Genomic DNA, 115,343 nt, shown 5'->3' with positions numbered 1-115,343 from the left:
GAAGCTTCCTGCGCACCTTCAAAAAATATACAGGCTTAACTCCGACGGAATATCGGGAACACATGTCCAAACCTATCTCGTCGTAAGTCGCAAATAACGGGTATCACCTGCCAACTGGCTGGGATACCCGTTTGTTTATATACGTGCGGAACGAATTAGCACAAGGCTCCTCCGCTATGGAGTCTTTTTTGTGGTGTAGCCAATAAGTAGAAGTATAGGACAACCTTTTTCAATATAAGATGTACAATGACGATTGGAAAAGGGGGGAGTGAAGCTTGACCGTCATTGGCAAAGCGATTCCGCGAGTTGAATCGAAAGATAAAGTGACAGGAGTTGCTCGATATACGAATGATACGCAATCTCCTGGTCAATTGCATGGCTGGCTGGTGACAAGTCCCCATGCACATGCCCGGATTCAATATATTGATTACTCTGCAGCACTCCAAATAACCGGTGTTCACGCCGTTGTTACGGGGGCTGATCACTCCGTGCTTGTCGGCAGTGTGCTCGCCGATCGGCCACCGCTAGCAAAAGGCAAAGTTCGATATTAGGGCGAACCCTATGCCGTTGTTGTAGCGGATGACGAGCATATTGCCAAGGAAGCAGCAAGGCTAATTCGAACTGGCTTCGAGCCGCTCCCTGTCGTTAATTCGCCTAGCAGCGCGCTGCGGACCGGAGCACCGTTAATTCATGAGAATTTGGCAAGCTATCAAAAGACGAATGAGGTTTATCCTGTACCGGGGACCAATATCGGAAATCACTTAAAAATACGAAAAGGTGACATGCAAGCCGGCTGGGCATTGAGCGAAGTGACGGTTGAAGGCAGTTACGCTTTCAATACGTCGGACCATTGCGCGATGGAACCGCGCTGCGCCATTGTAGAAGCAAAGCCAGACGGTACGGTAGAAATTGAGACGTCGACACAGGACCCTTTTACGATGAAACGATTTTTTCAGCTTTTTTTTGGAATTGACCAATCTAAAGTCATTGTTCGCGTATCTCTGGTCGGGGGTGTATTCGGGGGGAAAGGATCTCCGTAGCATGAAGGGTGACGCCTGAATTGCTGTTACCTCTAAACCTACTTATCTGCATCAAGAGTTGGCTGCCGACAGCAAAGGATCGGCAGCTTTTCTCAGTTAACGGGAAAATTAGATTAGTTATGACGCCATTGATAAATCAATTTTTTTTGATTAAACAATTGACCTTTTAAGAAAAAGATGGTAAATTGAAATCATTAAGTTAAATCAAAAAAAATTGATTAATTATTATGGGGGTGTTAAAATGAATATGAATTATTATTCAATTGAGAGCCAGATGCTTCAACGCAAATCAGAAATTGAAAAAGCTGCCGTCACAGCATGGCAAATAAGCCATGAGAGAAAACATCGCCAAATGCTGAAAGATGCTATTTCTGGACTTAAAGCTTTGACTAACAGTACTCGTAAACAAACTCAAACAGCATGTTGCAGCTGCTGCTAATATCTAAAGAAGGTGTAGACAATGATCAAAGAAATACCGATTACATCAGTAAATGAGCCAATTGTATCCTTAAAAGAATATGAATCAAAATTCAAAGCACTTGCCGATGAGAAGCGTTTACAAATCATGTATGAACTTACTCAGCGCGGTAACACCTGTGTGTGTGATCTTACTGAAATTGTAGATATGCCTCAATCCAAACTATCTTATCATTTGAAAATTCTGTTGGATGCAGGGATGATTACAAAGGAAACACGCGGTACTTGGAGTTACTACGAAATAAATCAAACTGAAGTAAGTCGAATCCTTTCTGAGCAATTGTGCTGTATTTTTAAACCTGCTCGGAATGACGGCAAAGATTGTTGCTAAATTTTTTTTGATCTATAAATCAATTTTTTTTGATTAACACTAAAGGAGAAACAATGAAGAAGAGGTTGATTGCTGAATTTATTGGTACTTATTTTTTGGTCTTTGCTGGCCCAGGCGCGATGATAATTGACGAAATCACCAAAAATATTACGCATGTGGGTGTTGCTCTAACCTTCGGGCTCGTTGTTATGGCTCTCATCTATACTTTTGGACATATTTCCGGTGCACATTTCAATCCTGCGGTTACCATCGGCTTTTGGGTGCGAGGTGACATGACTTCAAGAGAAAGCCTTTACTATATCGTTATACAGTTTGTCGCTGCGACTGCCGCGAGTTGCACGCTACACTTACTATTTGGGAATATTGCAGATTTAGGTGCAACTATTCCAATTTCAACGGAAGGGCAATCATTTATTCTTGAATTTATATTAACGTTTGTCCTGATGTTAGTCATTTTAGGATCTGCCGTACATGGTAAAGCCATTAAAAGCTTTGCAGGAATCGCAATCGGGGGAACAGTTGGACTCATGGCAATGTTTGCAGGCCCTATAAGCGGCGCTTCCATGAACCCAGCGCGATCGTTTGGACCCGCAATCGTTTCGGGTGCGACGCAGCATTTATGGTTATATCTAGTGGCATCCATCCTTGGAGCTATAACTGCCACACTGACATATAAACTTTTAGATGAAAAAGGAGATTAAGAAAAATGGATAAGAAACTCGTATATTTTCTTTGTACAGGTAACTCTTGCAGAAGCCAAATGGCAGATGGATTTCTAAGAACGTTAGGTAGTGATAAATATGAGGTCAAAAGTGCTGGTTTGGAAGCACATGGACTTAATCCCCGCGCCGTGGTTGTAATGAAAGAGGCTGCCGTCGACATTTCTGAGCACACCTCGGATGTAATCGATCCTGAAATCCTACAAAAAGCTGATTACATCATTACTCTGTGCGGTCATGCAAACGATAACTGTCCTGTCGTACGTAACGATAAAGCAGAGCGTTGGCACTGGGGTTTTGATGATCCAGCGAAAGCAACTGGGACAGAAATAGAAATTATGGCCAAATTTTGTGAGGTCAGGGATTCGATTAAAAACCGTATTGAGCAATTTGTGAAAGAAGGTAGATGACATGATTAAAAGAATGCATGTAGCGGTAAACTGCAGTGACCTCCAAAAATCACTCGATTTTTATAAAGCTTTTTTCGGAGAAGATCCTACCAAAGTGAAAGAAAATTATGCCAAGTTTGAGCTGATTGAACCAGCGCTACATTTTTCATTAAACGTTCGCCCATTTGAAAAAAAGGGAGTACTTAATCATCTAGGATTCCAAGTGAATGGCACTGAAGACGTACTAGCAATAGGTGATCGCCTCCGCCATGCTGGACTCCTTCTAATTGATGAAATGAACACAACTTGCTGTTATGCAGTTCAGGATAAAGTCTGGGTATATGACCCTGATGGAAATGCCTGGGAGATTTTTTATACGAAACAAGACTCAGTATTCGAAAGCGCCGCTGAATCACGAGACATTTCTCTATGTTGTACTCCGATTGAGGAAATGAATGAGAATGAAGTATGCTGTTCACCTGCGTCCAGTCCCATTGCGGTTGAAATGGGTTCATTAATGAAGAACAGAGGGAATGTGGAAAGTTGTTGTTAAACGAGGAACGTTAGCTCATACAAACATGAAAGCAACCGTCCAGAAAGAGAGGTTGCTTTTTTTGCGTATTTACAAATCGAAAAAATGGTTAACAAAACCTTTGACTTTATATATTCAGTACAATATCGTAAGTAATAAGTAATAAGTAGTAAGTAGTAAGTAGTAAGTAAAAAAGTCCTCGAAAGGATGATACTGCCATGTTAAAAAATTTATCAATTCCTCAAGAGTTTGTCTTACTTGCATTAGATCGTGAAACCAATAAACTAAAGTCTATTTTTCGTATGCATGTTGCCTTGTATACAGTAATGGCTTGTATAATTGAACTTTCTATTAATGGCAACGTTACATTTGAAGACGATGATACTGTCAGAATTACTAACTCAGCATCCACAGGTGAAAAATATTTAGACCGATTACTCGAAATTATGAATGCTGAGAAACCAAAGAAGCTAAAGCAGTGGGTTTCTTACTTTTACTACTTTAAACGAAAAGAAATTTATAAAATGGTTGTAGAAAGCCTTGTAGATAAAGGAGTTCTAGAGATTGAAGATACGGAAGTTTTATTCATTGTTCCAGTAAAAAAATATACGGATGTAGCCAATACACGTAACCACATCGTGGAGAAAATTCGAGCTGAGTTATTAGAACATGGGAATGTAGAAGAACATACATTAGCCTTGGTGTTATTTTTAAACATTAAAAATATGCTAAACGATTATTTTTCTGATTATGAACAAAAAACGTTAAAGCAAAAACTAGAGATATTGTGTAAAGAGGACATTTATAAAAAAATTAGAACGGTTGAAATAGCTATCCAAAATATTGATTCTGGTTTATAGCTTCAATTATTGCAGAAATATAGGGGAGAAAAATATGGGGAGAAAAAGAAGTTTAGATAAAATTTTATCATCAGAGTATGTGAGTATCAGTGAGTTGGTTGAACTTTCTGGCGTTCGATACAGTACCATTAAATATTACACGGAAGAGGATATGATCTCATTTGAGCAAGAGGATATAAGACTGAAAAGAAGATACCCACGTGAATTAGCACTAAAGCGACTTGAGGAAATTCGTGTAATGAAAGAAGAAGAAGGATGGACTATTAAACAAATTAAAGAAAAATTATTGTGCAGACAATAATTGACCTCTGTGGATTCTTACAAAGCATGAGAGATATTTTCGGGAAATCGGCATGTTTCTAAGTGAGGTGGTCTTAATCACAGGTCAATATAGAGAAAAAGACGAACGATTGGCTTGATTAATTCAGGAATCCTATGTATTATTAAGATAGATTTGAAAGCGTAGAAGTCAATAATCGTTCTTGAAGGTGATTTCAATGTCCCAATCAGATTCTAATGAATACAAGAAGAAGCTGTGTCACCTATATAACGAGATTTCTAAAGAATTGTTCGGCTTTGGAACCACTTTGCTCAAGGTATCGCTGGATCAGAATATCATTACTTTTCATGCAAAGCATCGTCGTTCACCCCGTTCAACCGCGCTCGAAGGAGAGGCGCCGACTTTGAAACACGAAGTGGATTTCTATATGTCTTCGATATATAAGAAAAGAATCCGCGAGAAGTTGGAACAAGAGATGGGATTATCGATGGATGCGGTACTAAGAGATTATGATCCGCCAACGCAATGGGCAATTACGAACATCATTCTTAAACAAACCGAATAGCTCAGACCACGGTGTTTCACTTTTGATCTATCTTAAGTGGAAACCGCATGTATATCTGTAGATGTCTCTTTACATTGTTTACGATGAAAAGTGCTCTTGATTAGAAGATTTCTTCTATCAAGGGCACTTTTCTGTTTATTATAGCTTTTACGCATAGATATGAGGTCGAAGGTAGCATACTAGTAAAAATTGACAAGGGTTTGACGCTTCAAAATATAGATAAACAAACTTGGGAGGTTATTAATGATGAAAAAAAGAATGCTTAAAAGCCTTATTTCGTTGTCCGTGGTGGGACTGGCACTATCAGGATGCGGCGCAGCGCCGTCCAAGGATCAGGGGACTGCAAGCGCAAGTCCAGCTTCAACGGCACCTACGGCAACAGCCAAAGGAGCGCCTACCGAATTAGTCATTTCTACATGGGGCTTCTCGGATGAATTCTTCAAGAAAGAAGTTTACGCGCCATTTGAGAAAGAGCATAACGTCAAGATCGTTCTGGAGATTGGCAACAACTCCGAACGTCTAAACAAAGTGAAGCAAGGCAGCAGTTCCAAAGTGGATCTCATCTATTTATCTGATTACTATGCGCAGCAAGGTATTGAAGCTGGACTTTTTGATAAGATTGATCGCAGCCGTATTCCGAATTTGAAAGACATCTACGATTTGGCAAAGGCTCCGCTTGGCGAAGACTATGGTCCTGCCTATACGATTGGCCGGTTGGGAATCGCCTATAATCCGAAGGCGACAAGTAAAGAAATCAAGTCATGGAGCGACTTATGGAGTCCTGAGCTTGCGAAGAAACTGACATTGCCAAACATCACGTCGACAACAGGTCCAATGATCCTTGATGCGGCATCGGTCGTTGCAGGCAACACAACGTTCAATGCGGATCAAGCTTTCGCCAAGGTGAAAGAACTAAATAAAGGCGTCGTCAAATACTACGGTCAAACTTCCGAATTCGTGAACATGTTCGCGCAAGGGGAAATTGCAGCTGGGCCAATCATGGAGATGTATGTAAAGGATTTGAAAACGGCTGTGCCGGAAACCAAGTTTGTTTCCCCGACTGAAGGGGCATACGCTGTCATGAATACGGTTAACGTGATCAAAGGAAGTAAAAATAAGCAGTTGGCTGAAGATTTTATCAACTGGCATTTGAGCAAACAAGTACAAGAAAAATCAGCGAAAGCGAAAATCGATTCCCCTGTCAATACGAAACTGGAGCTCTCGGCCGATGAAGCGCAGGGTATTACTTATGGAACAGAAGTCGTAAGCAAGCTTCGCAAATTGGACATGAAATTCGTGAATCAAAATCTTAAAGGTTGGATTGACCGCTGGAATAAAGAAGTCACTCAATAGTTGAAGATTAAACAAGGGTATATGATTGTGGATATACCCTTGTCTGTATGAAATGGGAGAGGGTTAATCATGACAAAGAAAGTCATCCTTGATGTTGATACTGGCATAGATGATGCACTGGGCATTTTGCTTGCTGTTGGCAGCGGGGAGATGGAAATACTAGGTATCACTACGGTGAACGGCAATGTGTCACTTGACCAAGCCACCTTGAATACCTGCAAAGTTCTGCAGCTGCTGGGAATGGAACAGCAGATTCCGGTTATTAAAGGGGCGAATAAGCCTCTGCTGCGCACGACTTATTTTGAGCATCGCGTTCACGGCAAGGACGGACTTGGCGGAGCTTTAAGCGATATGCAGGTTCACATGTACGCGGTTGAGGGACATGCGGTCGATTTCATCATCGAGCAAGTGAAACAGCACGTAGGTGAAGTGACACTTATTATGACCGGGCCGCTGACGAATCTGGCCATGGCCGTTATGAAATACCCGGACTTGATTCATCAGGTCCGCGAAGTGGTTGTAATGGGCGGTGTTGTCCAAGGTTTCGGGAATGTGACGCCGACAGCGGAGTATAACATGTATGTCGATCCAGAAGCAGCGAAGATCGTGCTGCATGCGGGATTCCCGGCCTTAACGCTCGTTGGCTTGGATGTGACCCGGAAGGCGCTGCTAACTGAAGAACATATCCGCTCGCTCGGAGATACGCCGATTGGCCGCTATGTCAAAGAAAGCACAGCAGATTACATGCAGCGCTATCAAGAACGCAACGGTGTGCGGGCTTGCGCCCTTCATGATCCGCTTGCTGTCGGGGTGGCGCTGAATAGAGAGCTGGTTACCACTCGCCATTATTACGTAGATGTAGAAACCCGAAGTGAGCTGTGCGACGGGCAAACGGTCTGTGATTTCCAGAACCGATTAGCCAAGCCTGCTAATGTCCATGTGTGTATGGAAGTGTCCGCCGACGCCTTTCTCGACCAATTTATCCGCGCACTGCGCGCCTAGCGAACCCAGGAACAGGAGTAAAGCTACATGAAAAAAACGTATTTATATTTACTATTGCTGCCGGGATTACTGTTCCTGATGGTTTTCATGGTGGTTCCGATCCTTCTTACGATAGGTTCAACCTTTTTCAATAAAGGCAGCTTCACATTAGCCGGTTACTGGAGCTTCTTCAAGGATCCCTATTTTCTGAAAATTTTATGGACGACCCTGCGTGTTAGTGTGGTCACAACCTTGTTATGCATCTTGGTGGGCTTCCCAGTTGCCTATTTCATATCCAAGCAAAGCCCAAGGCAGAAAGCGATTCTGCTTGCGTTAGCGATTTTTCCGCTGCTCACCAGCTCTGTTGTAAGGTCATTCAGTTGGATGATTATTTTGGGTAAAAAGGGGCTGCTGAATAACGCGCTGATCGCCATCGGCTTGATCAAAGAGCCACTCGATATCTTGTACACGCCTGCTGCGATGATGATCGGTCTGGTCCATTTATTCCTGCCTCTCATTATTATTACCTTGGTCGGTGTTCTTGAGAATATAGATCCGGATCTGCTAAAAGCGGCAGAAAGCTTGGGAGCGGGTCGCTTCACGGCTTTCGTTAAGGTCATCGTGCCGCTTAGCGTACCCGGATTAATCATAGGAAGTATTCTAGTCTTCGTGGGCAGTCTGACGGCTTATACAACACCAGCTTTGCTTGGAGGCAAGCAGCGGGTTATCTCCACATTCTTATATCAGAACGCGATTACGCTGAATGATTGGTACCTTGCCTCCGTTATTGCGGTAATTATGATCGTAATTACTTTTGTGGTCATCGCTATGATGAATAAACTGGCTGTTAAATTAAATCCGAAGGGGTAGAAATATGCGGGAGAAGAACCGAGGGCTTGCTGTATTTACGCTTCTTGTCTATCTATTTTTGCTCGGGCCACTCATTATTATTGCATTTGCATCATTTGAGCCAGGGAGTATCTTGAAATTCCCGCCAACAGGTTTCTCATTAAAATGGTACCGCAACATCCTGGATGTCAAGATGTTCATGTCGACGTTCAGCACTTCCATCATCGTATCGCTGCTCGGTAATTTATTTGCGCTGCTGCTGGGTATTCCTGCCGCTTACGCATTAAGTCGGTTTACGTTCAAAGGGAAGGAAGCGCTCAATGCGATCTTTATTTCACCTGTGCTAATTCCTGGTATTGTGCTTGGTTTTACGATGCTCAAGTACCTGATCGTGGTGTACCACCTACCGATATATGCGGCGCTGCTGGTTGGACATACAGTCATCATGCTGCCCTTTATCATTCGCGTAATTGCTTCAAGCTTATCGAATTTCGATTTTGCGATTGAAGAAGCTGCGTTAAGCTTGGGCAGCAGCCACTTGAAGACCTTCTTTAAAGTCGTTCTGCCAAATATCAAATCCGGGATTATTGCGGCAATTTTGATTGCATTCTTGGAATCTTTTAATAATGTGGACATTTCGGTCTTTATGACGGGGCCTGGGGTCAGTACACTGCCTATTCAGATGCTGACTTATGTGGAGAATCATTTTGATCCGACAATTGCTGCTATTTCTGTGCTGCTGATGCTGTTCACAGCTGTACTTATGTTCATCATTGAACGGTTGATGGGTTTATCCTATTTCACCAAACGATAACGGAGGCTTGTATCCATGGCATTGCTATCACTGGAAAAAATTTCGGTTGCCTACGACCAGCACTATATTCTGCAGGATTTCAACCTGAGTGTTGAAAAAGGAAGCCTGATCTCGCTGCTTGGTCCTAGCGGATGCGGGAAAACGACGACCTTACGGCTTATCGCAGGATTCATCGAGGCGAAATCAGGCACTTTCTCATTGAATGGAAAAGATTATACGCGTGTTCCTGTGAATAAACGCAATTTTGGCTTCGTTTTCCAGAGCTATGCGTTATTCCCGCATTTGTCAATTTACGATAATGTGGCTTTCGGCCTGCGCTTGCGCAAAGTGGGTGGGGCGGAGCTAGATCGCCGCGTGCGTCACATTCTCGATGTCGTCAGCTTGTCCGGTTTCGAGAAACGTTACCCGAAGGAGCTATCGGGCGGTCAAAGACAGCGAGTCGCGATCGCGCGGGCGCTCGTCATCGAGCCGGAACTGCTGCTCTTTGACGAGCCGCTGAGTAATCTCGACGCGAATCTGCGCGTCAACATGCGCGTGGAGATTCGCCGTATCCAACAGGAGCTGGGCATCACAACGGTGTATGTGTCTCATGATCAGGAAGAGTGCTTCTCGATCTCTGATAAAGTAGCGATCATGAACAAAGGTATTATTGAGCAGTTAGGTGCTCCGGCGACGATATTCAAATATCCTAAAACGGAGTTCGTGGCACGGTTTATCGGGTTTACGAATTTCATCACCTTCGAGTCACGATTTGAAAGCAGAGAAGAGATTGCCCTCAAGGTGAAAGATTATATGTTCGCTGTAACCAAGCATGCGAGTAAAGGCGAACAGTTAGGCAAGCAAGGAGCTATCCGTCCTGACGATGTCGTGATGGGAAAGCTGGATGAGCTGGATGCAGGGGCCAACCGCGTGAGTGGTCGCGTCAAGGTTAGCACGTTCCTCGGGCGAAGCTATCAGTATGTGATTGAAACGGAACTTGGTTCCTTCACCGTGAATAAAGAAATGGAGCTTCCTTACGTGAACGGGGAAGAGGTTCGGCTTTATTTTCCAGGTGAGAAATTAGTAATCGTTGAGTAGTGGACTTGGAGGTGAAGACAGATGCGCATTGATGTACTGATTGAGAATGTCCAGATTTATAACAGTTACTTTAAAACATTTATCCATGGCAACGCAGCCATCCTGGAAGGTAAATTTTTATATATTGGCAAAAGAGGGATGGAGAGTTTCGAAGCCGCGGAACGTTTAGACGGAAACGGCCGTTACATGATTCCAGGTCTTATCGATATCCATTTGCATATTGAAAGCACGATGGTGACGCCGGAAACGTTCTCCTACGGACTCATTCGTAATGGGGTCACAACCATTGTTCCTGAACCTCACGAAATTGCCAACGTCTTCGGGCTGGATGGGGTCAAGCAGTTTATGAAAGCAAGTAAGGATTGTATCGCGGACATGTTCTACGCCATCCCAAGCTCGGTTCCAGCGACATCCATGGAAACGACAGGCGGCGAGATTCATATCGCCGATTTGGACGAGCTGCTACGTACGGAACGGATCATCTGTCTAGGTGAAATTATGAATTTTGTTGATGTTATCACAGACCCCGATTGCAAAACAAATCAAATCATCAACCATGTCCGCGCCAACTATCCCCATCTCATTATTGAAGGGCATGTGCCTAAACTGCTGGATTTGGATCTGCACCGGATGATTTACAGCGGGGTTGATTCGGATCATACGCATCAGTCCATTGAGGGCATGGAAGCCCGGATCGCTGCGGGCATGTTCATCGAAATTCAAGAAAAATCAATGACGGATGAAGTCATGGCTTATTTAATCCAGCATGATGTATCCGAGCATTACTGTTTCGTTACCGATGATGTGATGGCTGACTCCTTCCAGCGCCGCGGGCACTTGAATCATATTGTGCGCAAAGCAATCGGCATGGGTATGAAGCCCGAGCAGGCTATTTATGCCAGCACACTTTCTCCAGCCAAGCGGATGCGGATGTATGACCGCGGGGTAATCGCCCCTGGCAAGATAGGCGATTTCCTGCTGCTTTCCAATCTAGAACAGCTAACGATTGAGCAGGTTTTCAAGGCGGGGCGTAAAGTTTACGATGTGGAAGAGGCTTATTCACCAATCATCAAGCCTCCAGCTTTCCCTGCGCATTATTATCAGAGCGTGCAGATGGCGCCTTTAAAGGAAACGGATTTTGTCGTCAGTATAGAAGAAGCTGACGCTGTTTATACGTGCCGTAAGATGATGGTTAAGGATGGTTCTACATTCACAGAAGAACAGCACGTACAGGTTGAAGTTCAGCAAGGGAAGCTGCTATGGCAGGAAAGCGGCAGCGCGCTCATTGCTACGTTCGAACGCTACGGCAAGAATGGCAATCGCGCCTACGGGCTGATCGGCGGCGATACGATCAAGCGGGGAGCCATCGCGACGACGTACTCCCACGACAATCATAACTTGCTCGTTGTCGGGCACAATCCCCGCGATATGCAGCTTGCCGCTAATGAAGTGATTAACAATCAAGGCGGTTTCAGTGTGGTGGAAGACGGCAAAGTGATCGCGAACCTCAGGCTGCCAGTGGGCGGCATCTTAACGGAAGAGCCGCTGGAGCAGGTAGCCATGGAAGTGGAACAGCTCCGCAAGGCTATGGAATCGCTGGGCTACCAACATTATAATCCCATCATGTCCATCAGTACGCACTCCTTACCGGTAAGTCCGGCTTTGAAAATTACGGACTTTGGTTTAATCGATGTGAATCAAGGCAAGGTAGTCCCACTTATTATTCAATAGAGCAAAGACCATCTCCGTTAAAGGACGGGAGATGGTCTTTGTAATTTGCGGCTGCTGTTAGTTAGTATATCGCTTCTCGATTTTGACACAGAACTAAATATACTCCGTCATTCCTTTTTCCTTCAGCAGGTCGACGATATCTTTAACAGATTGTGCTTTGTCTTTGGGACATATCAATAGGGCATCCCCAGTATCTGCAATGATGAAGCCGTCTACGCCAATCGTCGTGATTAGTCTGCCATTTCCGTATATGATCGAATTTCGTGTATCTATGCCCATATGATTTGCTTTAATAATGTTTCCTGATGGATCTGGAGGGAAGATCGCGCCGAGCGCATCCCAGCTGCCGATATCATTCCAGCCAAATTGACCAGACAGAACAACGACTTCATCGGAGCGCTCAAGGATCCCGTAATCAATCGAAATATTTTGAAGCGTTGGATAGATGTTATTAATGATTTCCTCTGCTTGATCCGTGCCCAGATATTCGCTGATGGGAAGCATTGTCTTATAGAGCCGAGGCAGGTAACGCTTGAAATTATCAATAATGACGGAAGTTTTCCAAATGAATATGCCGCTATTCCATAAATAATTACCTGATGACAGATAGCTTTGTGCTTTCTGAAAGTTCGGTTTTTCTACAAATTCAGCTACTTCATATACGGCTACAGGATTTGAAGAGATAGGCTCTTTTTCAAATGCGATATAACCGTATCCAGTTGAAGGGAATGTTGGCTTAATTCCGATGGTAACGATTTTGTCTGTCTTCATTGCGACCGTACAGGCTTCGTCTAACGTAAGCCGAAATTGTTCTTCATCGGTTATATAATGATCGGAAGGCAAGACGACCATTACGGAATCACCGTGTGATTTTTCTATCGATAACGCCGCGAAAAGTATGCTTGCAGCCGTGTTTCTGGCTACGGGCTCGATCAAAATGTTGCTTTTCGAAACACTGCTATGCATGATGCTCTCCAGCAAAACCGCTTGAGATAGATTTGTAACAATAACGGTATTTTCTTGAGGGATAATGCCTTTGAATCGTTCGATTGTATCGTTTAGCATTATATCATTTCCGCTTATGTTTAGAAGCTGCTTTGGAATCTCTTGTCTAGACAGCGGCCAGAAGCGGGTTCCGCCACCGCCAGCAAGGATGGTAGCAAATTTATTCATGATGCATCACCATATGTGCTATGGAGAAGGAAATGATGCTCTCAGAGCCTTGATTAAGGTTCAGCCCTGCGGCATGGATCCCATCGTAACAAGCTCCTGTTTGAGGATCAATGAGAGAGATTTGTATTGAATTATGGCCTAAATACCATTCATAGCATAAGGCTGCTATCTTCAGATAAGCAGGGTCTTGGAGCACGATCGCGGCTTCTTTACAAGCAAGTAGCATTTCGCAGGCTTCAATCGGTTGTTCATCGTAAAGAGCGGCTTTTTCACCACGCAACTGCCAGCCATGGCTGCCAATCGGCTTATAATAACCTTCTTTAGCAAAGGTTTTGGATACTAGAAAATCCAGACTTTCCTTAGCTGTTTCTTTCAAACTAGTGTTTTCCGAGATGTGTGATGCTTTTAAAAGCGCCCATGGAAGCATGGAGTTTCCGTAGGTAAGGCTGTCTTCAAACCAGTTCCAATCGTTTCCCTTGTTGTGAACATATTGATTGTGCAGTCGGACCGCTATTTTTTCGATCAAATTGATAATACAAGCTCTTGGTAGAAATGCTTTCTCTTCTGCGGTGCTTGGTGTGTGGAGATAGGGGAAGGAGTAAGTTAAAGCACCAGGGGTTTCAATTAAATAACTTAAACCGATTATCGCATAGGCTCCAGCACGAGGGGAACCTAGCTTCTCGATATGCGGTAATACCTGATTAATTAAATAACGGCAAGTATTAAGTACATTATCAGGGAGCAAGGAGGAATGAGCGAGAGTGAATCCTAATGCCCATAGTGTGCGTCCTTGACAATCCTCTGAGCCGCTATCCTCCATGAATGAACGGTTATAATCCATGAAGTTTCTAAAATTCCCATCTGTATTCTGTGCGTGGTGAATGAAGGAAACATAAGTATGAATAAGGTCTAATGTGCTGGAATCTTTTTCACTGCTGTACAATAAAACGGCTGCGATTAAAGCCCGCGCGTTATCATCCGTCGTATAACCTTTCGACCGGTCGGGTACTCCAAATTTGGTATGTTGAAAAATGCCTGTATCATCCGTTATCCTGCGCATGTAATCGGACTTAAATTGCAGTATCGTGTGTACTTGCATTAAATCACTCCTAAGTGTTTTGCTTTTTTTGATTCTGAAGCGACTATTTTTTCTTGGAAGATGGCGGCATAGGTTTTGGCAATTTCGTTCCACAGCATGGTTCTTCCGAGTTCGAGCGTACGATTTTCCATTTTAGTTATTCTAGCAGGGTCATTCAGTAATTGAAGGATGCAAGCTTCCAGGGAGGCTGAATCGCGGAAGTTTGCCAGTAAGCCCCTGCCATCTGCCAACATTTCCTCGGCATAGCGGTAAGGTGTGGAGACAATAACCCTTCCGTAACCGACTCCGTACGCCAAAGTTCCGCTAACGGCCTGATCCTTGCCTAAATAAGGAGTCATATAAATGTCAGACATGACCAGCGATTGAATGACTTCATCCTGCGTTAGAAGCTTGTCGACGAAGCGAACGTTTCTCGTTAAATTAAATTCTTCCACGAGACCTATCAGCTTTTGTCTATATACCTCGCCTGTTTCTTGTTTAACGACCGGATGAGTTTTCCCCCAAATGATATAGAGAGAATCCGGATGCTGTTTGACCACTCCACGCATCGCTTCAATGCTGTATTCAATTCCTTTACCAGGACTTAAAAACCCAAAGGTGGATAAAATTTTTCGATCTGCAAAGCCATATTGCTCTTTAAGCTCTGTTCTTGATCCGGTTTGAACATTAGGTACGCCATGGTGAATGAAAGCGATTTTGGCGGCATCAACACTATAAATGGATATCAAATCGGTTACTGTTGACTGCGCCATGGTGACAACTTTAACACTTAGTTCTGCAACTCGATTCATGATGTGATGCTGCTTGGCAGAAGGTTTCGTTAATACGGTATGAAAAATGACGACATACGGAATAGTCAGTCTCTCGACGAATGGGATCAAATATTCACCGCTTTCTCCACCATAAATACCGAATTCATGCTGAATAACGAGAAGATCAACGTCTGACGAGTTAAGATAATCGGCCGTTTCTATATAATCTGATAGCTGATGCTGGTCAATTTCCCTCATCACTTGCTCTTGATAGTCGTAAGTTTCGTTGTTATTGATTGCAATGATACGAGGCTTGTTAAAGCCTTTGATGTGAGTGCCTAGAAAAACGATATTCCGACTGCTGCTTGTATACTTCATATAATGAGCCTCCATGTTGGTTCGCGATTTTTGGAACACAAAAAAAAGAATCTAAAGATAGATCTTTAATTCTTTTGGGGGAAGGAGTATGATATTTTCAGAAAATTCCAAATTATTTCCTGTTTTCACTATAGCGTGACCATTTTTTCTTGTCAATTATTGACTCTCCATGACATACCCTATATATTTATGAAGGGGGTGTATGTGTGTCCGTCATACGCAGTAAATTAAAAGAAGTCATGGAAAATCACGATCCTAAATTATCGATACGCAAGCTTGCTAAAGAGATTAACTACCACTTTGACTCCGTTCGTCGTATGTATAAGGATGAGATGGTACAGTATCCTAGGGATTTATTGCTAAAGCTTTGTCTGTATTTTAATGTCCAGCCTGGGCAGCTCATTGGCATCGAAATGGATGTAGAAAGTGATTGGACGATAGATGCATCGATGGATTATCAGGAGGACGTCAATGACAAGGAATTCATTTAAAATGGAGAGCTGTAAACAGCTTCTGGATACCTTTTATGCAAATCCGAGAATAACAAAAGTGCAGAAACTAGTTTTCTCTGGGGTTGGAAATCGTGATGTATACAATATAACAGCCCCGTTTCAGTACGACGGGGAGGAAGTCATCTTAGGAAGAGTTGAGGAACGGGATAGCGAGTTCTCTCAAGTCTTCTTTTTTACATGCAAGGATCAGGTTTGGAGTCCCCGAATACATACACACACGTATAACTTGCAGGATCCATGTATGACCATCATCAAAGGTGAACTAATCGTTGGCGGAGTTGAAGTCATTACAGCTGTCGATAATCCGAGTAAGATTGTGTCGTGGGTTACCCAATTTTATCGTGGGTTTCAAATAGATTCATTGTGTCATTTCTCATCTGGGCCCGGTACGATGAAGGATATTCGTCTCATTGAGCTTGCCGACGGTAGAGTAGGTGTATTTACTAGACCGCAAGGAGCAAGAGGCGGAAGAGGGCAAATTGGATTTACAATCATCAACTCGCTGGAGGAGCTTAATGAGCAAACCTTCATAAATGCGGAAATTCTTAGCGAGCAATTTGTCTCCGAAGAATGGGGAGGTGCGAATGAAGCACATTTACTGGGGAATGGTCATGTGGGCGTTCTGGGACATATAGCCTGCTTCGATTCTGTAGGAAACAAGCATTATTATTCCATGGTCTTTTCGATAAACCCTGAGACCTGTGAGAAAACACCCATGAAAATTATTGCGGCAAGAAGTGATTTCCCAAGAGGACCTGGCAAACGGCCAGATCTTGAAGATGTTATTTTTAGCGGTGGGCTTATACGGTCTGGCAATGGCCGAGCAGTCCTTTCTGTTGGTGTTAGCGATGCTGAGGCTTATCAAATAGAGATCCCGGATCCATTTATGGAGTATGAAAAGTAAGGAGTGGTTTTCATCAAAGTTTGACTAGATTTTATGGTCATGTTATAATCATTTTGACAAGAATTTATGGTCAAAGAGAGCGGGAAACAAACAAATGAGTAAATTTATTCAATTGAACAAGCGCACTGGTGAAACAAAGTCCCACATGAATCAAGCAAGAAAACAGGGACGCATCCCGGCTGTGTTGTATGGGATTGGTAAAGATACTTTGTCTGTAGAAGTAAATGAAAAAGAAATGCTGGATATTTTGAAAAAAAATCCACGAGCTATTCTGCAGGGCAATACATCCGATGAGAAAGTAATTCCGATCATCGTTCAGAGCGTCCAAAAGGATGCGATGTCGGGCAATCTGCTGCATATCGACTTTCATCATGTGAACATGACTCAAATAATGGACAGCAAAGTTACTATTCAGTTTTCTGGAGAGGCAATCGGAGTTAAATCCGGTGGAGTTCTGCAGATCGAAATCTATGAAGTAGAAGTGCGTTGTATGCCTGGTGATTTGCCGACTTCCATGGAAGTGGATATCAGTGGTCTTGATACTGGCGACAAGCTTCTCGTTTCCGACTTGATCTTCAAGGATGGCATTGAAGTGTTGACGGATGCGAATACGGTTATGATTCAAATCAAAACCGTGCATGAGGAAGTTGAAGCAACAGCCTAGAAGAAATCATCCCCTTACGGCGGAAAGTATCTAAGTTCAACAGCTTAGACATATCCTGCCGTAAGGGGATTTTTTGCGTTACCTCTTTTATTTGTAAAAGCTCACTCAAGATAACTTGGAGCATAGCTCATTGGTTTTTTTAGCTATTCAGATGACTTACAGCTGCAGAGACTCAAAATACTTACTTTTGGGAAAGCCTCTTTAGTTTTCATTGTGAAGGGAGATCGAATCTGATTAACCTAGTTGCTGCGAACCATTGAACCACACGGATTTGATCGACAAGGTATCCGAAATATTAGTGGTCGGATCACCGTTTACGAGAATAAGATCAGCGCGCGCACCTTCGGTAATACGGCCGCGATCGTGAAGACCAAAGCAACGGGCCGGTTTGGTAGTAGCCGACTGAAGAGCTTCAATCGGAGTGAACCCGGCCTTCACCAGCAGCTGCATTTCGTGGTGGACACTGGCCCCATGAGCAAGGCCTCCAAGGTTCGGAACGGGAACCGGCGTGACGTCCGTCCCTACCAGAATATCAACTCCGGCACGGTGTAGGTCCATCACATTCTTAAAGCTGTTCTCCATATTGCCTTGTGGGAACGTATTGAAGCTTGAGTTTAAAATATTGATCCAATCCTGACTTAGTTTGGAATGAACACGAGGATCATTCGCCAATTCCGATGCCGGATTTCCAATAATCGATGAATTCAACACCAAGCACGGTGTAACAAAAGCGCCTGTACCCGCTATGGATTTCACTAGCTCGGACGTGTACTCGGGTCTGTCGATAAACAAGTGGCCCAAACCGTCTACTCCTAAATCGATGGCTTCTTGCGATGAATGAGCCGTCAAGACGTGGGCGATGACCAGCTTATCTAACTTGTGGGCTTCTGTAACGGCTGTTTTTAGAATCTCGTCGCTTAGTACAGGCAGGCCAGGTACACCCATGACCGTTCCTTCTTCAATCATAATCTTAATATAGTCGGCTCCATTCTCAACTTGGGTATGCACATGTTTAATCGCTTCTTCCACCGTCGTCACTTGCGGTATTTCTTCGTGATCGTGAGCATATGCGGCCAACATCGCTTCCCGGTCTTCCTGCGATAACTTCTCTAGTTCCTTTAATACGAATTCAGGTATTTCATCTCCATCCGGTAGTAATTCATCTGGGTGTCCGCCCGGAGCGGTGATTGCTGTGCCAGCAGAGCGGACATCTGCGACGTCATTCACATTTTTCAACTGAATTTCGCGCCCTCGTTTAGTAAAATCGCCGTTCATTTCGAGTTCTGTTGTAACGCCGAATTTTAAGGCATCTCGTAATCCGCCGATTGAGGTGTGGACATGTGCATCAATCAACCCAGGCATTAGAGTCGCATTTTCTCCATCGATAATCGTTGCATCGGCTGGAAGGTCACCGCCCACTGAAATTATGGACTCCCCTTTAATGACAATATGTCTGGGCGCAATAATTTGATCTCCATCAAAGATACGTACATTTGTAATTGCCGTAACTTGTTCTAACACAGCATTTTGTGTTATCTTTTCCATTTGAATTCCTCCCAAGTGTTTGTTGTCCAACATTTCGGAGTATAACTGTTAGATATCTAACTGTCAATAAACTAATATTTTTTTTGACAAGCCAATTGGATCACTGTATAGTTTAGTTACTTACAATTAGATTTCTATCAATAGAGGAGGGGGACGATCATGCAATCCCGAAAGGATACGCCTTATCTGGATTTATTTCAGATTATCGGTCTTAAGTTAAAGAAACGAGCGGACGAGAGTATAAAAGAGCTGGGGTTAAACGCTCAACAAGGTAAAGTAATCGACTATATTTACGAGAACCAAAATAATCATATTATTCAAAAGGACCTTGCAGATCGGTTTCATCTACGTGGGGCCAGCATTACAAGCATGCTTCAAGTTCTAGAGCAAAAAGGGTTCATCGAGCGCAAAATCCCGGCCAATAATGAACGGCAAAAAAATATTTATGTATTGCCAAAAGCAATTGAATTGATTGAAGACTTTCAAGACTCATTCCAAAAGGTGGAGGAAGAAATCGTTCAAGTCCTTACCGATGAGGAGAGGAAAGTCTTAAAGAAATTGTTGATCAAAATCAATGAGCGCATATAAAGAAGACGATTTTGACATCGCACGAAATTAAGAGATCAAATTGATAGGGGGTTAACGCATGAATATCATTCAACAAGTTTCAACAACACATAAAGCTGTTGCTTTTACATTTGATGATGGCCCAAACCCTGAGTATACGCCTCAATTGCTAGATATTTTCGATGAGGTTTCCGGCCGTGCTACTTTTTTTATGATAGGAAAACAAATCGAACTTTATCCCGAGACCGCTCTCGATGTTCATGTCAGGCAACATGAAATTGGGAACCATACTTACTCTCATCCTTTTATGACCCAAATTAGCTTGGAGGAATGTGAGCGAGAACTTCTCGTTACGGACAGCATAATTACACAGGTAACAGGAACTCGGCCAGTTGTCATGCGTCCACCTTACTTGGATTATAACCCGGAAGTTCACGAGATTACTGCCAAAATAGGATATCCAGTCATTGGAGCACTCAACGGAAGCGCAAGAGATTGGGAGATGCCGGGGGTAGAACACATTCTTGAGGTAACCCGAGCACAGATCGGATGCGGGAGCATCTTACTCTTTCATGATGGCTTTGGAGATCGCTCGCAAACGATAGAGGCCGTTCGAATTTTGGCAAAGGAATTAACAGAACAAGGTTATCGACTTGTAACGGTTAGTGAGCTCTTACAAATGACGGAGTCATAAAGAAGAGCAGCAATCTGGGTATCATTCCTACAAAATGAATATTGAGAAGTACTGGAGAAGCTGCGTAGAATTTAATTTCTATGCAGCTTTTCTATGTGAAGGGGTAAAGGTCATGATAGTGACAGTGGCCAGTCGGTTTCATACCAACGATAATTCGGTATATCTTATACGAAATTTATCCATCTACAGGAATCTAACAGTAACGTTAGTTGAATGACAACAGCGGCAGTCTAATTAAATAAGAGTCTGTCTAATGCTTTTCTTGACAGGTGCCCTAATTTTTCCATACTTTAAGGTTTCACGGCATACCATATGCCGGGCCTGACTTACTGCAAGTAACGTTGATTTGGATACGTCTAAGCCAACGTATTTTGTGGAATTACTCATAATAGAAACCGACTCCTTTTGGGTTAGTAGCTCTGATTTGGATGCTAATGAATATTTGATCTAGCTGTTTACTCACATTTCGGTTACTTCTGTAATTAGTTAGATTAGATAATTTGGAAATAATTCGGGTATTCTAACATCTAAAGCTTTATACAACAAGGAGCCCGAGATGGATAAAATTGATCACCTGGAAAAACTCAACAATTGGATTAGAATCATCAGCCATAATTACATACTAATTATTGTTGCAGCAATTATATTTTTTGCTTGCAAATCACTGATCGGCTATCTGACCTACAGAAAATTCTTGAATAAGATGATGTTACTACTCTTGTTCCTTCATTTCTAAACACCTTTATCCTGTGGAGGTGTTCTTTTTCATTGCATGCCAAGTTCCTCATTATTCAGGAAGATTTGCTTCTATTAGAACTTTTTCAAAGCCGTGAAAGTCATTTCGCATCTAGCAAACTGAGATGTATTATGGATTCCTGAGCTGTAAATAGTTTATGAGGTTCAATCATTACGGAATGTGTAAAGTTACATTACTTTAAGAATAATTTAGAAGAAAATAAAACAACATAAGAGAAAATAGTAGGTGTTTGTACAATAGCATCATTTATTAGTCACATTGAAGACCGTGAAATTCAATCAGTTCTAGAATTCGCTCTTAGTCTATCTAAAAGTCATCTTCAAAAATTAAAATCTCTTTTTAACGAAGAACAATATCCAGTACCTGACGGATTCCAACAGGAACATGACGTCATAAAAGAAGCTCCACGGTTGTTTACTGATGATTTTTGTTTATTCTACATTCAAAATATGGGCAAAATAGGTTTGGAATTCTATACAACAGCTTTATCAAATGCCGCTCGTCTGGATATTTGTGAGTATTTTACTGAATGTTTAAATGAATCGGCACGTTTATTAAATAAAGCCACAGAAATCATGTTATTGAAAGGTACTTTCATTCGAGCTCCATTTATCCCAACTCCCTCTAAAAATGAATATGTTCAAAAACAAAGTTACATGGCTGGTTTCTTTGGTCATCATAGACCATTGAATGTTATTGAGATTTCTAACATTTACTATAATCTCATACAAAATCAGTTAGGACGGACATTGCTAATGGGGTTTAGCCAAGTAGCCAGTTCTGAAGAAGTTCGTGAATACCTGGTCAGGGGTAGAGATATTGCAGATAAACACGTCGAAATTTTCGGTTCCCTTCTTAGTAAGGAGTTCCTTCCTTCTGCAAGTGCATGGGATACAATGCCAACAACCTCCACGACTAAAACATTTTCCGATAAACTTATAATGTTTCACGCTACTTCTTTAAATGCTGATGGAATAGCTCACTACGGAAGAAGCTTAGCGCTTAGTCCAAGAAGAGATCTTGCATCGCATTATACTCGTTTAACATCTGAAGTTTTAAACTTTGCCGAAGATGGGGCCAATATTATGATTAATAACGGTTGGTTAGAACAACCACCACAAGCATCTGATAGAGATCTATTATCCTCCCAACAATAGATATTATGGGGGTAATTATTGTAGTCGGTTCTGGGAAACCCCCCGTATAACTTAATCGAACCGAGGGAGTTAAGTATCTGCCTTTCTATGAATACATCCTTTCACATTCACAAATAATGTAACTAGTACATGAAGGAGGCCAAAAAATGAACAATCAACGCGCAAAAGAGATTGCAGTTTCACCTACCATGGTTGATGTCACTTATAACGGAACACCAATCTACATCCAAAATGTCGACGAAAAGAATGAAACAGCCAGAATTTATCCTTTGGATAAACCAGAAAACGAGCAAAGCGTCCCATTAAGCAGTTTAGTCGAGAGATCTCAAATGTTAGAGCTGGAAGACATTAAAATGATATGCCCATCGACTAAATAATTGAAAGAATTAAAAAAGACGTTTAGAGCAGGGGAACAGTTGGTTATGATATCAAATACTAACCTGTTGCAACCGAGAGTTGAATATGAACATGAGAAGGCAGCGGACCAAATCGGACCGCTGCCTTTTCTCAACTAATGGGCAGTTTAACGCAACAAAATGCTTCAATTATCGTTAATAATAAGAGGTGAAAATAAGTTGCGTCGAAAACAGAAATTAGCTGGATTGAAAAGGAGCTTTTAATTAATGAAAATGAAGTTGAAAATTATTTTAACATTGGCGGTAATACTTGTCGCACTTACAGGTTGCTTAAACAAGGAAAACAAGATTGCTGACCCAACACCACTTCCGACTACAGCTCCAATCTCATCATCTGATTTTAAGTTATCAGCCAAAGAACAAGAGGTGTATAACAACTTTCAAAAAGATTTAAATGAACAGCATTTAAAAGGGTTAGAACCAATTAGTATAGCTAAGATATACGTTCAAGCCTCATTGGATAATATAAGAGATGTCATTTATGCTCTGTACACGGATAGAAAAGGGCATGTTCTATGGACAAAAGAAGAGTTTGAAAACTTTCCAGTTTCAGACAGAGGGACAAAAGAAGAGGTCCTTAAACTATTTAAAAATATTGATAAAGGAAAATTCATACAAACAAGCGATTTTGAAGGATTTATTGAGTATCAATCAAGAAATGACGCAGAAGCTAAGTCGGGTTTCCAAATGATTAAAGACGAAGATGGTATTTGGAATGTTGCATTTCAACCTATTCAATAACTAAATCGTTTAACTACGGATAACGATAGTTCAATGAGAACCAAGACGAGGCTGCCTGCTTTTAAGTAGCATAGAAGGGGCCAGTACTGATACTACTAAGCTGGTGTTAACTGTTTACATATTTAGGCTTAGCGAAAGAAGCCTTCACGCGTTGGCGCAGGGCTTCTTTGCACGGATCTAACTTGGCTTAGCTAGGCTGGCCTACTGTTGCAGCCTCATTGGACGTCTCTGCTTCACCCACACGCTCCTCATGGTTCGCAGCCACTGGAGTCTCCGTTTCCTTCTGAGGCACCAGAATTGTCACGACGATATCATTCGGGTCGGATTTCATTTCAATGCCGGCGGGCACTACAATTTGACTGACATGCAGGTTGTCACCTAGCCCCAAGCTAGATACTTCCACTTGAATGGAAGTCGGAACTTGGCTCGGCATGCAGCGAATCTCGATGTTGTGCATCTGAATTTGAATAATACCGCCATCATGCACACCCACAGCATCACCAATAAATTCCAGCGCAACGACCGTTTTGATCGGCTCATCCATATTAATTTGATGGAAGTCGATGTGGGACAACTCGCGGTTCAGCGGATTGCGTTGAATTTCATTAATCATGACCGGTTGACTTTTTGTACTGCCAGAGATAGCCAAATCAATAATGGCATGAGGATTTTGCCGAAGAACGACCTGCAATTCTTTCAAATCGATGCTTAGGACCGTAGTCGCCATTTTCTTGCCGTACACGACAGCGGGAATTTTCCCTTTGGAACGCATTTGCTTAATTTCTGATTTTGTTGCTTCTTTGCGGACTTCTGCTTGTAAAGAGACAGCCATATGAAAAAGAACCTCCTAATTTAGCCCGGCATCCAATTGAGCGGAAGCTCGCACTGCCAGGTGATTAACAGCTAGTTTATAACATACCCCAACTTTCGAGGTTCCATCCCAGAAATAAACAACTGCGTTTTCTTGGGACGAAGCGGTTATCTATAAGGTGACTCACTAAGGTAATCCATTACTTCGCTATCGGTGAACCGAGGGAGTTAAACATCTGAAGGGCTGCCGCGTTTAGGTAGCCCTTCACTCTGCTAACGGGTTGAATGATGGAACAAATTGTCTATATTCCTAGTATTCTTAACATGTTAAATTATCGATAGAAAAGTAAAGAATGTATGGGGTGAATCGGGTTGGGTAAGTTTTTAGTCATTATTTCAACCTTTGCAGTCTTATTGTCAGGATGCTCAGGAGATGTAAAGTATGACGAGCAAAACGTAAAAGAGTCCCCGATTGGATCGAAGGCGAAGGCGGAAGTGACTGAAGGAGATTTCGTCTATCGCCTCGTTTCCGAGAAGTCAGTTTACGCCGAAGGCGAGAAAGTGGAAGTCTACGCGGAGCTTGAATACATAGGAGCTGAAGCAGAAGTCAAAATCGCCCATGCCAACTCGCCGTTCTATTTCCCGACGAAAGAGAAAATGAGAAACTTTGATATCCGCTACGGTATGCATCAGCCTGCACGCATGACGGTCCTGAAAAAGGGACTGCCGTTGAGAGAGAGATTTGTACCCCGTGGCGGTTATAGCCCGGAAGATCCGAAAGAATACGTCGACTTCATTAATGTCGTGTGGGAGGCATCTAAAAAAGGCACACTGCTTTGGGGGGACTACCAGGTATCTGGATCGGCTAATTTCGATCCGTTAAACGACTCGATGGTGAGCCAAGAAAGTCTTCGTTTGAACGTAGAGATCGAGTTTTTCATAGAAAAGCCTAAAAATAACGAATAACAAAAAAAGTGATAAGCACTTTTTATTGAACTAACCAGGAGTTGCATTGAAGCAGCTCCTTTTTTTCATTCAAGTAACGAGCAGTAGAGCGTGGTGGTAGCCAGCTGTTTGTGTTTAACTATTAGGTATGTTCCAGCAACAAAAGGGGGGGTGAGTAATGAGTAAAATACATACTGATAATTTTGCTTCATATTTTGGATTTCTTGATTTCGGCTATTACTATTGTCTTGTTTATTGTCATTAGGATTCAAAATGGGGCAGACATTGGAGGACTTGCTGCACTATTGATTTCAGGCAGTCTAAGACTTTGATATGAACGAACAATTGCATCAATTCTGACTGGTTCGGTGATCTGAAGCAGTACGCACAGGGTCTTCAGTTTATTTCTTCTGTTCCCGCATGTCTTAAAAAGGGTACATTATGGTCACAACATCCTAGTATTCTTAAGATGACTATATTTCAAGTAAAACTGAGGGACGGTGAACGATAGCACAATAAGTAAAAGGCTGCCGGCAAAATTTTTTTAGCATAAAAAACCTTCCGAATGGAAGGTTTAATTAATGTTTCAATACTTATGATTAAAGCTGCAAGTCCGATTCATTCGCTATATCCTAATCTTATTTAGAAATTTCTTATTTAGAAATTTCACTATATTTTTTAAAATTGTCTAGAAACGCCTGCCAGCCTGCTTTTTGCATCTCGATGGAATTGGTGGTTTCTGCTTCAAAAGCTTCAATTACCTTAGTATCGTTTTCTTGACGAATAAAAGTGATGGCAACTTTTCTTCCATCTCCCATAGTGTATGAGATAAATTCATTAATTCTCACTTCATCATAAACTCCACCAAGATCAAATCCAAAGCTTCCATCCTTTGCTTCCAATCTTGTAAGAAATTTGCCGCCAACCCTTAAATCATTTTCGGCATTTGGTGCATGCCAATCATCAGAAGCAAAAGACCATTTTGTTATATGCTGTGGTTCTGTCCAATATTCCCACACTTTTTCAACTGGTGCATGTACCGTGGTTTCTACCGTTATTGTTTGATTAACTGTTTCCATTCTAATTACCGCCTCACTATATGTAATTTAGAGTATCTACAGTAGTTAATTATACCATTAAACTAATGATGAACCATAATTAAGGGGGCCATTGTTATTTTTGGACAGCCTCAACTTTAACAGGAGTGGTTGGGGCCTTCTTATGGATCATTTCTCCGCCCAGATGACCCGTGTATGCTACAAGGATCACCATGACAAGAGCTCCAACTAAATAAAAAGGATTCTTCCCGATATCCAATGTTCTCCAAAAGCGGAAGACTAATCGAGTCAATAGGAGGAGAATTGCTGCAACCATCGTTAACTGTCCGAATAATTGGTGGTCAGGAAAGAGTGGATTTTTCGTCCATGCAGGTCCAGTGAGTACTGCTGCAATCGCTCCCAAAGCCCCTACGATCAAGCAGAGTAACCCCGCAAAATTCCATTCCTTTTTCTTAAACAAAGCAGCAATTAAGTCAAAGATGAAACTAAAAATTAGCATTGCTACAGGAACATGATTAAAAACATTGTGCAGATTTTTTAACATAAAGTCCATAAAATAATACCCCTTTTTCCTATTTATTTACTGACATTTAAAAGTATCGCAGAAGTATATATAAAAAACAATGTTTTTTTCCATAATTCGACAAAAAAATGGTCTATTTCCGTCTGACGTTTAAATATTTTATTGAAATGGCGGTAATTATCGAGTCCCACGATATCGGAAATCTCCAAAATATGGGAACTTCGGTCAAGCTAATAAACATCGTATGCGCCGGATCAGAACTTTAGTGTGAAATCAAACGGATATTTCAATAACAATAATAATACAATAAAAAACAATGCATATTTATTGTTAAACGATAAATTATATGCTAAAATCATGTTGTCATTAAATAAGTGAGGTGTTTTAAATGAATGTTAAACGAGGTTCAACCACTTTCTTAAAAGTTATTATTTTTCTGATTGGAATTGCCGTGCTTGCTTTGTGTATCTGGTTGCCTGAGATAGCTGTAAGAGATGCAAGGGTACATCCAGATACGGCTTACTTCCTAATCCCCTTTTTAGTATGTGCATACGGATTCTGTATTGCGTTTTCTGTTGCGTTGTATCACGCATATAAACTATTAACCTACATCGAAAAGAACAATGCTTTCTCTGATTTATCCCTTAAATCTCTGAAGATTATAAAGAAATGTGCTTTTACAGTTATTTTTCTCATTTTGTTAGGAATAGTAAGCTTAAGGGTACTAGCTAAAGTTACAGCTAGTGATGATGCAGCGGGACCTACATCATTATGTCTAATGGGTATTTTAGCAACAAGTATCATCGCAGCCATTGTGGACGTACTTCAAAAGCCATTAAAAAATGCCCCATAGCTCAATGAACCGCCTTTTAACCAAGGCGGTTTTCTTATGCTCAAATGAAGTTTCGCACAAATAGTAATTGCGTTGGTCAGAGGGATTTTTGTGCTAATCCAATGTATTTTCAATTTTTCGTAAAACCTTTTATCAAGATTGATTTCCAGGTTGGTTTGCACAGAATAAAATCAACAAATTAAGAAAAGAGATAAATGATGTTGGTTGATATACGCTAGACTTAAGTTAGTTTAGCTCTCGGAAACGATTTTTCAAGTAGTATTTTCATTCTCTGTGGCAGCTACAAATTACCTCATACTTCTCTAACAAGATCAACGTATAATTATGGGTACAGCTCAAGGTTATGTCAAACGAAGTGTGGAGTGTGACCACAAATGTCCAAAAATTACAGAATTCATAAAGATCATTTTCAAAATATTAAGAACTCCGAACAATTAATTGGCCATCTAAAAAGAAGATATGAAAATTTTGAGTTAGTTCAAAAAATAGCCAATGTAGGATATTGGGAGTACGACTTTCAAAAGGATGCTACTACATGGTCTACTCAACTATTTAATATACATGGAATAGAAGATGACTTTTCTATGAACTTTGATCAATTCCATACACTTATACACCCTGATGACCGTACACGAACAATTGAAAGGTTCAACGTAGCTCTTGATGAAAAAGCTGGGTACGAAATTGAATTTCGAATCGTCCATCCAGATGGAGAAATACGTAACGTGGTTCAAGTTACCGAGTTTTTAGTGAATGAGCTTAATGAGTTAACCCGAATCATTGGTTTCGTTCAGGATACTACTGTACATAAGAAGCTTCAGCTAAGCTTGGTAGAGGAAGAGCAGTACTATAAATCCCTTTTTGATAATAATCCTGATTCAGTATTTTCGTTTGACCTTCAAGGTAATTTCATTTCGTGTAACCCTGCTCTTCTAGTAACGTTTGGTTTTAGTGAAGAGGAGATTTTGTATGAGAATTTTGAAAATTTGGTGGAGCCAGCTTCTAGAGAAAAGACTAATCATTTCTTTATGGAAACCATACGAACTTGCATTCCGCAAAATTATGAAACGACTGGTATTCATAAAGATGGATCCATTCTTGAATTTAACGTGACCAATATCCCCATCATAGTTAATAATGAGTTAGTAGGGGTTTACGGAATTGCCAAAAATATTACAGCTCAAAAAGCAATAGAGAGTTCATTAATAGATGCAGAGACCAAATATCGAAGCTTGGTTGAACAGTCAATTGTTGGTGTATTTATTGCCGTGGAGGGAACCTTCATCTATTCGAATCCACACTTAAATAAGATGATGGGATATGATACGATAACAGGTCTGAAGGTGCTGAGCCTTATACACCCTGAAGATCAACAAAAAGTGGTAGATGAAATATCATTCTTGGCTGAAGGTGAATCTGTACAAAATTTTTGTCACAGAGGCATTAAGCTGGATGAATCCATCGTAATTATCGAGGTTCATTATAAGAAAGTTCTTCATCAGGGCAAGCTGGCGACAATCGGTACCGTTCTAGATGTAACGGAACGAAAGCAAACAGAGGAGTTAAATCAATTTCTAGCTTATCATGATTATTTAACGACGCTTCCTAATCGGAGGATGTTCGAGGAACAATTGGATCAATGCTTGAAAAGTAGTCGAATTGCCAACAAAAAGGTTGTTGTCATGTTAATCGATTTGGATCGTTTTAAATATGTAAATGATACACTTGGACATTCCTTTGGTGATGTATTATTAAAGTACTTTGCCTGGAGACTACAGGAATGTTTACTGGTAGGTCAAACTGTTTATCGTCTTGGTGGCGATGAGTTTTGCATCGTTCTATCTGAAGTGAACCATCATAATGAAATTAGTCGGCTTGCCGACAAGCTGACACAACTAACTAAGGAAGATTTTGTAATAGAAGGGTACGAACTTCATGTCACGATCAGTATAGGCATCAGTATGTCGCCTGAGGATGGAAGTACGGTGGAGACTTTATTCAAAAATGCGGATACGGCCTTGTATGTGGCCAAGTCTCAAGGGAGAGACCAGATTCAATATTACTCCGCTTCTTTAAATGTACAATCCTTCAAGCATTTTAATTTAAGTAACGATCTCCGAAAAGCGTTGGACAAAGAGGAATTTTTCCTTATGTACATGCCTCGTGTCGATACGCAAACAACGGAGATTGTTGGGGTTGAAGCTTTGATTAGATGGAAGCATCCTGAATGGGGCCTGATTTCTCCAGCTGAGTTCATACCGATTGCAGAAGAAACGGGACTTATTGTTCCAATAGGCGAATGGGTATTACATGAAGCTTGCAAGCAAAATAAAATTTGGCAAGACCAAGGCTTAAAACCCGTTACAACTTCGGTCAACTTTTCCGTGAAACAATTAATAAAGCCAAACATTTTGGAAACCATAGATAACATTATTGAAGCAACGGGAATAGCCGCGGGGCAGTTGGAAATTGAAATTACAGAAAGTTCATTCATCAGTAATGAAATCGAAGTAACTCAGCTGCTGGCCGAATTGAAAAAAAGGAATATCAAGGTCTCCTTAGACGACTTTGGAACCGGATATTCTTCTTTATATTTATTGAAGCAGTTAACCTTGGATACACTGAAAATAGACAGATCCTTTGTGGAGGAAATCCTTACGGATTCAGTGAATCGGAGCATTATTCAATGCATTATGACTTTAGCTAAAGAGCTGCATATGAATGTTGTGGCTGAGGGTGTAGAGACCGCTGAGCAATATGCTCTGTTGAAGGAGCTGCAATGCGATGAGATTCAAGGCTACTATTTCAGTCGTCCTCTGCATGTTGAGGCATTTGCCAAGCTGTTAAGAGATAACAACATTACATGAAGCTTATAACTGATTTAGGTGATTGTTTTGAACAGGAGATGAATAACCTACTTGCCCAATAATGGCCGCGAAAATCGCGGCTTTTTTGTTTTATGGGATGATAAGAAAGAAGGTTAGTTCGGTTAAAATATAGCTGAAATCTGGACTTACAGTTAAGCTAACGGGCAGCAGGATTATTTAACCAAATAGCGAATAGATAGTCTTTGTATACTTCGAAAATACTGGATTCCAGGGTCGTTAATACTGTGGAGGTCTTCACGAGTCATTTCCCTTTGATTGTATTAGTGATTTTATGTTTTTCGAAACGGAGTTGGAAAAGTCAGACATTATAACAGTAGGTTCAAGTAATCGATGAGACGAAGAGGGGGAAACCGAAATGAAAACGATCAAGTGCATGATGGACCACCTGTACTGGGCGGACGGACGCATCGTGGACGCGCTCGAGGAGAGTGAGACGAAGAACAAGGACCTTGTGAAGCTGGTTCGGCACGTCGCGGTCGCGGAACGAGTCTGGCTGTCCCGATTGCAATGCAAGGGCAGCACGCAATATTCGTTGTGGGAGGAAGCGGAAGACCTGACGGCGATCCGGACGATGTTCGAAGAAAACGCCGAGCAATATCGCGTCTATATCGAAGGGCTCCAGGAATCCGAGTTGGACGAGATGATCGACTATGCGAACCAGAGCGGGGTTCCGTTCCGAACGTCCGTCCGGGACATCCTGTTGCAGGTCCTCTTACATGGGCAATATCACCGGGGACAGATCAACCGGGCACTTCGGATCGAATCGGCAGAGCCTGTCCAAGTCGATTACATCACGTTCGCGAGGCTCTAACAGGGCCTAATAATCACCATTACTCGGAATGGGATTGGTATTGAACTCCCTCGTTATGATTTGATTTCCTCACGTAAGCTCGTCTATTCGCAGGATTTCATCCTTTAGGTTTCGATGATGAAATTTATCAATCTACAGGAAACTAATGGAGAACGATAGTGTGGAGCTTGCCTCGCGGCAGCTCCCTTTTTTTGTTCATTCAAGTAACGGGAGTAGATCGTAGAAGTATGCTACAACGTGGTTTGTTTTATTTGTTCGATGCAATCTTTGATCGTATCGGTGACCACTCTTGGCTCTGAAAACTGAGGGAAATGTCCGCTTTTTTCAGCGGAGATATGTTTGCTGTACTTAGACAATGAAAGAAGTTCCAACTGATGCTCTATTCGCTTTTTACGAACTTCCTCTGGTATCATGCGATTTTCTTTGCCGCCTGTAATCACATATACAGGTATGTCGGGAAAATGATCGATTTCATGGATTTGTTCCACCGTTTTTTTTACAAAATGAACTTCATTGAATTGTTTATGAGAAGAAAAGGCATCAAACATCGTGAACATCTTGTTAATTGTTCTTACTACCTTACCTTGATATTTATTAAGGCTTATGTCTTTCGGATGGCTGGATTCTAAAAAGACAATGCCAGCTACTTCGTTCGGGTAATGCCGGGCAAATAGATTTACATATAATCCCCCTAAAGAATGTCCAACAAGCAAAAATGGAGGTTCAAATCCTACTATCTTTAATGCCTCCCGTAACGTTTCGACAATCGAAAGCCCATCTTGGGGTTCGCTAGGCTTATCACTACCCAAAACACCAAAACGATTATAGGAAAATACAGATGACGACTCCGAAATTTCGGGGAGTATTTTCATCCAACCTTCTAGGGGTCCAGAACCTCCATTAATTAATACAATATTAGGTTTGCCGCTCCCGCTAATATTATATTGTATTTTCCCTTTTGAAGTATTCATTTTAGATATCTCTATTGCCAATGCACGACACCTCACATTGTTATAACTGCATTCACATTAGTGATACGTTATTAACGTTTGCGGGTTCCATTATTCGGGAATTTAGAGTTAGGCGTTGAGGATTAGTATATATTTCCAAATAATCCAAGAAATAAATGCTGATATCCAAGATATGAATCCGAATACAATCACGATTTTATTCTCACTCCAGCCATACTTCAAACTAAAGTGATAATGAATAGGTGCCATTCGGAATATTCTCAATTTGGTTTTCTTGTAATACCAAACTTGCAAAATGACAGATAGTTGCTCTGCTAGATAAACAAAAAATAATATCGGAATCAAAATTTCAACCTTTTCAATTACAGCCAAGAAAGCAAGAGAACCACCTATTGCAAGAGACCCAGTATCCCCCATAAACGCTTTTGCTGGATAAATATTATATATAAATAAACCTAACAAGCAGCCAATCATTACTAATGAGAAAGTCTGTACTTCAATTCTTTCCGAAATCACAAAAAAGAAAAAGAAAGTTGGTATTGCAACGTTTATTAGAAGTCCATCCAGCCCATCAGTAAAATTTATTGCATTGGCTGAACCCACTATAAATAACATTATTAATATCAGATATGCGAAAATTGGTAAATGGAGGTTATAACCTTTTAATAGGGTGATTTCTGAACTCAAATTGAACTGATAAAGTAACACAAACAACAATACGATAGTGAAAGCGAATTGAAAAATCAGTTTCGTTTTTCCTGAAATACCAGAGGGGTCTTGAAAAGCAGCCTTTTTAAAATCATCCATGAACCCCAATATGCCAAATAAAACAAAAGTTGCTCCAAGGAAAAGTACCAGTGGCTTAGGATGGAAGTATGTTGATGTAATTACCCCTATAAGTAGAATAATGCCTGCCATCAGCGGAGTACCACGCTTTGCTTGATGGTCCGGTGGCAACTCTACCCTGATAGGTTGAGTTAGGTTTAAACTACGCAACGTCCATATTAAAATAGGTGTTAATATAGCAACAAGCAGAAACGAAATACTAATAGCACTAAGTAATGAACTCTCCATTGGACTGGTTCTCCCCTAACGATATCATTCAGTTTTATTATACGTACACCATGTGGACAAATATTCCTCTGCATTATTTAAGGGGATACCACTAACCATTAAAAGGTTAGCCGATATGTCCCAATTAAATAATTACTATGTTATAAATTAATTGGATTATATAAACACTCATCTCTTAAATGAACGTTTATTCCAACATTTTACTAGAAATTATCTGTTTTCAGAAGATTCAATGGATCAAGGCTTCCAGGATGTTATAGTTGGCATGGAACGTACAGGTCACTACTGGCTAAACTAGGGAAGGGCAAGTATCTATTTTTCATATAACAGGGATGTTTGTCTACTAGCTATATACATTTGTCCAATCAATAACTTTGAGCTACACATATGCTTAAGTACCTTAAATCTAGGAGGCTAAAGTATGGCATATAGTGCAGCCAAGAAAAGTATCGGACATAAAAGCAAAGCTGTCTCTAAAAAAAGAAAGAAATCTAAGTGTTGTAAAATAAAAGTGATTTGTAAACGTGGACCTATAGGCCCAATGGGTCCCCAAGGTCCCCAAGGTACCCAAGGGCCAGTAGGACCACGAGGGGATACAGGTGCCGCAGGAGCTACAGGACCGCAAGGAAGTACGGGAGCCACTGGACCGAAAGGTGACATGGGAGATCGTGGGCCAAAAGGGAAAGAGGGAGAAAGAGGGCCAAGAGGGAAAGAGGGAGATAGAGGGCCAAGAGGGCCTATGGGACCAACAGGCATGCAAGGACCACCGGGACCTCCTGCGAAAGACGAATGTGATTGCTGTGTAACCCCTATGCAATCTGTTTTAGAAGAGCTAAAGATATTAGAGGCTACATCGGTTGATGTTGGTACTGTTGATCAAATCTTCAATAATATCGACTTTTCAAGTGATGATGTGATAGTAAGCGATTTCCTATTAACATTTCCAGCCCAAGGTGCTACGCAAATTGTACCGATCTGCATGATTGTTGGCGTTCAATCTAGTGCTATTACAAATGAGTTTCCACTGACGCCTGCTGATCCAGATTGTGATTGTTGTGAAGGCGCGCTTCGTGAACGGCTTGCAACGCTTACCACTGTTGTAGCTATGACGACAGATGGAGGGACATTCGGCATGGTAACAGGAACCATCATTGGACTTGGTCAGGGAATTGTCATTATTGACCCTCCTGGTGCTGGAACGAACCCAGCTGCTATCTCAATCTGTCAGATTACCGGCTTAATGGTACCGAATCCTCTTTAAGATAAATGAACTGCCCCATCTTGGCCTGCTGGCTGGGGAATTGTGAAGTCCAAGTCGCTAGGAATTGTCACTAAGGACGGATGAATATCTGCCCATACATCCAATGTTAGTAAGACAACACCACTTTCCTCACATCGATTGAATACATCAATTACCGTCTATTCGCGCTCAACCGCAACAGATTTTGGTAAAAACGCTCTTGGTGCTCGCGAGCAACAGTGACAAGGATCTTCTTCTCCAACAGATACTCCTGAAATGGTCGCAGAGAAAATCTTGGCTGCAGCTTTACATGAGCCAGACGAGCATGGGGCATCTTTTACCTATTTCAGGGTTTGAGTTAATTATAATTAATCTTTCCCTATATGGTGGATGATCTTAATGTTAAGATTGTGTTGCAGTAAAAATAAAAAGTAACGAGGTGAGGACAATGAAAACAAAAAAATATACGTCTTATCCTCATGCTACTTTTTAGTTATTCTTTTACGATTACATTAGGCTCTGAGGGTAGGTTCACTCTCAGGGCTTTTATATTTAGGCAGAAGGAACGTTTAAGCTTTCTTGCCGGTGTATGACAGCCACTTCTTGGAGTGGCTGTTATTTTTTTTGACAAAAAGGGGTGGTCAAGGCAACAATAGTGTTTTTTTGAAATTGGTTAGGATTTACTCATTTATCTTTGCAAATTGATCTGAACTCTATCAGGGGGACTATGTATTGAACTTGAATTACTTAGGATGGAATTCATTTTTTGCGAAAAATTTCAAACAGTGCCGGTCTATGTTTGAGCAGGCTCATACCTGGAGATTAGGGGTCGATCGGTTTCGTCGTTGCCTTGTTCCAAAGGATAAGGGTCCCCCCCCCTTCGTGAGATATCGTTTCAACTTCGGCATTTTTCTCCGTTATTCACCGCTTTCCAAATATGAAAGGATGATGCTTTATTAAAAGACTCGCGCAATATTTTCGATCATTGCAATCCGATCAGTCAGCTTACGGTATGATTTATGAAGGTTCATACTTTGATGATGGTGGTACGGTATCTGACCCAACCTATTGGTATAATGATGTTGCGTATTACATTGAACGGACACATAAACTCACACTGGATAAACCATGTATCACCATAAAAATACCTTTTGACCGTCTCGGCCTAGATGAACATATGGATCAAGTTGTTCTCTCAGATTTTGCATTAAGAAAATGGGTTGATCATATTGAGGCATTAAATAAATTGATTTATAACCGGTCACGTTCTGATAAAGATAATGGTGCTTTTTATTGTTTCCGCCCAACTAATGTGGTGTTGCAACGTAATGCATCCTTTGTCGAAGTTATCTCCGAACAATGGTATCTATGCTTAATGATTACAGTTCAACTTCCATTCAAAAATAATGATAAAGCTATGCGCATGCTCTGCAAAATGCTTCCAAAAGAAGTGGAGGAGTTAATTGCCAAGTGGGATCTCATCAAATTAAATGCTGCCTATGAATTGGTAAAAAAACAAAATATGATTCGCGAATGGCTGAAATCTAGTAGATATTGTGCGTTTATTGCGAATGGCAGTATTTTGCCAAGAAATACAAACAACAGCGGGCCACTGGAGGGTGCCTTGCCTTTTACATCCCCGGAAGATATTGAAATTGAAATTTGTGGTGTGCGAGGAATGGGAATAAAACAAGGTGTGACGGTCATCACCGGCGGTGGTTATTCGGGTAAAAGCACATTGCTGGATGCACTAAATTCGGGGATCTACAATCACAGCATGGGCGACGGACGAGAATTTGTGATTACAGATCAAAGTGCAATGGAAATATCCGCAGAGGAAGGCCGTTCCATAAAAAATATCAATATTACGCCTTTCATTAAATGGATTCCCAATAGTTCGGCTGAACAATTTTCCACTGACTACGACTCAGGTTCCACATCTCAAGCCGCAAATATTATGGAGGCAATCAATGTCGGGTGTAAGCTTCTTCTTATTGATGAAGACAGAAGTGCGACGAATTTCATGATTCAAGACATCAAAATGCGTTCATTAATCAAGCATGAGCCCATTACACCTTTTACGGAACGTGTCAGGGAGCTTTATGAGACAGTTGGCGTATCTTCTGTTCTTGTTATTGGAGGTAGCGGGGAATTTTTATCCGTTGCCGATCAAATCATCCTGATGGACAATTTTGTGCCCAAAAACGTAACTCAGGAAGCAAAGAATTTATGTGAACACGACAAACCACGTGAACGAATCCCCTTTACCAAATGGGAGATAGAAAGAAAAATAACCACCGATCACTTTTCGAGCTATCCACAGGGCAGTGGTACAGAAAAGCTGATGGTTTCATCCATGGGATACATCATGATAGGTGATGAACAAATTGATATCAGAGGGCTTTACAATATCACATCACCCGCCCAGGTTGCAGCTATTGCCTTTTTAATTCGAAAAATCGCTATTAGTAATCAGGATCGCCTCATCATTCTTCATGAAAAGATCAAAAAAGCTCTCGAAGATATGGAGAGGGAAGGTGTGGATATTGTATTTTCTTCCTTTTTTCCTGGTTTCGAAAGATGGCTTGAATTACCAAGAATGAATGAAGTATTATCTGTCATAAACCGAATGAAACACTTGAATTTTATTCAGCTCGAGCCCGCTGAACACCTCTAATAAGGAAAAAAAAAGAAGTCGACCACCTCGTGGTCGGCTTCTAATTATTCTATTGCGCAGTCAGGATTTGTGGTCCATCAGCTGTGATGGCGATCGTATGCTCGTATTGGGCTGCGAGCTTACGGTCCAGCGTCCGCGCTGTCCAACCGTCTGGATCGATTGACATGTAGTAAGTGCCTTCGGTGATCATTGGCTCAATCGTGAACACCATGCCTTCTTTGATGCGGAGGCCTTTACCGGGCTTGCCGACATGCATATAGTTCGGCGCCTCGTGCAGGTCCCGGCCGATGCCATGCGCGAGTAGGTCACGTACGACGCCGAATCCGTTCGATTCGGCATGTCGTTGGATGGCGCTCGTCACGTCGCCGAGTCGATTGCCGGGTTGCGCCTGCGCGATACCGAGATCAAGGCATTCCTTCGTGACGCGCATCAACTTCTCGGCCGTCGGCGAGATCTTTCCGACCGCATAGTTCCACGCTGAATCGCCGAGCCAGCCGTCGAGCTCCGCGACCGTGTCGATCGTCACGATATCGCCCTCCTCAAGTGGCTTATCGCTAGGAAAGCCATGCGCGATCACATCGTTGACAGAGGCACAGGTAGCATATTGATAGCCCTTGTAGCCCTTCGTGTAGGGCTTCGCGCCGTGATTCAAAATAATTTCCTCGAAAATGCGCTCAATCTCGTTCGTCGTGATTCCCGGTTTAATAAGCGGGGCAATCGTGCGATGGCATTCGGCCACCACTTGGCATGCCTTGCGGATAGCTTCGATTTCATGCTTGCTTTTTAAGATGACCATGTTCGTATCAGGACTCCTTCGTAATAGCGTGCATCGCGAGCTTCGCAATTCGATCGACATCCAGCTCGGAAGTGCCGGCATAGTAGTGCAGCCCGCAGCAGCCGACAAGCACGGCAAGCATATGGTCGACGCTGTCGTCTTCACGCTGAGCAAACGATTGGAGCGGGGTATACAGCCGTTCCATGAATCGTCTCTTGGTGGAGTGCCGATCCCTCTCAGGTAAGCCTGCATAATGTTCCGCCGCCATTTTGTAGACGAGATATGCACGGGCGTCCGACTCCCACAGCCGGAGCAGCGACTTGCAATACGTCAACATCTGTCTCTCATCCTGATCGCCGCCGTAGATGTTAGCCCATTCGGCCAGAGCTTGCTCGCATCGCTCAAAACCGCTGGCGAGCACATCTTCAATTAATAAATGTCGGTTGGGGTAATAATGGTATACTGTGCCGTAACCGATCTCGGCCTCGCGAGCGACGTCGCGAATATCAAAGCTGCCGCCCGTGCGGAAGTAGGTGCGAGCGGCAGCGTCAAGGATCTGTTCACTGCGCTGCATGCGGATGAGCTCATTTTGTTCTTTGGTACGGGGGCACATCGTCGCGAAACCTCCTTATATAGACCTGCAAATTTGTCGATATAAACATAGTAACGCATGAAGAGGAGATATGCAACTTATCTGTTAGAGAAATAAAAAACTGCGGACGGGCAGGATGTGGAAAAAGTTGGTCCTTTTAGACTATCCTTTTTTTGTTATTTAAAGATATGATTGAATGATGCTTTGGAAAAACATAGGGGAAAGTGAGGTTAATATATTGACGAATATAATCCGGTGTATCAGTGTAATGATACCGCTATTACTTAGCATTCTCGCTTGCAGTAATGATCAGGTTCATCAAACCGGGATGCCAACAGCAAATTCTCGACATAGTGACCAGCAATCGGTCTATAGACCTGACTTGTTTCGTGAGCAAACAACTTATCCCTTTGGTAAAAGTTTTGAACAACCACTAGAGTCAGACACTCCTCCTTCTGAGGCGAAGCTTATCAAAAGCTTTGTTCTATCTCGCTCTGAGGCGGAAGTTCAAATTTATCAAATTGGCAGTGAGGCCTCCCTAATATATACGGGGTATCTCAAGGGAAAGAACTCGCAATGGAAGTTGGGTAACTTGACCAATTTTAATGAAAATCAAGCCTGGATCAATCCGTTGAATTTCTTAATTGGGGATGTGTCTGGGGCGTCTATTGAAATCCCTTTTGGTCAAATAGGTGCAAGGAATGGGTTGTTGATTTATCATCACAAAACCGATTCTTGGAACGTTGTCGATTTTCAAGGACATTCAGCCATCCCGATGGATCTCGACAATGACGGTATCCCTGAATGGGTGGGAAACCAGACGGATTGGGTGCCGCCTGCAGTGGAGATCCATCGTTGGGTCGCAGAATATGATCGTTTCGAATCGACTGTTATTCAATGGGATAGAAGTCTATTCCCTGATGCGGTAATCGAAGATGTTTTTTACTCATCCCTTTTTGTGGAGGAGGGGCAGCATTTCATTGAAATCGGCAACAAAGATGGTTACGCCTTTTTTACATTTGACCATGGGTTCTTAAAACAGTTCATACCCACAGACACCAAAAGCCGCGTCTTGGAAAAACAAATGGACCGACATCATTAACCCACAGACTGTTGCTGTGGGTCTCTTTTTGTTTTTAATCGAAAGGGCACTATTCGGAAAATGTAAATTAAACTTGATAATGACGGGAGTATCCAATAACTTATGTGATATCCGGTCTTATAATCAATGAATACGACGGGTCAATAACCAAAATAGAAGAGCCGAAGCACTTACAAATGCACCTAACACGCACACTCCATTCCAACCAAAGTAATCATAGATACTGGTAGATGCAATGGACCCGGTGGCGCTGCCAATGGAATAGAAAATCATGTAACCAGCAGTAAGCCTACTACGTGCCTCAGGGCGTAAAGTAAGAATCATGCTCTGGTTGGTAACATGTACAGCTTGTACTGCTAGATCAAGAAGGACAATACCTACGATTAATGCGAGAAGCGAATGTTGCGTATAACTTATTGGCAACCATGAGATAAGCAACAGAATCAATGCCACGCCTGTGGTCCTCTGCCCTAAACCTCGATCGGCAAGACGACCTGCTCGCGCTGCTGCTAGCGCCCCAGTAACCCCAGCAAGACCAAACGCTCCAATCGCAGTATGTGAAAGAGAAAGCGGCGGAGCGCTGAGAGGCAGCACTAGGGACGTCCATAATATACTGAAAGCAGTAAAAATCATCAGGGCAAGTACAGCACGGATTCGCAGAATTCGTTCTTGTGCGAACAACGTGAGCATCGAACGAAGCAACTGTAGGTAAGATAGTGATTCTCTTTTGTGCTCATCATGCGGCAGCACCCGAAACAATACACATGCCATAATTAGCGTTAAAACTGCTGAGACAAGGTAGACAGAACGCCAACCAGCTAAATCCGTTAATACGCCAGCGAATGTTCGCGCCAATAGAATACCAATAACAATTCCGCTTGTCACAACACCCACAACACGCCCTCGTTCTGCTGGGGCAGCCAAAGTTGACGCGAACGCAACGAGCGTCTGTGTCACTACGGCAAGCAATCCAACCGCAGCAATGCCTATGAATAGCACCATACTGTTTGTGGCGGTACCGACCACAATCAAAGCCAACACGGATACTAGCATCTGTCCAGCGATCAGCCAACGTCGATGTAATAAATCGCCGAGGGGCACTAGCAATAGCAATCCAAGTGCATAACAAACTTGCGTAATTGTAATAACAATGCCGACGGATGAAGGAGTAATATCGAACTCGTTTGAAATAGCGTCCAGCAAAGGTTGTGCGTAATATATGTTGGCGACAGCCAGTCCGCAGGCGATTGCAAACAAGAGTGCTAATTTTTGAGACATTGAAGAGGTGGGAAATGAGTCTGGTGTAATTAACGCATCTTGCACCGTTTCCCCGTTTACTGAGGTATAATCCAATGCTGCGACTTTTTCAACGAACTTTTCCATAGTACAGATAATGCCTCCTTAAGTTTTCCTTTGCCAAACCAAATAACGTACTGAACAGTATGTTATAATAGGTGCTAACTATAACTCTAAATAATTTGAACTGTCAAGTTATCACCCTAGATACTTTTAGAAGGTCACAAGATAAATGACTGAAACTTGAATTCATAGGAAATTTTCATTGAATTTAAGAACTGTGAAAATTAATCTTATTGACAGGGCACTCTTTGCACAATACAATTTTAACATACTGATCGTTACGAAATGAGGAAGTTGTTATGGCACGACAACGCGAATTTAATGAGAGCAAAGCATTGGATGCAGCTATGCAGATATTTTGGGAAAAAGGATTCGAAGCAACCTCTATAAGCGATTTGACTTCAAGAATGGGCATTCAGCGACCAAGCATATACTCAGCCTTTGGAGACAAAAAGGGACTATTTGAAGCTGCATTGCGTAAATATACGACTTCTCACGCTGCATATGTTCGAACTATTCTTCAAAACAATTCTTCCGTAAAAGAGGCATTTCGCGCTTTTTTTGAAAATATGGTGGCAAAAGAATATAAACAAAGCCCGAACTGGGGATGTTTTTGCATCAATTCAATGGTAGAACTTTCACCTCATGATGAGAAATTTGAAATCCTAACAAGAGAACATCAGATGTATCTTTCGGTAATATTTCAAGAAACGATTGAACGAGGTTTGCACTCAGGTGAGCTTGATACAGGTATTAACGCAAAGAATTTAGCACAGACACTAGTCGTATCTTTAATAGGACTTACTGTGATCATGAAAGCTCGTCCCGAACGATCATTTGTTGATAATTCAGTAGAAGTAATACTTACATTGCTTAAATAGAATCAACAAAAAAAGGTGAACCATTGTGACATCAGCAGATGTAGTACGTCATTTTTTTGAGATCGAGTCTACGTGCGTTGGAAGGGTGAACGCCTTTTTAGCAGGGTGGAGGAGATGGTAATACAATTTACGAATCTTTGTTAGATGGGGTTTGTAATGTGATCAAGGCCCCGGCGATTAACGGGCAGGATAGTTCCAATAAAGTAACGAATTGTTGATAATTCATATTTCTTCGAGAAGGGGATTTATTAGATGAAAAGAGTAGATGTTGCCTACGTGCTTCTCTTTGATGAACAAGGAAAAAATGTATTGATGGTCAAAAACAAGGGTATGAAATCTTCCTACTATACACTTCCTGGTGGAAGGGTAGAACGGGGAGAAACACTTGAAGAAGCTGCTATTCGTGCGGTAAAAGAAGAAACGGGCTTAGAGGTTGAATTAATTGGATGGAGCCTCAAAGAGCAGCAGAATACATACATATACCAAGTGAGTTAAAGGGATTAATAATTGGTAAATCATCAGCACCGTACTAAGAGGAACTATTAATCACACTTCATAATACAGTTTGTTGAAACAATAAAATATTGTAAATTTTCTACATACTGCAGGCAACTAATGAAACTACGTTTTCCGTTATTTTCGCTTCCATCTGTTTACTATCTATTTTTTCAGACATGGTTTGGTAGAATGATTTAAAACGAAGATGACTCTACTCATGTAATAAAATTCACACTTCTTTGTTAAGATTCATACTGGACAAAGCAGGAATCCTGTCATATTGTTTTCGTGTGATATATTGAGAAAGAAGGGTAGGGTATGCCATGTGGAGCCGGATAAAGCCGAAGAAGATGTATTTAAACATATTTATGTATTCCTGCATTGCAGTGAGCTTGCTTACCCTAGTATTTACCGTTTTCCTCAGCCAACAGTTCTCTAAAAGCGCGATGGATGAAACGGACAAGTCCAATCAGGTGAAAATTAATCAAATCGTTAAAACCTCGGAATTTACCCTGCAAAAATTACGTCAGTTTGCGCTAAGAATCTATTCGGATCAAAGTATTGCGCTTTGGATAAACATGGGGGAGGACCAGTATTCCCCTTTGACATTGGATAAAGCAGCGACAAGTGTAAGGGGATTTATGAGCAGTGAGCCTTTCATTCGAGGCATTTATTTAATTAACTTTAATATTGATCAAATCTACACTTCTGAATCGAGCATCTATACGACAAAGGATTTTTATGACCAAACGATGTTGGACTACATTAAGAATCAAAAAACGCCGTATTTGCAGTATGTTAACCATGAGGTGGGAGGAGAATCGTTTCTTGCACTTGTCGTACCAGCAGCCGGACCTAATCAGAACTTTCAGGGATTTGTTGCAATTCTGTTCAGTAAACCATTGTTGAATGAGAACATGCTGCAGATTTCAGCAGATGATCTTAATAAAATTTATATTGAAGGCAAAAATAAAGAGTTCATCCTGGGGAATACGGACCCTGCGTTAACCAAAGCGCTAATGGAAATAGATAAATCGGCAGTAGACCAGGGCTGGAAATGGAAGTTTGGCAATGAAACCTGGTCCATTCAGTCAGAACGGTTTCCTGTAGAAGGATGGAATATATATCACATGGCGCCGATCTCCTTATGGCAAGCAAAGGTTGCTAAGATTCGTATCCAAATTATTGGTTCTTCGATCTTTCTGCTGTTAGCCTTGCTGTTATATTTGTTTTGGCAATCATACCGCAGCTTAAAGCCTCTTAGCGACTTGGTCTCTCAAATACGAAACAAACTAGGCAAGGAACATGCTATCCTACAAGCATCAAATGCCGGCAATGAAATGGCATGGATTCATTCCGGTTTCCATTCGCTTGTTGAGAAGATTGAACAATTGGATTCATCGATCAAAAGCAGCAAAGCTCTGGTGAAGGATGATTTCTTGCGTCAATGGATTCTTAATTCGAAGTCATCCAAACCAATTGAAGAGTTTATTAGGAACCAAACGCAAATTCTCGAAACGGGATCATTCCGTATGGCGGTCATTCGTCTGGAATCGTACGGACGCTTCGAAGAACAGTTTGACTTTGCTTCGCGCAAATTATTGCGTTTTGCATTAGGGAATATTATGGTCGAAGTTCTTTCGAATCACGGGTTTGTTGCGGAAACAGTCGATTTCGGCTCTGATCACATTGTGGCACTCATTTCTTTGTCTACTTCAGAGGAAGAAATGGCACTAGCAATAGGAGCGATGGATGACGTTAAGGTTCAGATCAGTCGATGGCTTAAGCTGGAAGTGCATGCAGCTATCAGTTCCGTGCTTGATGTTGAGGAGAATCTGCAGATTATCTATAACCAGCTTTACGAACTGACGTTAATGGGATTCATTAATCATGAGGATAGGGTGTTCACTTCTGATGATTTGGAGCGATATGAACGAGGCAAAGACAGTGATCTCGATGAAGCATTGTTGAAACAGGTTATTCAATCTGTTCAGCTTAAGAATGATAAAGCACTTGAAGGTTATTTGGATCACCTCACCTTGCATATGCAGGAACTAAGCTATCAGGAATGCAAACTGCAGTTGACTCACATCATTTATTCCATCATGAAAAGCTTCAAAAACTATAAAACATTTCAAGGGATGAAGAGTATCCATTCTTTTCTTGAACAATTCGCCACCTTAGGTGAAGTGAAAGCGTGGCTGTACCAGGTGATGCTGCAGACCATAGAACAGAACCGGAAGAAGAATGCCTCGAGCCGAAAGGATGAGGTCGCTGCGGAGATGATCGAATATGTACGCAATCATCTTCACAATCCGATGCTTTCCGTAGATGACATTGCCGCACATGTATCCATGTCTGTGAACTATGCCAGACAAATATTCAAGGATCAGTTTAATTGCTCATTATCCGATTATATTACAGACCAACGGATCGAGCATGTCATCAAGCTGCTTACAACGACCGATTGGACCGTTGCAGATATAACGGAACAGTCTGGATTTCAAACTAAGAGCACCTTCTTTGCGGCATTCAAGCGAGCGACCGGGATGACGCCGAACCAATACCGTATGGGAAAACATGATGTAGAGCATTGAAATTCGTACTCTGATTGTTGGGCAATTGATACTCCCCCCTTTATAACATTTCATACTGATTGATAGATACCGGACTGTACGGAAACTGAGCAATCCGGGTATGATCTAGTACGAACCGAGCACACCGGACACACGAAACCAAAATGCGTACGATGGTTATGTCGTTGCTCGGTTGATCATAAAACAGGAGGGGTTAAACAGTGAAGTTAAGAAGTAAAAGTACCTTATTAATGGTGACATCGCTAATACTGGCAGGAACATTGGCCGCTTGCGGTTCGAAGGAGGCGGCAACTTCCCCAACCGGCAAACCAGCAGCTTCCACGGTGGCCAAATTAGATCCGGTTACATTGAAAATCATGTTCCCGGGAGATCCGCCAGCCAATTGGAGTGAAGTGAAGGGAGAGATGGAGAATCGTCTTGCCGGTTCGCTTAATGTGAAGCTGAACGTGGTGTTTATTCCATGGGCGGATGTCCTTCAGAAACGCCAAGTCGCATTGTCCTCCGCGGAAGATTACGATCTGATTTGGGACAATAATCCGTATCAAAATATTGCAGCTGGGCTCTATGAACCATTAGACTCATTCATTGATAAGTATGGACCTGAGATTAAGAGCAACCGCTCTGCGCAACTGCTAGAAGCCAACAAAGTGAACGGTAAATTGTACGCGGTACCGCTTGAAGTGAATTTCATTCGTCCGTGGACGTTTGTTATACGCAAGGACATCCGGGAGAAGCTGGGCATTGCTCCGATCAAGAGCTACGATGATCTGGTCAAATTTATGTATGCTGTGAAAGAGATGGCCCCGGATATCACCCCGTATATTCCGAACGGCACCGAACATACTGGTTTGAAGATGGCAAGTATGCTGGATCCGAAAGCCAATCTTGCCGCTATCTCGAATTATCCTGGGCTGTATACCAAAGGCAATGATGGAAAGGCCTATAATATCTTTGATAATATGGACCCGATGATCATGAAAAATTTCGAACAAAATCACAAGTTCTACCAGGATATGATTCTTGCCAAAGATGCCCTCATTCTTAAAAATGCGGAATTTGCTAAAGGAAAAGCAGCTGTATCAACCTTCAATGATTTCGGTGTAGCTCTTAGCACCAGAACTTCTCTGGAAAAGTCAGTTCCAGGAGCTTCCGCAGAAGCATTCAGCTTGTATGATCCAAGTATGAAGATGGCCTCAACTTTCAAAGCAGGAAACTTCATTGCCGTCCCAGTAGTCAGCAAAAACAAAGAACGCGCCATTCAATTCGTCAATTGGTTAAACCAGAAGGATAATTACGACTTACTTGCCTACGGAATAAAGGGTAAGAACTGGGAAGATTCGGGCGAGGGCCTTTTCAAACCCATTAAAGAAAGCCCTTATGCTGGTATTCCTTTCGCGTGGGGCTGGAACTCCAAGTTGGATCGGATCGATGCCAGCTTGCCTGAAGATGTTATCAAGTTGAACAAGTGGCAGCGGGATCCTAACAATTTTACAACAGATATTCTTGCCGGATTTACTTTCGATCCAAGCCCGGTATCCAATGAAATTGCACAATTGAGCAATGTGGGTAAAGAGTTGTATGATCCGATTATATTGGGTCTAATTGAACCGAAAGAGGGTTTAGCGAAGTTTAAGGATAAGGCTTATGCTAATGTCAAGAAAGTCCAAGTTGAGTATCAAAAACAGCTGGATGCGTACCTAGCCAGTAAAAAGAAGTAAACTGCCCTAAAAGCCGGCGACCTTGACCCAAGGTCCGCCGGCTTTTCATTTTAGTAAACTCCGGACTTCGTGTGTGATAGAATTCAAACCTCCATGGGCTGTTACAGTTCAAACTCATTGATAAAAGCAAGACTATACGCCAGCTCCACGAATGAGTAAGATACAGTCACATACGAAAGGAAAGGTGAGCATTATGATACTGGAACTCAGGAAGAACAAGTGGCTGTATGCTATGGCGCTTCCCGTAATTGTGTACGTTTTTATTTTTTCTTATTTACCGATGTCAGCTCATGTATTGGCCTTCAAGCAGTTTATACCTGTTAAAGGTATCTGGGGGAGCAGGTGGGTGGGACTCGACAATCTCATGTTTTTTTTCACGGGTCCGGATTGGTTGGCGGTTACTTTAAACACAGTATTCTTGAACCTTCTGTTCATTACGGCAGGTACAGTGAGCTCTTTATTAATTGCCCTGCTGATGAATGAAATCAGACATGTATTCTTCAAGAAGGTGACCCAGTCACTCGTGATCTTGCCTCATTTTATTTCCATTATCGTCGTTAACCTAATGGTCCTTAATTTCTTTAACGGGCAGGACGGCATGATCAATCAGCTGCTGAAGGACGTTGGCTTTCAGCCGGTTGATTGGTTTCAGACCCCTTCGGTCTGGCCTATGTTGCTGACGATCATATTCGTGTGGAAAGGCGCCGGGTGGGGTTCGATCATTTACCTTGCGACCATAACCGGCTTCTCCGAGGAATACTATGAAAGCGCGCGAATTGACGGCGCCAAGCGCTGGCAGCAGATCTGGCACATTACCTTGCCGTTGTTGCGGCCGACCATTATCGTACTTACGCTTCTCGCTTTGGGGCGGATCTTCTACGGTGATTTTGGCTTGATTTATGGCATTATAGGAGACAATTCTCTGCTCTACAAGGCTACGGATGTCATTGATACTTATACGTACCGATCCTTGAGGGATTTCTCGAATATGAACAGCTACAGCAATGCTGCGGCAATAGCATTATTCCAGTCGGCCATGGGCTTTATCACCATTCTTTTCTTCAATTGGATTGTCCGCCGAGTTGATAATGACTCAAAGTTATTCTAGAGAGGAGCTTGAGCTTAAGTATGATAGTGAAACAACGAGATGCATCTCAATGGACCGTGTCCGCCGTGGCATATGTATTCATAGGTTTTTTTGCCCTGATTTGCCTTATTCCCTTCTGGCTTGTGTATATCGGGTCGTTCACAGCGGAGCATCAGATTGTTAAAGGCTTCCAAATGTTCCCTACGGAATTTACACTTGATTCCTATCTTTTCTTATTTAAAGGCAGTCAAGTGTACCGAAGCGGCTTTGTTTCCATATTCGTTACTGTGGTCGGTACCGTCGGGGCTGTGCTCATGACTTCCATGTTTTCCTATGTCGCCTCTCATCTGAAGGTGAAATACCGGAATTTCCTTTCCTTTTATATTTATTTAACGCTGCTGTTTGCACCCGGTTTGGTCGGCTATTATTTGCTCATCTCCAACTGGCTGAACTTGCGGGACTCGTTATTGGCGTTGATCTTGCCGCATATGTTCTCCGTTTTCAACGCATTCTTGATGACCTCCTATTTCCGGACGCTTCCGTTTGAATTGAATGAGGCGGCGACGATGGATGGGGCGCATGAGATGTATATCTTCTTCCGAATTATTTGGCCGGTCTCGATGCCTGTCATTGCAACCATCACCCTGTTCTATGCGCTTTCGTACTGGAATGACTGGTTTAATGCGCTGTTGTTTATTGATAATCCGGAGAATCATCCGCTGCAGATGATGTTAAGAAGAATCGTGTCCAATGCGCAGAATCTGGATTATTTAAATGCGAATGTTAACATTGCGGTTTCCGCGTCAGGAGTTCAGCTTTCGACGGTATGTATTACGATCGGGCCGATCATCTTCTTGTACCCATTCCTACAGCGCTATTTCATCAAAGGCTTAACGATTGGCGCGGTCAAGGGATAGTTTTGATCACTCACATTGTAGTCTGTGGATTTCATTATCTCAAAAATAGGAGGAACATCTTCATGAAGCCGCATTTCCGATATTCCTCGCAGTCGGTGCTCGAACCGGTTCCTGGTTGTGAGTGGGCAAGCAAAATGGTGCTAAACCCAGCTATTGTAAAAGATCCGGCTTCTGATAAGCTGCATATGCTGTTTCGGGCTACGGGTCCATGGTCTCAAAAGCGCAAGGAAGGTAAGCACGACCCATATCCGATCTTTCTGGGGTACGCAGCAAGCAGCGACCTAGGCAAGACGTGGGATGCCGACTTTTCCAGGCCAGCACTTGCTCCTGCTCTGAATGAGGGGTTCGAAGACATCTACATTACAGATATACACGGTAATCGGGTGCGCGATTATTCCAACGGCTGCATCGAGGATCCGCGCATATTTCCAGTGGAAGGGGAGCTGTATCTTTCCGTGGCATGCCGTATGTTTCCGCCGGGTCCGTATTGGCTCATTGATCAGGAGCCTTCGGTTGATACACGCAACGACTATGTGCCGGAGTGGGTGCAAGAAGGTGATGATGCATTCCGCGTTGCAGCGCGTACCAACAATACCGTAACCGTCCTGTATAAGCTGGATTTGGATAAGCTGAAAGCAAGCCGTTATGAAGAAGCTTTTATCTATGTATGCCCATTGACGGAAGGCCATGTAAGCGATAACCGCGATGTATTCCTGTTCCCCGATAAGATGCGAATTGATGGGAAAATGCAATATGTGATGCTCCACCGTCCGATGAAACCTGCATTATTCCCGCAAGGATCTCAAGTAAAGAAACCATCGATCTACCTTGCTGCAGCGGAGAATTTGGAAGACTTCGCAACGGACCGGGTAACCCACCGACTGCTGGCAACCAGCCAATTCCACTGGGAGGACAACCGGATCGGAGCAAGCTGGGCGCCGCTCAAGATTTCAGCTAACGAATGGCTCGTTTCTTATCATGGTAAGAAAGATATCCACTTTGGGTATACACAATCCTTCCTGATTGTACGCGAGCAGGATAACGACTTCCCGGTTGTGACGCATCGATGCTCTGAGCGTTTAATGTACGCTCAACAGGCTTGGGAAATGCCGAGCGATTATCCTACGCCCTGCTTGTTTACAACAGGTGGAATTATTGCAGGAGATGATCTGATTATATCTTATGGCGCTGCAGATCAAAAGGTGGGTATTTCTTGGGTGAATTTCGCTGAGCTGGTTGCGTATGTTAAGCAATTTGACGCTGAAGGCCGGAAGATGGAGGAGTAATACAGACGAGTAAAGTATTGAATCGGCGCAAGAAATCGAGGATATCGATGATGTGCCGATTGAACCCAATAAATTGTAAGCGCTTATATTTCTCGATAGAATGAGAGGAGGTGGTCGATATGCAGCATCAAAATCAATTTTTCATAAAGAAGACTAAACAGATGCTCTCGAAGTAAGTTTTTTCGTTTGTAAGCGAATTCTTAAAAACTTGAAGGAAGAAAGAGGAGGTTAAAAATGATGGGGAAATGGCGTAAATGGTATCCAACCCGTGTTTTGACAGTATTTTTGGCACTCATCATGGCAGCAACGTTTATCCCTGCCGGAGATGTTCATGGGGCAGGCACGCTGCTTAAAACCGGCAATTATTCCTACAGCGTAGCCCCGAATGGGGGCAGTTCACCAGACAAGGGGGTAACCGGATTGATATCTTCAGCCAATGGCGTGCTGCTTGACGGATCAACCACAACGTATGCCGGATTCATGGGTAGCGGCACTGGTACTCCAGGGAGCATACAGGTCGTATTTGACCTGTTGAAGGATTACCCGTTGGACAGTATTAACGTTGTGCTGAACTCACCCAATTCGTTTTGGGGATTTAATGAGTTTACGGTAAAATACCGCCCGGAGGCTGCGGAGTATTACTATATTGCTGACAAACACACCAGAACACCAGGAATAACCTCAACGAGCCCAAGCTCAACCTGGAACTATGCGGTCAACATACCGATGTCGAACAAGACGGCCAGATTTATTATCATCGATATAAAGAGACCTCATGACTTTCAGCATATCCCTATCACCGAAGTTCAAATTTATAAAGGGACCGGACAGGAAGGCGTGAATCCCGCACCTGCGCTGACTGCGGAGCAAATGGCCCTCGAACTGAACAAAGACAGCTTATTGGCAGAAAATTTGCTGAAAACCGGAAATTATTACTTTAGCGTTGCCCCGAATGGAGGCAATAGTCCAGACAAAGGAGCTACCGGGCTCATATCCTCAACCAATGGAGTGCTGCTTGACGGATTAACGACAACGTATGCAGGATGGACGGGGAGCGCGACTGCCCCAGGAACTATACAAGTGGTATTTGACCTGCTGAAGGACTACCCGCTTGACCGTATAAACGTCATTCTGAATTCACCCAATTCGGCTTGGGGATTTAAAGAGTTTACGGTAAAATACCGTCCTGAGGCTGTAACGGATTATTATTATATTGCTGACAAACACATCAGAACACCTGGAATAGTCTCAACGAGCCCAAGCTCAACCTGGAATTATTCGGTCAACATACCGATGTCGAACAAGACGGCCAGATTTATTGTCATCGATATTAAGCGTCCTCATGCCTTTCAGCATATCCCCCTCACCGAAGTTCAAATTTATAAAGGGACCGGACAGGAAGGCGTGAATCCCGGACCTGCGCTTACTGCGGGGCAAATGGCTCTCGAACTGAAAAAAGACGGCTTAATGGCAGACAAGTATGGGCAGTGGGTTTATGAAACCTGGCCTGGAAAGGTAACATCCGACGAGCAACTGCAGCTGGAATATACGAATGAGGCGAATGCACTGTCAAATGTTTCACTTGATCTTGCAAAATTCGATCAGTACGGCGGGATTAAAAGTGGAGGAAGTTATACAAGCAGCGGTTATTTCAGACTTCAGCAAATCGATAACAAATGGTGGTTTATTTCTCCGGACGGGAATAAATTTATTCTAAAAGGCGTGGATGCCACAAGTATATGGGAGTGGGGATACGGGACGTCGCTTAAAAAGGCTGACGGTACCCCAAGAGGGGTGTTTGAGGAACTTCCCGATCCAGTCGCTTATGCTCCTGCCTATGTAAACGATTCTAATGGCGAAAGAGTAAGCTTCGTTGTCGCCAATATTATGAAAAAATACGGCAGCAACTATGAGTCGAAATGGGAAGATATCACAAAGAAACGTTTGATAGATTGGGGCTTTAATGCCTTTAGTAAGTGGACCAGACCCCAAAATATAACTTTTCCGTACATTAATGTCCTGCAAGACCCCGGCAGCTTAAAAAGGATTCAATGGACTTACGATGTTTTTGACCCGCAGAGTGAAGCCATTATAGAAACCGCATTGACCCCTCAGCTTGATAAAGCGAAGAATGACCCGTGGCTAATCGGTTATACTTACGATAATGAGGCCGGATGGACAACCGATATTGTAAAAGATGTACTGACATATAATTCGTCGTCTGCGGCTAAAAGCGCTTTCGTGAATTTTCTTGCACCAAGGTACAACAATGATATTACTGCCGTCAACCAGCTTTTAGGTACGAGCGCGGTATCGTTTGACGAGTTAAAGAATATTTCGATCAATATAACCAAGGTGCCTGCTGCGGATGTATCGGAATATATCAAGCTAGCGTCCAGAACCTATTTCTCAACGGTCAAAAATATTATCAAAAGACATGATACAAACCATCTGTTCCTAGGTTCGTCTGTAGTTCCCACCTGGCGGACCAGTCTGGAATGGGATTCGGCGGCAATGGAGTTTGTAGATGCATTTTCAGTGGACAATTACACGAACGATCCAAGTTGGATTTCCAGATATGAAGCTTTCGGAAAACCATTATTGAATCTGGAATATACATTTAGTACTACCCAGCGTGGGTTGTCACCCGTAAATGGGGCTACAAGTGTGGCTAGTATTGCGGATAGAGGTATGGCCTACAAGTCTTTCGTGGAAAGCGAAACTTCACATCCGTTATTTATTGGCTCAGGCTGGTTTTCGTACTTCGATCAAGCGGTTACATGGCGTAAAGACGGTGAGAATTTCAATATAGGCTTAGTAAACCAACAGGATCAGCCCTATACAGATATGGTAAATATCATGAAGACCGTCAATGCCGGGTTGGAAAATGTTCATGCTTACGGGATTAACCTCGCCTTGGACAGACCGGTTACGGCTAGCTCATCCAAAACGGCTGCTTTAGTTGCCGGGAATGCAGTCGATGGGAGGACAACTACGAGATGGGGATCGAACTATACCGACAATGAGTGGATCTATACGGATCTCGGCTCAATGAAGACTGTAAGCAGGGTTAGACTTAACTGGGAGACAGCATACGGTAAAGAATATAAGATTCAGGTGTCGGACAATGCTGTAGACTGGACCGATGTATACAATACCAATATAGGCAATGGAGGCATAGACGATATCTCTTTTTCGGCAACTAGCGCAAGGTATGTAAGGATGCTGGGTATAAAAAGAGGTACCGGTTACGGTTATTCACTGTGGGAATTTGAGGTATATGAGCAGCCTGGAGCTGCGCAAGATGAGATTCCACCGGTTACTACAGATGATGCGCCTTCTGGCTGGAAGAATACGGATGTAATGGTATCGCTGGAGGCAACTGACGATCAATCCGGTGTCGAAAACACGCAATACCGGAATAATGACGGGCAGTGGCAACCGTATTCGAATCTGATTACCGTTTCCGCTGAGGGTAATACCGTTCTGGAGTATATGAGCGTCGATAAGGCCGGAAACCCCGAATCCCCGAAGAGCGTGTCTATTAACATAGATAAGACGGCTCCGGTCACTACAGTTGGATTACCTCCGGCCAATGCCAACGGATGGTATCATTCGGATGTGAATTTGACCTTAAATGCGTCGGATCCGTTATCCGGTATCCATAAAGTTCTATATCGTATCAATGGCGGCCAATGGCTAATCTATGATGGCGCCATCGATGTTTCGGCTGAAGGAACGAATACGATAGAGTATCAAAGCAAGGATAAAGCAGGAAACACGGAAGAGCTAAAAAGTGTATTCGTGAAAGTAGATAAAACAGTACCGGAAATACAAATGAATCAGAATATGAACGAGCTGTGGCCAGCTAATCATAAAATGGTGACCGTAACGGCAGGCACTTACGGCACAATAGACCCGATTTCCGGCATTCAGTCCATTGTTTTAGAATCCATCACCTCCAACGAGCCGGATGATGGTCTTGGTGACGGAGACACCTCGCAGGATATTCAAAATGCAGACTTTGACACACCGGATTATATGTTTGATTTGAGGGCTGAGCGATCCGGAAGCGGAGGAGGACGGGTATACACCATTACTTACGTCGCTACGGATTATGCAGGCAACGAGAAAACAGTAATATTGAAAGTAACCGTTCCGAAGAACCAATGACAAGGATGATCTGATAAACAATGGCTCTCGCTCTAATTGTGGGGGCCATTTATCATTGAACTTTTACAATAATGGAGCTGATGCCAGTGGTAACAAGAAATGTTTGAAATATTGAATGAACATAAAAGCGTCTTCTGTGGGGGATTATGCTAATGAGGGACGTGTACTACATATAAATTTGAACACAAAGCAGGCGCGACGCGCCTGCTTTGTTCATTGAGGTAACGGGCAGTTTAATGCGGAAAATATGATATTAATGTGTAATTATTTGAGCAAAAAAATTGTAAAAACAAACAAAAAGACGGGAAAACACAAATACAATTCCGCTTTTTCGATACATAATGTATCTAGTAAGTGTGGAAATATATCTAGTGACTGGAGGAAGAAGCTTGAAGAAAAGGTTATCTTGCATACCCAACAAATTTCAAAAGATTATATCATCTGCCTTGATTGCTAGCATGGTTCTAACATTCACAGCCCCTGTGGCGGCCGTAACGGTCGCTGGAGAGGATACAATCTTGTTCCAAGATGATTTTAATGATCGCAATGCGGATGAGTGGACGACATATGGGGGATCCTGGAATACTTCAGATGGAGCCTACCATGCCAATAAGGGGCCCGGATTCAAGGCCGTTGCAAACGAAACAACCTTCAGCAACTTTGTATATGAAGCCGATATTTCCTTCAAGGATGGCATCAATTCGGATAATGCCGGACTTATTTTCAGGGTCAACAACCCAAGCGTCGGGGCAGATAATTTGCAAGGATATTATGCTGGCATTACAGCGAATAATCTTGTTCAACTTGGAAAAATGAATAACAATTGGACGGAACTTGCCTCCATTCCATTTACCGTGCAACAAAACAAAGTCTACCGTATGAAGGTAAAAGCCAAAGGAAGCAATATTGAGATTTACATCGATGGCAACCATGTGCTCAGTGCAGTAGATTCCACTTTTACGCAAGGATCTATTGGGGTCAGGTCCTTTTGGACGAATGCGACCTATGACAATTTGAAGGTAATGGATCTGCAGGGCGGTGTTGATCTTGATCAGAAGAAGTTGACACTTGAATCAGGGAAGACAGCCCAGCTTCACAACTTGGGATCAAGCGGCGCAGAAGTGACTTGGACCTCCAGCAATCCTGAAATCGCTTCCGTCAGAAGTAGCGGATTAGTAACGGCGTTATCGCCAGGTAGAGCTGTCATTGAAGCGGTGTCTACAAGCGGAGATTTCCGCTCGCAAGCAACAATAACCGTGCCGAACTCCGCGTCTATGCCGGAGATCCTTTACACGAACGACTTTAGCGGATCTAAGGTTGAAGGATGGTCTACGTACGAAGGTAATTGGACCGTCTCTAACGGACAGTATGCCGTAAACAGCGGTCCCGGCTATAAAGCGATACTTGACAGCAACAGCTTTACGGACTTCGTGCTCGAGGGCGATGTGCAAATTACGAGCGGGAACGAAGCAGGGCTTATTTTCAGAGCATCGAACGTTGCAAGTGGCTCGGATAATTTAGACGGATATTATGTAGGGATTAATGCTTCCTCACAAACAGCCGTACTCGGCCAAATGTCGAAAGGCCAGTGGCAAGAGCTCGCTTCAAAGAAGCTGCCGATCCTTGTAAACGAGTGGTACCACCTTAAGGTCGTTGCGAACGAAGAACACATTCAGGTTTACGTGAACGACAATCCACTCAACTTCAACGGGTATCCGAAATTTGACTTGTTGGACGCATCGCATATGGCTACTGGTAATATCGGACTGCGCACCTGGAATGCAGATGCCAGATTTGACAACATCAAAGTATCTTCGTACCACGAGTCGATAACTGGGCCAACGTATACCAACTCTGTGTTGCCGAACATTGCAGACCCATTCGTACTGCAACATGACGGCAAGTATTACTTATATGGGACGAATACCTCATCTGCAAACCCTAATAAGTTAAAGGGATTCAAGGTATACACTTCAACGGATCTGGTAGATTGGTCGGAGCAGGATGAATTGGCGTTAAAACAGTCTGATTCTTGGGGGACTAACGGCTTTTGGGCACCTGAAGTCGTGGAAAAGGACGGGACATTCTACATGTACTATGTAGTCAATGAAAGGCTTGCTGTAGCAACAAGCAGCTCTCCTTTAGGGCCGTTCGTCCAAGATGTCAAACAGCCGATGCATTTGAACACGCCAGAAATCGATGCACATATTTTTACAGACGATAACGGCACAAAGTACATTTACTTCGTCAGGTTCAACCAAGGCAATGAAATTTGGATGGCCGAACTGAGTGACGATATGAAGAGAATGAAGGACAATACTTTACAATTCGTGTTTCGGGCTACACAAGATTGGGAGCGCAGTCAAAAGAAGCCTGTTGCAAGTATTAACGAGGGGCCGTTTATGATCAAGCATAATGGAACCTACTACTTAACATATTCCGGCAACCATTTCGAAAGCCCGGACTATGGCGTTGGTTATGCAACCGCACCTACTCCAATGGGACCTTGGACGAAATATACATATAATCCGATCATGAAGTCCAACACTATTGTGCCTGGAGCGGGACATCATTCCTTGATCTATTCACCAGATGGTACGGAATTGTTCATGGTGTACCATACACATTATAAGCCTGGTGCAACTGAACCACGCAAGCTTGCGATTGATCGTGTTCATTTTGTACCGCAAGCCAGCGGTATCGATGCGATGGAAGTCTGGGGACCGACCATTACTCCTCAGCTTAAGCCTTCCGCCGAGCAGTCGACAAAACCGATGGCTTCATTAGAAGGCGCAAGCAGCGTGCAAGCTGGAAAGTCCTTTGATCTCATGTACGGTCTCAGCCATTTGAGCGTCACTCAAAGTATTTATGCACAGGATATCACGGTCACTTTCGATCCTACACAAGTTGAGTTTGTTGATGCAGAACCTGCTCAGCAGGGATTAGCCATTGCGGGTAAAAACGAAACATCAGGTCGCGTGCGCATCCTGCTGGCAAGTATAGGAGCAGACAATGGCGTTCATGCCAACGGAGATCTGCTGAAGCTCCACTTTAAGGCGAAATCTTCCTCACAACCAGCTGTAATCGGTCTAGCCAATGTGATTATCTCGAATGGCTTAGGAGAGGAAAGCGCACTTGGCAATGTATTCGTGAGTGTAGAAATTCAAGCAAGTGATCGAGCAGCGCTGAGCACCGCTATAGCAGCAGCGCTAGCGAAGTATGATGCCGCAGTGGAAGGAACAGAAGTGAATCAATATCCGTTAGGATCCAAGACAGTATTGCTGTCAGCGATCGAGAAAGCAAAATCGGTTCTGAACAATCCGAATGCTTCCCAACTGCAGATCGATCAAGCAGCAACAGAGCTTAACTCAACGCTTCAAGCCTTCATCGATTCGGTCAATACAACTCATCCTAGTGATGTCAACAGCGATGGACACGTTGCGATCGGCGATCTTGGGATCGTGGCTGCCTCATATGGAAAAACTTCCAATGATCCAAATTGGAGCGAGTACAAAAAAGCAGATGTTAACGATGACGGGAAAGTAGATATTGAAGACTTGTCAGAGGTAGCCCGAATGATTTTGAATTAAAGTGAACCTGTTCCGCTATTACATTGATGAAGGGATACACACTTTATTAATTTTATCGAGTGCAGAAGAAATTTTGTGAATTATGTGAATTCATCTAATGACTTTAATATAACGGATTTAAAAGAAATTGAATCGAAATGTGTTGCTTGGCGTTGTATGTTACAAATTGAATTTTTTAACTTAGACCCACAGCCCGTTGCTGTGGGTATCTTTTTGTTATTATACGAAAGGGCAGGATAGTTCTAACAGCACATAGGAATTATTTTAAAAATATGGTAATTTTATCAGGTTAGATAACCTCTTTATGCCAAAAATACGCTTCTTAAATTATGCAGATGGTAATAACGATTTGGAGGATAGTTGTTATAATAGCATTTTTGGTGTTTATGAGAGGAGGAAGCATGAAACGAAAAAATAAAGTAGTTCTCTTTATTATCATTTTCGTATCTATAGTTGGCTGGTACTCCTACATTAACTTTATCGGTGGGACTCGCCTTACTCCGATATCCGCGGCGAAAGCACAGACATCTGTAGGCAAGGATGTAACGGTCTTTGATCATGTAGATTTACCATGGGGAAAAGTTTATTTAATAGACACTCCGAATGGAGAGCGAACTGCAGTTGTTCGTAAAAATGGCCCGTTCTGGTTTTGTAATTATGTAACCACATTTGATAACGCAAATGCCTCCGATCATTTAAGAACTATTGGTTGGCTTAATTATCAGTACACAGCTGTTACCCCCCCAGAGTCGGTAGCACTTATGGCTGTTATTTCAAATGACCCACAAGTTGCATTTATCGAAGTCGGTGATGGAAGCGATCGTGTAAAAAGGAAAATAGAACCCAATAAACCACTTTTAGTATGGTGGCCTAAAACATATCCAGGGTCTACTTTAAACCCTTTAGCATTATCATCTGATGGTCAGACACTTTATGAATACCGTTTTGCTCAGGAAAATATAACAGATACGAAAACCTTAAAATGGTACCCAAAAAGGTAAATGATTGAACTAATGTAAGAACGAAAGTGAAGGAGCTTACCTCGAGGTAGCTCCTCTTTTTGTTCATTCAAGTAATGGGCAGGATAATTGAATTAATAACAATTGCAGATGTCAATTTTTTTCTGTTTAAGGAAGTTTTGATTATATCAACTAAACAAATTAATCGTAGCACGTTTTCCGCCTTATATAATAACGGGTGCAATTTGAAGGCTAATTTAGCATTAAATTTATCAATGTAGTAACTGCCGTTTCCATTCTATATTAATTCCATATAATATTAATAAACTAATAGATTGGAGTGAAATGGGAGTGAGTTCTAAAAGTAATCTTAAGGTTTCGTTCCTAACGTGGAATATTTATCAAGGTTTTGATGTTGCACCATTGTTTGCTGCGTCCCCACAGCAAATCCCTGAAGTTGTAACACAAGTCTTTAGGCAATTTCTTGCGACGAATTTTCCTGTTCGTGCCAAGGCAATTGCTAAAGCTATCGCTTCGGAAAAACCTGATCTTATCGGTTTGCAAGAAGCGGTGCGGGTGAAACTAGTTATTCCAACTTTCGGAACCGTCACCTACGACTTTATAGATATATTATTAAACGCGTTAGAGGAACGAGGTTTGAAATACGAAGTTGCGGCTCGTAATAATGATGCACAGGCGGAACTTCCAGATAGCAATGGAAATTTAGTTCAATTTTTGGAAAGGGATGCAATCCTGATTCGTAAAGACCATAAATTGGACGTGAAAAGAAGGCAGGAAGCTAATTTCCAAACAAATCTAACTGTATCCTTAGCAGGACAACCTTTTACAATACTCCGAGGATGGTCTTCTATAGATGTTAAGATTGATGGACAAGTTTTCAGGATGATTAATACACATTTGGATCCAACTGTTGAAGCCATACGGAATGCTCAAGCATTTGAAATTATTCAAGGACCTGCAAACACAAGTTTACCGGTGGTTATTACGGGAGATTTGAACGCCATTCCTAATAGCTCTACTTATAATCTGTTTATTAATGCTGGCTTTATAGATACATGGAATAAAGTGGGTGAAGGACCAGGCTTTACCCATGAACAGAGTCCTGATCTATTAAATGCAGTTTCATTGTTGACTGAAAGAGTCGACTATATTTTATTTAAAAACGGCTGGAAACCAATTGAAGCAGAATTAGTTGGAGAATCGCAGGAAGATCGAACAAAAACAGGGCTTTGGCCATCCGATCACGCAGGCGTATCTGCAAGTTTAAATTTAGAGGATCATCATGACCATGATGAAAGCAGTGACGAAAGCAGTAGTTAACATTTGTATAAGAATGAAAAGACCGTTTTTTATTAAATAAACGGTCTTTTTAGATGGAAAAGAGAAGCATCGATTTGATCGATGTTTCCCATAGAATTAGAAGAACCTTTAGAGCCTATTCCTTTAAAAAGTAAGGTTAATATAAGCAGAATTCTAAGTACTCTAGTTTATTGATTATGCTATAAAATAAGGTTCATTTCATCTTATCAAAACCTATATCAAAAATAATCATTAAAATTCCAGTATATGGGATCGACATCATTAAGCCGAATAACGGTTTGCGATAATGAATTCGCAACATTACAAACATGATTATATCGAAAAATGCTGACCAAAGTAGGTTCCAACCGTTATGATACGTAATTGATCCCCATTTCACAGATAGAAATTCAAGCAAAACAAAAAGGCCAGTGAAAAGGATAATGTAAACAGCCTGGCGACGAAGTTTACTATTTCGTGGGTAGTTCGAAAGGTATATCCAACTCGATATTGGCATGCCTATCAGAACAAGCAATAAGATCGGAATCATAGAAACCTTAAGACCATTCGGCTCCATTTGCCAAAGTTGATGTTGGTAACAGATCAACTCATAAAGACTATTACTCAATGCAGCAAAGAGGAGAGTTGGGTAGTACTTCTCCCAGTTTCGGTCAGCAAATTTAAGAGCGGCAAGTAACCATAAAATCGTGTAAATAATGGCAACCAAGGATATTTCTCCTTTTTTTATTTTCATGGCTATTATTCCAAATAATCCATCATTCATACAAGTTTCAAGAAACTCTTCTCATAATATTTAGGAGGGACCGCGGTTAGAGGAAAAAACGAATCGTCGTCGTTATAGAAGAAGAGGATGGAGGATTGGGTTTAAGGTTGTCTTTTGATCGTTGTGTTAGTTATTGTATAATGGATAATAGACGAGTGCCTCAATGGGTGTTTTATAATATAAAACATAGGAGAATGAAATGGCCTGGAGCAAATTGAAACAACATCTGGAGAGTTTTCTCAGTCCTGCGCTATATGGAAGGGTCGAATATCTTTCAACCAGCTACCGCTATTTACCAGATAAAGCAGGTCTTTGTTATATTGCGGTAGATAAAAAGAATGTACTCAATATGAGTAATACCATAATCAGATGGTATCAGACGGAGTTGGAAATTAAGAATGATTCAGACATCCAGATTCCAATCAACAATGAAGAAATCGAAGCGGTCAGAAAAGATACCAAAGGGAGTGTTCCGGAGGATCGTTTAAAAGTAATAGCAAGAAGTAGAAAAATATCGGAATATGCAAAGGAGCTTTTATCAGCACAATCATCATTAAGTAAATCAAATTTTATCGTTATAGCTAACAAGTTTTTATCCATTTCTATTGAGGAAAGCATAGAGAGCAATGATATCTTATTGAATATTCTAGCTTTGGTTGACAGACGTGTTGGAAAAAAGCGAATTTTAAACATGACCGAGAAAATGAAGTTAAAGCATCCAATTGTACAGTATTTTTTTGAACTACGACTTAGTACATATGAGAATAAATAACTCAATCACCTCCAAACGGGAGGTCTTTTTTGCGAACATTTGCTTATTTGCGAAATGTTTAACTCCCGCTCAATTTAATTGTGATGGATTTAGCAAAACAAATTAGATGATGACCTAACATTAAGTTCAACCCCGCGGGGCTGCTGTATGACCGCCACGACTGTTGAGCTAACGGGACACTATAGCTCACGTAGGGTAATTAATGCTAATTTTAATGAGCAGACCAACGATGAATTTTATCATTTTCATATAGGGAATTGTGACTTGAAAGAATATCACATTAATGGATGAGATAGTTTTGGATTCAACTAACGGTAACGCTATCTCAATCGAGTCTCGAAGATCGCTGTCCTGAAGAAGATAGAAGAGGAGTAATTACATGGATATCAACGAAAACGTTATTACCGCTGAGGTAAATGTAAATATTACTGGTTTATTTCCGTTTCAAATTGGATCTACAAAATCAGGAACAACATTGGGGGTTGTTAGATTAGGTGGTCACAAAGACAGTGGTGAGACAGGTTGGGAATGCGCTTCACGAGAAGCATATGAGGAGGCAACACTTCGTTTAACTCCGATCCAGCTACATACTGGTATGATGATTTTAAAACCGCCTCAAGGCGGTAAAGAGTACTTACATCAGTTCCCTCGACGATGGTTATGTTTAGCTTTAATGATGCGGTAACAGAGCTTGATAGAATTCGGCACGGAAAATATTTTTTCAAAAAGATATGAGAACGCTGAACGGTTTCCTCGTTTCGTGTTGCATTCAATGCAAGAAGCGAGTAAGTTTTGGGGAAGATCTGAGCCTCCTTTGCTTGAAGGGACAATATGATCTACAGTCGTTGCGGGTCGTCCACACCACAAACAAATGTAATGATCCCGTTTTAATGCAGCTTTTCGATAGTCTCGAAATAAAAATGGGTTGTAAAGTAATTGGATTGTCTGCTCATCGATCCAGACTGCACGGGCTCGATTAACTTCCCTCCAAGCCCGGTGAAGTAAACATGGGGTTAATATTTGGCCATCCACATTGAGTACTCGTATCATAGTCAATCGCCTCCTAAGGCTAAAGTTAGTATAACCACAGACAAATTGTTTATTTGATACGTGGTTATGTCTGTTGGAGACGAGAGGAGTATCGGATATGTTAAATACCTTAGCAGTTCGATAACAAGAAGCCTCGCTGGGAAAGTTCCCGCGGGGCTTTTTTGTTAGGTTCTGTGCTCTAGGCGTAAGCTGTTACTTATAAACTTTAGGTCGCTAGCGACAACGATTGGCTTCATAATAACATCTCGTTCTCAATAGATGGTTGCTTTCGGTATTAACTTTTAGCTTTAAAGTTCTTCGTTTATACATTGTTTTTCCATTTATAAAAGATAAACTAGAAAATAGTGAGCAGAACCCTATTACTTTGAAGGGCTTCTGCTCACTTTTTCATTACTCTTGGATTCGGTGCTTGGGATAGAAATGAAGTAATCCGCACAGATTACCATTAAATGCTTGCTTTCAATAACAAAATTTAAAAATGAGCATATTAAATTTAACAAAAATATGTAAGGAGCGATTAAAGATAATGACAGAATTAGCGCAATTAAAAACGGAGGAACTAAAAAGAGAAGATTTTGAAAAGGAGTACAAGGCATATATGGAAGCACAGTGTACTCATGAGTTTGCGCTAAACAATAAATCAACAATTTACGATTGCAAGATCGGATTGGCGCAAGGAGCTAACACTAATGATGCCGAACCTGGCAGGAAGCTTAATACAGGTAACGTTGCTTTAGGTGTTGAGCTTCAGCCAGGCAATATCAGTACTGTAAATATTGTTGACAGAAAAGTAGCTGCAAATATAGCAAATCTTTCTCTCATATATAGAATTATAGCTTCTGGGGAAGAGCTTGTAACGGACTTTGAGGAAGTTCGTGCGCCAAATGACGAGTATTTAACTTACGTTACGTGGTCAATAAAGGATCCGGAGAATTCTGAACAGGAAAATTATCCAAAACCAGGAATTGAAGTGATTATTAAAACAAATAAAACAACTCAGTCACCAGGAGCGACAATGTAAGTCAACCATTTTAAGCACCCTATCTAAGGAAACACATCAAGTTCTTGTCAACCAACAAGAAACAGATTGGAAAAACACATTCCCAGAAGACAAGGTAATGGTGTTAAATCAACTGAAAAACGATGAGGAATTATTACATTACCTATTTTACTTTAGGGATGAAACATTTGAGTGCTTGGCAGAGGATTTCCAATATAAGATCTGCTGCACAAATTGAAACAGCAAGAAAAGTTGTTTCTAACTTGAATACACCGATTACTTTTATTGAGGCACCTATGGTGGAAATACCAGGATTACCTCTAGATCATTTCGACAAAGCCCTATCAATTTATGCCCTTGGATGGACAGTGAATTTGCAGAAGACATTAACAAATATATATATCGGAGTCTGAAGCCTGGTGGAGTATTTGTTTTTAGTTGGGAGCATCCAATTCACAGTGTAGTCGAATACACAGAAGATGCATTGAGATTTAGACGCTCATATGTGAAGGAAGGATTTGAAAAGCACGAATCATGGAACGCTGTATGTATGACTAACGGGTAACTAACAATTGTACAATTCCGAAGGGGCTGCTGCCGGCAGCCCCTTCTTTTATTAATGTAACTCTTTTTGAAATTGAATCGTCTACTTTATATGGTGAAAATATAAACTCAAGTAATTCTCTTTGAGTCGTAAAATCAAGTCATTAAAGGGAGTTTTGCTCCTGTGAAAAATAAAATGATAAGGAGAATTAACAATGATAAAAACAAAAATGAACTTAATACCATTATCTTTGTTATTAATGGTACTACTACTTACTGGTTGCAATTCTTTTGGTGCCAAGTGCTCGTGTGGTGATCCAGTTGAACTGAAACAGGAAAGTATCAATGATTCAAAGAAGGTACAATAATTTCAGTCTTACCCATTCCAGATCTAGAAAGAGATAGATTTCTGAACCTTATGGAGCAAACAGGATCAAGTCCAACAGGCAGGATAACACAACTTTCGTTTGTTAATCTTAGAATACATTTATACTGAGTGGACAAGATTCCTTATTATTTATTATGGACACTCTTACTCATAATACCAGGTATTATTGCATCCCTTCGTTTTGCCATGACCTTCTACATTTTGAACGATGAACCAGATATAAAACCGCTTCAAGCCATTAAACGCAGCTCGGAAATGATGAATGGGCATAAATGGGACTTTTTCAAGCTTCACTTGAGCTTTATAGGCTGTTATCTACTCGCGATTATCGGTGGGTTTATCACTATTGGATTGCTCCCAGGGATAGATATGGAAGACCCTTATTGGAGTAGTGTCATTATAGCCGTATTTCTACTTCCTGTCGTTACCTATAGCTCAGCCGCTTCAGCTGCATTCTATGTCAATCGGAAAGCCATGCAGCAACAAGAAGGTACATCTTTGCATCAAGCACAAGTTGAATAAAATCCTGTCCTGCAACCGTGTTACATGTAGTAAATACATGTCATTGCCCTCATAGAAGGGTGACGTGCGAAATGGTGGCGCTAATGTGAATAACAAAAAAAAGCGTGCGGATTGGCATCGTAAATCCCACGCTTTTTTGAAGATTGAGTTATTGTAATGTTTTCAATTCAGACTGTAATAATTCAATCAAAGAACTGTTTGAAATATAATACTGAACTGATGTTTTAAAATCATTTGTATTTAATCGGTTTATGTTATCGTCCCTTTGAACCAAAAATGCCTCGCCGTATTTCCAAGCCCCGATATGTTGTTTCCCCGACTTAAAATCAAAATGTATACCCATATCCAATGTGGTTCCTAATTCACTATCATTGTCACCCTCAAATTTGGATTAAAAAGGAGGCAATAAGTTTCAAAGTTTTGTGCTTCTATTTCTTTAATTTTAGATCCATTGTTTATTGTGATTTTTGGTGAAATTTGTCTTTACATACGAACATGTATTCGCTATAATGTGTATGGGTATATTTTCCATGTCGGGAGTGGTTAAGTAGTGGCGAAAATAGTCAAAGCGAAAGTTGAAAATTCCCTTACTGTGTTGTTAGTTTCAGATTTAGAAAAATCAATGAAATACTATGAAGACGCTTTGGGATGTGAAGTCAACGAACACTGGGCAATTCGAGATAATTTCGGTCTAGGCTTTAAATTAATTCAAGCAAAAGACATTGAAGATGTTAGACCGAATAAAGAAACTTGGAATACTTATGCTTATGTGAAAACCCATGACGAACTTGATGATTTATATCTTGAACTCAAAACAAATGGAGCAATTATTGTCTCGGAACCAAGAGTAATCGAACAAGACTGGGGTTCTTGGAAGGATTTCTCTGTTCGAGACTTGGATGGATACGTTATAGGTTTCGGTTCGGGAAATAAAAATGACTAATCAGAGTGGGTTTGTCGTTATGCTAACGAGAAACGATAGTGGAACAACAGAGAAGTAGGCAATTTGTAATAAACTTTAAATAGGATCTTCATGTTACATTAATAAATCAAGTCTATAATAGAACTCAACCCCCTTTTAATAATATTAGCCTTAGACCCTCAGCCCTAGCTGTGGGTCTCTTTTTTGCTATTGAGGTACGGAGAAATTTAGTGGAGGAGTCCCTGTAGAATGAAGCGGCTCCCGGTCGGTTGAAATACTTAGAGGAAACGAAACTTTAGAGCTATTTATAACGTCAATATCATGTAACTGTTCATATAAGGGGGGACCGGCTTGAATAAGTTTCCTAGATGGAGTATTTTCGTGCTGTTTGCAGCGCTGACTTTAGCTGGCTGCTCCGATAGCACCGAAACGATTACAAATGTATCTCCACCTGCGATTTCTTCGCCAACATCATTGGGTTCACCATCGCCTTCACCATCTACACAACCGGTCACGTCTCAGTTGCCGCAACCCTCTAATACACCCCCGGACAAAAAAGTGAGGATCATTCTAGAGGAAGAGCCTCGAATGCCTTCGCAAGCGTCTGCTCTTGTGTCTAGTACTCCGAAGCACTGGATCATTGAATTCAGCGATTCCATGAATCGAACGTCTGTTGAAGAAACATTGAAGAGTAACCTGATGCCTATTGACAGCAACAGTAACTCCGTTGAAATTAAATTCGAGTGGGAGAATGACCGGCAGTTGAAGGTAATCACGACTTCTTTGCAGACAACCGGTCTCGAGAACAAAAGAATTATATTTAATATATCAGTCAACGGTGCTGTGACTTCTACAGGAGCCAAATTAGAAAATACCAATGAGTTTAGAGCAATCGTAAGTGATATTAAGCAAATTTACCGCATTTCGTTCGACGGTAAGACGAAGGAAAAGATAAGTTCGTTTGAGAAACCCTATGGGCTCAATAGGGTGCTGAATGACCCTGGATACATTTTCGCTACACAGTCAACCTATTACTGCGAATGCGATGCTATGAGCAGAGTCGTATACGATTTGTTCGATTACGAAAACCGTACACTTGTATCGTATCCGGTTGAACTGTTCTACAGCTATACCGGTGAGGGCAAGTTTTTTGCCGATACTAGAGGGTTTTTCTACACAAATCCCGACGATTTGAAAGTGCCGGAAAGCAGCACGGACTATAAAATGATTCTCGATAGATTTGTATTTGGCTCTGGAATCAGCAAAGACCGCCGTTACGCGCTAATTGCGCTTGGTGAGAAAGATCAGAAAACCGATTTTGATCTTGTCGTACTGAATCTGGAGACCGGTAAACAAGAAGTGTATGCGAAGGCAATGGAAGGGCATGCACCTGAGAACCAAGTCAGCAGCGGTACAATGCCCATCATGTTTCACGATGACGGCAAGCAGGTCACCTTCACCATGGAGAACAAGAATCCTTGGAGCTATGTTCATTATGCATTCAATTGGGAAAGCCGCACGGTGAAGCCATGGTCGTCGCCTGCCGGAGACAATTGGTGGGATGCGAACATGACGAGCGACGGAGTCTATCATATCTACGGGAATGGGGATCTTTATAAAAATGGAATCAAGCAAAATAAACCGGAGAATGTAATGTATGGAACATGGGTCAACAACACACATAAGCTGATGATGTATGAATCATTGGCCGACAAAAAGAACGAACTCGTTTTTTATGATCCAGACAATGGACAAATTAGCAAAACGAACATCATCCTTCCATCAGACGAGTACTTTATTGGAACAAGTACAGATGGCAAGTGGATCTATGTTTTCGGAAAGTAATAATAACCAGTTACTAGGAGCATTTAAGATTTTGTTTGTTAATGACAAGAATAAAGCCATATATTTAAGAAGGGAATAACGTGAATACCATAGAATAATTACATGAAGCTTGAATAGTCAGTTATCATAAATAACGAAATCGCGATAAGGAGGGTAAAGATTGAATAATAATTTCGCAAATGGCAAGCTCCATGCAAAATCTATATTATGACCCTGGCGGTTGTTTGTATGGAGCTTAATGAGTAACCGCATGTTTTCATCTGACTTGTATGGTGAAAATAGTTAATAGTATAGGTTTTGCTACCTTAAAATTAAATTTTATTTTAAGGAGTAGATCTACTTTGAAATATATAAGTGCTGAAACTGTTTTGCCAGATGACTTACTTAAGGAAATACAGAAGTATGTGCAAGGTCGAATGGTATACATCCCCAACTCAGAAGGGTCTCGCAAAAAGTGGGGTGAAAAATCAGGGAACAGAAATTACCTGAACCTCAGAAACGTCCAGATTCGCGAGAAATTCAATGAGGGGGCAACGATTGATCAGCTCTCAGAGCTGTTCAGCCTTTCCCATGATAGTATAAAAAAAATTGTGTATTCAAAAAATAACTAGATCATTAGGTTTGTCGGGTTAAACCCGCAAGCCTTTTTTTGTGTGTAATATGATTAGTAATTGTTTTTTATATATATTAAAATGCAGTCAATTCTATAATTAAGATCAAAGGATTCAAAAGTCCAAAATCGAAAGTAGGAGCTCAACATGGAACATATCTTTGGATTAAAAAAAATAAATAGCGAAGAAGCAACGATACTTGAATTACAGGATGCAATGGATAGGGGGGAAGTTACCTCAAGAGAGCTTGTTATGTATTACATGTTTCGGATGGCAATGTTTGACCAGAGTGGACCCATGATAAACTCTATTATGGAAATTAATCCAGATGCGATTTTTATTGCAGAAGCATTAGATCAAGAAAGAAAATTAGCAGGAGCAAGAAGCCCTTTACATGGTGTCCCTGTATTATTGAAAGGAAATATTGAAACAAATGATAAAATGCATACAAGTGCGGGGGCATTAGCTTTGGAACACCATGTAAGCTCAAAGGATGCTTTCCTTGTCCAAAAATTAAGAAAAGCAGGTGCAATTATTCTTGGAAAAACAAATATGACAGAATGGGCGAATGGTATGTCGTCATCTATGTGGGCTGGATACAGTTCAATAGGGGGACAAACAAAAAATCCATACGGGGATTATTTTACTGGAGGATCTAGTACGGGATCTGCCGCAGCCGTTGCAGCAAATCTTACTACAATCGCGGTTGGTACAGAGACATCTGCCTCTATTTTAAGCCCATCTGTACAGAACGCAATTGTTGGTATAAAGCCAACGGTAGGTTTAATAAGTCGATCGGGAGTAATTCCTTGGACCTATTCGCAGGATACAGCTGGACCTATGGCAAGGACTGTGACAGATGCAGCAATCTTATTAGGTGCTCTTGCCGGAAAAGATGAAAGTGATCCCGCTACTTGGAAGAATGAACACTATAATTTAGATTATACAGCTTATTTGGATAAAGACGGATTAAGCAAAGCATCCATAGGCATTTTCAGGAATATTCCACCTGAGAAATATCGTGACATTGGCGAGTATGATGAAAGATTATTTAATGATGCTGTCACTATACTTAAAGATGCTGGTGCCAATGTAATAGAAGATATAGAAATCCCATCGTTCAATAAAAAGTGGGAATATAATAAAATGAACATTGAATTTAAGCATTCTGTTGAACACTATTTGCAAAGTCTCCCTGCTTATCTTCCTATTCATACTTTAAATGAATTGATTGAATGGAATGAGCAAAACACTGAGAAGGCTCTTAAATATGGACAAGATTCATTGAAATATCGATCACAACTAGATAACCCATTAAAGAGTCAGAAATACATTCTAGAGTCTATCACTGATTTATATTATTCGCAAAATATGGGTATAGATCATGCTTTAGAAAAGTATGGATTGGATACAATCCTGTTTCCTTCTTATGTCGGAGCTGATATATGTGCTAGGGCAGGTTATCCATCCATAGCAGTGCCTGCTGGATTCCAAAAAAATGGAAGAGCATTTGGAATTACATTCGCAGGAACGGCATTTAGTGAACCGACATTAATTCGTATTGCATTTGCATTCGAACAAAAAACGAAACATAGGAGAATGCCAGATTTCAAGAATTAAATGAAATTTGGCTTTCATGCTCTCTACTAAAAGCTCAATTAGATCATTTTTTCTGCATGTGAGATGACACCTACCATGACAATTTTAAAAATATCTTGCTTTAGAGCACGCTCGAAGGTTTAGAATGAGAATCAGCTAAAACATAAGGAGCTGATTATATGAAAAATCGGTATGAATTCGGAATGGAAATGTTGAAGAAGGTAGACGGGCATGCAGGAGAAGCCGTTGTGGCCCCTTTAGGCGATTTAGGGAATATTCTCGTGGAATGGTTCGGCGATATTTACGGCCGTGAAGGGTTAACTCTAAGGGAACGGGAAATCGCAACGATAGCCATGCTGATGGTGCTGAACAGGGAGACGCAATTGAGAGTACATATCGAGGCCGGATCCAACGTAGGGCTGACTCGGCAGGAAATGGAGGAGGTTATCATTCAATCGGTACTTTATGGGGGTTTTCCGACGGCCATTAACGGAATGAATCTGCTAAACAGCATGACTCTGCCGGGTGAAGGAAAATAACGCTGCAATCTGATATATTAATAGTATGAAAACGACGTATACCATTCAGCAAGTTACGAAGATGACCGGCCTCTCCGCTCATACGCTGCGTTATTACGAGAGGGTCAGTCTCATCCGCGCCATTGAAAGAGAAGATAACGGCTACCGATATTATTCCGAAAAGGACATAGAATGGCTCAAGTTTCTCATCCGCCTACGCGATACCGGCATGACGATTCGCGAAATGCAGCATTTCGCTGAGATGCGCTACCTCGGTGACGAGACGGTTGCCAAACGCAGACGGATGCTCGAGGACCATAAAAAACAGATCCGGGAGCAGATCGACCAGCTTATCGTAAGCTTAGAGGCCTTAAACGTAAAAACCGATTATTACGAAGTGTTGGAACGTGACATTGAAGAGCGAACACGAACCAAACCGCTTTGAAGTTTCTTTTGAACTAACGAAGAAATTGTTAAACAGTGAAGGGCTGCCGTGTGGCACCGCATTAGTAAATACGTTGATCAATATGTAAGCAGGTTGACTATATAAAAAACACATCCCCAATAAAAAAACGGGATGTGTTTTTTAATTTTCATGCAGTTGATGCGCGCATCGGCGGGAATGAGATAAAGTTCTTGTCATTTCACCGATTCATATTGCTTCCATTTAAATAAATCCACAACCCGTTTCCTTCATAAAACAAGTCACATAGATACGAGTAGGTCGTCAATATTTTACACCCACGCGGGTAGAGGCGGCATGATATAGTGTTTTGAAGAAAGCGCTTTAATTATTAAGCATCATAAGGAGGATAAATAACGATGGGTTTATGGCATCGAAAACGAGGTACGCAACTTTTATCTGCGCTATCCGCACTTCTACTGATCGTTCAGCTGTTTACCGGACTATTCGCAGGTTCAACTCGCGCACTTGCGGCAGCGGATCAATTTACGGAGCAGCCTGGGGGCAAAAGCAAATGGGTCGTTGTAGGAAGCTTTCAAGGCTGGGACAACGCTTCGACGGATACTCGGATGAAGCACTTGGCGGGTGAATTTTATGCTTTTACCAAAGAGCTTCCTGCCGGATCTTATGAATTTAAGATCGTCAAAAGCGGCTCCTGGGACGGTTACTCAAACAACAGCAATAACTTTGCCTTCAGCTTGGGAGAAACGACGAAGGTAAATTTTTATGTGAACGATGAGATAGGCCAAGCGCGGATTTCACTCCCCGGAGTGGCAGGGATCCAGCAGTACATTCCGGCGCTCGATTCGAACGAGCTGCCACGACTTGTAGGCAGCATTCAACCTTTGTTCGGAGAAGCCGAATGGTCACCGGACGGAGCGAACCAGATGTTCGTCGATTATCGTTTTAATAACACGGTATATAAGCTGCAGCGCCATATTCCGGTCGGCAGCTATGAAGCTAAAATCGTTTTCGGTCAAAATTGGGATGCGCCGAATTACGGAACGGCAACCGGAGCAAATGTGAAGATTGCGACGGTAGACGAGGCTGATGTCACTTTTACCTTTGATAATTCAGCACAAACGAAAGCGCTTACCCATGATTACGTGCCAATAGACGGTGCTTTTGACGGTCAAATCAAGAAGGATAGCCTCTCTTTTGACAGCCGTTCGGTAACGTACAAAAAGCCGTTCGGCGCCATTCCGGCGGGCGGACAGGATGTCACGCTGCGTATGGCGGCGGCAAAGGGCGACCTGCAGACGGCAAAGGCGGAATTGACCGCTCCCGATGGCTCGTCCAATGCCTACCTGATGAAGAAAGTGACAGCCGTGGCTGACAAGGAATACTGGGAAGTTACGGTGCCGGCAGCTGATTTTGCAGGCAAGGTTGGGATTTGGGGCTATAAATTCATTGTTGTCGACGGTTCGTCGAAAGCGGAATACGGAGACGACAGCAGCCGGGGGGGTTCGGGATCGGTAGCGGATGAAGGCGCCGTTCCTTATGATTTGACGGTTTATGCGCCGGATTACAAGACACCCGATTGGATGAAAAATGCGGTTGTATATCAGATATTCCCGGACAGGTTTTTTGACGGATCGAAGGATAACAATCGGGCCAAGACGGTAGATGGCGCGCGCGGTGTCATCGACCCGAAATATGGCACAAGTAAGAATGGCCAGCAGCTCCAGTATTTTGACGGTGGCGTGCCGAATGATCCGACGCCGGCTCAGGTTTGGGGCGGGACTTCCATCGTGCCGGAGAATCCGGACCGGACCAAGCCGGAGAACAAACCCTATTACCCGAATGCGAAAACGGATGGGGCTTGGACGAATGAATTTTACGGCGGCGACATTCAAGGGATTGAACAGAAGCTTGGCTATTTGAAATCGCTGGGCATTACAGCGGTTTACTTGAATCCTGTTTCATGGGCGGCGTCCAATCACAAATATGATGCAACGGATTACAAGCATCTGGATCCGATGTTCGGACAGCCAGTTTACAATACATCGGGGGATCCTGCTTCCGGTTTGGATTACGTTAAAACTCGAGAAGCCTCAGACCAAGTATTCGAGAACTTCACGAAAGCAGCCCGTTCTGCAGGAATCAAAGTGATTAACGATGGCGTGTTTAACCACGTTGGTGACGATTCGATTTATTTTGACCGGTATGGCAAATATCCGGAGATAGGTGCTTACGAGTATTGGGCAGCCGTTAACGATAAGATGAACGCGGCTTCCATTACACAAGAGCAGGCCGAAACCGATGTTCGCGACTTGTTCAAGAGCCAGATCAACCCGATGACAGGCCAGAATTACAAGTGGCCAGACGATTTCAGGTATGTCTCCTGGTTTACAGTGACGAATGAAAAGGTGAAAGACCGCGACGACGATAATCTGCATTACAAATATGATGCCTGGTGGGGCTATGATTCGCTGCCGGTGATGGATGCTAAAGACCCGCAAACAGCACCTACGGTGTATTTGCCGGCTGATACTTTGTTCCTTCCCGGGCAGCACGAGTGGAACAATATCCATTACCGGGACAATGTTATTGGGCATAGCCTGAGCGGATTAACCGAGACGGATGCGCAAAAAGCCATGCAGTTTGCGAACTCCCAACGCTGGTTGTGGATGGGAACAAGCGGATGGCGGTTGGACGTGGCGCCGGATGTGTCTGCGGGCACTTGGGGCAAGTTCCGCGAAGCAGTTAAATCGGCCGCAGGCCGCACGAATGTAAACGGCACGGAGATCGATGAGCCGGTTATTATCGGCGAAGAGTGGGGCGTTGCCACGAAGTTTCTGCTTGGAGACCAGTTTGACTCTGTCATGAACTACCGGTTCCGCGGGGCTCTGCAAAGCTTCCTTTCGGGCGGCAATGCCGATACTTTCAATCAGGCGCTGGAATCAATCCGCGAAGATTACCCGAAAGAAGCTTGGGAAGCACTGATGAATCTAGTGGATTCTCATGATACGGCACGTTCCATTACGAAATACGACCATCCGGAGTGGGAGGAAGAGCATCTCGTTATCGCACCTGAGGCAAGCGCGAATGCGAAAAAGCTCCAGGAATTGACGGCCATTTTCCAAATGGGCTACCCTGGTGCTCCTACGATTTATTATGGGGATGAAGTAGGCTTGACAGGTACGAAAGATCCAGATTCCCGGCGCTTTTTCCCGTGGGAACGGGTTGCAGCAAATGGGGATGGTACGTTCAGCGGTACAGGCGATTACCAGAATCTTTTGAGCGTCTACCAAAAAGCGGCTAAAGTCCGCGGAGACAATGCCGTGTTCCGGACCGGCGACCTCAAAGCGGTCTATTCACAAGGAAACGTTATCGCGTATGCGCGTAAAAACGATTCCCGCGGGGCCCTGCTCGTCGTGAACCGAGGAGCCAACCCTCAGTCGATCGAAATGGATGTGGCCGGGTTCCTGCCGGATGGGCTCGCTCTGACCGATCAACTCTACGGAAGTACCAAGGCTTTTGTCGCTTCGGGTAAAATCTCTCTGACTGTCCCGGCACTAACCGGTTTTATGATGGTTTCGGATGATGAACTGCAGGCGGTACCGCAGGTAACTGGCGTGCAGGCTCAAGGTGACAAGGGGAAAGTAATGCTTACCTGGAACAGTGTGAGCGGAGCGGAATCTTATCAGATTTACCGTGCTGCCATTGAAGGCGGAGTCGTACAGCTTGTCGGAACCACCGCCGACCTCAACCATCTTGATGTCAATGTGATAAACGGAACGAAATATTACTATGCCGTTACGGCACGCATCGGCTCAGGCGAAAGTTTCTTCAGCGACATGGTCGCTGCAACGCCGGCATTCCAGATTGCATCTTTGGGAACTCCAAGCACAGTAACGGATAACGTTTATGCAGGTGTAGGTAAAGCGACAGGACGAATCACGGTGAACGTGAATATTCCGGGACTAACGGACGATGCCGCTTTAGCCGGCAAGGAAGCGCCGAATCTGTTGGCGAGACTTGGCTTCTATAAAGAGGGTACCGACCCGGCTGATGCTCAGGATACTAAATTTCGCTATGACAGTGACCAGTCAGGCAGCAAGATATACTGGGGATCTTTTGAGCCGACGGAAGCCGGAGTTTACCACTATTTTGCCAAAGTTTCGACGGACAACGGGGAGCATTATACCCAATCCGATATTGTCACTCTTGAAGTATATGGGGACCCGAACGATACAACGGCACCGGCCGCACCGGCCCTGAATTCTATCGCGGTCGAATCGAACCGTTCGTATTTGAAATGGACGGCATCGGACAGCAGCATCACGGGCTTCGACGTGTACCGCCAATCGGTTACTGATGCGACTTATCAGAAAATCGCTACGCTTGCCGCTACGGCCACCGATTACACGGATTATGCCGTGAGTAACGACGTGCTTTACACGTATCAGGTGGCGGCATTCGACCAATCCTATAACCGCGCATTTTCGGAAAAGCAGTCCGTAACGCCGAAGCTTGTGATGGTGGATGTGCTGATGCGCTTGCATTTGCCGGATTACACACCGACGAGCGACGATATTAACATTGCCGGTAGCTTTAACGGCTGGAATGCCAGCTCGACGAAACTTCATGTACCTAGTGGTGCAACCGATAGGGGCGTGGTAGAATACAGCTTCAAAATGATGGCCGGCAAATCCATCGAATACAAATATACCCGCGGGACTTGGGAGACGGAAGCTTTCACGTCGCACACGCGGACTCCGGGCGATACGGCCGATAGCGGCAACTGGGCTTACAGTTCGACCGTTACCAATATGAAGCTGACGATTAAAAATGATGGCGGCAATCAGATGGTCGTGAACGATTACGTGCTGCGCTGGGTCGACATGCCGATGATTCTGACCATGCCGCGTATCACTTACGGCAGCAACGTTGCGTATTCGACGGAAGAAAGCAGCTTCAAGCTGAAAGGAGTCGTGCCTTACGGCGTCAGCTTCTCTATTAACGGGCAGCCGATTCCTCCGAACAGCATGGATGCCGCAGGTAATGTGGAACTGGATGCCATTCCGTTGGCGCCGGGATCGAATCATTTCGAACTGCATATAGAACCGACACCGGAAACGCTGCTCCTTCCTTGGTATGAAGATAAGGGACGCGCAGGTCAGGCTACGAAGACAATTATGCTTGACATTACGCGGACATCGGGTGGAAGCGCTCAGGAGCCGGTATTGAATCAACTGCAGTGGAGTGAAGTGAACACGGCTCTCACTGTTGGCGATACACGCCAACTTCAGGTGTTAGGCGAATATTCGGACGATTCAAAAAAGAGTCTGACAGGTGTTGAATTCTCTTCCAGCAATACGAATATCGCGGACGTAACGCCAGAGGGACTAGTTACAGCGAAATCGCAAGGGGAAGTGAAAATCACGGCTTCTTTCGGAGGAAAAACTGCTGAAGTCACGCTGAACATTTCTTCTGCTCCATCTAATGAAGGAAGCGGTGGCGATACTATGGCAACAACTCTGGCTGTTAAGCCCGCAACGACGAAACAGATCGGCGAAGCTGCTTTAACGAACGGCAAGGACGGCAAAGTAGGCATCGAGCTGAGCTCAGGCGAGCGCGAGGTGAAGCTTCCGGTCAATGCGGCTGAACTGTTGGGCTCCAAGACACTGGAGATTAAACAAGGCGGCATCTCGATAGAAGTACCGTCAAGCTTGCTCAAAGCGCTGGCTATACTGATTCCGAGCGGAAGCTCAGAGGGCGCCCAACTTTCACTGGCGGTTAACACCGTAGAAGCCGAAGCCGCTCAAAAGCTGATTAATCAGGGAGCTGCAAGCACAGGAGCAAGCATCAAACCTGTTAGCACCGTGTACGATTTCACCCTATCAGCTCAAACGAAAGACGGAAAAACGCTAAAACTGCCGACATTTGACCAACCTGTCACGCTGACATTCCACGTCCAGGATGGAGCAAACATTCCACTGAGCGGCGTGTATTATGTGAGCGATGCAGGAGAGCTCACGTATATTGACGGTACTTGGGAAAATGGTGGTTTGACAGCAAAAGTATTTCACTTCAGTAAATATGCCGTACTGGAATACAACAAATCATTCAATGATTTGCCAGCAGCACACTGGGCAGCCAACGCTGTGAGGGAACTTGCCGCAAAGCATGTCGTGGAGGGCATCAGCGATGAAGCGTATGCACCCGAGCGTGAAGTGACACGAGCTGAATTCTCAGCTATGCTCGTACGTGCATTGAACCTGTCCGTCAAAGGAGAAGCGTCGCTTCCGTTTTCTGATGTGCCAGGCAGTGCTTGGTACTCAGCGGTGGTAGCAACCGCTTACAGCAATGGCATCGTCAGCGGTCGTGGCAGTTCGACATTCGCACCTGACGCTCCGATTACCCGCCAGGAAATGGCGGCGATGGTCGTACGTGCCTATGGCGTCCATACGGGCACAAACGCCCCAGCAGTAGACACCCCTGTCGGATTCGACGACACGTCCGGCATTGCGCCTTGGGCTAGAAGCTTCGTGCAATCAGCAGTCGGGCTGAAACTGATGCAAGGACGAGGTGAGCGTGAGTTCGCTCCAGTCGGCATCACCACCCGCGCCGAAAGCGCTCAGGTTTTGCTTAACCTGCTGCATTCAGGGAAGTAAAATGTAAAATCTTCTGAGAAAAAAAGGCCTCTCAGCGAAATGTGAACTGTAACCGTAGTTGTGGACAGTTTGAATAAAAGGACATCCATGGCTTAAGCAGCCAATAGATGACTTCTGAATTCATCAGGAGTCATCTTTTTTAATGCCACTGGTATTACGATTTGGGATTCCTGTTCTGGCTCCTTAACAGTTTCTGGAGTGGCTAGGGCTTTATTCCATAAGATAGCACCAGAAATACAAAGAAAGCCACCTTCCGGGAGAATACGATGCTGGCTATACTAAACACATCACATCTTTGCCCGAGATGAGTATGAGCGAATCCGAACTGCAAACGGGGGACGGCTCTTGTCCAAGGTCAGAAGGCGGATTACGCGTATGAAGCCAAAGTGCAAATGGGCATTACCGATGCCAATACAGGTATTGTCTTCAGGGTTCAGGACGCCAATAATTATTATATACCGAGTCAATTCATCAAGTCAGAAGCTGGAGTTGTATAAATCCGTCAATGGACAACTGACGCTTGTAACCAGCACTCCATTCGCAGCCCAGGAGAATCAGTCGTATAAGGTTAAGGGGGTTGTACAAGGGAACACGATTGCCGGTTACGTGGATGGAGAATTAAAATTGCAATGGACCAATCCTGTAACGGAATTGACAACAGGGGGGATCGGATTCCGCACCACCCTTGAGGGCGTCCATTTTGACGATGTGATTGTTTCCCCAATCATACGATTCAACGACAATTTTGAAGATGGAAATACGACAGGGTGGGCGTCTGCTTCCGGTTCTTGGAGTTTGACAACAGACGGCACGAAAGTTCTGACCCAGAATAATTCAGCCATTGCGCTTATTACCGCCGGTGATGCATGGACGGAATATACGACCCTTTTGTCTGTATATCTCAGCTGACACCTGAAATGAACCGCTCTGAACGGGCAGGATAGCGTGGATGGAGCAATAACATCGATAACTCCGGCTTTTTCTTTTAAAGATTCATTTGCAAACACAAAACTCGAATATTAAACACCCTTGTTCCTGACGGAACAAGGGTGTTATTAACTAGATTACGATTTATTGCAGAGACGCAGCCAAACTGATTAAGACATCAGCCTGATGGGTCGTCAGCCTTTTGCCCGTTTGTGCCTGTACTTCATTGATGAAAGCATCGTAATTACCGTGCTCAAGCTTTTTCACAAGCGAGTTCGTAACCCCGTCTGCTCCCGGTCCTGACACAAATGTACGGGTTACGTTCACCACGGAACTAACGGTCGTCTGCACAGTGTACGTAAACGATGCGGATGCTACGTTGCCCGCAGCATCTTGAACGTCGATGGTCACGACATGCGAGCCAAGACCGAGCTCATAGGCCGGAACATTGACAAGGAGCGCGGTGCACGGATTATAGACGAGGCCCGAAACCGTATCGGAAGCGGTACATTTTATTTGAACGTTTTGGTCTACGGAGTAAATGGTCCCGCCGTTAATTTGAATCACTGGGGCTGACCGGTCGATGCGAATTTCTGTGCTTTTCGTTTGTTCCACGTTGCCGGCAGCATCCTCGGACCGGTAAAGAAGGTGAGTTTCGCCGTCGGCCTCAACGGTAACAGGCCCGCCGTACGGCTGCCAACTTGCGCCGTTGTCGGTGCTGTATTGCGTGGAACTAACGCCGGTCAGGTCATCCGTTGCCGTAAGCTTAACGGTCGCCTCCGAAACGTACCAACCGTTATGCATCGTTCCTTCAACGGTCGCCGTCGTCACAGGTGTTGTCACATCAAGTACGTTCGTTATCGCAATTGCGTTGCTGGCCGCACTTTCGTTGTGGAGGCGGTCCACTGCGGTAATGACATAAGCATACCGCGCGCTTTCAACGGCAGTTCGGTCGACGAACGATCCCTTCGCGCCCTCCTGCTTGCGGAGGGTAGCGACGATCTTGGACGCATCCTGCAGGCTTCCTGGCGTATCGCCTTCGAAACGATAGACAACATAGTAGGCTGCGTCTGCTGTACCATTCTCCCAAGTCAGCACCACGCCAGATGGTTTGCGGATGGCGGAAGCGAGAACAGGGGTGTTCGGCGCTTGATCGTCAAGCCAAGGCATCGCAGGGACAAGTGACGGGTAGCGGTAGAGATCGGTTTTTAACCGGTCCGTAAAGCCCAACGGATTAGCCGGCAGCCATTGGGCACTGAAGAAGATGCTGCCTTTGACGTTGCCGAAATTGCGATTATAGCTTACTTGGTCAGGCATTTCGTTCGGGTTCAGCCAACCCGGATCATTTGAGCCGATGCGGTAGGTTGCCTGGCCGCTGTAGAGGTGAACGTTTTTGCCGGCAACCACACCATTCCACCATTCGATCAGCTTGTCGTAGGCGGCTGGCGAATAGCCCATGTACCAGTAGATTTGCGGTGTGATGTAATCGATCCACTGCTGGTCAACCCATTTTTTCGAGTCCGCATAGATGGCGTCGTAGCTGCTGAGACCGTTCGTTTCGGAGCCTGCCGGATCTCCCCCTTTGTTTTTCCATATGCCGAACGGACTGATACCGAATTTGACGTAGCTTTTCTCCTGCTTGATTGTGGTGCTTATCTCCTGTACGAACGAATTGACGTTGTTACGTCTCCAGTCCGCCTTGCTTGCAAAGCCCGCGCCGTAGTTCAGGAAAGCATCCTGGTCGGGGAAGTCGACACCGCTGACCGGGTACGGATAGAAATAGTCGTCAAAATGAACTGCGTCGATATCGTAATTTTCCACGACTTCCATAATGCCGTCCATGATGAATTGCTTCGCTTCCGGAATTCCCGGGTTGAAATACAACTTCCCGCCATACGAAACGACCCAGTCCGGATGCTGGCGCGCAGGGTGATCCGGCACCAGTTTATCGAGACGATCCTCCAGGCTGATCCTGTACGGGTTGAACCAAGCGTGGAACTCCATATTTCGCTTATGTACTTCCTCCAGCATGAACGAAAGCGGGTTATAGCCGGGATCCTTGCCCTGCACGCCCGTCAGCCATTCCGACCAAGGACCGAATTGGGAAGGGTAAAAGGAATCCGCAGTCGGTTTTACTTGCACGATAACCGCGTTGATCCCCGTACTTTGCAGCTGATCCAGCAGCTTTGTGAAATCGCGCTTTTGCTGCTCCGGATCCGTTACGCCTTTTTTCGGCCAGTCTATATTGTCGACTGTAGCGATCCACGCCGCTCTCAGCTCAGACTTCGGAATAGCGGCCACTTTATTCACCACCAAGTAAAAATCGCTCGTTTTCCCGCCATACGTCACGGAAATCCGGGAGGTGCCGAATTTCAGCGCCGTAACAACACCGCTTATACTCACGGAGGCGACCGCTGGGCTGCTGCTCGTATACGTAACGCCGCTTGTCAGCTCAACTTGCTCCGGAAGCCATGTGTAGGTGCCAAGCACCTTCGCCTGCAAGGCATCGCCAACCGTCATCGTGTGGAGCTCTGTCAGCTGGATGCTCTGCAATACCGGTACAGGGGCGTTTACATTCAGCGTATAAGCCGTTGAGACGCCTTTATAGGACATTGTGATCGTTGTCATTCCAGGTTTTACGGCTTTCACCACGCCATCGGCATCGACGGTTGCAACATCAGGAGCGCTGCTTTCATACGTTGCTCCGCTCAGTACGGTAACGGGTTCGGTCATGTCTGGGTACACTGCGTACAGGCGAATTTTGTTCGTAGAGCCAGATTCCAGCTTCTCCAAGGAAGATTGCTCTATTCTAGATGGCACGGCTGCGCTCGATGAGACGGTCAGCACGTAGGATGCTTCAGGAGCCGTCCCATAGGAGGCATAGATCGTCGATGTGCCTGACTGCAGCGCCCGGACTGTGCCGTTTGCGTCGACGGTTGCGACTTGCTCGTTGCTACTGCGGAAGGATAGCCCGCTTGTAACGGGGACCGGCTCCGCTGCATTCTGGTATGTTGCGAATACTTGCGCCTTCTTCGATTCGCCAATCTGAAGAAGAGGCAGATCCGCAAAATCGAGCCCGTAAACAGTCGAATCTGTGTAAAACGCCGTCAGCTGGTCAAAATAAAGCGCACCTTTGTTTTTGTTATTGTCTTTTGTCTCCGCGACATAGATTTGATTAAGCTTGATCGGAGCTCTCAGCGAGTTCGGAACGGATACAGTGATGTACTTCCAGCCGGTCCAGTTCAGCCCGTTGCTGCTGGTGAAGTCAAGCGCTGAGACAGTTCCAGCCGAATCTTTGACTTGAGCGCGCAGCCAATGGTTGTTGCCGTCGCCGTACACCCAGAGGCCAAGTCTCTTAGGAAGTCCCTGCAGCGTTCTGCCCGTTGTGCCATCCGGATCCTTGAAGTTGACGTAAGCCGCCGACGTTCCGGTCGTGCCGGTAAAATCGTAGGATAATTTAACAGCATGATAGCCGTAATAAATCGTTTCCGGTCGGCTGATAAGTCCGATGCTTGCCGTCGCCTTCGCCGAGGACGAGAAGAGATTAGCCGTTTGCTCAAAGCCTTCCACACCGGCGGCGGCCTGAACGCCGGATAGCGCCTGCACATCTGCGCTCAAAGCAGACTCTGTGTCCGCGCTAGCAACGGGTACACCGAACATAATTGTGCTCAAGAACAATAATAAGGCCATGGCAAAAGGGATTGATGCTGTGCGACTTTGATCGGATTTCTTCAATGGGACTCACTTCCTTCTCATTATGTATTCGCTTTCATGAAAGCCGAATAAACGCGTCTACTCCTTTCTTTTCTTCTTTTGGCAAATGTTATAATAAATTCCGGCTGCCTTTAGCATACAAAATAATATTTCAAAATTCAATAACATAAATGAAATTTTATTTTACTGCGTCTGGGGACTGGAGCCTCTATTTTTCTATATGAGTGAAAAGATAATATAAGTAAAAAAAGGAGGTTCCTTACGCACAATGAAACAATTGATTACAGTACTGCTTAGCATTGCATGGTTTTGTAATATGGGAGGGCAGCTCGCATACCGTTTCTGCCGGTAAAGGAGATTTGGCCATAAAGTATAAAATCGGACAAGCAAAGGCGGAACGAAATGGTCAAACCGCCACACTGGACTACCCGGGTAAAATTATAGATGGTTCTACAATGATGCCTGTTCGGTTTGTTGCGGAAGCATTCGGGGCAGCAGTTGGATGGGATGAGAGCACAAAGACGGTCAACATATCTTCACCGCCAAAGCAGCTAGCTGAGATCGTTCGTGTCCTTGACGGCTTCTATCTTGAAGTCAAGTATCAGAATTTTAGAGGTGAAAATGTTCAAGAAAACGTACGGCTTGCCGGCATAAGTCCGATACATAACGGGATGGATGCAACCGTATATACGCAAAAAATACTCCCAATCGGATCAAAGGTGCTTATTGAAGCTAGAGGATCCCGTGACCGTAATAAACACCTTCGTGCAGATGTTTATTTATCGGACAACTCTTTGTTGAATGCCAAATTGGTTGCTGACGGTTACGCCATCCTGTCTGCGAATTTAAAGGACGAGAAGCTGAATGCGATGCTCGTTTCTCTCCAAAGGGAAGCAAAGGTACAGAAGAGCGGTTTATGGGCGCAGCAAGATCAGGCCGGCCTTCCAACTACAATCAAGAAAGTACATCCGTTCAAGGGTTAGCGGCGAAGCCGATTGTTATATGGACGTAGTGGTGTCTACTCAGTCAGATTTAGGAACTACACAATCCGTATGCAGGTCTGACAATCAACGAGTATTATCGAGATTTAGGTGCCGATCGGAGATATTTATTTCCTTTACGTGTTTTCGAGGGTTTTCGACAGGAGGGGGGCTAAGAGGTATGAGCTCCTAGAAATAAACTTATACGAATATGACAATTGTCACCTCGAATCGATGACTTGACTCACTTTTGAAGCACTCCGTTAAAGGTGATAATAAGATTATAAAATCCTTTAAGGGAGTGTTCATTACTATGAATTCAACAGTATCAATGATAATTTCGGCCTTAATTTTCTTTTTCATCCTACGTGGACAATTAAGTGGCATGAGTAAACCACTTAAAAAATCAGGAATAACATTACTGCTGCCTATTTTATACATTTCTACTTCGCTTATGCAATTGTTTGATCCATCTCTGCATATTCACGAAGGGCAAGTAATCATTGCTTTGTTGATCGGCATAATTGTGTCGATTCCACTCATTGTGACGACCAACTTTGAAGTTCGAGACAATGGCAACACGTATATTAAGCGTAACAAAACAATCTTTGTGCTGCTGATCGTGATCTTTGCACTGCGTTTCCTTGCGATTGCGACTATAAACTCAATCAATCCAAGCACGCTTAGTTTTATGTGCAACCTAATGACCTTTGGCTACATCGCAACTTGGCGTATCATCAGTTTTATTAAATTCAGAGGTGTCAGCTCTTCAAAGCAAGCTGTGCTGAGTGTTTAACACAGCAATGAAACGAGCAGCAACTTTCTTGATCGTTCACGGATTCTTAGCAGGGACTGCCTTGCGATAGGTTAATAACTCGGAGACGGTAACAAACCGATACCCTCTCTTTTCCAATTCAGGCAAGATTTTTTTAAGAGCCTCAATAGTCTGAGTATGTCCTTCCACGTAATCGTGGAACAATACGATATCCCCGCTGCTCGAATTGTTTAATACTTTATCTACAATTTTACTGACCCCTGGCGTACTCCAATCCTTCGTATCTAAATGCCAAGACCACATTATCATTTGATAACCTTCTTGCTTGACAATACTGACTAACCTCTCGTTATAAAAGCCTCCAGGGGGACGAAATAAATGACATCGAATCCCGGCGACGGAGAAAATGGTTTCCTCTGCTTTATTAATTTCATTTTTCATGTTTGTCCGTTTAGAAAGAAAAGCATGGCTATATGTATGATTGGCTATCTCATGTCCTTCGTTTACTTCTCGTTTGAGCACGTCAGGAAAAAGTTTTATTTTATTCCCGACCACAAAAAAAGTGGATTTAGCATGATACTGCTTGAGCAAGTCCAAGATCTGAGGTGTATATCTCGGATGAGGACCGTCATCGAATGTTAAGGCGATCACTTTCTCATCGGTAGATATTTCCCAGACGACTTCTCCTCTCGTTTCATAATAAGACCGGTCTTTGTGGGGAGCGGCGTAACCAACAGACTGAAATAACAAAAAACAAATACAAAAATTTAGGATCGTTCTCATTGTTGCCTCCTGATTTTAGTTCAATTTTCAATATTAGGATGCACCAATTGTTTAAATTAACTCGGTGAAAAAGAATAGAATATTCGACTTATTAGAAATATTAAAGTAAGAAATTGGCCTAAAAACTATTGGAGAAAAGTTACATGTCTGTAATATTGAAATGCTTAGGAGGAGCTTGCCATGTGGGCAGCTCCTTTTTTTGTTCATTAAAGCAACGGGCAGATATGCCTAAGAATCGTTCTACAAATAAAGATTAGCGATATTGTCGCTGTTTCAATTTCCAGCCGCCTCGAACGGACCAGAAGCACATGTGCGAATTATTTAAAACATTTTGAGTAAGAAGGTTGGGAAGTCTAGTGGCATATTAGGGATAACACTTCTGGATGTACCTAGTAATCAAGCATAGTTTCCTCCCCCACTGAATACTTCAATTACAAAGGCCGAATTGCGGTTATTAGGGGGGAGAACAGCATGAGGAAAGATTGGCTTAGCGGGATTATGCTTTCACTGGTACTCGCATTGTCCGCTTGTTCGTCATCAGATGTCGTAGTCGAGTCGCCAAATCCATCGGAGCAGCCGTCTCCGGTCGCGACAGAGGCAGTGCCGATTGCCGCGCCGGGGCATACACCCGAGCCTACGGTGTCGCCGCCAGTGTCATCGAGCACGCCTGCACCTAGTCAGGCACCTGCATTTGATCCGCCTGTGCATTTCGAGTATCCCGATGCAGTGCGCGGTATTTATGTAACTGGCTGGTCAGCTGGCGGTGCTCGCATGCCGAAACTGCTGTCGCTTGTAGACAGCACCGATCTCAACGCGATGGTGATCGATATCAAGGATGATGATGGCTATATTACGTTCAAACCGAACGGGAAGCTTGCCGAATTCGGCCAGCCTTACATCCGCGATCCTGGGGCACTTATGAAATTGTTGGAGGAGCATCACATTTATCCGATTGCGCGTATTGTATCTTTTAAAGATACGGTTCTTGCGAAAAAACGCCCAGATCTTTCGTATATGGATGGCAGCAGCCTTTGGCGCAACGGAAATGGTGACGGGTTCATTAACCCGTTTCTGAAAGAAACGTGGGAGCATAATGTTGATGTCGCTAAACTTGCGGCAGAGCTTGGGTTCAAAGAGATTCAATTCGACTACGTACGCTTCCCAGAAGGCTTCGAAAGCCGAGATAAATCATTGACCTATTCGATGGGTGACTATAAAGAAAAGAAGCCATCAAAATTTAAGGAAGAGGAAAAAACATATGCCGAAGCTTCAAAAAAATATGAAGCGGATATGGCTGCTTTGCAAATCAAGCTGACTGAGGCCACGAATACGTACAATGCAGATAAAACGGATACGAACAAGAAAGGGTTGGATGATGCGCAGAAGAGCGTAGTAGTCCAGAAAAAAGAGGCACCTAAAGCACCAGATTTCAGCGAGAAATCAAGGTTAACGCAGCTTCGCGTGGATGCGGTCAGTGACTTTGTCGCTTACGCGAAGGAGCAGCTGGGTCCATACGGCGTCAAAGTGTCCGTCGATATTTTCGGCTACTCGGCGACGCTACCGGAAGCGCCAGGGATTGGGCAAAATTTTAACCGCATATCAAGCTCTGTGGATGTCATTTCCTCGATGATTTATCCAAGTCACTGGTCGGATGGCTATTTCGGCATACCTAAGCCTGATAAAGAGCCTTATCGCCTTGTCGCCGAATATATGAAGGCAGAGAAGAAGAAGTTCGGCGAGATGCAAAAGCCGCCTCTTTCGCGGCCATGGATTCAAGATTTCACTGCAAGCTGGCTGGGCGCTGGTAATTACATCAAATACGGAAAGGCCGAAGTGAATGAGCAAATTAAAGCTTTGAGCGACGCGGGTGTTCGGGAATACCTAATATGGAATGCTAATAATTCGTATTCAGAGGGGGTTTCCTATATCCCGTAAAAAGAGTTAAATCAAGGGCAGGCTCTAGATGAGAGCTTACCCTTTTTTTGTGCCCATCATGGAAGCTATGATAAGAACATTGTTCGAATACCGACATATATAAAAACTAACCGCTAAACTAAAGGGCAGATATGTATATTCGGGCCCAGACTCTTAATGTACTGACTCTAGAAGAAGTGAGAGAGATTAACAAAGTTATAATAAACAATTCGTATAAAAAATGTGTGGGAAGAGAAAAAGTAGCATTACTGGAAGCATTGTCTTATTTTAATTGGAGTTCGCCTTCTTCAGTCCATTTAGGGCATCATTCAGGTAGGGTAAGCGGATCAACTTTAAAAAAAGAAATCTTTTTTATGAAAGTGACAAAAGAGCTTGGGAACTTTTCACCGACCCCAGGGAATGCAGATCGGGGAAGTAACTAAAGACGGGAGGAGGATTGATGATAATAAATGGATCGTGGTTTTGGGGAAATACAAAGAGACACATTGATCCCAATATTCCTGGTTTTCATTGGCGTGATCATGGGCGCGGTGCAATCATATACTTCGTTGAAAATCAATCTATCTTAAATATTTACGCTGAGATGCCAGGAGTAAAGGAATATGATGTTCTTGTTTTCGGGGAGACAGAACATTTGAATAAGCGCTATTATCCGATTGAGCGTAGGATCGAGATCATGCCTTTAGATGACCGTTTAAGGATTCAAGAGTTGTTAGTCCAATGGTTAGCGAGTAGAGGAATGCGTCATGATATTAACGTAGGGAAGTAACTTGAAATAATACGGCTGTTGATTCAACTAAAGGATAACCGATAGTTAAATATTTGAAGGGCTGCCGCGTGGCGGCCCTTCACTCCGCTAACGGGCAGTAGTGTTTGGTGTAAACTTAAAATGCTTAGTCTGTTAAGAGATACTTTGGAAAATAACACTAAGGACCTCAAAATAATTTGGATAATAATATACTGAAAATTAGGTGAAATACAGTATTGAGGTGAGATTACTTATCATCTGTTGGGAGACATTAAAGTTTTGAAGTAGACAATAAAGTCTTGAAGTAACAAATTAAGTTTTGAAGCAAAGTGGGCGTTCACTCTATTTGGTGAACGCTTATTACATTTTCTTGTATTGAGGGCCTTTTTTTCTGAGCAATGTCGGATTACATAAGATTTTATAGGTTCACCTTATTATTTAAGTACATCACCTGTCAATTTACATAACAATAAGTTTACATTAATAGAGATTCATCGAAGGGGGGGTTCCATTGATCTCATTTCGTCAAGTAGAGAAGCATTACGGCGATTTTCATGTTCTCAAAGGAATTAATCTTCAGATTCAGCAGGGCGAAGTCGTTGTCGTCGTAGGTCCATCCGGTTCAGGCAAGAGTACACTTCTAAGGTGCATTAATCGTTTAGAGACCATCACAAGTGGGGAACTTGTCGTGAATGAGTACAAGGTCAGCGACAAGAAGATGGATATGAACAAGCTGCGTCGAGAGATCGGCATGGTATTCCAGCATTTCAATCTATATCCGCACAAGAAAGTGATTGATAACATTACGCTTGCACCACTGAAGGTGCGCGGTATGGCTAAGAAAGAAGCCGAAGAGGTCGCGATGTACTATCTGAATAAGGTAGGTATTCAGGATAAGGCATACAGCTTTCCTTCGCAGTTGTCCGGTGGTCAGCAGCAGCGTGTCGCCATTGCAAGGGGGCTTGCGATGAAACCAAAGATCATGTTGTTCGATGAGCCGACTTCAGCCTTGGATCCGGAAATGGTTGGTGAAGTTCTAGATGTAATGAAAGCGCTCGCCCATGAAGGAATGACGATGGTTGTGGTCACACACGAGATGGGCTTTGCCCGAGAAGTAGCTAATCGCGTAGTATTTATGGACAAAGGTCAGATTGTCGAAGAATCGCCTCCAGATGAATTTTTCGTTAACCCGCGTGAAGAAAGAGCGAAACTATTTCTGAATCGTGTACTTAACCATTAAATAAGGAGATGAACGAAACCATGATGTCAAAAAAGTGGAATTTCATATTTATGTTGACAACCATATTCGCATTGGCAGGGTGTGCCTCTACAACGAGTGTAACAGGTGGCGAATCAAACACTCCAGCAGCAAGCGTTGCTCCAAGCACTACGAAGCCAACTGGTGGGACAACTGTTCTGGATGAGATCAAAAGTAGAGGCAAAGTCGTCGTTGGTGTGAAATATGATACGAAGCTGTTTGGTTTGAAAAACCCGACCGGAGGCGAGGTTGAAGGCTTCGACATTGACATCGCAAAAGCACTAGCCAAAGAAATTCTCGGCGATGAGAAGAAAATTGAGTTAAAAGAAGTAACCTCCAAGACGCGTATTCCGATGCTCGATAACAATGAAATTGACATGATTGTTGCGACGATGACGATTACCGAAGAGCGTATGAAGCAAGTTGAGTTTTCTCAGGTGTATTTCAAAGCCGGACAGTCCTTACTCGTCAAAAAGGGCAGCCCTATTAAGAGTGTCGCGGATGTTAAAAAAGGAACGAAGGTACTGGCTGTAAAAGGCGCCACATCCGTTGCCAATATTAAAGCGAAATCTCCGGATGCCACCATACTGGAGTTTGATAATTATCAAGATGCATTCAGCGCTCTGAAAGCAGGTCAAGGCGATACGTTGACCACGGATAACGCCATCCTCTATGGCATGATGGAACAGGATAAGAACTTCGAAGTAGTCGGTGAACCGTTCACAGATGAACCTTACGGTATCGCGATGAAAAAAGGTGAAACAACGCTTCAAGCCGCAGTGAATGAAGGACTGAAGAAGCTGGAGTCAAGCGGTCAATACGCGAAAATTTACGAGAAATGGATCGGCAAAGCGCCATCCAAATAACAGGAATAAGAGGAGAGATGGGTGGCTGCCGCTGCCCATCTTCTGTCTATTAGGGGGGAGCACATGCTAGATTTCTCGATTTTTACTGACTATTTTGATATCTATATGAAGGGCTTCTTTAACACGATCATTGCCAGCGTTATAGCTTTAATTGGCAGCTTTGTGCTGGGTACGATCATTGCAATTTTTCGTATCGGATCGGTGAAACCGCTGAAATGGTTAGGTACGGCCTATGTGGAGTTCATTCGAAACATTCCGCTCTTGCTGGTTGTTTTTGTATTCTTCTATGGGCTACCTTCTATGGGCATTACCCTAAGTGGATTCGTATGCGGAACTTTAGGTCTTACGGTATATACGGCATCTTTTATTGCGGAAGCGATCCGAGCTGGTATTATGTCGGTGCCTAAAGGCCAGTCTGAGGCTGCACAATCCTCGGGACTAACGTATCTTCAAACGATGTGGCATATCGTCCTTCCGCAAGCAATCAAAATTGTGATACCCCCGCTCAGCAACCAATTCATAAACCTCGTTAAGAACTCATCCGTACTAGGCGTATTCGCAGGCTTTGATCTCATGTATTTCGGCGATCAGGTTGCAAGTGAAACTTTTGCTACGTTCGATACCTATATCTTCGTTGCTGTGCTATATCTAGTACTGACGCTGCCTTTAAGTTACATGGCTTTACGTCTGGAACGAAAATTAGCTCGTACGGACTGACTTTAAGAGGGGGTGAACGAATGGATATTATACATGCCTTTTCAGCAGATAATGTAAGATTTGTATTTGAAGGCTTCTACATTACGCTTAAAGTCGCAACGATCTCTATTGTTTTGAGCTTTATCGTGGGATGTGTCGTCGGCACAATTCGGTATACGAAGCTGACGGTGGTATCCCCAATTCTAGCTATCGTTGTCGAGCTCATACGCAATTTACCATTATTGTTAATCATATTTTTTGCGCGATTCGCCTTACCAGATATCGGTATCAAGTTTGGAGCCATGAATGCAACTATTTTTGCCTTAACGTTATTTGAAGGCGCAATGATCGCAGAGATTGTGCGAAGTGGCCTAAATTCCATCGATAAAGGACAGATTGAAGCGGCGCGTTCTTCAGGACTAAGCTATGTGCAAACACTCTGGCATATCGTCCTTCCGCAGGGGCTGCGCCGTATGGTGCCACCATTGGTGAGTCAATTTATTTCCCTGTTGAAAGATACTTCTCTTGCGATTGTTATTTCATTGCCTGAATTGATGCATCATGCGAAAATAGTAATTGGACAAAACTATAATTATACCATGCCCATTCTATTTTTAGTGGCTCTTCTGTATTTTGCTGTGAATTATGCGCTCTCGCTAGCAGCTCGCAGGCTGGAATCAAGAATGGTGTAAGAGAATGTGACATAGAAGAGGTGTCTTCGTATCAAATTGCACTTACTGTAGGGGGTGAGCGCCTGGGACGATTGAAGAACGAAGGGCTACAAATGATTCTCATCGCTATTGTGACGGCAATTGCCGGCGAGTTTAAAATAACACCTTTCAGTGGTGAAGTGTTTAGAATCGGACTTGGCAGCAGTGCCTTTCTTCTCTGCTTGTTGTTGATGAGGCATCTGCCTTATGTGTATACAGGTATAATTACTGGCATCACTGTTCTGCTATTTCGGATGTTAGAGGATGGTATTATTTCGCATGGAGCCTTATCTTACAGCGCGAGCGCGCAAATGCATTTATCAGCCACGTTTTATTATATAGCCTATGCGATTGCCATGAGCTTGATTAAGCACAAATGGGATCGTTTTCACCCCTTTATATTAGGATAATTCTTATCTGTTATTGACCTCATGTCAAATGAACTGGAATTACTGGCGCGCAGCTTCATTTTTCATTCACCGTACCTGTTTTCCCAGCAATTCGTGTTTATTACCGTGACCGCTGTCGTACGAAGTTACTTTGTGGTCGGCATCTATAGTAGTGTAACCATTAATCAGATGCGAGTCTTACATATTGAGCAACAAAAGCGTATTGAGCAAATGCTAAATACGAATAGCGGTTTGTATGGCGAAGTATTTTACTTACGAAAGTCAATGGAAACCATTGAGCAAATAACGGCGAAGAGCCATAACTTATATGAAAAAGTTAATGGTACGGGGTTAAAAAGCTATGCTCGCACCATTTTGGGAATTACCCAGCAAATTCATGAAGTAAAGAAGGATTCTCAACGAATCCTCGCAGGTTTGTTAAAGCTGTTTGATCGGGATTTCGCAGCCGAAATGAGGCTGGCTGAAGTTGTGGAATTCGCCATCAAGTCCAACCTTGGATACAGCACTATGATCGGAAAAAAGATTCAAATTACAAGCGACATTCAAACGGACTACTACTCGGATCAATTTATCCCGCTTTTAACTGTACTCAATAATCTCGTATCTAATGCTGTGGAAGCTATTGAAGATCACGGATTAATCCGTGTAGGGGCTTATGAGCAGGGGTTTGAGACAATCTTGACCGTATCCGACACGGGTGTCGGCATTTCTGAACAGGATAAAGAGATGATTTTTGCACCTGGTTTCACAACGAAATTCAATCAGGAAGGCTTTGCTGCGACAGGGATTGGCCTCTCTCACGTTAGAGATATTGTTCATTCTCTAGGTGGGGACATTCTTTTGCGCTCTGACGAGCCGGGTTCTCAGACCTCTTTTGTAATTACCTTTTTGACCAATACGTTGAAAAAAGGAGCATAGAGATCATGCTGTCATTCGGAATAGTAGACGATGATGCGGTAAGCAGACTGATGCTGCAAAAAATCATTGAAAAAGGTGGTCTAGGCGAAGTCGTAGGGACAGCAGACAGCGGCAGCGAAGGAGAAAAAGTTCTTCTGGAAACGACGCCGGATGTCGTGCTCATTGATTTACTAATGCCGGATCAAGATGGAATTGAGACCATTATTCGATTGAAGGAGCGCGGTTATCAAGGAAAGTACGTGATGATTTCGCAAATTGAAAATAAAGAAATGATTGGTAAGGCTTATCAAGCTGGTGTTGAATTCTATATTCAGAAGCCGATCAATAAGATTGAAGTTGAAGCAGTCCTGTCCAAGGTTAACGAGCAGTGGAAGATTAGCCGCTCCTTGAAGGAAATCCAAGAATCTTTAACCAAGCTAAGTCTACTGCACACAGGTTCAGAGAGTACGCGTAAAAAACGAAGCGTCCGTGAAATCCTACAGCCGATTCTCATGGATATAGGGATAGTAGGTGACAGCGGTAGTCGCGATGTGATGGACATTATGGAGCATCTCATTCGTCATCATAGAGGGGAAGGAATCCCACCCCTGAAGGAGCTCTATGAAACTGTAGCCCGCTGCCACAAGGTAAATGAAGCGAACGTAGAGAAAGAAGGCAAAGCTGTCGAACAGCGAATTCGTCGAACCGTTTTGGCTGCGTTAACCCATATAGCGAGTATTGGCTTGACGGATTACGGCAACCCCAAGTTTGAGCATTATGCGACTCTTTATTTTGAATTCCAGGATGTGCGTATGAAGATGAAAGAAATCGATGAGAATTGGAAGCCGGAGAAGGGTAAGGTTAATGTTAAAAAATTTCTACAAGTCCTGTACCTGGAAGTCACCGACAAATTGCGCAGCGAGCATTAGGATAAGTAGGAAATTAGGTCAGAGCTATACATTTCTCATCTTAGGAATAACAAACTTGAGTGCTTTTAGATCCCCGTCAGCTGCGCGGTTTTTTTTATTTTAAGGATGTAAGTTCTTGTCTTTTTCGCAAGACAAGAACTTGTATCCTTTACCGATAGTGGACAAGAACAACGTATTATTTGCCACAATGTGAAATGAATCAACAAGAAGCAATTTGTTAACAATCTTAACTGGTTGGTTGATGGAAGGTCATAACCTGTTGCGCTAAACCAGCAAATACTTTATCAAGATTTTTCAATAGAAAATGGGGAAGATGGTGCTATATTAATTACTGGGCATAAAAACAAGGAGTAGTTCAGCCTAAGCAGCTGCTCCTTGTTTTTTTTACGCTAAAGGTCAGTATCGAACAATTGAAATATTTGGTAAAGCGACTATGGACCGAGCTTAAGGCCTGGAAAAGTATCGCGGAAACTTAGGTGTTAGACCTAAGGCGCAGAAAGGGGAGGTACATGAGAATGAAGATAATCACCGCCACCCCCTCCAGGGATAACAAGTACCATGGCCAAGGACCCAGATAATTAAGCAGCGTATCATCGGATGGTTTTTCTGCGACGAAAAGGTAGTTTCCTCCTGTTATCCAATTTAAAGGGATGATTACTGCCAAAAGAGCGTTCATAAGCAGAAGCACTCTCCAAATCGAACGCCACGTTGGCCGATAGCCATGTACCCAAGTCATATACAAGGCAACCCATACAATGGCGCCATGACCGATAAAAAAGTAAAAATAAGTGAAATGGGGAAATCCGGACAGGATGGCCGCCGGTGTCAGCAATGCCTGTATGGCACCGCCGGCACCTGCAAAGTATAAAAATTCATAAATCCGATAAAATGGAAAAAGCAGTATGACGATGGTCAAGATGTAGCTGATACTGCATAGCTGGAGGGGAAGGGACTGCTCTATGGAAAATTGTTCGAAATAAAAATACCATCCGTACAGTAAGACTTCAAACCCGATGAGGACTGTGCAAAGTCCAAACCTGATTCTTTTCTTCCAGGCGTCTTGGCGAAGCGAGTTTTTAAACCGATATAGCAGCAGAACCAGTAAAGCTATTCCAACAAGCGGAAGAATATGTTGTGGAGTATACATAGCAAAAGGATACTCCGATTCCGAAAACCAGTCCATAAAAATCCCCTTCCTTTTAATTGGAAATGTATGTAGCTATTCTGCGAACTATTTTATCCATACTTGAAATGGTACAAACCTGAATGATGCACAGAAACATTGGGTTTAGTTTCAACTAAAAGAACCATCCTTCGGCAGCCTATTCACCTAAATGGCAGGTTACGTTAATTGCTGTAGAAGATACCCTTTGCAATTGGCTTATTCTTTACCATATCTCGCCCAAGTGCACATATGTATGGAATTGTATAATAAAGAACGTGCCTTGAAAAAATCACTTGTTGGTATTATCATAATGTTTATGTATTCGGGAGGTGGTAGACCATGGCAAATCATGTTGCCGGGACTAGCTTAACTCATGCAAAGCCTTATTATTGGGGCGATTCTTTGCATGAGGCGAACATTTGAGATAACATCGCCCAGGCCGAGCATGTATCGTTTCTAATAATGGGCTTTGCACCTTATTTTCATTTTCAATTAATGATAAGGGGCTGAGTACGTCATGAACGGATCATTCATTAGAAACCATCAGTATAATTTTATTAAAAAGCAAATCGGCTATCTGCAGCGTACGTGCCAAAGCGTTTCCGACCGCAAGGTCGTAGAAGCCGTCCGGGATAGCACGGAGTTTAAGATTATGGAGCTATTTATGGATGCAGAGGGGATCCAAAGAGAGCTATTAAGTAACATTTCCGCGCTGCAAACCGCAGAGGATTTCGAGCAATATCTCCGGTCATTGGAATCCTATATAACAAATTTTCCACAAGTTACGGAAAAACAGATCCGGAAGTTGTTTCATAAGAATAAAAAGTTGCCGATTCCCGATTTGACCATAGATTACCAGTATTTGACTTACCTCGGATGGATCAGCATCTCCACGGGTAAATTATTTCTGGTGTACCCTTTAGACGGACAAATCGTAGGGATTGAAGGTAAGTTTATCCCTACGAACAAAAAAGGTGTCTGCTTTTTATGCAACAAGCATGAAGAGCTCGCGTTATTTACTGCGGTATCCAAATCGAGACCAGCTCATTCTTCCCCGGATTATTACAAGGCGGTTGGCAATTACTTGTGCATGGACAGTCAGGAATGCAACAAGAACATCACGGATGTCACCGCACTCGAAAGATTTATTCAAGACGTTTTGAAATAACGAAGAGAGCTGCAGCTGTTATCAAGACCAAAATTTAAAATACTCAGATTACATAAAGGGTTTCACATATTAGATATATCTAATATGTGAAACCCTTTATTGTTAAGCTCTCGTGTCCGATAGTGCGGCGATAGAACCGATCCATCGATTGTTGTCGTTGTTGTTCCCCTCGCTCAGCAAACGGGCAGGTTAGCGTGGACAGTGAAGGTATCTATGATTAAACGAGATATCGTATCATTCGATGATCTGTACCCAGGCTTATATTTTGAGGTTGATAATAATGCGACTCAACTTGGAATTGCGTTTATGAAGAAACCTTCTTACCTAACTGTGGAGCCTGCCATCACGAAAATAGTAAAGAGTGATCTCCTCAAAATTGAAAATAGTCAAACACCTTACTTTATCTCTGAGCTAATGGACAGTTTAGCTTAGCAATCCATAAAAAACAATCCAAGATGAAATGTGCTAAAATTAACTAATGTAGACATCCCTCATGAACAAAGGAGCACTGAAAATGAGAAAACTCGTTCTATTTTTGCACGCATCGCTTGACGGTTTTGTAGAAGGGCCAAACGGTGCAATGGACATTGGCTGGATTTCCTACGATGGTGATTTAGAGAAATACGCGAAAGAAATTCTAAGTACTGCCGACACCGTCATTTGGGGACGAGGGACTTATCAATTAATGCACGGTTATTGGCCAACTGTGCCTTCGAACCCATCAGCTTCGCAGCATGAACGGAATCATGCCGAGTGGATCGATAAGACAGCCAAAATCGTTTTTTCCACGACGCTGGACAAAGTCGAATGGAACAATTCCAGACTAGTGAAAGAAGATGTGGAGGAAGAGATCAAGAACCTCAAACAGCAGCCAGGCAAGGATATGGTCATCCTCGGCAGTCCTAGGATCGCACACCACCTTATGCAGCTTGATTTAATCGATGAGTATAAAATTACGGTTTCTCCCGTTCTAATCGGCAGTGGGTTGCCGTTATTCCAAGGTCTCAAGGAGAAGGTCAATCTTAAACTTATCGAAAACAAAACCTTTGATTCTGGAGCCATAGGTCTCGTTTACCAGAGGAACTATAGTTGAACAAAACAAGGAGCAGTTTTGCCACGGCAACTGCTCCTTATTTCTATCATCCTACAAGAGCGACCTCCTAAATGTGGGATTTAAGGGCGGAAGAACCATTACGTACTCCCATTCGTAAAGAGGCGTTCTATTTTTATATATAAATAAAAGGGAATTTACCTTGCTTCGTGTCCATATCCTCAAAAAATTATGAACAACAAAAACGGAGCGCTGCGGTTTGTGGACTCCGTTTTCTAATATCGTATTCTCTTACTAGTTTGATCTTGTAATCTCTTTTCAGATGAAGTCGTCTACTAGAGTTCATCTTTTCATATATATAGATCTGAATTTATATATCATTACTCTAGATGCATTGTGCATAATGTAAGAGTTAGTTTACAATTGTTGCTATGTCTGCTAGAACATAATAAATATGGGGGATCACAAACGATGCTCATCAAAAAATTCCGAAGTATACCCATCGTCAGGAAGCTTGTGCTGCTGATTATCATGTTAATGTGTGTTCCATTTTTTCTGTTTGGCTACTTCTGGTACACCATTTCAGCCAAAACGGCCGAGCAAAACGCCATTGCTTTCAGCGAACAGCTGCTTCGTCAAACAAGCGAGCATTTGAACTCTTATTTCCACGATCTGGAACGCACGACTTATCCGCTGCTTACGCATCCGCTGATCCAGCAATTTCTTAAAATACCAGCCCAGGACACGTTTGAGCAATTTATGTACACAAAGCGGATTAAAGAAGAGCTGGTTCACAATATTATTTTTGGCCGTGAGGATATTTACAACTTCACCGTTTTGTCCAAAGAAGCTGTGGATCTATCCAGTACAGGAGGACCTGAACTGAGAAAAAGAAACCTCCGCCTCCTCGACACGCTCGTTCCTTCGCAAAATTATAACGTAATCGGTGTTGATAAGGTGGATGCATCACCTGTGCTGACAATTTTGCGTGTATTTTTGGATACGCTTTCATATAGAAATACAGGTATCATGCTGATCGATCTTAACTTGAACGAAATCGATAACATTTGCGGTAGGAACAGGCTGGGGGACACTGGATTTTTATGGGCAGTCGACCGCAACGGCCATATTGTATGCCATCCCGATAAAACAAAGTGGGGACAGCAAGCCACGGAAGAAGAGCTGAAACTTTTTCAGAGCGAGAAGGGCTCCTTCAAAAAAGGGGAAGGTGGCAATACCCTAGTCACTTATCAACGCTCGGATAAATCCGGTCTTGTGTTAATTTCCGAGGTGCCGCTTCAAGAAATGACCCGAGGTTTGAATGCGTTACGAAATGCCACCATTGTAATTGGGATTGTTCTTGCAGCTTTAATCTTCACTTCACTCGGGATGTTTGCTTATTCACTAACACGCTCCCTGCGCAATCTTCAGAGGCTCATGAAAAGGGCGGAAATCGGCGATTTATCTGTGTCTGCTCCAGAGCAGCCTTTTAACAGTGAGCTAGACAGTGTTAACCGGAGCTTTAACAAGATGGTGAGTGAAATCAGGCGATTGATTGAGGATGTGCACAGAGCTGAGTTAATGCAAAAAGATATGCAAATTCGCCAGCGGGAAAGTGTGCTACAAGCGATGCAAAGCCAGATCAATCCACATTTTTTATATAACACGCTGGAAATTATTAATTCCTATGCCATTGTGCAAAATATTGTGCCAATCAGCCGTATGGCGACTGCTTTGGCCGCTTTTTTCCGCTACAGCGTGAATAATAGGAAACCGGTTGTCTCGCTTAGGGAAGAATTGGACCATATGCGTACATATATGTTGATTCAGCAAGAGCGTTACCGCAGGCTCGATATTGACATCGAACTCGATGATGAAGAAACGGAGCAGGTTTCGATTATTCGCCTCACGCTTCAACCGCTGGTCGAGAATGTGTTTGTTCACGGTTATGAGCGTCACAGGCTTCGTCCTTCCTATATTGGCATCGTAGGTAAAAAGAATGCTAATTACTACTCGTTGAAGGTGCTTGACAAAGGACACGGTATGGACGAGAGTTTGATGGCGCAGTATAACCGGGCTTTTCAAGGTTCTATCAACAGCATCAACGATACTTCGGATTTGTCGCCGTTCCAGCGAATTGGCATGTGGAACGTTCATGCAAGGCTTGCCATGCATTTTGGCGAAACTTACGGCTTACGAATCGAGAGGTCTGATGATCATGGCACCGTTATTGAAATCAGACTTCCTATCTTTCTAAAACATGTCGAGGCTGGCAATTCAGAAAAGGAGAATGAAGCCCATGTACAAAGTCATACTGGTTGATGATGAATTTATGATCAAACTAAGTTTGAACAAACTGATCCAAGATCTAGACAATAAGTTTCAAGTTATCGGTGAAGCGGAGGATGGTGAGGAGGCTTTACAGCTCATCGAGCAATTGAAGCCTAATTTGGTCATTACGGACATTCGAATGCCAGGGTTGAACGGACTTGAGCTTGTAGAACAGGCGAAAAGTAAATATCCCGAGACCGAGTTTATTATCGTCTCAGGCTACGAAGAGTTCGACTATGCCAGGAGAGCGCTCCGTCTAGGCGTTAGTGAGTATTTGCTAAAACCGTTAGTGCCTGAACAGGTACATCAAGTGCTTGGAGCGATATACGAGAAATTTGAGAACCGCACTCGTTTGAGACGGTTACGGCAATCCTGGATCAATGTCTGCAGCACGGAGGCGAAACAGTTGGTCGGGCACATCGAGCTCCTTAACCAGAGCAGGGTAGATGAAAGCTTGATGACCCTACAAACAAAATGGCTTGTGCTTGAGCGAGATCTTGGCGTGGAGCCATTATATGCAGATTTTATAGCCGTTCTCGTCGAGGAGCTTAGGGTGCCTCATGCAGAAACAGATGAAGCTCATAAAACACCGGATACAGTGGAACAAGCTGTCGGACAGCTGCGCATTTTTATACAGGAAATCATGGGAAAACGACGTGAAGCGCGTAATTGGGGTGTACGCCAGCAAATATCGAAAGCGGAGCAATATATCTGCAGCCATTTTGCAAATGAAGAATTATCGCTCCAGCAGGTCGCCGAACATGTAGGGATGTCGCCGGCTTATCTAAGCACATTGTTTAAAGAGAACTTGGGAACTAGCTTTATCCAATTCATAACGAAGCTAAGAATGGAGCAGACGTGCAGGCTTTTGGCGGATCCAACGGTAAAAACATATGAGGCGGCTTATGCGGTTGGATACAGCGACTATCCCTATTTTAATAAAGCGTTTAAGAAACATTATGGCGTTTCTCCTACCGAATATCGTAAAAACATGGGACTTCAATAAAAACGGTTTAAAAGAAAAGACAATATTTTAATAGAAAAAACATGTGATTCAAATCAGGAAGCGCTTACAATCAAATAAAAAGAAACGGAGGGAGACAGCATGAAGACGATTGAGGCACAAGAGGTTCAAACGGTTCTTTTATCCATAAAATCGAAATCAAACCAGACATCCTTCTGGAGATATTTCAGAAAAAATTGGCAAATATATTCGATGATTGCCCCGGGCATCCTGTTTTTCTTCTTGTTCAAATATGTGCCGCTCGCCGGCAGTATCATTGCGTTTCAGGATTATAACGTCTTTGGTGGATTTTTAGGAAGTCCGTTTGTAGGCCTTAAACATTTTGCAAATTTGTTCTCCTATCCTGAGTTTTATCGGGTCATGTCGAACACGCTGCTTATAAGCCTTTATCAACTCGCGTTTGGTTTTCCAGCCCCAATCTTGCTTGCACTCCTGCTGAATGAAGTTAGAAAGGTCATCTTCAAACGAACGATTCAGACCATTATCTACATGCCGCATTTTTTGTCCTGGGTTATTGTTGGCGGGTTAGTAATCAACTTTCTATCGCCGTCATCCGGCATACTGAATCAACTGCTGAAATCACTAGGGCTAGAACCCATTTTCTTCATGCAAGAGCCAAAGTTTTTCCGCAGCATTGTGGTTTCCTCCGGGGTTTGGAAGGAAGTTGGCTGGGGCACGATTATTTATTTGGCGGCGCTAACTGGCATTAATCCGGAGCTATATGAAGCTGCTGAAGTGGATGGTGCAGGGCGGTTGAAACAAGTGTTCAGCATTACGATTCCAAGCTTGCTGCCAACCATTATAATTTTGCTATTGCTGCGAATCGGCCACATCCTTGACCTTGGTTTTGAGCAGGTCTACATCCTTCTGAACCCGCTTGTGGTGGAGACCGGTGAAATTTTGGACACTTACATTTATCGCATCGGTTTGCTTGGAGCACAGTACAGCTATACGACGGCCATTGGTATTTTCAAATCAGTTATAGGACTCATTCTAGTCATGGGCGCTAATTACTTAAGCCGAAAATCAACTGGAAATTCAATTTACTAAAAGGGGGAGGTTCCTCATGATTCGTATGAGTCCCGCAAGGCGCGGATTTACTATCGCCAACTACGTCATCCTTACAATAACCGGCATAGCCATGATCCTGCCTTTTATTTATATCTTTGCCGGCTCTTTCAGCAGCGGTCATGCCATTTCAGCTGGTAAAGTGCTTCTCTGGCCTGTGGATTGGACGCTTGAAAATTATAAAGCGGTAATGAACAATAAGGCGCTATGGCGAGCGTTCGGGGTCACGTTATTTTTAACAACGTTCGGAACGTTCATTAACTTATTTTTCACCAGCTTGATGGCATACGGTCTGGCTCGCCATGATTTACGCGGTCGTAAGTTCATCCTGTTGTTCATCGTGTTTTCAATGATTTTCCAAGTACCGATTATCCCGCTTTATTTGCTCATAAAATCTCTCGGGATGCTTAATTCATTATGGGCCCTCATCATTCCCGGGACGATCAGCGCATTCAATTTGATTATCATGATCTCCTTTTTCCAGAACATCCCTGAAAGCTTGACGGAAGCGGCAAAGATCGATGGGGCGGACGAATACCGGACACTATGGAAAATCGTACTCCCATTATCGCTTCCTTCCCTCAGCACGATTGGCCTATTTTACGCAGTCGGACATTGGAATGGGTACTTCAGTGCGCTGATGTTCCTCCGGAACCCGATGCTCTACCCTTTGCAAGTGAAGCTGCGCGCCTTAATTGTCGAGAGCGACGCGGAGTCCTCGATGCAGGCAGCTTCGTTGTCGCTGCAGTCACTCGAAGGCATTAAGATGGCGGCGATCATCGTTGCAACAATTCCGGTAATACTTATCTATCCATTTATTCAGAAGCATTTCATTAAAGGGGCTATGCTTGGTTCACTGAAGGGGTAGATGTTGTTTATATTATGAGATTAAGAAAGAGAGGGATTGAGATGGTTTCAAAAAAGGTAATTGGTATGACGCTGACAGCAAGCTTGCTTGCAAGCGTTGCAGTTGGCTGTTCTCAAACCACGTCAAACAATGGGGGAACTAGCTCGCAGACTCCAGCCAGTAATGGCGGAACCAGTTCTCAGGCTCCGGCAGTAAAAACAAAGCTAAGAGTGGCTGTAGGGACAGAAGGACTGCAGTATGTGGAGGGCTCCCAAAATATTAACGAAGATCCTTATGTAAAAAAACTAAGAGAACTTTCGAACTTTGACGTCCAAATGGAACTCATTCCTCACAAAGATTTTAATCAAAAGCTAACACTTATCTTCGCCGGAGGAGATCTTCCTCAGCTGCTTCAAACACGCGGTATTAATATGCCGGAAACCGCACCGGCTGTAGACAACGGGGCTCTGTATGATTTGAACGAACTTCTCGATAAATACGGACCGAACCTGAAAAAGAATATCCCTAAGGAAGCTTGGGATTATGGCGGTGTAAGCAAAAATGGGAAGATTTACGGTATTCCAACGTTGAATCCGACTCCGAATGATGTGATCAACTTTGTGCGTAAGGATTGGCTGGATAAGCTGAACCTGCAGGCGCCAAAAACAGTTGACGAATATATCAATATGCTGCGAGCTTTCCGTGACAAAGACCCTAACGGTAACGGCAAGCAGGATGAAATTCCGTACTCAGGCCGTGAGAAGCTAGCTTGGACAGAAATGTTCTTTGGCGCTTATGGGGTCGTACCTGCGGATTGGACGCTCGAAAACGGTCAGTTGGTGCCTAATATCGTTCGTTCGCCAATGAAAGATGCGTTGAAGGTTTACCGCACACTATACAGCGAGAAGCTGCTGGACAACGAGGTTTTCGTGCAGCAACCGAAAGATTGGGATGCCAAAATTAAAGCCCAAGGTATCGTAGGCTTATGGCACCACGTTCCTAGACTCGCCGATAAGTGGGCGAGTGAAGTTACGGCTGGCACGCCGTCAGCGAAGCTGGACATTATTCCTGCCCCAACAGGGCCGGATGGTAAAGGCGGATTAACGATCAAGTCAGTCGTCGGCCAAAACGTATGGGTCATCCCAAAATCGAATAAAAAGCCAGAGGATGCCATTAAATTCCTGGATTGGTTCTACTCCGATGCGGCACAAAAATTCATGCTTTATGGTATCGAAGGTGTGGATCATACAGTGAATGGCAGTCAAATTAAATACAATTTCCCAGCGAAACCAGAGGATATTTACCGTGAGGAAATGCATCTGACCTGGTTGCGCTTTGTAAGCCCTTCACACGTTCTCAATAAAGAGTTCATGAAGGAACGTCCGAATGGCGAGATGGTAAGTAAAGGCATTGAGGTCGCGTCTAAGGAAGGCAGAAAGAACGACGCGCTCGGCATGCCAGTAATGCCAACACTTCAAGCACGGCCGGAGCTAGGTAGAGACGGTTTATGGCTGGAATTTGCTGCCAAGGTGATTACTGGCAAGGAATCTGTAGACAACTTTGATAAATTTGTTGAAGACTGGAAGAAGCGCGGTGGCGATCAGTTGATTAAGGAAGCAACGCAATGGTACAACTCCAACAAGAAGTAGATGAAGGGTGAGGAAGAACCTTCCGGTTACGGAGGGTTCTTTTTTTAGAACCAACAACGTGAAGGAGATGGAATTAAAATGAAGCAGTTGGCAGGGACGCATGATTTAATTAGCCTTGATGAGTGGGGACCGTATACAAAATCATATATGGGCATTTCGCATGTAGCCGATTCGTCGAAAGGAATACGATTCGATTTAAGTGTCATTCCTGGCTTTTACAGGAGAAAAATTGATATCCCGAACGTTATGTGGGAAAGTGGTTACCATCCTTGGGAAGCGGCGACCGATTTGTCCTATTACAGCCATCGACATGAGCTGGAGTGGAAGGATCAGGTGTACTGTGATATCTCCTTTACCAAAATAGACGAACACACTCGGTTAATGTGCTGCGAAGCGGTCAATCAGACAGATAGCGAGCAGAACCTCGTGCTGCATCTGATGGGCTCTCTCCACATGCCGCAAGTGAAGCCGCACGGGGATCGACTTGAATTGAGTAAATCTCTACCTGCCCCGGGTGCAATTTGGGTGGATGGATTGGACTATTCGGAGCTTCGCTTCGCTATTCCAAGGCATGACGATGGACTGGTTTATGACGCGTTGCTCCGTGGAGAGATTCGCGGGCAAGGTTTCGTTGGCGGATCGGGTGTCGGGCGCGGTTTCGGTAAAGACGCAGGCGATCGTATTGAATTCCGCTGCACAATGCCTTCCGAAGATTGCGGGAGCGTATTGAAGCTGCGCTATCGGATTGCGGCAGGAAGCCGTAGTTATTGGAGACTGGAAGGAGCCGTAGAGGCTTCGTTAGCACTTGCTGGGACGGGCGATTTTGCTTATGTAGAGCTCGCTCTTGGCCGTATTTCTGAAGAAGCTGAGATCGTGTTCATCTCAGAGGGTAGCACAGAGGTCGAATTAGACGGATTCTTCATCGGGGAAGCGGAAGCGGTTGGCAAATCCGAGGTCATAGCCGAGGCATGGAGCTCGGTTCCGAGTATCTCAGAGGGACCTGTAGATAAAAGTATTTTGCTGCGCTATGATGACGTTGACCACGCATATGGTATTCGCTGGTTTTCGGATGACTACGAAGTAAGGGAGATTTATGCCGGCGAGTTGGACCGCTATATGCGATATATCGTTCATCATCATGTTCACAGTGTGTTTCACGGACCGGGTGAAGGGCATTTCACAAACGTCTTTCTTCGTCCTATATTAGTGCCTGCCTGGGAACGGATAAAGCTTTACGCCGTTGTCGCAAGCGGACAAGAGTCTGAACTTAACCGTATGCTGGAATGCGAAAAAATGAATGTTGCTGCCTTGGAGGAGCTGAGGTCAAAAGCTCATGCTAAAGCCTTCGCGCCTCAAGTGACGGCGGCCGGAGAACCCTATTTGTTCGGCCAACAGTTAATGGCGGCTACGATGCTTACGAATATTGTTTATCCTGTTTATATGAAAAAATCGTACATCAAGCACCATACGCCGGGCCGTTGGTGGGATTGCCTATATACGTGGGATTCTGGATTTGTGGGGATCGGACTCGCCGAACTCGACCTGGAGAGGGCGATTGAATGCTTAAACACGTATGTGACTGAGCCCGGCGATTCGCAAGCGGCGTTCGTGCATCATGGCAGTCCCGTACCGGTTCAGCATTATCTTTTCCATGAGCTATGGAATAAGACGCAAAACAGGGAGTGGCTTACCCACTTTTATCCAAGGTTGAAGCAGTATTACAAATTTTTAAGCGGCTTCGCAGAGAGTAGTATCACGCGTAAGTTATCCTCCAATCTGATCACGACTTGGGACTACTTCTATAACTCAGGAGGATGGGATGATTATCCGCCACAGGTTCATGTTCACCAGGAAGGAATTGCCGCCATCACTGCTCCAATATCCAATACGGCACATTGCATTCGCATCGCCAAAATGTTATGTATGATGGCCGAGGAGCTTGGCGAGGCAAAGTCAGAAGTCGAACAATATCTCGAAGAGGTCGGGATGTTCGAAAAAGCGATTCAGCAGCACGCGTGGGATGCGCAATCAGGTTACTTCGGCTATGTGCTGCATGATGCAGACGGCTCCCCGCTGAGCATTCTAAGGCACGAATCGGGTGAGAATTTTAACTGCGGACTCGATGGCGCTTATCCGCTTGTAGCGGGTATTGCTACACGGGAGCAAGAAGCTTTGCTCGTCGAGCGTCTATTTGCTCATGAGCGGATGTGGACGGAGATCGGCCTGTCCACGGTAGATCGTTCGGCTGCCTATTATCGTGCAGATGGCTATTGGAACGGTGCGGTATGGATGCCGCATCAATGGTTTTATTGGAAAACGATGCTGGACCTGGGTTACCCCGAACACGCGCGTAAAATCGCGATGACCGGTTTGGAATGCTGGCGCAAAGAAACGGGGCGGACCTATAACTGCTATGAGCATTTTATCGTATCGACCGGGCGCGGAGCGGGATGGCATCATTTTGGCGGACTGTCGAGTCCGGTATTAGCGTGGTTTCACGCTTATTACAAGCCAGGAACGGTAACCGTTGGCTTTGATACCTGGCTGACAAGATCAGCTTTTAGCGAACCATTTACAAATTGTGAAATCGAGTTACGGAATGGGCGGCAAATGGGAGAAAACCAGCGTTATTGCATCATCGTTGCGATGAATCCTTCTTTCCAATACGCGGCATTATGGAACGGTCATGTGGCTGAAGCCAGTGAAGTCACGCCAGGTGTATATGAAGTGCTGGTTCCTGCTGGCGAAAATGGCAGCTTACTAATGAAACCCATCTAGGACAGAAGGAGAGAGGCAGTATGGCTTCCGAAACAAAACCTACCGTGATTCATCTGCTCCCGCATTTTCACTATGACACGGTTTACTTAAAAACATATGACGATTATTTGCGTGATGCGCTTGATCATATCCATGAAGCGCTGCGGATCATGGAGACTGAGCCTGCTTATACGTTCATGATTGAACAGATGATTCTTGTTGAGGAGTACTGGCGAAGGTTTCCCGAGCAGCGCGGGCGGCTTCGCAAGCTTGCCGCTGAAGGAAGAATTGAAATCGCCTGCGGCATGTATTGCATGCCGGACGTCAATCTTCCTTCGGGCGAGTCGTTTATCAAGCAAGTGCAAGAAGGCAGGAAGATATGCCGGGATCTGCTTGGCGTAGATGTGCGTGTTGCGTGGATGTCGGATTGCTTCGGACATCATCCGCAGCTGCCTCAGCTTTTGGCAGAGACTGGATATGAAATGTACGTGTTCTCCCGGGGAGCGGACGAAAACATGCCAACCCCGTTCCAATGGCAGGGCCTCGACGGCACGAAGGTATGGGCGCATCGCCTTCATGGGGGCTATGGATTGATCATGTTCTCATCCAATGTGCAGAACGCGTTGGAGTTGAATTTTGGGAAAGCGGGCAATGCGGAGACGATTCGACAAAAGGTTACGATGCTGCAAGATGTTACCTCCGTAGCTTGTCATGTGCTGCTTCCGAACGGAGGCGACATGGCTAAACCGCAGCGGGAAGCAGCGGAAGCAGTTCGGTCGTTTAACGAGCGATATGAAGAAGAGCGGATGTCTGTACAGTTCTCGACGGCACAGTCATTTCTTGATGCCGTGAAGGCGGATGCCCAGTCTTTGCAAGTTTTTAAAGGTGACATTAATCCTGTTTTTCAGGGGACATACAGCTCAAGAATGGGCATTAAGCTAAAGAACCGTGAGTTTGAATGGAGACTGCAGGCCGTTGAGCGCTTGCAAGCAGTCTTGCTGCTAACTGACAAGGTCGATAAACCCATTGTCGATTTCCCTATCCAGGAAGCGTGGAAAGAGGTTCTTTACAATCAATTCCACGATATCATCTGCGGGACGATTCTGGACGAAGGGTACCTAGATACGATGAAGCGATATCAGCGGGCAGAGCGTCACCTTAGCGATGCTGCGGCAACGCTAATAGATCGCATGCAGGACCATATCGGCGAGGGGCTGGTTGCCTATGTATTTAATCCTTCCGGATTCGTGCGTCAAGAGCTGATTGAGCTGGATATCGTTGTCACAACCGCTGGAGTCTCTGGAGTACGCGTTATCAATGGTGACGGTACCGAACTGTCGGTTACGTGCACGATTGTGGAGATGGACGCTTTTGGGGCGCGCAAGCTGCGGGTCGCTTTTTCCGATAAGCTGGAAGCACTGACACTAATGGCATACCGCTTGGAGCTGACTGAAGATGCTGCGGACGACACTCGTTCTCATGGCTATACGCTCCATGAAATAAGTGGCGGCTATGTATTTGAGAACCGCTTTATGCAGCTGCATATTTCCTCCAACGGTGGCATTAAGCGTTTTGTTAGCAACTCGAATGAATCCAAAGCGCAATGGAATTGGGTAGAAGACGGAACGGAATGGAACGAACTTATTTTGCTGCGTGATCAAGGAGACCTATGGCTCTACGATGAGCCGATCTTGAATGGGGCATATACGGGAGCTACACCGATGAACGGCCTCATCCGCTTTAAGGAACAGCTGCCATATTCGCGGAGATGGCTCGGTCAATCGAGCACAAGCTCGACATCAAGCATTCGGATTGAAGAGGAAGGTCAGGATTGGGTCGTTCTTTGCAGTACCGGTTCCATCTCCTTTTGGAACAATAAATTGACATATACCAAACGTATCGTACTAGATGCGAATGGTGATCGTGTGCGTTTCACTACAAGCTTGACGGGTACCGGGAAGCAATACCGGGTCATCGCCGCCTTTCCAACCAACCTTCAACAGCCTTCCATGGTGCAGCAAATCCCGTTTGGCAGGGTAGATCGTGGCGAAGGTGAGTTCCCAGCGCAGAATTGGAGCCGGATCGAAAGCGGCGACGCTAGGTTATTGATTAATAATGTGGGGATCCCAGGAAATGGATTAGAAGGAGCAACAGCATGGTTAGCATTGACCCGATCTGCAGCAATGCCTTATAAGGCGCCGTCTGATCTCGCCTATGAAGAGGGAGTTACCCATAATTACACCTATGAAATTCGGGCTCGTCATTCGAAAGAAGCAGAGGACTTCGCCGAATACGACCGTGCTGCTGAATCGCTTAATATGCCGTTCGTTACAGCAATCCGTCCATCAGCCGCTATGAATATTGCCCAAGGTCCTCGTTCCGATAAACCTGAAATTGGGATTTCTTCCTTCCATTATTGCTGCGAGCAAAATGCTTGGATACTTCGTCTGTATGATGCTTCTGGCCATGGCGCAACAGGCTTGATCCATCTGCCGGTTCTCGCGAATGATAAGATTACGGTTCAGGAACAAAACGCCATACTGCAGTCCAAAGCTGAGCCAGTTCCTTACAACCGAGTTAATGGATTTGAGGTTTCTCTTGGACCGTTCCAAATGCGAACGTTTGCAATAAAACATTTCTGATGACATAACGAATGTTGATTCCTTCTTCAGCCCAGTGTTGGGAGGCATTAAAGTATTAAAGTACACAATAAAGGTTGAAGTAGATATAAAAGTCGAAGTGACAAATAGTAGGGCGTTCACTCTATTAGGTGAACGCTTATTTAATTTCTTGTATGGAGGAAGCCTAAGCCGTAATCCGGGGGCAATTAATTTAACGTACTGTCGGGTGACAAGTAAATTATCTCATTAATTAACGCGTAAATCGCGGTTTTTTATTTTTATGGTATCAAGTTTTTGTCAAAACCAAATGACAATAACTTGATACCATTCCAAATTTCTACAAGAACTTGATCTCATTCCCGACAAAGCCATTATTACGCTAACTGGCAGGATAGCGGAATAAAACGCTTGATACTATTGGGTAATTATGGTGTAATAAACACAAACGTATGTTCTTTTTTTGCGCGAATGCTAAGAAAGTAACGACATTTGGCAGATCCGGAAGGATTCCGGCTGGTGGCACAGCAAGTTCTATAGAAACTTAATGGGTGATGTTGATGAAACTAGAACGGTTAATATCGATTACTTATGCGCTTTTAAATAACGAAGTCATTTCTGCTTCAGAGCTTGCGAACAAATATCATGTATCCCAACGAACCATTTACCGTGATATAGAGGTTATTTGTGCGGCTGGAATCCCTGTTGTATCCTTTCAAGGCGTCAACGGCGGATATGGGATTATTAAAGAATATAAAATGGAGAAAAGTTTATTGCATGCAAGCGACATTGAGTCATTAATCACGCTTCTTCACAGCACGGCAACGGTGTTCAAGGATGACCGAGCAACGGAGACTATGCATAGGCTTCAGACCATTCAAAGCGATAAGATGCCAAGCTTGACCATGGATCTTGGAAGTTGGCGAGCCAACAACGCAACTCTCCATGCACTTCGAGCAGCCATAACGGCTCGCTATGTCATTCGATTTGAATACATGAATTCTAAGAATGAGAGATCCAATAGGATAGTTGAACCAGTCGGCCTACTATTTAAATATTATTCTTGGTATTTACATGGGTACTGTAGGGCTCGTAACGATTATCGCGTATTTAAACTTACAAGAATATTAAATTTGATTACTTTGCCTGAATTATACCAGCGTAGCCACACAACACTTCTACAAGATATTTCTTTGGACTATCAGAAAGAAGAAATCGTGGATGCTGTTCTTCATTTCTCAGGCAGATCCTTGGCACATGCACTGGATTGTTTTTACGCGGAGGATAAATGTTTCAATGAAGATGGCACGCTTACGGTTACCATTATCAATTCTTCTGAAGTTGAATGGTTAGTTGAAACGATTTTAAGTTTTGGTGAAGATGTGGAGGTTCTTGAACCTTTCGCGTTAAGGCAATTACTCAAAGATAAGATTGAAAAAATGTTGAATCGATATCTTAAAGTATGACAGACTGTTGTCATACTTTTTTTATTATAATGAGCTCAAAGAGAAGGCAAGTCAGCTTTTCAAGGAATTGGAGGTATACACCATGCATAATTATCCTTATTTTTTTGAGGAAAAGATAAGAGAACATAATCAGGAGCTCAAAGAGATTGAAAGTAATTCCTGGAAATGGTCTCGATCTGCCTCGAAGAAATCAAAACCCACTATTCTAACTGTTCTTTTGGCACTTATCGGACTGAAATTATGAACAGCACCTCCCAAAGTATGATCTGTTTCGTCTAATTTGAAAAGGGGGTGTCCGTAATGAAAATTAGTGTCTCATTAAAACAAATTATTGTAGGGTTTTTAATTGTGTTTATTATTGGGGTTTTTTCCCCTCTTGGAAAAAATATAAAAATAGAAGCAGCAAAAACACTCATTACGACAAGATACCAACAAGAAACTTGGATATTAGTTGGTAAAGAAAAAAGAGATGAATTAATCAAGGAGTTTTTATTTTCGGATGGCTCGCAGCTTTGGTCATTTTGCTGATTAAAATATTCATAAGCTACATATATTACTCGTTAATCTAACGGATAACGAGAGCTGAATAGGGGATGCCAAAGCATCCGTTTGACGGAATATTTAAGCAACAGTATACTTTTAGCGAGAGTAAAATAATACCAATTGGAGGGATTTGAAGTATGAATCAGGAAGTTACGGCATACATAGAAAATTTGCCGAAATGGCAAGCAGATATCAGTTCGACCCTACGGAACATGGTTCATGAGACGATTTCGGAAGCTGAAGAACGCATTCAGTACAAGAAACCACACTTTATGAAGAATGGACATTATGCAGCCGTCATTTCGCCTTCCAAAGACGCGATTGCCTTTATGATCATGAATGCAAACGGAATTGACTTTCCGAAAGAATTCGAAGGTCCTGCTGAACGAAAGTGGATTAAATTAAAGGAAGGGAGCACTCCAGATCTCTTCACGTTGTCCGGGCTTCTGAAGCAAGCCTCCGTCACGTTATAAATTCGACCGTAGAATCAATGGTAAAATATTAGGGGAGCAGCTCGCCGCGGTCGGCAGCAGCTCCTTTTTCATTTAAATAACGGGCAGTTATCTAACAAGTTGTGTAGCAACATTTGTTTGCGAAATAAGTCTAAAATGTCAATAAGGGCTGATACGATGAGAAAAATCATTCTACCATTATTTGTTTTATGTTTGCTGTTTAGTTTCAAACTGAACGAGCCAGTTAGCGCACTTTCATACGCACCTCCACAAGCAATAAAAGAAGAATTTGCGAACAGCACGATTGTGATTATGGGTACAGCTCTCAATTCAAATACTGCCAAATACGATTGGGCCGTTACTTTCCGTGTGAAGTCACTTTGGAAAGGAAGCACTGATTTGATTGAAAAAGGGATTTATGTAAGCGATTGTCCCGTAGAAGCAATTCAATTTCTGGATTTGGGGAGTAATTACTGTTTTAAGAATTAACAAGGTAACAGGAGTTGAAGACCAATGGGTTTTGAAAAAAGTAAATTCATTCAACTTACAATTTTAGTTTTACTTTTAAGCTGTTTCTCAGTATTAATATCGTTCATACTATCATTTTTTATTGGAGCCACAGTATTTTCTAATAAATTTGGTAACCCATATATTGGTGCAGTTCTTTATTACTTTTGGTGTTCCCTTCCAATCGTTTTGATTATGCCCTATGTGTTTTATCAAAGAATAAAGGCATGGAAGATTGGAGGGATATTTATAATATCCATCGTAAGTGGTATTCTGTTTTTTTTTTTCGTTATTTGTAATTCATCTGTACTTGGACAATATGGATTATTTTCCGTTAATTCAAACCTTAAGGGTCGGATACGCCGTTAAGTTTGATAATTTAAGTTTATATTTCCTTGGAGTATTATTCTCGGCTAGTATTCTCCTAATAGGATTATTTTCAAGATTCAAATTTACCAAATGTTTATGAGAAACGAAAAACCAATAAACTTCTAAGCTAACGGATAACGATAGCTGAAAAGGCTTACTTCGCGGCAGCTCATTATGCAGCATCGTTCTACTATTTGTAATAGGTTATTTATAATAAAGGAGATTGTTATGACAGCCAAATTGCTTGAGCTACTTGTATGTCTTATGTTGGGTTTTTTTACGGGAATATTGTTGAGTGGGAATGGCACTCATATTCAAGAAAGTGGCGTTCAAATTATACTCGGATGCATTCTTTGGATCTTGATTTTTGCTTATTTCAAAAGGAAATAAACTCGTATTTATTACTAAAGCTTAAAATCAGATTGGTTAGTTACTGAAGATAATTTGTTCAATGATAGCAATGTAAGGTTTGCCAGTTTGAACGAAAGGTGATCGTAGTCTTTTTTACTAGGCTTTTCTCAATGTGCTTTATTTTGTGGAGATTAAGGGAGGATTATGCAAGAATAATCTCATTTGAAAAGCTTTAGTTCCCAGTAAGAAATTACTGTTTAATTTCGCCGACCAACTAAGTGATTGGCACAATGTGTCTGCTTATATTACTTCTTAAGTGAGTACAATATATATGTTTCAAATTACTCAAAGGGGTGTGCGAAAGTTATGACTAATCAAAAGAAAAGCGTGAAATCCGAAAAGCAAAAAAACCAAAAACCAAATCAAAAGGGTAAAATTGATGAGGCAAATATTAATTAAGGTGGTTAGTTAACAAAATGGTTCACATATAAAGCCCTAAAAAAGCCTGAGGAAACTTTCCCACAGAATAGGTTAAATTTTTAAGCTTATTTCATCAAGATAGAAAGGAGGTAATCTCAATGTCCAATAAAACTAAAACTAAGATAACCAAATCTCAGCGTACCGTAGATAAGGAACTGCAATCTCGAACTCGAAAATCGCCTGACCAGTCTGCACAAAATAATACACACGATCAACCAGGTGATGCTTAAAACAACTTTCGAATTTGGAGGATAAATACAATGACATCCAGTAGAGGACATCAAGGAGCTCATGGCACGGGACAAATTGTTAAGCAACTGAACAATCAAGCCCAAGCCGCGGAGCAAATTCAAGGAAGTAATAAGTTCGATCAAGAAATTATTGCAGCCGCAAACGAACATAGTTCAGAACTGGATGAAATCATTGATACAGATGTCAGTTCCTAAGTTGAGCTTCGGCATGGAACGATCTAAAGTAATACGAGTTAGAGACCCGCGGCATGCTTCATGCTGCGGGTTTTTTTCTTGTTCGGCGGCACAAGCATAATCGTGTTTACAGTTAGTAAATGCGTAACAGCGAACACCAGTTGAGGGGCTTACCTCGCGGCAATTCCTTTTTTTCTTCATATAACTTAAGGGCAGGATACCTACAATTCATGGTGAAATATACATAAGAATTAATTTTCAAAAGGAGGACTTCTTATCGCTTAAGTTCATGATTTCATTCAATTTATCTGACCTCAAGACTTTCCCGTCTTAACCACTATTATACATACTGGAATTACAAATTAACCAGGGTCGGGTGATTTCGCTAACGGGAGACTATAGTTCAACCCGCCGCTAAATCTAATGGGCCAGTTAAGATCATCATTGCTATTTTATCCATATGGTAAAATTAGATGGAAACAGTTAATTGAGGTGAACTAATGGAGATATTAGTAATTCGACATGGTGAATCAGAGGATAAGATAGTAAATGCACTTGAACCGTTAACAAGTTTAGGAATTGAGCAAAGTAAAAAAATGTCTGTACGTGTTTCAAAAGAATTTCCACCAGAGTTAATTTGGTCAAGTACACTTCAACGTGCAAAGCAGACGGCGGATATTTTAGCGAATATCGTTGATTGTGAAGTGAAATATCTTGATGATTTATGTGAGCAGAAAGTTGATGAAAGCGACTTGAAGTTCTATGAGCGAGTCCAACAAATCTTTTCTTTCATAAAAGGAAATAGCAGTCAATATAAAAGAGTTGCCATTGTTTCTCACGGAGGAACTATTACAAAACTCATTGAAAATTTCCTTCAGTTACCTTCAAATAATAATGTCTGGTTCCATACCAACAGCACCGGGATTCACTTCTTACACTATCATCCCAAAGCAGATATTTTAAAATTTTCAAATAGCACTTGTCATTTAACCTGACGCAGAACTATTGTTCAATGAAAGAAGGCTGTTGATGCTATAGATCGGCAGCCTTCTCAGCTCCCTCAGCATTATTCCAATATGTGACGCCAAATTATGGAGAAGCTAACTGGCGCGTTTGAATACTGAAATACATGATTAACGAAATACCCCCGTTAATTAAATAAATACGCAAAAGCTACAATCGCTACTGAAGCATTGAAAAAGAAATCTAACAATTTCCAAGTGCTCACTGAACTTATGGCTCTATAAGCAGAAATAACAAATATGATGAGCACCGCAATTTGAATCAAGAAATGGGAGATATAGATATGCACGGTGATCTCCTCCTTATATTAAATGTCATAAGCCAGTCTATTCAAGTTGGTTTAAATATGTTTGTACGGGCTATTACTATTGACAAAGTTCGTAAATAAGCTGTTAAGGGAAAAATTTATTACATATTGAAATGAGAGTCAAAATCTAGGATTTGGAATGATTTATTATGTACTTAAGGACATTTTCAAAGGAAGAAGCATAGGTAAGAGATTAATTGGTCTAAAAGTAGTAGATAAAAATAACAACAATGATGTACCAGGAACAATACGATTAATGCTTAGGAATATAACAATATTAATAATATCGAAAGGGGCAAAATCAATTGAAGAATAACAAACCAGTGAAAATGGAAGATCTAATTAGTGAGATTGAGCTTCAAATTGATGATACTTTTACTTTTATAAACACTAATTCAGGCGAAGTTATTACATTA

104 protein-coding genes and 1 pseudogene (2 of these 105 cut by a window edge) are annotated in these 115,343 nt (G+C 43.1%); 87 read left to right on the top strand and 18 right to left on the bottom strand.

Features of this window, described 5'->3' with window-relative positions; all coding sequences use genetic code 11:
- The 17 genes from ACSQ8P_RS18075 to ACSQ8P_RS17995 all read left to right on the top strand — a co-directional run.
- On the top strand, positions 1-86 hold the 3' end of the coding sequence (locus ACSQ8P_RS18075) for a helix-turn-helix domain-containing protein (RefSeq protein ID WP_436236431.1). Its footprint begins 2,218 nt before the window's first position; the window shows 86 of its 2,304 coding nt (coding positions 2,219-2,304); its start codon lies off the left edge, out of view; its stop codon occupies positions 84-86.
- 189 nt (positions 87-275) lie between these two features.
- Entirely contained in the window at positions 276-551 is a 276-nt protein-coding gene (locus ACSQ8P_RS18070) for a hypothetical protein (protein ID WP_436236430.1), read from the top strand.
- A 147-nt stretch (positions 552-698) separates the two neighbouring features.
- Positions 699-1,040 carry a molybdopterin cofactor-binding domain-containing protein gene (locus ACSQ8P_RS18065; protein ID WP_436236429.1) on the top strand — a complete coding sequence of 114 codons (342 nt, stop codon included), beginning with the start codon at positions 699-701 and terminating at the stop codon, positions 1,038-1,040.
- A 241-nt stretch (positions 1,041-1,281) separates the two neighbouring features.
- Positions 1,282-1,479, top strand: a complete 198-nt coding sequence (locus tag ACSQ8P_RS18060) for a hypothetical protein (protein WP_436236428.1) — start codon at positions 1,282-1,284, stop codon at positions 1,477-1,479.
- A gap of 21 nt (positions 1,480-1,500) precedes the next feature.
- Positions 1,501-1,848, top strand: coding sequence for an ArsR/SmtB family transcription factor (locus ACSQ8P_RS18055; protein ID WP_436236427.1), 348 nt, complete (start codon positions 1,501-1,503; stop codon positions 1,846-1,848).
- A 53-nt stretch (positions 1,849-1,901) separates the two neighbouring features.
- Positions 1,902-2,549, top strand: a complete 648-nt coding sequence (locus tag ACSQ8P_RS18050; protein WP_436236426.1) for an MIP/aquaporin family protein — start codon at positions 1,902-1,904, stop codon at positions 2,547-2,549.
- Positions 2,550-2,554: 5 nt separating this feature from the next.
- On the top strand, positions 2,555-2,977 hold the full coding sequence (gene arsC, locus ACSQ8P_RS18045) for an arsenate reductase (thioredoxin) (RefSeq protein ID WP_436236425.1): 423 nt from the start codon (positions 2,555-2,557) through the stop codon (positions 2,975-2,977).
- Positions 2,978-2,981: 4 nt separating this feature from the next.
- Positions 2,982-3,509, top strand: a complete 528-nt coding sequence (locus tag ACSQ8P_RS18040; protein ID WP_436239546.1) for an ArsI/CadI family heavy metal resistance metalloenzyme — start codon at positions 2,982-2,984, stop codon at positions 3,507-3,509.
- A 197-nt stretch (positions 3,510-3,706) separates the two neighbouring features.
- Complete coding sequence (locus ACSQ8P_RS18035) at positions 3,707-4,348, top strand: GOLPH3/VPS74 family protein (protein ID WP_436236424.1); 642 nt, start codon at positions 3,707-3,709, stop codon at positions 4,346-4,348.
- 34 nt (positions 4,349-4,382) lie between these two features.
- Positions 4,383-4,649 (top strand): MerR family transcriptional regulator, encoded by a 267-nt coding sequence (locus ACSQ8P_RS18030; RefSeq protein WP_436236423.1) that lies wholly within the window; start codon positions 4,383-4,385, stop codon positions 4,647-4,649.
- A gap of 196 nt (positions 4,650-4,845) precedes the next feature.
- Positions 4,846-5,193 carry a hypothetical protein gene (locus ACSQ8P_RS18025; RefSeq protein ID WP_056619026.1) on the top strand — a complete coding sequence of 116 codons (348 nt, stop codon included), beginning with the start codon at positions 4,846-4,848 and terminating at the stop codon, positions 5,191-5,193.
- 243 nt (positions 5,194-5,436) lie between these two features.
- Complete coding sequence (locus tag ACSQ8P_RS18020; RefSeq protein WP_436236422.1) at positions 5,437-6,546, top strand: extracellular solute-binding protein; 1,110 nt, start codon at positions 5,437-5,439, stop codon at positions 6,544-6,546.
- 69 nt (positions 6,547-6,615) lie between these two features.
- Positions 6,616-7,548, top strand: coding sequence for a nucleoside hydrolase (locus tag ACSQ8P_RS18015; RefSeq protein ID WP_436236421.1), 933 nt, complete (start codon positions 6,616-6,618; stop codon positions 7,546-7,548).
- Between the two features lie 27 nt (positions 7,549-7,575).
- On the top strand, positions 7,576-8,397 hold the full coding sequence (locus ACSQ8P_RS18010; RefSeq protein ID WP_436236420.1) for an ABC transporter permease: 822 nt from the start codon (positions 7,576-7,578) through the stop codon (positions 8,395-8,397).
- A gap of 4 nt (positions 8,398-8,401) precedes the next feature.
- Entirely contained in the window at positions 8,402-9,190 is a 789-nt protein-coding gene (locus ACSQ8P_RS18005; protein ID WP_436236419.1) for an ABC transporter permease, read from the top strand.
- Positions 9,191-9,205: 15 nt separating this feature from the next.
- Positions 9,206-10,267 (top strand): ABC transporter ATP-binding protein, encoded by a 1,062-nt coding sequence (locus ACSQ8P_RS18000; protein ID WP_436236418.1) that lies wholly within the window; start codon positions 9,206-9,208, stop codon positions 10,265-10,267.
- 21 nt (positions 10,268-10,288) lie between these two features.
- Positions 10,289-11,998 (top strand): adenine deaminase C-terminal domain-containing protein, encoded by a 1,710-nt coding sequence (locus ACSQ8P_RS17995; RefSeq protein WP_436236417.1) that lies wholly within the window; start codon positions 10,289-10,291, stop codon positions 11,996-11,998.
- Positions 11,999-12,091: 93 nt separating this feature from the next.
- Here the strand turns inward: ACSQ8P_RS17995 and ACSQ8P_RS17990 are convergent, their stop codons facing one another.
- The 3 genes from ACSQ8P_RS17990 to ACSQ8P_RS17980 are packed head-to-tail and all read right to left on the bottom strand — an operon-like array spanning position 12,092 to position 15,400.
- Positions 12,092-13,171, bottom strand: a complete 1,080-nt coding sequence (locus ACSQ8P_RS17990) for a mannose-1-phosphate guanylyltransferase (protein ID WP_436236416.1) — start codon at positions 13,169-13,171, stop codon at positions 12,092-12,094.
- Positions 13,164-14,270, bottom strand: coding sequence for a glycosyltransferase (locus ACSQ8P_RS17985; RefSeq protein ID WP_436236415.1), 1,107 nt, complete (start codon positions 14,268-14,270; stop codon positions 13,164-13,166). The genes ACSQ8P_RS17990 and ACSQ8P_RS17985 overlap by 8 nt, the downstream gene beginning before the upstream one ends.
- Entirely contained in the window at positions 14,270-15,400 is a 1,131-nt protein-coding gene (locus ACSQ8P_RS17980; RefSeq protein WP_436236414.1) for a glycosyltransferase family 4 protein, read from the bottom strand. The genes ACSQ8P_RS17985 and ACSQ8P_RS17980 overlap by 1 nt, the downstream gene beginning before the upstream one ends.
- A gap of 206 nt (positions 15,401-15,606) precedes the next feature.
- On the opposite strand from ACSQ8P_RS17980, the gene ACSQ8P_RS17975 reads away from it, so the two are divergent.
- The 3 genes from ACSQ8P_RS17975 (at position 15,607) to ACSQ8P_RS17965 (ending at position 17,480) form a co-directional block, all read left to right on the top strand.
- Positions 15,607-15,891 (top strand): helix-turn-helix domain-containing protein, encoded by a 285-nt coding sequence (locus tag ACSQ8P_RS17975; RefSeq protein WP_436236413.1) that lies wholly within the window; start codon positions 15,607-15,609, stop codon positions 15,889-15,891.
- Positions 15,872-16,816 (top strand): DUF1861 family protein, encoded by a 945-nt coding sequence (locus tag ACSQ8P_RS17970; protein WP_436236412.1) that lies wholly within the window; start codon positions 15,872-15,874, stop codon positions 16,814-16,816. Before ACSQ8P_RS17975 ends, ACSQ8P_RS17970 begins: the two co-directional genes overlap by 20 nt.
- Positions 16,817-16,910: 94 nt before the next feature.
- On the top strand, positions 16,911-17,480 hold the full coding sequence (locus tag ACSQ8P_RS17965) for a 50S ribosomal protein L25 (protein ID WP_436236411.1): 570 nt from the start codon (positions 16,911-16,913) through the stop codon (positions 17,478-17,480).
- A gap of 234 nt (positions 17,481-17,714) precedes the next feature.
- Here ACSQ8P_RS17965 and ACSQ8P_RS17960 read toward each other — a convergent pair whose 3' ends face one another.
- A complete protein-coding gene (locus tag ACSQ8P_RS17960) occupies positions 17,715-19,025 on the bottom strand; it encodes an amidohydrolase family protein (protein ID WP_436236410.1) in 1,311 nt (436 codons plus the stop codon).
- A 159-nt stretch (positions 19,026-19,184) separates the two neighbouring features.
- Here ACSQ8P_RS17960 and ACSQ8P_RS17955 point away from each other — a divergent pair, with 159 nt between their 5' ends.
- The 5 genes and pseudogenes from ACSQ8P_RS17955 to ACSQ8P_RS17935 all read left to right on the top strand — a co-directional run bounded on the left by ACSQ8P_RS17955 (position 19,185) and on the right by ACSQ8P_RS17935 (position 23,357).
- Positions 19,185-19,613 (top strand): MarR family winged helix-turn-helix transcriptional regulator, encoded by a 429-nt coding sequence (locus ACSQ8P_RS17955; RefSeq protein WP_436236409.1) that lies wholly within the window; start codon positions 19,185-19,187, stop codon positions 19,611-19,613.
- 58 nt (positions 19,614-19,671) lie between these two features.
- Positions 19,672-20,286: a polysaccharide deacetylase family protein gene (locus ACSQ8P_RS17950; protein WP_436236408.1), complete on the top strand. Its 615-nt coding sequence runs from the start codon at positions 19,672-19,674 to the stop codon at positions 20,284-20,286.
- 975 nt (positions 20,287-21,261) lie between these two features.
- The gene (locus ACSQ8P_RS17945) at positions 21,262-22,200 is read left to right on the top strand and encodes a DUF3231 family protein (RefSeq protein WP_436239545.1); all 939 of its coding nucleotides are present in this window, start codon (positions 21,262-21,264) and stop codon (positions 22,198-22,200) included.
- Between the two features lie 146 nt (positions 22,201-22,346).
- Positions 22,347-22,520 (top strand): annotated as a pseudogene (locus ACSQ8P_RS17940) (small acid-soluble spore protein H); the annotation flags it as partial.
- Between the two features lie 303 nt (positions 22,521-22,823).
- On the top strand, positions 22,824-23,357 hold the full coding sequence (locus tag ACSQ8P_RS17935; protein WP_436236407.1) for an RNA polymerase subunit sigma: 534 nt from the start codon (positions 22,824-22,826) through the stop codon (positions 23,355-23,357).
- Between the two features lie 187 nt (positions 23,358-23,544).
- On the opposite strand, the gene ACSQ8P_RS17930 is transcribed toward ACSQ8P_RS17935, so the two are convergent.
- Complete coding sequence (locus ACSQ8P_RS17930; protein WP_436236406.1) at positions 23,545-24,189, bottom strand: 50S ribosomal protein L25; 645 nt, start codon at positions 24,187-24,189, stop codon at positions 23,545-23,547.
- A 350-nt stretch (positions 24,190-24,539) separates the two neighbouring features.
- Between ACSQ8P_RS17930 and ACSQ8P_RS17925 the strand changes: the two genes are divergently transcribed.
- Positions 24,540-25,133, top strand: a complete 594-nt coding sequence (locus tag ACSQ8P_RS17925; RefSeq protein WP_436236405.1) for a hypothetical protein — start codon at positions 24,540-24,542, stop codon at positions 25,131-25,133.
- Between the two features lie 632 nt (positions 25,134-25,765).
- Here ACSQ8P_RS17925 and ACSQ8P_RS17920 read toward each other — a convergent pair.
- Positions 25,766-26,191, bottom strand: a complete 426-nt coding sequence (locus ACSQ8P_RS17920) for an SRPBCC family protein (RefSeq protein ID WP_436236404.1) — start codon at positions 26,189-26,191, stop codon at positions 25,766-25,768.
- A 94-nt stretch (positions 26,192-26,285) separates the two neighbouring features.
- Positions 26,286-26,723, bottom strand: a complete 438-nt coding sequence (locus ACSQ8P_RS17915; protein ID WP_436236403.1) for a DUF2231 domain-containing protein — start codon at positions 26,721-26,723, stop codon at positions 26,286-26,288.
- Between the two features lie 358 nt (positions 26,724-27,081).
- On the opposite strand from ACSQ8P_RS17915, the gene ACSQ8P_RS17910 reads away from it, so the two are divergent.
- The 3 genes from ACSQ8P_RS17910 (at position 27,082) to ACSQ8P_RS17900 (ending at position 31,245) form a co-directional block, all read left to right on the top strand.
- Positions 27,082-27,546: a DUF2975 domain-containing protein gene (locus tag ACSQ8P_RS17910; protein ID WP_436236402.1), complete on the top strand. Its 465-nt coding sequence runs from the start codon at positions 27,082-27,084 to the stop codon at positions 27,544-27,546.
- A gap of 374 nt (positions 27,547-27,920) precedes the next feature.
- A complete protein-coding gene (locus ACSQ8P_RS17905) occupies positions 27,921-30,413 on the top strand; it encodes a sensor domain-containing protein (RefSeq protein WP_436236401.1) in 2,493 nt (830 codons plus the stop codon).
- A gap of 376 nt (positions 30,414-30,789) precedes the next feature.
- On the top strand, positions 30,790-31,245 hold the full coding sequence (locus ACSQ8P_RS17900) for a DinB family protein (RefSeq protein ID WP_436236400.1): 456 nt from the start codon (positions 30,790-30,792) through the stop codon (positions 31,243-31,245).
- Positions 31,246-31,475: 230 nt separating this feature from the next.
- Here ACSQ8P_RS17900 and ACSQ8P_RS17895 read toward each other — a convergent pair whose 3' ends face one another.
- Positions 31,476-32,237, bottom strand: a complete 762-nt coding sequence (locus ACSQ8P_RS17895; protein ID WP_436236399.1) for an alpha/beta fold hydrolase — start codon at positions 32,235-32,237, stop codon at positions 31,476-31,478.
- Positions 32,238-32,324: 87 nt separating this feature from the next.
- Positions 32,325-33,290, bottom strand: coding sequence for a phospho-N-acetylmuramoyl-pentapeptide-transferase (mraY, locus tag ACSQ8P_RS17890; protein WP_436236398.1), 966 nt, complete (start codon positions 33,288-33,290; stop codon positions 32,325-32,327).
- 421 nt (positions 33,291-33,711) lie between these two features.
- On the opposite strand from mraY, the gene ACSQ8P_RS17885 reads away from it, so the two are divergent.
- A complete protein-coding gene (locus tag ACSQ8P_RS17885; protein ID WP_436236397.1) occupies positions 33,712-34,551 on the top strand; it encodes a bclA protein in 840 nt (279 codons plus the stop codon).
- Positions 34,552-35,515: 964 nt separating this feature from the next.
- Positions 35,516-37,207, top strand: coding sequence for a P-loop domain-containing protein (locus ACSQ8P_RS17880; protein ID WP_436236396.1), 1,692 nt, complete (start codon positions 35,516-35,518; stop codon positions 37,205-37,207).
- Between the two features lie 49 nt (positions 37,208-37,256).
- Here the strand turns inward: ACSQ8P_RS17880 and map are convergent, their stop codons facing one another.
- Both map and ACSQ8P_RS17870 read right to left on the bottom strand, forming a co-directional pair.
- Entirely contained in the window at positions 37,257-38,003 is a 747-nt protein-coding gene (gene map / locus ACSQ8P_RS17875) for a type I methionyl aminopeptidase (RefSeq protein WP_436236395.1), read from the bottom strand.
- 7 nt (positions 38,004-38,010) lie between these two features.
- Positions 38,011-38,595: a TetR/AcrR family transcriptional regulator gene (locus ACSQ8P_RS17870; protein ID WP_436236394.1), complete on the bottom strand. Its 585-nt coding sequence runs from the start codon at positions 38,593-38,595 to the stop codon at positions 38,011-38,013.
- A gap of 217 nt (positions 38,596-38,812) precedes the next feature.
- On the opposite strand from ACSQ8P_RS17870, the gene ACSQ8P_RS17865 reads away from it, so the two are divergent.
- Positions 38,813-39,676, top strand: a complete 864-nt coding sequence (locus tag ACSQ8P_RS17865) for a hypothetical protein (protein WP_436236393.1) — start codon at positions 38,813-38,815, stop codon at positions 39,674-39,676.
- A 123-nt stretch (positions 39,677-39,799) separates the two neighbouring features.
- Here the strand turns inward: ACSQ8P_RS17865 and ACSQ8P_RS17860 are convergent, their stop codons facing one another.
- Complete coding sequence (locus tag ACSQ8P_RS17860) at positions 39,800-40,954, bottom strand: MFS transporter (RefSeq protein WP_436239544.1); 1,155 nt, start codon at positions 40,952-40,954, stop codon at positions 39,800-39,802.
- A gap of 380 nt (positions 40,955-41,334) precedes the next feature.
- Between ACSQ8P_RS17860 and ACSQ8P_RS17855 the strand changes: the two genes are divergently transcribed.
- The 11 genes from ACSQ8P_RS17855 (at position 41,335) to ACSQ8P_RS17805 (ending at position 60,082) form a co-directional block, all read left to right on the top strand.
- Positions 41,335-41,916 (top strand): TetR/AcrR family transcriptional regulator, encoded by a 582-nt coding sequence (locus tag ACSQ8P_RS17855; RefSeq protein WP_436236392.1) that lies wholly within the window; start codon positions 41,335-41,337, stop codon positions 41,914-41,916.
- A 252-nt stretch (positions 41,917-42,168) separates the two neighbouring features.
- Positions 42,169-42,411, top strand: coding sequence for an NUDIX hydrolase (locus tag ACSQ8P_RS17850; RefSeq protein ID WP_436236391.1), 243 nt, complete (start codon positions 42,169-42,171; stop codon positions 42,409-42,411).
- 371 nt (positions 42,412-42,782) lie between these two features.
- Positions 42,783-45,011, top strand: a complete 2,229-nt coding sequence (locus ACSQ8P_RS17845) for an AraC family transcriptional regulator (RefSeq protein ID WP_436236390.1) — start codon at positions 42,783-42,785, stop codon at positions 45,009-45,011.
- 200 nt (positions 45,012-45,211) lie between these two features.
- Positions 45,212-46,729: an extracellular solute-binding protein gene (locus ACSQ8P_RS17840; RefSeq protein ID WP_436236389.1), complete on the top strand. Its 1,518-nt coding sequence runs from the start codon at positions 45,212-45,214 to the stop codon at positions 46,727-46,729.
- Between the two features lie 151 nt (positions 46,730-46,880).
- Positions 46,881-47,837: an ABC transporter permease gene (locus ACSQ8P_RS17835; protein ID WP_436236388.1), complete on the top strand. Its 957-nt coding sequence runs from the start codon at positions 46,881-46,883 to the stop codon at positions 47,835-47,837.
- Between the two features lie 20 nt (positions 47,838-47,857).
- A complete protein-coding gene (locus tag ACSQ8P_RS17830) occupies positions 47,858-48,733 on the top strand; it encodes a carbohydrate ABC transporter permease (RefSeq protein ID WP_436236387.1) in 876 nt (291 codons plus the stop codon).
- A gap of 62 nt (positions 48,734-48,795) precedes the next feature.
- The gene (locus ACSQ8P_RS17825) at positions 48,796-50,019 is read left to right on the top strand and encodes a hypothetical protein (RefSeq protein ID WP_436236386.1); all 1,224 of its coding nucleotides are present in this window, start codon (positions 48,796-48,798) and stop codon (positions 50,017-50,019) included.
- 234 nt (positions 50,020-50,253) lie between these two features.
- Positions 50,254-54,192 (top strand): discoidin domain-containing protein, encoded by a 3,939-nt coding sequence (locus ACSQ8P_RS17820; protein WP_436236385.1) that lies wholly within the window; start codon positions 50,254-50,256, stop codon positions 54,190-54,192.
- Positions 54,193-54,650: 458 nt separating this feature from the next.
- Positions 54,651-57,782: a family 43 glycosylhydrolase gene (locus ACSQ8P_RS17815; RefSeq protein ID WP_436236384.1), complete on the top strand. Its 3,132-nt coding sequence runs from the start codon at positions 54,651-54,653 to the stop codon at positions 57,780-57,782.
- 401 nt (positions 57,783-58,183) lie between these two features.
- On the top strand, positions 58,184-58,783 hold the full coding sequence (locus ACSQ8P_RS17810) for a hypothetical protein (protein ID WP_436236383.1): 600 nt from the start codon (positions 58,184-58,186) through the stop codon (positions 58,781-58,783).
- 309 nt (positions 58,784-59,092) lie between these two features.
- Complete coding sequence (locus tag ACSQ8P_RS17805; RefSeq protein ID WP_436236382.1) at positions 59,093-60,082, top strand: endonuclease/exonuclease/phosphatase family protein; 990 nt, start codon at positions 59,093-59,095, stop codon at positions 60,080-60,082.
- A gap of 193 nt (positions 60,083-60,275) precedes the next feature.
- Here the strand turns inward: ACSQ8P_RS17805 and ACSQ8P_RS17800 are convergent, their stop codons facing one another.
- Complete coding sequence (locus ACSQ8P_RS17800) at positions 60,276-60,845, bottom strand: CBO0543 family protein (RefSeq protein ID WP_436236381.1); 570 nt, start codon at positions 60,843-60,845, stop codon at positions 60,276-60,278.
- 199 nt (positions 60,846-61,044) lie between these two features.
- On the opposite strand from ACSQ8P_RS17800, the gene ACSQ8P_RS17795 reads away from it, so the two are divergent.
- Both ACSQ8P_RS17795 and ACSQ8P_RS17790 read left to right on the top strand, forming a co-directional pair.
- Entirely contained in the window at positions 61,045-61,617 is a 573-nt protein-coding gene (locus tag ACSQ8P_RS17795; RefSeq protein WP_436236380.1) for an SF0329 family protein, read from the top strand.
- 379 nt (positions 61,618-61,996) lie between these two features.
- Positions 61,997-62,302, top strand: a complete 306-nt coding sequence (locus tag ACSQ8P_RS17790) for an NUDIX hydrolase (protein WP_436236379.1) — start codon at positions 61,997-61,999, stop codon at positions 62,300-62,302.
- On the opposite strand, the gene ACSQ8P_RS17785 is transcribed toward ACSQ8P_RS17790, so the two are convergent.
- Positions 62,257-62,667: an HNH endonuclease gene (locus ACSQ8P_RS17785; RefSeq protein WP_436236378.1), complete on the bottom strand. Its 411-nt coding sequence runs from the start codon at positions 62,665-62,667 to the stop codon at positions 62,257-62,259. The genes ACSQ8P_RS17790 and ACSQ8P_RS17785 overlap by 46 nt on opposite strands.
- A gap of 526 nt (positions 62,668-63,193) precedes the next feature.
- Here ACSQ8P_RS17785 and ACSQ8P_RS17780 point away from each other — a divergent pair.
- The 11 genes from ACSQ8P_RS17780 to ACSQ8P_RS17730 all read left to right on the top strand — a co-directional run bounded on the left by ACSQ8P_RS17780 (position 63,194) and on the right by ACSQ8P_RS17730 (position 78,607).
- Positions 63,194-63,688, top strand: coding sequence for a hypothetical protein (locus ACSQ8P_RS17780; RefSeq protein ID WP_436236377.1), 495 nt, complete (start codon positions 63,194-63,196; stop codon positions 63,686-63,688).
- 158 nt (positions 63,689-63,846) lie between these two features.
- A complete protein-coding gene (locus ACSQ8P_RS17775; protein ID WP_436236376.1) occupies positions 63,847-64,080 on the top strand; it encodes a hypothetical protein in 234 nt (77 codons plus the stop codon).
- A gap of 626 nt (positions 64,081-64,706) precedes the next feature.
- A complete protein-coding gene (locus tag ACSQ8P_RS17770; RefSeq protein ID WP_436236375.1) occupies positions 64,707-65,120 on the top strand; it encodes a DUF975 family protein in 414 nt (137 codons plus the stop codon).
- Between the two features lie 550 nt (positions 65,121-65,670).
- The gene (locus ACSQ8P_RS17765; RefSeq protein ID WP_436236374.1) at positions 65,671-66,063 is read left to right on the top strand and encodes a VOC family protein; all 393 of its coding nucleotides are present in this window, start codon (positions 65,671-65,673) and stop codon (positions 66,061-66,063) included.
- 330 nt (positions 66,064-66,393) lie between these two features.
- Positions 66,394-67,887, top strand: a complete 1,494-nt coding sequence (locus ACSQ8P_RS17760; protein WP_436236373.1) for a hypothetical protein — start codon at positions 66,394-66,396, stop codon at positions 67,885-67,887.
- A gap of 341 nt (positions 67,888-68,228) precedes the next feature.
- A complete protein-coding gene (locus ACSQ8P_RS17755) occupies positions 68,229-68,498 on the top strand; it encodes a CD3324 family protein (protein WP_436236372.1) in 270 nt (89 codons plus the stop codon).
- Between the two features lie 147 nt (positions 68,499-68,645).
- Entirely contained in the window at positions 68,646-70,118 is a 1,473-nt protein-coding gene (locus ACSQ8P_RS17750) for an amidase family protein (RefSeq protein ID WP_436236371.1), read from the top strand.
- 158 nt (positions 70,119-70,276) lie between these two features.
- Entirely contained in the window at positions 70,277-70,636 is a 360-nt protein-coding gene (locus ACSQ8P_RS17745; RefSeq protein WP_436236370.1) for a carboxymuconolactone decarboxylase family protein, read from the top strand.
- Between the two features lie 25 nt (positions 70,637-70,661).
- Positions 70,662-71,060 (top strand): MerR family transcriptional regulator, encoded by a 399-nt coding sequence (locus ACSQ8P_RS17740; protein ID WP_436236369.1) that lies wholly within the window; start codon positions 70,662-70,664, stop codon positions 71,058-71,060.
- A gap of 377 nt (positions 71,061-71,437) precedes the next feature.
- The gene (locus ACSQ8P_RS17735) at positions 71,438-77,698 is read left to right on the top strand and encodes an alpha-amylase family glycosyl hydrolase (RefSeq protein WP_436236368.1); all 6,261 of its coding nucleotides are present in this window, start codon (positions 71,438-71,440) and stop codon (positions 77,696-77,698) included.
- 375 nt (positions 77,699-78,073) lie between these two features.
- The gene (locus ACSQ8P_RS17730) at positions 78,074-78,607 is read left to right on the top strand and encodes a hypothetical protein (protein WP_436236367.1); all 534 of its coding nucleotides are present in this window, start codon (positions 78,074-78,076) and stop codon (positions 78,605-78,607) included.
- A 162-nt stretch (positions 78,608-78,769) separates the two neighbouring features.
- On the opposite strand, the gene ACSQ8P_RS17725 is transcribed toward ACSQ8P_RS17730, so the two are convergent.
- Complete coding sequence (locus tag ACSQ8P_RS17725) at positions 78,770-82,360, bottom strand: family 10 glycosylhydrolase (RefSeq protein ID WP_436236366.1); 3,591 nt, start codon at positions 82,358-82,360, stop codon at positions 78,770-78,772.
- A 278-nt stretch (positions 82,361-82,638) separates the two neighbouring features.
- Here ACSQ8P_RS17725 and ACSQ8P_RS17720 point away from each other — a divergent pair, with 278 nt between their 5' ends.
- Together ACSQ8P_RS17720 and ACSQ8P_RS17715 are read left to right on the top strand one after the other, a co-directional pair.
- Complete coding sequence (locus ACSQ8P_RS17720) at positions 82,639-83,322, top strand: stalk domain-containing protein (protein WP_436236365.1); 684 nt, start codon at positions 82,639-82,641, stop codon at positions 83,320-83,322.
- 310 nt (positions 83,323-83,632) lie between these two features.
- On the top strand, positions 83,633-84,115 hold the full coding sequence (locus tag ACSQ8P_RS17715; protein WP_436236364.1) for a CcdC protein domain-containing protein: 483 nt from the start codon (positions 83,633-83,635) through the stop codon (positions 84,113-84,115).
- A gap of 36 nt (positions 84,116-84,151) precedes the next feature.
- On the opposite strand, the gene ACSQ8P_RS17710 is transcribed toward ACSQ8P_RS17715, so the two are convergent.
- A complete protein-coding gene (locus tag ACSQ8P_RS17710) occupies positions 84,152-84,877 on the bottom strand; it encodes a polysaccharide deacetylase family protein (protein WP_436236363.1) in 726 nt (241 codons plus the stop codon).
- Positions 84,878-85,348: 471 nt separating this feature from the next.
- Between ACSQ8P_RS17710 and ACSQ8P_RS17705 the strand changes: the two genes are divergently transcribed.
- From ACSQ8P_RS17705 to ACSQ8P_RS17660, 10 genes are all read left to right on the top strand, one after another.
- Complete coding sequence (locus ACSQ8P_RS17705) at positions 85,349-86,812, top strand: putative glycoside hydrolase (protein WP_436236362.1); 1,464 nt, start codon at positions 85,349-85,351, stop codon at positions 86,810-86,812.
- Between the two features lie 131 nt (positions 86,813-86,943).
- The gene (locus tag ACSQ8P_RS17700; protein WP_436236361.1) at positions 86,944-87,234 is read left to right on the top strand and encodes a hypothetical protein; all 291 of its coding nucleotides are present in this window, start codon (positions 86,944-86,946) and stop codon (positions 87,232-87,234) included.
- A 17-nt stretch (positions 87,235-87,251) separates the two neighbouring features.
- Positions 87,252-87,581 carry a hypothetical protein gene (locus ACSQ8P_RS17695; RefSeq protein WP_436236360.1) on the top strand — a complete coding sequence of 110 codons (330 nt, stop codon included), beginning with the start codon at positions 87,252-87,254 and terminating at the stop codon, positions 87,579-87,581.
- A 490-nt stretch (positions 87,582-88,071) separates the two neighbouring features.
- Positions 88,072-88,800 carry an amino acid ABC transporter ATP-binding protein gene (locus ACSQ8P_RS17690; RefSeq protein WP_436236359.1) on the top strand — a complete coding sequence of 243 codons (729 nt, stop codon included), beginning with the start codon at positions 88,072-88,074 and terminating at the stop codon, positions 88,798-88,800.
- A 20-nt stretch (positions 88,801-88,820) separates the two neighbouring features.
- Complete coding sequence (locus ACSQ8P_RS17685; protein WP_436236358.1) at positions 88,821-89,684, top strand: glutamate ABC transporter substrate-binding protein; 864 nt, start codon at positions 88,821-88,823, stop codon at positions 89,682-89,684.
- A 63-nt stretch (positions 89,685-89,747) separates the two neighbouring features.
- The gene (locus ACSQ8P_RS17680) at positions 89,748-90,401 is read left to right on the top strand and encodes an amino acid ABC transporter permease (protein ID WP_436236357.1); all 654 of its coding nucleotides are present in this window, start codon (positions 89,748-89,750) and stop codon (positions 90,399-90,401) included.
- 20 nt (positions 90,402-90,421) lie between these two features.
- Positions 90,422-91,072 (top strand): amino acid ABC transporter permease, encoded by a 651-nt coding sequence (locus ACSQ8P_RS17675; protein ID WP_056623904.1) that lies wholly within the window; start codon positions 90,422-90,424, stop codon positions 91,070-91,072.
- A gap of 20 nt (positions 91,073-91,092) precedes the next feature.
- The gene (locus tag ACSQ8P_RS17670; RefSeq protein ID WP_436236356.1) at positions 91,093-91,500 is read left to right on the top strand and encodes a hypothetical protein; all 408 of its coding nucleotides are present in this window, start codon (positions 91,093-91,095) and stop codon (positions 91,498-91,500) included.
- Positions 91,501-91,521: 21 nt separating this feature from the next.
- Entirely contained in the window at positions 91,522-92,418 is an 897-nt protein-coding gene (locus tag ACSQ8P_RS17665) for a sensor histidine kinase (RefSeq protein ID WP_436236355.1), read from the top strand.
- Between the two features lie 5 nt (positions 92,419-92,423).
- Positions 92,424-93,326: a response regulator gene (locus tag ACSQ8P_RS17660; protein ID WP_436236354.1), complete on the top strand. Its 903-nt coding sequence runs from the start codon at positions 92,424-92,426 to the stop codon at positions 93,324-93,326.
- Between the two features lie 472 nt (positions 93,327-93,798).
- Here ACSQ8P_RS17660 and ACSQ8P_RS17655 read toward each other — a convergent pair whose 3' ends face one another.
- On the bottom strand, positions 93,799-94,509 hold the full coding sequence (locus tag ACSQ8P_RS17655) for a YwaF family protein (RefSeq protein ID WP_436236353.1): 711 nt from the start codon (positions 94,507-94,509) through the stop codon (positions 93,799-93,801).
- A gap of 499 nt (positions 94,510-95,008) precedes the next feature.
- Between ACSQ8P_RS17655 and ACSQ8P_RS17650 the strand changes: the two genes are divergently transcribed.
- The 17 genes from ACSQ8P_RS17650 (at position 95,009) to ACSQ8P_RS17570 (ending at position 114,592) form a co-directional block, all read left to right on the top strand.
- Positions 95,009-95,659, top strand: coding sequence for a FusB/FusC family EF-G-binding protein (locus ACSQ8P_RS17650; protein WP_436236352.1), 651 nt, complete (start codon positions 95,009-95,011; stop codon positions 95,657-95,659).
- Positions 95,660-95,872: 213 nt separating this feature from the next.
- On the top strand, positions 95,873-96,091 hold the full coding sequence (locus ACSQ8P_RS17645) for a hypothetical protein (protein WP_436236351.1): 219 nt from the start codon (positions 95,873-95,875) through the stop codon (positions 96,089-96,091).
- Positions 96,092-96,173: 82 nt separating this feature from the next.
- Entirely contained in the window at positions 96,174-96,752 is a 579-nt protein-coding gene (locus tag ACSQ8P_RS17640) for a dihydrofolate reductase family protein (protein ID WP_436236350.1), read from the top strand.
- 429 nt (positions 96,753-97,181) lie between these two features.
- On the top strand, positions 97,182-99,032 hold the full coding sequence (locus tag ACSQ8P_RS17635) for a sensor histidine kinase (RefSeq protein WP_436236349.1): 1,851 nt from the start codon (positions 97,182-97,184) through the stop codon (positions 99,030-99,032).
- Positions 99,010-100,047, top strand: a complete 1,038-nt coding sequence (locus tag ACSQ8P_RS17630) for a response regulator transcription factor (RefSeq protein WP_436236348.1) — start codon at positions 99,010-99,012, stop codon at positions 100,045-100,047. The genes ACSQ8P_RS17635 and ACSQ8P_RS17630 overlap by 23 nt, the downstream gene beginning before the upstream one ends.
- A gap of 99 nt (positions 100,048-100,146) precedes the next feature.
- Positions 100,147-101,115, top strand: a complete 969-nt coding sequence (locus tag ACSQ8P_RS17625) for an ABC transporter permease (RefSeq protein WP_436236347.1) — start codon at positions 100,147-100,149, stop codon at positions 101,113-101,115.
- A 16-nt stretch (positions 101,116-101,131) separates the two neighbouring features.
- On the top strand, positions 101,132-102,001 hold the full coding sequence (locus ACSQ8P_RS17620; protein WP_436236346.1) for a carbohydrate ABC transporter permease: 870 nt from the start codon (positions 101,132-101,134) through the stop codon (positions 101,999-102,001).
- 41 nt (positions 102,002-102,042) lie between these two features.
- Positions 102,043-103,629: an extracellular solute-binding protein gene (locus ACSQ8P_RS17615; RefSeq protein ID WP_436236345.1), complete on the top strand. Its 1,587-nt coding sequence runs from the start codon at positions 102,043-102,045 to the stop codon at positions 103,627-103,629.
- A 78-nt stretch (positions 103,630-103,707) separates the two neighbouring features.
- Complete coding sequence (locus ACSQ8P_RS17610; RefSeq protein WP_436236344.1) at positions 103,708-106,407, top strand: MGH1-like glycoside hydrolase domain-containing protein; 2,700 nt, start codon at positions 103,708-103,710, stop codon at positions 106,405-106,407.
- Positions 106,408-106,427: 20 nt separating this feature from the next.
- Positions 106,428-109,028: a glycosyl hydrolase-related protein gene (locus ACSQ8P_RS17605; RefSeq protein WP_436236343.1), complete on the top strand. Its 2,601-nt coding sequence runs from the start codon at positions 106,428-106,430 to the stop codon at positions 109,026-109,028.
- A 536-nt stretch (positions 109,029-109,564) separates the two neighbouring features.
- The gene (locus ACSQ8P_RS17600; RefSeq protein WP_436236342.1) at positions 109,565-110,470 is read left to right on the top strand and encodes a helix-turn-helix transcriptional regulator; all 906 of its coding nucleotides are present in this window, start codon (positions 109,565-109,567) and stop codon (positions 110,468-110,470) included.
- 300 nt (positions 110,471-110,770) lie between these two features.
- Positions 110,771-110,998, top strand: a complete 228-nt coding sequence (locus ACSQ8P_RS17595; protein ID WP_436236341.1) for a hypothetical protein — start codon at positions 110,771-110,773, stop codon at positions 110,996-110,998.
- A gap of 152 nt (positions 110,999-111,150) precedes the next feature.
- Entirely contained in the window at positions 111,151-111,486 is a 336-nt protein-coding gene (locus tag ACSQ8P_RS17590) for a DUF1801 domain-containing protein (RefSeq protein WP_436236340.1), read from the top strand.
- Positions 111,487-111,642: 156 nt separating this feature from the next.
- Positions 111,643-111,954 (top strand): hypothetical protein, encoded by a 312-nt coding sequence (locus tag ACSQ8P_RS17585; RefSeq protein WP_436236339.1) that lies wholly within the window; start codon positions 111,643-111,645, stop codon positions 111,952-111,954.
- A gap of 1,316 nt (positions 111,955-113,270) precedes the next feature.
- Positions 113,271-113,402 carry a hypothetical protein gene (locus ACSQ8P_RS17580; protein WP_436236338.1) on the top strand — a complete coding sequence of 44 codons (132 nt, stop codon included), beginning with the start codon at positions 113,271-113,273 and terminating at the stop codon, positions 113,400-113,402.
- Between the two features lie 30 nt (positions 113,403-113,432).
- The gene (locus ACSQ8P_RS17575; protein ID WP_436236337.1) at positions 113,433-113,618 is read left to right on the top strand and encodes a hypothetical protein; all 186 of its coding nucleotides are present in this window, start codon (positions 113,433-113,435) and stop codon (positions 113,616-113,618) included.
- Between the two features lie 479 nt (positions 113,619-114,097).
- Positions 114,098-114,592 carry a phosphoglycerate mutase family protein gene (locus ACSQ8P_RS17570; RefSeq protein WP_436236336.1) on the top strand — a complete coding sequence of 165 codons (495 nt, stop codon included), beginning with the start codon at positions 114,098-114,100 and terminating at the stop codon, positions 114,590-114,592.
- Positions 114,593-114,747: 155 nt separating this feature from the next.
- Here ACSQ8P_RS17570 and ACSQ8P_RS17565 read toward each other — a convergent pair whose 3' ends face one another.
- A complete protein-coding gene (locus ACSQ8P_RS17565; RefSeq protein ID WP_436236335.1) occupies positions 114,748-114,909 on the bottom strand; it encodes a hypothetical protein in 162 nt (53 codons plus the stop codon).
- A 157-nt stretch (positions 114,910-115,066) separates the two neighbouring features.
- On the opposite strand from ACSQ8P_RS17565, the gene ACSQ8P_RS17560 reads away from it, so the two are divergent.
- Positions 115,067-115,243: an RDD family protein gene (locus ACSQ8P_RS17560; RefSeq protein ID WP_436236334.1), complete on the top strand. Its 177-nt coding sequence runs from the start codon at positions 115,067-115,069 to the stop codon at positions 115,241-115,243.
- Positions 115,233-115,343, top strand: the start of a protein-coding gene (locus tag ACSQ8P_RS17555) for a UPF0158 family protein (RefSeq protein WP_436236333.1). Its footprint extends 366 nt past the window's final position; only the first 111 of its 477 coding nucleotides appear in the window; its start codon is at positions 115,233-115,235; its stop codon lies beyond the right edge, outside the window. The genes ACSQ8P_RS17560 and ACSQ8P_RS17555 overlap by 11 nt, the downstream gene beginning before the upstream one ends.

The organism is Paenibacillus sp. LjRoot153 (assembly GCF_964253085.1).
Taxonomy (GTDB): domain Bacteria; phylum Bacillota; class Bacilli; order Paenibacillales; family NBRC-103111; genus Paenibacillus_E.
This window is presented reverse-complemented; position numbering and strand designations above follow the sequence as displayed.

Coding starts and splice junctions, on each gene's coding strand:
- ACSQ8P_RS17935 (WP_436236407.1), top strand. CDS start 22,824: ATGAAAATGAAGTTGAAAATTATTTTAACATTGGCGGTAATACTTGTC.
- ACSQ8P_RS17835 (WP_436236388.1), top strand. CDS start 46,881: ATGAGTAAGATACAGTCACATACGAAAGGAAAGGTGAGCATTATGATA.
- ACSQ8P_RS17885 (WP_436236397.1), top strand. CDS start 33,712: ATGGCATATAGTGCAGCCAAGAAAAGTATCGGACATAAAAGCAAAGCT.
- ACSQ8P_RS17960 (WP_436236410.1), bottom strand. CDS start 19,025: ATGGAAAAGATAACACAAAATGCTGTGTTAGAACAAGTTACGGCAATT.
- ACSQ8P_RS17965 (WP_436236411.1), top strand. CDS start 16,911: ATGAGTAAATTTATTCAATTGAACAAGCGCACTGGTGAAACAAAGTCC.
- ACSQ8P_RS18025 (WP_056619026.1), top strand. CDS start 4,846: ATGTCCCAATCAGATTCTAATGAATACAAGAAGAAGCTGTGTCACCTA.
- ACSQ8P_RS17800 (WP_436236381.1), bottom strand. CDS start 60,845: ATGAATGATGGATTATTTGGAATAATAGCCATGAAAATAAAAAAAGGA.
- arsC (WP_436236425.1), top strand. CDS start 2,555: ATGGATAAGAAACTCGTATATTTTCTTTGTACAGGTAACTCTTGCAGA.
- ACSQ8P_RS17635 (WP_436236349.1), top strand. CDS start 97,182: ATGCTCATCAAAAAATTCCGAAGTATACCCATCGTCAGGAAGCTTGTG.
- ACSQ8P_RS17590 (WP_436236340.1), top strand. CDS start 111,151: ATGAATCAGGAAGTTACGGCATACATAGAAAATTTGCCGAAATGGCAA.
- ACSQ8P_RS18035 (WP_436236424.1), top strand. CDS start 3,707: ATGTTAAAAAATTTATCAATTCCTCAAGAGTTTGTCTTACTTGCATTA.
- ACSQ8P_RS17585 (WP_436236339.1), top strand. CDS start 111,643: ATGAGAAAAATCATTCTACCATTATTTGTTTTATGTTTGCTGTTTAGT.
- ACSQ8P_RS17660 (WP_436236354.1), top strand. CDS start 92,424: ATGCTGTCATTCGGAATAGTAGACGATGATGCGGTAAGCAGACTGATG.
- ACSQ8P_RS17905 (WP_436236401.1), top strand. CDS start 27,921: ATGTCCAAAAATTACAGAATTCATAAAGATCATTTTCAAAATATTAAG.
- ACSQ8P_RS17955 (WP_436236409.1), top strand. CDS start 19,185: ATGCAATCCCGAAAGGATACGCCTTATCTGGATTTATTTCAGATTATC.
- map (WP_436236395.1), bottom strand. CDS start 38,003: ATGGTCATCTTAAAAAGCAAGCATGAAATCGAAGCTATCCGCAAGGCA.
- ACSQ8P_RS17820 (WP_436236385.1), top strand. CDS start 50,254: ATGATGGGGAAATGGCGTAAATGGTATCCAACCCGTGTTTTGACAGTA.
- ACSQ8P_RS17795 (WP_436236380.1), top strand. CDS start 61,045: ATGGCCTGGAGCAAATTGAAACAACATCTGGAGAGTTTTCTCAGTCCT.
- ACSQ8P_RS17630 (WP_436236348.1), top strand. CDS start 99,010: ATGTACAAAGTCATACTGGTTGATGATGAATTTATGATCAAACTAAGT.
- ACSQ8P_RS17715 (WP_436236364.1), top strand. CDS start 83,633: ATGAATTCAACAGTATCAATGATAATTTCGGCCTTAATTTTCTTTTTC.
- ACSQ8P_RS17735 (WP_436236368.1), top strand. CDS start 71,438: ATGGGTTTATGGCATCGAAAACGAGGTACGCAACTTTTATCTGCGCTA.
- ACSQ8P_RS17625 (WP_436236347.1), top strand. CDS start 100,147: ATGAAGACGATTGAGGCACAAGAGGTTCAAACGGTTCTTTTATCCATA.
- ACSQ8P_RS17830 (WP_436236387.1), top strand. CDS start 47,858: ATGATAGTGAAACAACGAGATGCATCTCAATGGACCGTGTCCGCCGTG.
- ACSQ8P_RS17600 (WP_436236342.1), top strand. CDS start 109,565: ATGAAACTAGAACGGTTAATATCGATTACTTATGCGCTTTTAAATAAC.
- ACSQ8P_RS17575 (WP_436236337.1), top strand. CDS start 113,433: ATGACATCCAGTAGAGGACATCAAGGAGCTCATGGCACGGGACAAATT.
- ACSQ8P_RS17730 (WP_436236367.1), top strand. CDS start 78,074: ATGAAGCCAAAGTGCAAATGGGCATTACCGATGCCAATACAGGTATTG.
- ACSQ8P_RS17620 (WP_436236346.1), top strand. CDS start 101,132: ATGATTCGTATGAGTCCCGCAAGGCGCGGATTTACTATCGCCAACTAC.
- ACSQ8P_RS18030 (WP_436236423.1), top strand. CDS start 4,383: ATGGGGAGAAAAAGAAGTTTAGATAAAATTTTATCATCAGAGTATGTG.
- ACSQ8P_RS17615 (WP_436236345.1), top strand. CDS start 102,043: ATGGTTTCAAAAAAGGTAATTGGTATGACGCTGACAGCAAGCTTGCTT.
- ACSQ8P_RS17980 (WP_436236414.1), bottom strand. CDS start 15,400: ATGAAGTATACAAGCAGCAGTCGGAATATCGTTTTTCTAGGCACTCAC.
- ACSQ8P_RS17845 (WP_436236390.1), top strand. CDS start 42,783: ATGTATTCCTGCATTGCAGTGAGCTTGCTTACCCTAGTATTTACCGTT.
- ACSQ8P_RS17745 (WP_436236370.1), top strand. CDS start 70,277: ATGAAAAATCGGTATGAATTCGGAATGGAAATGTTGAAGAAGGTAGAC.
- ACSQ8P_RS17970 (WP_436236412.1), top strand. CDS start 15,872: ATGACAAGGAATTCATTTAAAATGGAGAGCTGTAAACAGCTTCTGGAT.
- ACSQ8P_RS17930 (WP_436236406.1), bottom strand. CDS start 24,189: ATGGCTGTCTCTTTACAAGCAGAAGTCCGCAAAGAAGCAACAAAATCA.
- ACSQ8P_RS17860 (WP_436239544.1), bottom strand. CDS start 40,954: ATGTCTCAAAAATTAGCACTCTTGTTTGCAATCGCCTGCGGACTGGCT.
- ACSQ8P_RS17595 (WP_436236341.1), top strand. CDS start 110,771: ATGAAAATTAGTGTCTCATTAAAACAAATTATTGTAGGGTTTTTAATT.
- ACSQ8P_RS17700 (WP_436236361.1), top strand. CDS start 86,944: ATGTATATTCGGGCCCAGACTCTTAATGTACTGACTCTAGAAGAAGTG.
- ACSQ8P_RS17815 (WP_436236384.1), top strand. CDS start 54,651: ATGGTTCTAACATTCACAGCCCCTGTGGCGGCCGTAACGGTCGCTGGA.
- ACSQ8P_RS17680 (WP_436236357.1), top strand. CDS start 89,748: ATGCTAGATTTCTCGATTTTTACTGACTATTTTGATATCTATATGAAG.
- ACSQ8P_RS18000 (WP_436236418.1), top strand. CDS start 9,206: ATGGCATTGCTATCACTGGAAAAAATTTCGGTTGCCTACGACCAGCAC.
- ACSQ8P_RS17650 (WP_436236352.1), top strand. CDS start 95,009: ATGAACGGATCATTCATTAGAAACCATCAGTATAATTTTATTAAAAAG.
- ACSQ8P_RS17780 (WP_436236377.1), top strand. CDS start 63,194: ATGACAGAATTAGCGCAATTAAAAACGGAGGAACTAAAAAGAGAAGAT.
- ACSQ8P_RS17790 (WP_436236379.1), top strand. CDS start 61,997: ATGGATATCAACGAAAACGTTATTACCGCTGAGGTAAATGTAAATATT.
- ACSQ8P_RS17825 (WP_436236386.1), top strand. CDS start 48,796: ATGAAGCCGCATTTCCGATATTCCTCGCAGTCGGTGCTCGAACCGGTT.
- ACSQ8P_RS17850 (WP_436236391.1), top strand. CDS start 42,169: ATGAAAAGAGTAGATGTTGCCTACGTGCTTCTCTTTGATGAACAAGGA.
- ACSQ8P_RS17985 (WP_436236415.1), bottom strand. CDS start 14,270: ATGCAAGTACACACGATACTGCAATTTAAGTCCGATTACATGCGCAGG.
- ACSQ8P_RS18050 (WP_436236426.1), top strand. CDS start 1,902: ATGAAGAAGAGGTTGATTGCTGAATTTATTGGTACTTATTTTTTGGTC.
- ACSQ8P_RS17920 (WP_436236404.1), bottom strand. CDS start 26,191: ATGGAAACAGTTAATCAAACAATAACGGTAGAAACCACGGTACATGCA.
- ACSQ8P_RS17645 (WP_436236351.1), top strand. CDS start 95,873: ATGATTAAACGAGATATCGTATCATTCGATGATCTGTACCCAGGCTTA.
- ACSQ8P_RS18015 (WP_436236421.1), top strand. CDS start 6,616: ATGACAAAGAAAGTCATCCTTGATGTTGATACTGGCATAGATGATGCA.
- ACSQ8P_RS17605 (WP_436236343.1), top strand. CDS start 106,428: ATGGCTTCCGAAACAAAACCTACCGTGATTCATCTGCTCCCGCATTTT.
- ACSQ8P_RS17775 (WP_436236376.1), top strand. CDS start 63,847: ATGAAACATTTGAGTGCTTGGCAGAGGATTTCCAATATAAGATCTGCT.
- ACSQ8P_RS17915 (WP_436236403.1), bottom strand. CDS start 26,723: ATGGACTTTATGTTAAAAAATCTGCACAATGTTTTTAATCATGTTCCT.
- ACSQ8P_RS17910 (WP_436236402.1), top strand. CDS start 27,082: ATGAATGTTAAACGAGGTTCAACCACTTTCTTAAAAGTTATTATTTTT.
- ACSQ8P_RS17610 (WP_436236344.1), top strand. CDS start 103,708: ATGAAGCAGTTGGCAGGGACGCATGATTTAATTAGCCTTGATGAGTGG.
- ACSQ8P_RS17950 (WP_436236408.1), top strand. CDS start 19,672: ATGAATATCATTCAACAAGTTTCAACAACACATAAAGCTGTTGCTTTT.
- ACSQ8P_RS17995 (WP_436236417.1), top strand. CDS start 10,289: ATGCGCATTGATGTACTGATTGAGAATGTCCAGATTTATAACAGTTAC.
- ACSQ8P_RS17665 (WP_436236355.1), top strand. CDS start 91,522: ATGTCAAATGAACTGGAATTACTGGCGCGCAGCTTCATTTTTCATTCA.
- ACSQ8P_RS17785 (WP_436236378.1), bottom strand. CDS start 62,667: ATGATACGAGTACTCAATGTGGATGGCCAAATATTAACCCCATGTTTA.
- ACSQ8P_RS17560 (WP_436236334.1), top strand. CDS start 115,067: ATGATTTATTATGTACTTAAGGACATTTTCAAAGGAAGAAGCATAGGT.
- ACSQ8P_RS17855 (WP_436236392.1), top strand. CDS start 41,335: ATGGCACGACAACGCGAATTTAATGAGAGCAAAGCATTGGATGCAGCT.
- ACSQ8P_RS17740 (WP_436236369.1), top strand. CDS start 70,662: ATGAAAACGACGTATACCATTCAGCAAGTTACGAAGATGACCGGCCTC.
- ACSQ8P_RS17580 (WP_436236338.1), top strand. CDS start 113,271: ATGTCCAATAAAACTAAAACTAAGATAACCAAATCTCAGCGTACCGTA.
- ACSQ8P_RS18055 (WP_436236427.1), top strand. CDS start 1,501: ATGATCAAAGAAATACCGATTACATCAGTAAATGAGCCAATTGTATCC.
- ACSQ8P_RS18005 (WP_436236419.1), top strand. CDS start 8,402: ATGCGGGAGAAGAACCGAGGGCTTGCTGTATTTACGCTTCTTGTCTAT.
- ACSQ8P_RS17655 (WP_436236353.1), bottom strand. CDS start 94,509: ATGGACTGGTTTTCGGAATCGGAGTATCCTTTTGCTATGTATACTCCA.
- ACSQ8P_RS17570 (WP_436236336.1), top strand. CDS start 114,098: ATGGAGATATTAGTAATTCGACATGGTGAATCAGAGGATAAGATAGTA.
- ACSQ8P_RS17695 (WP_436236360.1), top strand. CDS start 87,252: ATGATAATAAATGGATCGTGGTTTTGGGGAAATACAAAGAGACACATT.
- ACSQ8P_RS17675 (WP_056623904.1), top strand. CDS start 90,422: ATGGATATTATACATGCCTTTTCAGCAGATAATGTAAGATTTGTATTT.
- ACSQ8P_RS17870 (WP_436236394.1), bottom strand. CDS start 38,595: ATGTGCCCCCGTACCAAAGAACAAAATGAGCTCATCCGCATGCAGCGC.
- ACSQ8P_RS18060 (WP_436236428.1), top strand. CDS start 1,282: ATGAATATGAATTATTATTCAATTGAGAGCCAGATGCTTCAACGCAAA.
- ACSQ8P_RS17705 (WP_436236362.1), top strand. CDS start 85,349: ATGAGGAAAGATTGGCTTAGCGGGATTATGCTTTCACTGGTACTCGCA.
- ACSQ8P_RS17990 (WP_436236416.1), bottom strand. CDS start 13,171: ATGAATAAATTTGCTACCATCCTTGCTGGCGGTGGCGGAACCCGCTTC.
- ACSQ8P_RS18010 (WP_436236420.1), top strand. CDS start 7,576: ATGAAAAAAACGTATTTATATTTACTATTGCTGCCGGGATTACTGTTC.
- ACSQ8P_RS17710 (WP_436236363.1), bottom strand. CDS start 84,877: ATGAGAACGATCCTAAATTTTTGTATTTGTTTTTTGTTATTTCAGTCT.
- ACSQ8P_RS17810 (WP_436236383.1), top strand. CDS start 58,184: ATGAAACGAAAAAATAAAGTAGTTCTCTTTATTATCATTTTCGTATCT.
- mraY (WP_436236398.1), bottom strand. CDS start 33,290: ATGGAGAGTTCATTACTTAGTGCTATTAGTATTTCGTTTCTGCTTGTT.
- ACSQ8P_RS18020 (WP_436236422.1), top strand. CDS start 5,437: ATGATGAAAAAAAGAATGCTTAAAAGCCTTATTTCGTTGTCCGTGGTG.
- ACSQ8P_RS17750 (WP_436236371.1), top strand. CDS start 68,646: ATGGAACATATCTTTGGATTAAAAAAAATAAATAGCGAAGAAGCAACG.
- ACSQ8P_RS17900 (WP_436236400.1), top strand. CDS start 30,790: ATGAAAACGATCAAGTGCATGATGGACCACCTGTACTGGGCGGACGGA.
- ACSQ8P_RS17685 (WP_436236358.1), top strand. CDS start 88,821: ATGATGTCAAAAAAGTGGAATTTCATATTTATGTTGACAACCATATTC.
- ACSQ8P_RS17640 (WP_436236350.1), top strand. CDS start 96,174: ATGAGAAAACTCGTTCTATTTTTGCACGCATCGCTTGACGGTTTTGTA.